Genomic DNA, 112,188 nt, shown 5'->3' on the forward strand with positions numbered 1-112,188 from the left:
GTCCTCGCGGCCTCGTCAAATTCCAGGTCAGCAATGAACCACGGCGGCGTCAGGCCAAGGGCGGCTTCGAAAATCTGGGCGCTCATCACTCCGGCTCCAAACAGGGTTCCGAGGCGATGATACCCACTCAAAATTCAACAGCGGCAGAAAAGGGGACATTTCTACTTTGGGTTGACAGCCACCGGCGCCGTGGCGTGGTCGTTCCAGACCGTCCATCACGATCTCTGGGACTATGACGTTCCGGCCGCGCCCGCGCTGATCGATCTCACGGTCGATGGCGAGGTCGTCCCGGCGCTGGTTCAGGCAACCAAGCAGGGCGAAATCTTCGTGCTCGATCGACGCAGCGGCGAGCCGGTGCATCCAGTCGAGGAAGTGCCCGTTTCCCAACAGGCCGTGCCCGGTGAGCGTCCGGCCCCGACCCAGCCGGTGTCGAAAATCTCGTTTGCGCCCGAGCCGGTGACCGGTGCGGACATGTGGGGTCTGTCGCCCATCGATCAGATGCTGTGCCGCATCCGCCTTGCAAAGCTGAACTATCAGGGCCGCTTCACCCCGCCGAGCCTGGCCGGCACGCTGACCCATCCGGGCAGCTTCGGCATCTTCAACTGGGGCAGCGTCGCGGTGGATCCCGAACGGCGAATCATGTTCGCGATGCCGGTGTATCTGGGCTTTGTCTCGACGCTGGTGCCGCGGCCCGATTCGCTCGAGCAGGTTGTTTCCGCCCCCGGTTATCCGATGGGCAACGAAAACTTCGGCGCGCCCTACGCCGCGGTGCTGAAGCCGTTCATGTCAGCGCTCGGCCTGCCCTGCCAGGCGCCGCCCTGGGGCTATATCGCGGCGGTGGATCTCGACAGCGGCGAGACCGTCTACCGGCACGTCAACGGCACGGTGCGTGACATGGCGCCGTTTCCGCTGCCGTTTGAAACCGGCGTGCCCGGCATCGGCGGCCCGATCACCACCGCCGGCGGCGTTGCCTTCCTGTCGGCAACGGTCGACTACTACGTGCGCGCGTATGATCTGCGCAGCGGCGAGGTGCTGTGGCGATCGCGGCTGCCCGCGGGCGGTCAGTCCACGCCGGCAAGCTATCTGGGGCGCGACGGGCGCCAGTATCTGGTGGTCGTGGCCGGCGGTCACGGCTATGTCGGCACCCGGCTCGGCGACGCCGTGATTGCCTATGCGCTGCCCGAGGATCAGCTGCGCTGACGCGCGCTCGGGCCGGACCACGGGCCCCGGGAGCAATCAGTCAGGCGCGTTCTCGCGGTAGATCTGCAGCCCCGCCGGGCTCTGGCTGGTGGGCATGATCTCGATGCGGTTGACGTTGAGGTGAGCGGGCAGATTGGCGATCCACCAGACGGTCTCGGCGATGTCGGCGGCGGTGATCGGGTGGGCGCCGGCATACAGCGCTTCGGACGCGGCCTGATCGCCACCGGTGCGCACCAGGGTGAACTCGGTTTCGGCCAGGCCCGGCTCGACGTTGGTCACCCGCACGCCGGTGCCGTGCAGGTCCACGCGCAGGTTCTGCGAGAACTGGGACACGAAAGCCTTGGTGGCGCCGTAGACGTTGCCGCCCGGATAGGGATGAGTGCCGGCGATGGAGCTGACGTTGACGATCGCGCCGCGGCGCTCGATCAGCCCGGGCAGCAGGGCGTGGGTCAGCGTCACCAGCGCGGTGACGTTGGTGTCGATCATCTGCCGCCACTGGTCCGGATCACAGTCTTGCGCCGGGTTGGTGCCCAGCGCCAGGCCGGCGTTGTTGACCAGCAGGTCGATGTCGGAAAAGCCGGCGGGCAGAGCAGCCAGGGCATCGTTCATTTCGCGGGCGTTGCGAATGTCGAAGGCGGCGGCATGAACCCTCTCGGCGCCGAAACGCTGGACCTGTTCGGCCAGCCGATCGGCCCGGCGCCCGCAGGCAACCACGCGCCAGCCGTTGTTGGCAAAACGTGCCACCATGGCGGCACCGAATCCGGCGGTGGCGCCGGTAATCAGAGCTGTTTTCTCGGTCATCCATCCAGTGTAACGCCAGCCGCGTGAGACGCGCGAGCGATGTTCAGCGAGACGGCATCAGCCCGGGAGTAGCCATGAATGCATTTATCAGAGTGGAGGCGAAGCACCAGACAGTACGGCCGGCCGACGTGCCGATCCCCGAGATCAGCGATGATGAAGTGCTCATCGAGGTCAAGGCGTTTGGAGTGCATGCGCGGCCTCGCGCTCGAAGCCGGTGATTGCCTGTTCATTGCCGGCGCCTCGGGGGCGATCGGCACGCTGGCCATTCAGCCGGGCACCGGGGATGACAGCATCGAGACCGTCAGGGATGGCGGGCGCCTGATTACCGTTTCCGGCGACGCTGGCCGCATGACGCCGGTGCGTGACATTGCCGTGCACCAGATGGAGCACGGCGACACCCGCGAGCGGCTGCGCGCGCTGGTGGACGCCGTTGCGCGCGGGCACATCCGCGTCGAAATCGAGAAGGTGTATCCGTTCGACGAGGCGCTCGATGCCCTGGCAAAGACCGAAACCCGGCACGCCCGGGGCAAGGTCGTGGTCAAGGTGCCTGACTGACAGGCCCGGCGGGCCGGCCGCCGATCGGGGCTGGTACACTTGAACCGACGACTTCATTGGTAAAACCGGTTCAGGTGCTGGCCGCGCTGCCTGGATTGTCGACGGCGTGCGGCCACAACGGCGCAATGCGCCACTTCCGGCACTGCTGTAGGCGTGCCGAGCCATCAGGAGCAAGCCATGACGACACCCGCATCGCAGGAACGGTTCTCCGGTTCAGCCGAGGAGATCAGGACCGTATTTGGCCAGCGACGCCACAGCTGGGGCTGGCTGCTGGCTCTGGGCATTCTGTTCATCGTTCTGGGCGTGATTGCCCTGGGCATGAGCGTGACCATGACAATCGTCACGGTCCTGTTCTTCGGCGCGCTGCTGCTGGTTGGCGGCGTCTTTCAGCTTGTTGATGCCTTCAAGTGCCGGGGCTGGAAGAGCATCATGCTGCACGTGCTCATCGCCCTGCTCTATCTTGCCGCCGGCTTCATGCTGGTGACCGAGCCTGTGGCCGGCTCGCTGGTGCTCACCGCCTTTCTGGGCGGTGCGTTTGTCGTCATCGGCGTGTTGCGGCTGTTGATGGGTTTTCAGCTGCGCGGCAGCGCTGCGGCCTGGGGCTGGATTGCGCTTGCCGGTCTGGCGTCGCTGGTGCTCGGTGGCCTGATCCTGTTTCAGTGGCCGGCATCGGCGCTGTGGCTGATCGGCCTGCTGGTGGCCATCGAGCTCATCTTTCACGGCTGGGCGTATGTGATGCTGGCGCTGGCCATCCGGGCCCTGAACAAGCGCTCGGGCAGCCTGCAGGGCTGATCAGGATTTGCATTGACCGGGAGTGACGCGATGTCGAATCACGTTCGTTCGGGATCACTGATCCTTGGAATCTGTCTGGTGGTCGGCCTGACTTTGCTGGGTTATGTGGCCGGGAACGCGGCCCTGTCGGTCAAGGCCATGGAGCGCACGGTGACCGTCAAGGGCCTGTCGGAGCGTGAGGTGACGGCCAATATCGCTGCCTGGCCGCTGACTTTTCAGGTGGCCAGCAACGATCTCGACGAGGTCTATCAGACCATCGAGGACAAGTCCGCCATCATCCGGGACTTCCTGAAGCGCTACGGCATTTCCGATGAGGAAATCATCCCCTCGCCGCCGAACGTGACTGATGTATACGCCCAGCAGTGGGGCGATCAGTCGAGCGTGAAGTTTCGCTACAGCGGCAGCGGCACCGTGACGGTGCACTCCGAGCAGGTCGAGGCGGTGCGCGAGGCGATGGCCAACGTGCTCGAGCTGGGCAAGCGCGGCGTGGTGGTGGCCGGCGATCAGTACGCCGGGCAGCGTTCCGGCATGTTCCTGTATACCCGGCTCAACGACATCAAGCCCGAAATGGTCGAAGAGGCGACCAAGAAGGCGCGCTCGGTGGCCGAGAAGTTCGCCGAGGATTCCAACAGCCGGCTGGGCAAGATCAAACGCGCCCGCCAGGGCCAGTTCTCGATCAACGATCGTGACTCGACCACGCCGCACATCAAGAAGGTGCGGGTGGTCTCGACCATCGAGTACTACCTGTCGGACTGACCGACCGCATGCCATTGGAGGAGGCCATGATTTCACTGCAGACACTGAGCGCGCTGCTCGGCTGGTCGCTGGTGATCAACCTGATCGTCCTGACTCTGTCGGCCCTGCTTCTGATCACCTTGCGCAGGCCTCTGGCGCGTATTCATTCGGCCCTGTTCGGGCTCGACGGCAAGGATGTGGGCCGCGCTTATTTCTACTACCTCGCGCTCTACAAGATCGCGATATTCGCGTTCAACTTTGCGCCTTGGCTGGCACTGAAGATCATTGCCTGATGGGGCGCGGCCAGCGCGTTCATGAGCATGAAGAGAAGACCTGATGCCTCACTGGCTCTATCTGTCGATTGCGATAGTCGCTGAAGTTGTCGGCACTACCTTTCTCAAGAGCGCCGAGGGCTTCACCCGGATCGGGCCGTCGCTGGTCGTGGCCGTATCGTATGCCGTCGCCTTCTTCTTTCTCGGGCTGGCCCTCAAGACGCTGCCGGTCGGTGTTGCCTACGCCATCTGGGCTGGCGTTGGCGTGGCCTTGATCGCGCTGGCCGGCTACGCCTTCTTTGGCCAGGCGCTCGATCCGCCGGCCATTGTCGGCATGGCGCTGATCGTCATCGGCGTGGCTGTCATCAACCTGTTTTCGAAGACCACGGGGAACGCCTGAAAGGCAATGCTGTCGGTCGAATTACCACCTCGTTTCTGCAACCGATTGGCGAGAGGATAATGGGCGGATGCTGCGGACATGACGGTTCGATCGATGCGCTGCGCCAGCGTCAGCGCGGCACGCTGAACGTCGTTCTCGTGATCAACGCGGTGATGTTTGTCGTCATCGTGGCCGCGGCCCTGTTTGCGCGCTCGAGCGCGCTGTTGGCCGACAGCCTGGACAACCTGGGCGATGCCTTTACCTACGCGATCAGCCTCTACGCCGTTGCCCGCAGCACTCGCACCAAGGCCCGGGTGGCGCTGCTCAAGGGTGTCTTGATCCTGCTGGCCGCCGCTGCCGTGGCCGCCCAGATCGCGTATCGGCTGCTGGTGATGCCGGCGACGCCGGTCTTCGAGCTGATGGGCATCTTCAGCCTGCTCGCGCTGGCGGCCAACGGCACCTGCCTGTATCTGCTGTGGCAGCACCGCGCCGACGACATCAACATGAGTTCGGTGTGGGAGTGCTCGCGCAACGATATCGTCGCCAATCTCTCGGTGTTCGTGGCCGCCGGAGCGGTGTGGGCGACCGGTATGGCGTGGCCCGACATCCTGGTGGCCTCGCTGCTGGTGTTGTACCTGATCAGGTCGGCGGTCCGCGTTATCGGCCGGGCCCGCGCGGAACTGGCGACGGCATGAGCATGCCGGGTGTCTTCACGCACCGGCGCGGGCAGGCCAGCGTTCATCGAGCGCCCTGAAGCCGCGGCGCGGTTTTGACATTACGATCGGTCAGCGCCACGAGCTACGCTGCCGCCGGAACGGCGCTGATCGCCATGAGCTACGGGCTGGCTCGCTTTGCCTTCGGGCTCTATGTTCCGGCGATTCGCGAAGATCTCGGCATTTCACCCGACATCATGGGCGTGGTGGGGTCGATGGCGTTCGTGAGTTTCTCGATCGCCAGCCTGTTTGCCGTCGCCATCTCGAATCGCCTCGGTGCGCGCACCACGGCCTGCCTCGCCAGTCTGTTCGGACTCTGTGGGTTGTCGGTCATCGCCACGGCCGGCGGCGCCTGGTCTCTGGGTGCTGGCGTGTTCGCCTGCGGTATCTGCACCGGTTTGATGATGCCCGCGCTGGCCGCCGGAATGGAGGCGGCGGTCAGGCCGTTCATGCACGGCCGGGTCAGCGCGGTGATGAATGCCGGCACCAGCATCGGTATCGCGATATCGGTGCCCACGGCGGTGCTGCTGCCCGATCGCTGGCGTGCAGCCTACCTGGTATTCGCCGCCGCGGCCCTGTTGTGCGCGGTCGCGGCCTGGCGCCAGGTGCCAACGGCCTCGCGGCTGTATCGCGGTCAGGGCCGACCCCTTCCCTCCTCGCTTGACTCGCGGGTTTGCGCCCGGCGCCTGTCGTTGTTCGGCCTGGGCCTGGGCCTGGTCAGTTCCGCCTACTGGGTGTTCGCGCCCGACCTGGTCGTTGTCGCCGGCAGCCGCAATCCGGAGATCGCGGGCTGGCTGTGGCTGGTGCTTGGCGTGTTCGGTCTGGGCGGCGCGGTCGGTACCGCGCTTGCTTCGGCCGGCCTGTTCGGGCTGGCCTACATGACGCTCACCGGCATCCACTTGATGACGGGGGTGCGTGTGCTGAGCCATAACCCGCCCCTGGCTGCGGTCGTGCCGTTTCTGGCAATTGCCGTCGGGCAGGCCGTGGGCTCGCCCGCCTCCGGCGTGCTGGTAAGCCGCATCGGGCATGTCGACGCATTTTTGGTCATGGCCGCCATCGGCGCCGTGTTCGCGCTGGCTTCCCGGTGGTTCCCGCGCACACGGCCGGCCAAGGACCCGGAAAAGCCGGCGCGGCCGTGATCGACGCCCGCTCCGGCAGCCTCGGCGGATCCTGATTCAGCCCGGCCAGCCGGTCGCGGCGATTGTTGTCAGCCAAGCCGTTGTGGTAGGTTCAGGTCAATATCAAGCCCTGGAGGGAGAGCCCATGCCCGATACCAACCGCTATTCCGGCATTGCCATCATCAACCACTGGCTGACGGCTGTGCTGGTCGTGATCATGCTGCTGATCGGCTTTGCCGCGGCCTTCGCGCCGGGCAAGGACGTGCGCGGCTATTTGATGGGCATGCATGTGTCGGTCGGGTTCTTCGTGCTGCTGTTTGTGCTCTGGCGCGTGTTCTGGCGCCTCTACGAGGGCTTTCCGCCCAACGTCGGGCCGACCGGCGGCGAGCGCTGGCTGGCCTGGCTGGTGCACCGCCTGATTCTGATTTCGCTGGTCGTTCAGGTTCTGACCGGGCCGCTGGCCATCTTCCTCGGCGGCCATGCCGTCAACGTTTTCGGCTGGTTCAGCTTTCGCATTCCGGTCGGACAGAGCGAAGCGGTGCAGGGGTTCATGGGGCTCGTTCACGTCTATAACGGCTTGTGGTTCCTGCCGATTCTGCTGGGGCTCCACCTGCTTGGCGGGATTCGCTACTATCTGCTTCATGGTCGGGCAAGCGGTGGCGCTTCGTCGGCCCCGCGGCCGGATATTTCCTGAAGCACGCCTGTTGGCCCGGCGGTCGGCCGGGTCACCACGCGTGTCGCGGAGAAAGGTAGCGCTGCTCCAGGGCGATCAGTTCCCGGCTGAGGTGACGCAGGTCCCGATGCAGCTCGCGCAGCTCCTTGCGTAGCCGGTCGGCCAGCTCGTCACCGGTATCTTCCTCGTCGAGCTGTGCCTCCCTGGAGGCAATCTCGCGCTCGACTCTCTGAATCTCCTGATCGAGCGCATACAACTCCTCGCCCTTGCGGAACTCGCTCAGAAAGGCCGGCTCCCAATCGGGCGGGCAAACGCCCGTGTAGCGGTCGCCATCGCGGCCCCGGCGGAAACCGCTCGATGGCGCGCAGTAGCTTTCCAGCCCCGCCAGGCGGCCGGCGTAGTAGGCGTTTTCGTCGGGGCGCACACCATGTTCGGCACAGGCCTTCTGGTGCTTGTGAAAGCGCGCCCGCTGAAACCCGTGGCGACCGTCCTGCTGGCCGATCTGGTACCAGTCGGCGGTCAGGCATTCGCCTTCCGACAGGGTGGCGCAGCCGGGCAGTAACAGAACCACCGGGGCGAGGCTGATCAGTGCGACCGTGGCCGCCGCTCGATAAGCGTGCCCGGCCTTTCCGCGGATCCAGTGCATGAGCTGAGACAAGTTCGTCATTCCTCTGCAGTGTTGATCTTGATGGGCACGCGCGCCAGCACTTTCCGGCCCTGGCGCTGCACGTAGAGAATCTCGTAGTTGCCGGCCTCTGGCGGCATGGTCAGCTTCAGCGGTGAGCCATCGCGGGTGTAGGTGTAGTTGATATGGTCTCGCACGCCGCCGCCGGCCTCGACCACGGCAATGTAGTCCTTGTGTTCATCCGGGCCGGTCCAGCTGACCGCAATGGTGGCGCCGGCCGCGGCGGCTTCAGGCACCGAAACCGTGGCCTCGGGTCGCTCGACCACGATCGGCAGGGAAAACTGCTGGCGCTCGCCGGCCTCGACCGTGACGGCCTTTTCGGCCGTGGCGCCGTCACCGCTGCGTTCGACTTCAGCGACATATTCGCCGGGCTCGACGGCCATCGTCAGGGTCGCGGCATCGAAGTTCTCGATCACCGCCTCGTCGCTGTCGGCACGACGCAGCGTCCAGGTCAGGCCGCGCGTGATCACCGGCCCGTCCTCCCCATCGGTGGCCTCGAAGACGACGTCGGTGGTTTCCGGCTGCGGCTCGACCGGCGCGCTGACGGTCTCCAGAGCCTGCGTCAATTCATCGGCGTCGGCGGCGGTAAAGAACCGCCCGCCGCCCGCCTCGGCCATGCATTCGAGCTGTTCGGTATCGGCGTCGCCCAGGGCGAAGCCGACCACGTGAAGCTGGAAGTCCACGCCGGATTGCCTGGCCGATCTGACCGCGTCACAGGGGTCTCCGCCGCAGGACTCCAGCCCGTCGGATACCAGCACGATGCTGGCCGATGTCTCGATCTGGCGCAGCTGCTCGACGGCCTGTTCCACCGCCGCGGTGATCGGGGTCTTGCCCTTGGGATTGAGCGCTTCGATATGCTCGATCATTGCGCCGGCATCCAGCGGCCCGAGCGGCACCAGGGTTTCGATATCGTCGCAGTCGCCCTTGCGGCGGTGGCCGTAGGCCATCAGGCCGACCTGGCTGGTGTCCGGCAGCTCTTCGACCAGGTCGGTCATCACGTCTTTGGCGATGGTGATCCTGGCGGTGCCCTCGATCTGTGCCCACATGCTGCCGGAGGCGTCGAAAATGAACAGCAGATTCTGTTCGGCCGCGCCGGCGGTGGTCGTGACAAGCATCAACAGGGCAATCAGCGTTCGTTTCATCAGGCGTCTCCGTCTTGGAACGGTTGGTGAATCTTCGCGCCGCAAGTCAGCGGGCGCTTGTAACGGGCGTTCCATGATTACGCAAATGGCGACTGCAATATGCCAGGCATCGCGAAGCGCTCGGCTTGAACAAGTCGTTGCTGCGGCGGGATCCTCAGGGCCGCAGGCGCCGACTCAACAGCTGCCTATACAGGGGCAGGCAGCTGTCGGCAACGCGGCGGGCGCGCCCCTCCAGCTGCGGCGGGGCCGCGGGCGGCGGGCCGAATCCGGTCGACTCGTGGACTTTCCCGTACCAGTGTGGCGCCCAGATGCCGTCGCTGTCGCGCGGGCCTGCCGGCCAGGAAAGCATGTCGTTGACGAAGGGAATGTCCAGCTCTCGGCACAGGGCGCGCAGATGACCTTCGGGATCGGTGAGGAACTCGCCGCTGTCGATGATCGGCGGCTCCTGCCCGATGCGGCCGACGATGAATTCATGCAGGCGCTGCTGCTGCGGCACGCCGATGTCTTCGAGTGAAACCGTGTCGCGCTTGTCCAGATACGATGCCACGACGTGGCGCGGATCGCGGATGAGAAACACATGAACGAGCTTCGACAGCCAGTCGGTTTCCAGCATCTCCGGCAGGATGTGGTGGGTCATGTGCTTCTGATACCAGACCGCTGCGCTGCCGGGTATCGGGCCGGTGAGATCTTCGGTAACCGAGCGCCAGTCAGTATTCATGGCCTCGATAACCTCCTCGCGCATGGGGTGTGGTTCGCCGCTCATCTTCAGCCAGGCGCCGTAGAATGGTTCATCGACGACCGCGCAATCGGGCCGGTTCTCGAAGGCGCGCATCATTGCCGTGGAAATGTTGCGCGGGCCGGACCACATGGCGATGCGAACCGTGTCAGGCACGCGCTTCGCCCGCAAGCAGATCGGCGTAAAGTCGCTGCAGGCGTTCGGTAACCGGGCCGCGGCTGCCCGTGCCGATGGTGCGCCCGTCCACCTCGCCAACCGGGCGAAGGCCTGCCAGCGTGCCGGTGGTGAACGCCTCGTCGGCGGCGTACACGTCGGTCAGGCTGAAGGTCTTTTCGCGGCAGGGGATGTCATGAGCCTGGCACAGCTCGATAACGTGGCCGCGCGTGATCCCGCCCAGGCAATAGCGGCCGTCGGAAGTCATCACCACGCCGTCACGCACGATGAAGAAATGGGTGGAATTGCAGGTCGCGACGAAGCCGTCGGGATCGAGCATCAGGCCTTCGTCAGCCCCGGCCATGCTGGCCTGAATCCGGGCGAGAATGCAGTTGAGTTTGCTGTGGCTGTTGATGCGCGGGTCCTGCACGTCCGGTGCGCCGCGGCGGACGTGCACGGTGAACAGCTTCTGCGCCTTCTCGAGAATGTCGTCGCTGACCGGGTGGTGCCCGGGAATGATCACCAGCGTAGGCCCGCCGTGAATCAGGCGCGGATCCTGATACGGTTCCCGCCGCACGCCGCGGGTGAGCATGATGCGCAGATGCGCACCGTCAACCAGCTCATTGGCTTCGATGACGGCCTTGACCGCCTGCGTCAACTCCGCCTCGCTCGGCAAGCCCGCCAGCATCAGCGCGCTGGCGCCCTCGGCCAGACGCTCGAGGTGCACCCCGAGAAACGCCGGCCGCCCGCCGACGACGCGCACCCCTTCCCACACGCCGTCGCCCAGCACAAAGCCGGAATCGAAGACGGAAACGCTGGCCTCGGCTTCGGGCACGAGCTGACCGTTGATCCAGACCTGCATGACTCGGGAAACCTCATTTTTGAAGACTGAATCCAGTGTACCCCGCCGCGATTGTTGTCAGCAGCAGGGTACACTGGAGCCCCTCCATCCCAGCCGTTCCCATGCAGACAGTCTTTGTTGTTCGCCCCAGAAGATACCCGGCATGAATCGTCTGGAACTCAAGCTGCCGCCAGCGCTGTTGTTCGTGCTTGTCGCCTTTGCCATGTGGAGCCTGGCGCGCGTGACGTTTCGGCTCTCTATCGCCCCGCTGCTCACGGGCGCCCTGGTTGTGGCGTTGTTTCTGGCGGCGGCATGGATCGGGGCCAGCGCCGTTGCCGCTTTTCGGCGCGCTCGCACGACGGTTAGCCCGATCCGGCCGCAGGGCGCCAGCACGCTGGTAACCGACGGTGTTTTTGGCTACAGCCGCAATCCCATGTATCTGGCCCTGCTGCTGTTGCTGCTGGCCTGGGCCGTGTGGCTGGCCGCGCCCTGGGCCCTGCTTGGCCCGGTGGTTTTTATTGCCTGGATGACCCGTTTTCAGATCCGGCCCGAGGAGCGCGCGCTCGGCGCGCATTTCGGCGCGGCCTATCTCGACTACTGCCGGCGCAGCTCGCGCTGGCTTGCAATTCCGGGCGCTGGCCGGCGCGGCGAGCGCAGATGATGAGCGCCCGCAAGAGCTGGCGTCGGCTTGACCTGGGCGATGCGCTGCTGGCCGAGGTCGAAGTTGCTGAAATTCAGGAGCAGGCGCGGGCGGAATTCGAGCGCCTGGGTCGCCCGCCGGGCTGGGCCGTCTATCTCGTTCACGCCTCCGGCGACCTCCACTGCAGCGCGCAGCTGTTCTTCTCGCCGGCGGCTGCGGGCCTGGCGCGCCGCCTCGGTGCTCTCCCAGGCGCTGAGCCGGCGTCGCCGGATCGCGGCCTGCTGGCCGGCAGGAAAGTCCTACAATGAAGGCTGCGACCCGAATCGGAGCCTGATTGATGGCACAGGGTAGTAATCCAGCCGCCCGCCCGCGCCGCTGAACCGTGTCTTCCTGGAATCTGCGCAGGCGCTTGCAGCGTGCCCCCTGGACCCTGATCTGGTCGCTGGCGATCATGCTCGGCTTCGTTGCCCTGGGCGTGCGCCTGCCAGCCGAGCTGACGGTCTGGGCCAATGCCGCGCTGGCGTTCACCACCGAACACTTCGGCTGGCTGTATCTGTTTGCCACCAGCGGCTTTCTGATCTTCTGCATCGGCGTGGGCCTGAGCCCCTACGGCCGCATCCGCCTCGGTGCCGACGGTGAGGCCCCGGAGTTTCCCTACCTGACCTGGCTGGGCATGATCTTTTCGGCCGGCATGGGCGTGGGCCTGGTCTTCTGGGGCGTGGCCGAGCCGATAAGCCACTTCACCACGCCACCGCTGGGCATGGCCAGGGCGGGCAGCGCCGAGGCCGCCGAACTGGCCATCCAGTATTCCTTCTTTCACTGGGGCTTTCATCAGTGGGCCAACTTCGGCATCGTCGGCCTGGCGATTGCCTATGCCCGCTTCCGGCTCGGCCGCCCGGGGCTGATCAGCGAGACTTTTCGCTCCGCGCTCGGCGATCGCGTTGACGGCAGCGCCGGCTATGCCATCAACGTGCTGGCGGTGGTCTCGACCGTCTTCGGTGTGGCCACGACGATGGGCCTGGGCATCATCCAGATCAACAGCGGGCTCGGCACGGTCGCCGGCGTGGCCTTCGGGCTGGAAAGCCAGCTTGCCATTCTCGGCGGCATTGCGCTCATCTTCCTGCTCGCCTCGCTGACGCCGCTGGAAGCCGGTATCCGCTACGTCAGCGACGCCAACATGCTGCTGGCCGGTCTGGTGTTGCTGTTTGTCTTTTTTGCCGGGCCCACCGATTTTCTCACCGCCGTGCTGACCAATGGTATCGGCGATTATTTTTCCAACCTCGTCGGCATGAGCCTGGTCATGGAACCCTACACCGGCGAAGACTGGGTCGAGCGCTGGACGCTCTTTTACTGGGCCTGGGGGCTTTCCTGGGCGCCGTTTGTCGGCAGCTTCGTCGCTCGCATCTCGCGCGGGCGCACGGTGCGCGAGTTCGTGCTGGGCGTCATCGGCGTGCCGGTGCTGCTGAGCATGCTGTGGTTTGCCATCTTCGGCGGCACTGCCCTGCATTTCGAGCTGTTCGACGGCGCCGGGCTGGGCGAGGCGGTCAGCCGCGAAATGAGCGCCGGGTTGTTCACCATGCTCGATGGGTTGCCGGCTTCTGGCCTGCTGGGTATCGCCATGTTGGTGCTCATCGTGCTGTTCGTCATCACCTCGGCCAATTCGGCCACCTTCGTGCTGGGCATGTTCACCAGCCAGGGCCGGCTCAACCCCGCCCGGCCCACACGCCTGACCTGGGGCGTGGTCACCGCGCTGGTCACCGGCGTGCTGCTGGCCAGCGGCGGGCTCGAAGCGCTGCAGACCATCTCGATCATTGCCGCCCTGCCGTTCATGGTGCTGATGATTTTCATGGCCGCCTCGCTCTTGCGCGCGTTCCAGGCCGAGCAGCGCCAGAAGGAGCTCAGTGAAGCGCTGCTGCGCGAGCGCGTTCTGAGGATGGTGGCAGAGCACGATGCCGATCGGCAGGGGGGGCAGGACGACGACGCCGATGCCCCTGACCGGCGACCGGGCGCTGAGTAATCGACCACTGCGCGGCAATAACGTGACGGGTGTCAATTTCCCGGGCGTCGTTGTAAACTCGGGGCAGCACGTGGCCATCGCGTGCGGGTTCTTGACGGGCTGAAGAAGCAGACGCTTCCGGCTTGGCACAAGACCATCGAACAAAGAGGGATAGAACATGCAGACGAGACCAAGCAGCCGCCTCAAGCCCCGGGCGCTGGCGGCCGCCATCGGCCTGGCCCTGGCGACCTCCGGCGCTCACGCGGGCACCTTTTCGGTCACATCGAATGCCGACGCCGGCGCTGGCACCCTGCGCCAGGCGATCATCGACGCCAACGGCCAGGCCGGGCCACATACGCTCGACTTCTCGGCCATCAGCGGCCAGACCATCACCCTGGCCGCCGATCTGCCCGACATCACCGAAGACATGACCCTGCAGGGCAGCGAAGTCACGCTCTCGGGTGACGACGATCACGCCTGCCTGAGCGCCGATAGCGCGCGCCTGGCCGCCGAGCGCATGACCATCACCCGCTGCAGCCGCTCTGACTACGGCGGCGGCATCTTCATTTACAGCGGCGAGCTCGATCTCAAGGACGTGAGCATCACCGACAGCTACGCCGGCTACATCGGTGGGGGCGCTGCCGCCGTATTCAGCCAGGTGTCGATCGCCGACTCGACCATCAGCGGCAACGAGACGGGGTATTACGGTGGTGGGGTCTACCTGTACGGGAGCGACATGAGGTTGGCTGGTTCGACCATCAGCGGCAATACCAGCTACGATTCCGGCAGCGCCGTTTATGGTCGCTACTACGCGACCGTGACGATCAGCGACTCGACCATCAGTGGAAACTACAGCGGTGGTCTTGCCGCGGTGTTCCTGAGAGAATCCCGGCTGCGCCTGTTCAACTCGGCGGTCAGTGGCAACAGCTCGGGTGCCGGCTACGGTACCGCGGTATTCGCGCAGGCCAGCGATGCCCTGATCGCCGGATCGACTATCGCCGACAACACGGCCGGCCCTGACGGCAGCCTGGGCCTCGTTTTTGGATACTCTCCGGAGGCGACCATCGTCAACTCCACCATCAGCGGCAACGACGGCGGCGGCATCTACGCTTCATATGCCGCGCTGACGCTGATCGACACCACCGTCAGCGGCAACGGCGGGCCGCAGGGCATGAGCGGCGTCGCTGCCTTTGGCCCATCGTCCGAAACGGTGATGCTGGGTTCGACCATTACCGACAACCAGGCCTACAATGCGGCCGGCGGCGTGCTCCTGTATGGGGGCTGGGCGCTGGTGGAAGAGTCGGTCATTTCCGGCAATCAGGCACGCGCTGGTGGCGGGCTTATCGCCGACTCCACGGATCTTTACCTGCTCGGCACCGAGATTTCGGACAACCAGGCAGATGCCGAGGGCGGCGGACTGCTCGTTTATGCTTATGGAGCGCTTCAGGTCGAGCGCACCACCATCAGCGGCAACAGTGCGGGTCAATCCATGGGCGGCGGTGCGGTGCTGGCCGACGGGCCGGCCGAGGTGCTGATCCGGAATACCACCGTCAGCGGCAATCAGGCCGATTACTCCGGAGGCGGTCTCGGGCTCACTTTCGAGGGCGATGCCGACGCCCTGATCGACGGGCTCACGATGACCGGCAACCAGGCCGACCAGTACGGCGGGCTGACCCTGTACGGCGGCGCCACCAGCGGCCAGCCCGAGCTGCGCAACAGCATCATTGCCGGCAACAGCGATTCGGGCGGGCCGGCGGATCTCGCCGGTGCGCAGGTCGACATCAACTACACCCTGGTCGGTGCGATCGACCCGGGACACGGTTTCACGCTCGATAGCATCACCCAGAGCCTGATTGGCGCTGACCCCATGCTCGGGCCGCTGGCCGACAACGGCGGCTTCACCCTGACCCACCTGCCGGACGCGTCCGGGGCCGGGCTCAACGTGATTCCGCTGGGCACCAGCGGCTGCGGCGGCACGTTTGCGCTCGACCAGCGCGGGCAGCCGCGCCCGGCGGGCGGCGGCAGCGAATGCGACCTGGGCAGCGTCGAGTGGCTGCCCGACAAGATCTTCGCCGACCGCTTCGAGGGCAACTGAGCGACTCCGGCCCACCCCGCCGTCCAGATGAGGCCGGGTGGGCCGGGATTTCAGCGCTCGCCGACCACGGCCCGACAGCCGGTCAGCGCCTGGCCGTCGATCGAGCCTTCGGCTGTTCCATTTGCCATACGAAAACTCAGGCCGGCGGCGCGAAACGCCTGCTCTCCGCTGCGCGCCAGCACATAGACACGCGGCCCGAGCTCGAGCGCCATGTGTTCTGGCCCGATGCGCGCGGTCACTTCTCCCGCCCGGCAGTCGAAGCGCTCGACGCGATAGTCCGGGAGCGCGTCGCCGTCAAGGTAGGGCAGAAAGGTCTGCAGCCGGCCTTCGTTGTCGGCCGGCTTCAGGCCGAGCAGGTGCGCCATCAGCGGATACAGATCAACGGCGGCTACGGCCGGCGCGCGGCTGCCGGCGGCAAAATCCGGCCCGCGGGCGATGAAGATGCCGTGCATTTCCGCCAGCGCCGGATCCCAGCCGTGCATGCCCCTGGGCGGATTGCGACTGGCCATGTAGGGCCGGCTCGATATCAGCCAGCCCGGGTCGGCTTCCACCAGCACTTCGGGAACGCGATAGTGGCTGCCGAAGTGATAGCGCGCAGGAATGTCCTCGCGCTTCCAGGCGCGCACATGTTTCACCCCGGCCAGCGCCGCAACGATGGCGTCCGCGTCCATCTCCCGCGTCCAGATCTGTGCCGCCGGCCCCCAGTCGGAGACGTGGACCTGCGACAGGTCGATGTGGTCATCGAGGGCAATGACGCGATCGGGGTGGACGGCCGACATGCCGTGATCGGAAACCAGAAGAATGTTGATCCGGTCGAGCTGGCCGCGCGCCTCGAGTGCGTCGAGCATCCGGCCGAGCTCGGCGTCCAGCTGCGCAGCGGCCTCGAGCGCGCTGCTGGACGCCGGCCCGTCGCGGTGCCCGCGCGAGTCGACCCGGCTGAAGTACAGGGTCAGAAAGTCCGGCCGCTTCGACTCAGGCAGCGTCAGCCACTCCAGCACCTGGTCGACGCGTTCGGCCTGCGGCACCCGCCCGTCGTAGGTGCGAAAGTAACTCGGTCGTGTGCGCCGGATCATCGCTTCCGAGCCCGGCCAGAAATAGGTCGCGGCGATCAGACCCTGGCGCTCGGCCGTGACCCACATCGGCTCGCCGCCCTGATACCAGAAGCCGTCGTTGACCGCCTTGCGGTTGCGCATGGAAAAGCTCGCCTTGCGGCGCGGATCCCACATGCTGTTGGCAACCACGCCGTGCGTTCCGGGATACTTTCCGGTCACCATCGTGTAGTGCGTGGCAAACGTCTTGGTTGGAAAGGCCTGGTGCAGGCTGTCGGCCACCAGCCCCTCACGAACCATGCGGTCGATGGACGGACTGTCGAACCGCTGGATGTAGTCGTGACGAAAACCGTCGATGGAGATCAGCAGCAGCGGCGTGGGCTTCTCATCGTCGGCGCCGGAAGAGGCGGCCTGACAGCCCGACAGCGCGGATGCGGCTGCAAGCAGAACAAGGATGAGGGCGGCAGCACGATTTGAATGGCGCATGAAAGGGAACCGCTCTAGATGGCTGATGGGTTGATTCTAAGCGCTGGCCGCTCGGATGACGCCGAAAGCGCCCGGGAGTGGCCGGATTGTGTTGCCGTTTACGTATCCTTGGGCGTCAACCAGTTAAAAAAAGGTTCATGCAAAATGAAAAAATTTCTGATCGGCTGTCTGGGCGTTCTGCTGGTGCTGGTGCTTGCCGGCGGCACCGCGGGCTATTTTTTCGTGATCAAGCCGGCCTGGGAGTTTGCCGGCGGCGTTCAGGAGTTCGTGCAGGAATATGCAGAACTCAATGAGCGCATCGAGCACACCGATGACTACCAGGCACCGTCCGATGGCGTGGTGACCAACGCGCAGTTCCAGCGCTTTCTAGTCGCCCAGCGTGATATGCGCGCCAGCATGGAAGGCGATCTCGAGCGGCTCAAGAAGCGTTTTGATGCCATGGAAAAAGAGCTCGAGTCCGAAAATCGCGAGGCGGGAATTGGCGATATGTTCGGAGCCTACCAGGATCTGGGCGAGCTGCTGATCGAGGCCAAACGCGCTCAGGTGGACGCCCTCAACCGCTACAACTTTTCCCTGCAGGAATACCTGTACGTGCGCAACCAGGCCTATCGTGCCCTCGGCCAGGAAGTCGCGGTTGCGTCCTTTGGTGACCAGGCCCCTCAGGTGCGTAGCCAGCAGGTGCCCGATGAGGTCGTCGATATGGTCTCGCCCCATCGCGAGGAGCTGATGGAGGGATACGCCTTCGCCTGGTTCGGCATCTGAAACTATCCTGCTGGAGGTCGGTGTCGGCTGAACGCAACCTGCTGTTATGCCGGGTTGATAACGACGCCATCTGCTAAGCTTTCCGATACTGATTTCGCCGGAGGCGCTGGCCGATGTTGCGCAAGATCGTTCTTTTCGTTCTGGTTCTGATTGTCCTGCTGATCGTCGCGGTGGTAGCGGCTGCGCTGCTGATCGACCCGGATGACTACCGAGAGGAGCTGGCCGCGCGTGCCAGCGACCAGCTGGGCCGGGAAGTGCGGCTGGAAGGGCCGATGGAGCTCAAGTTCTTCCCTTGGCTGGCGCTGGATATCCGCGATGTCACCATCGGCAATCCACCCGCCTTCGACCAGGCGCCGCCGCTGGCCGGCATCGAGCGCGCCACGGCCGCCCTCCGCGTTCTGCCGCTGCTGCGTGGTGATGTCGAGGTAGGTACGGTGACCATCGAAGGTGCCGGGCTGCACGTCGTCACCGCGCGCAGCGGCGCGAGCAACCTCGAAGGGCTGTTCGCGCCTTCGGAGCCGGCGGCCGAACCTTCGGGCAAGCCGGCTGATCTGTCGAACATCCGTACCGGCACCGTTCATTTCGAGAACGTGGTGTTCAGCATGATCGACCTGGCCGCGGGCTCGCGCACGGAGCTGCAGCTCGACCGCGTGACGCTGAAAGGCTTTGCTGCCGGACAGGAGGTGCCTCTGTCGTTTGCAGGCCGACTGGTTGAGGGCGGGCAGACGGCGCTGACGCTCGATTTTGACGGTACCCTCCGGGTGGCCGCCGATCTGGGTGAAGCCGCGCTTTCGGACTGGTCGTTGCAGTACCGCCTGCCCGGTGCCGGCATCGAAGGCAAGGCAGGTGGCAGCCTGACGGTCAGGCCGATGGCCGAGCCGCTGACCATCGAGCTCAGTGAACTGACCAACCGCAGCGAGCTTGACGGGCTTGTCGCCGAGCTCACGGCGCGGCAGCCCGTTTCCGCGTCCATCGGCGAACGCATTCAGGCCAGTCTGCCGGCCGTCGAGCTTGCGCTCAACGGTGACGTGCTGCGCCTCGACGGCCAGGCGAGCCTGGGCGAGACCATCAGCGGCCAGCTTGCCGTCACCGGCGAGCGACTTGATCTGACTCGCCTGGTGCCGGCCGACGACACCGGTGACGCCCCCGACGAGCCGGCCGTGCCGGCGGACAAGGAGGGTGAAGCAGTCGCGGACTTCAGCGCCCTGGAGATGTTCGATCTCGGCTTTTCGCTCGATCTTGGCGAGCTGATTCTGGTCGACGGCGCCACGCTGACCGACGTGAGTGCCCGCAGCCGGTTGAGCGGCGGCAAACTCACGCTCGACCCACTGTCTGCGCGGCTGTTCGGCGGGCAGTTTCAGGGCACCGCCCGGGTGGACTTCAATCAGCAGCCGCCCGCCGTTGTTCTCACGCCCCGGCTGTCCGGGGTTCACGTCGACCAAGTGGTTGCCCTGCTGACCGGCAAGTCGCCGGTCGACGGCGAGGGCGAGTTCAGCATGGATCTGAGCTTCCGCGGGCTCAGCGCCGAGCAGATGCTGCGTTCGCTCGACGGCAGCGGCAGCTTTGCGGTGGCTCAGGGCGTGCTGCAGGGCGTTGATCTGCAGGCCCTGATCGACCAGGAATTGACCTCTGACAATCTGGGTAATATCGCCCGCGTATTCAGCGGCGAGACCCACTTTCAGACGCTCAGCGGCGGGCTTCGCATCGAGGACGGCGTAGTCGAGCTGCCCAGCATGGACCTGGCGGCTGCCGGCTATGCGGCCACTGGACAGGGCCGCATCGACCTGGGCGCAGGCCAGGTCGACTACGCCCTGGCGCTGGATCTGGGCGAGGAGCTGACGCAAAAACTGCCCGGCGCACTGAGGCGCTCGACCGATGGTCGCATCCCGCTCAGCATTTCCGGCGACATGACCTCCCCGAAAGTCAGGGTCGATCTGGCCTCCCTGGCCGAAGGTGTTGTGCGCGAAGAGCTCGGTCGCCGCCTGCTCGAGGCGCTGGAGGGCAGGGGCGAGAAAGCGCCGGAGTCGGGGCCCGAGGGTGAGCACAGCGATGCCGACGGCCAGCCGGGCGACGCGGAACAGGCCGATGAGCAGGACGCCGAAGCCGACAAGAAAGAGCGCCGCCGCGAAGCCGCCCGCGGTCTGCTGAAGGGCCTGCTGGAGCGCGATAAGAAGTCGAAATCCGAACAGGACGCCGAGCCGGGCGACGCTTCTGATGCCGGTGAGTCAGAACAGAAGGAAGACGAGTCGGAAGAAGAAACCGAAACCGAGCCGCCGCCAGAAACCTGACCCGACAGGACTCGCAGCAAGACGCAGCGACCGAGCCGGGCCGGGGCACGTCAGCGTTTGAGAGCGTAGCGAGCGGCCGTGTGGCGCTGGCCGCCGGAACGCATGGTTGATACATGAGGGTCGCGAGTACCGCCGGATAGCGCCAGACGGCTGCGCAGTAGCTCTCAGGCGCTGACGTCAGCCGGGCGCCATGCCGCCGTCCACCCCGATCACTTGGCCGTTGACGTAGCCGGCCGCGTCCGAGCACAGGAAGGCGGCGAGCGCGGCAACGTCTTCGGGTTGGCCCAGGCGGCGCGCCGGGATGGCCGCCAGCAGGCTGTCGCGGTCGACCTCGCCGAGCATGCCGGTGTCGATCACGCCCGGGGCGATGACGTTGGCGCTGACGCCACGGCTGGCCATTTCGCGCGCCAGCGAGGCGACCGCGCCGTGCAGCCCGGCCTTGGCAGCGGCGTAGTTGACCTGGCCGCGGTTGCCGATGCGCGCGGCCACGCTCGAGACCGCAACCACGCGCCCCCAACGCAGGCGGGCCATGCCCAGCAGCGCCGGCTGCACCACGTTGTAGAAGCCGTTCAGATTGATTTCGATCACGCGCTGCCATTGCTGCGGCGACATGCCGGCCATCGGCGCATCATCGTGTGCTCCGGCGTTGTGCACTACTACGCCCAGCGGCGCGGCGTCGACTTGTTCGGAAATGGCGGCGCGCGTGGCCTCGCCGTCGGTCAGGTCGACCTGCACGGCGCTGGCCCGACCGCCCGCGCCACGAATCGTCTCGGCCACGGCTTCAGCGCGATCCAGCCCGCGGCCGGCGTGGACCAGTACCTCATGACCGTCGGCCGCCAGCGCCCGGCAGATGGCCGCTCCGATCTCTCCGGAGCCGCCGGTGACCAGCGCGCGACAGGTCTGCGGTCGCGTGTCGCGGTGTGCACGCCTCATGCGGCGGTGCCGGAGTCGGGGAACATGACCGTGGCCTTGCCGCGGGCGAGCAACGTTTGTTCGCTGAGGATGCGGAATTCGTAGATCTCGCCCATTGCGCTGCCGCCCAGCCGTTCGGCATGAATCAGCAACTCGGCGGGTTCTTCGAGCGCAGCCAGGCCGGTTTCCAGGCTGGGCAACGCCACCAGTCGACCTTCGCGCACGGGGGCATCCGCGGCGGCCAGCAGGCTGCCGTGCACGGCCATGGCCTGAGCGCCGTATTCGGCCAGGGCGCTGGCCGGCAGCCTGCCCTTGCGGCCCAGCGGATGATCGATCAACGCCCCGGTGTTCGCCCGACAGGTGATGCGGGTTTCGTCGTGGCTGACCACCTCGTTGATCAGCACCATGGCGCCGGCATGCGGCACGCGGGCTTCGATATCGATTCTTTGCTCGCTCATCGGGGTTGCCCGATCCGGGTCAGCAGCCAAGATAGCAAAATGCCCAGCGCGATGGTCGATCCCAGCATGCGCAGCAGGCCAATTTCGGACTGACCCAGCACCAGAAAGACGCCGCCGGTGGAGGCTGCGCAGGTGTTGATGGCGCGGCGGCTGCGCGCCACGGCGGGCGGGTCACCGCGAAAACTGCGCGAAAACAGGGCGTAATCGAGGCCGATGCCGGCGGTCAACAACAGGCCCACAAGGTGAGCGATGCTCAGCCCGCCGTCGAAGCGACTCATGACCGCGGCGGTAACCAATAAAGCAGCCGCCGGCGGCAGCGCCACGGCCAGCACCTCCCGCGGTCGCCGCAGCCGCAGCCACAGCAGCCCGATGATCACGATAGCCGCCATGCCCAGGCTCCAGAGTGCCTCACTGCGCCAGGCGGTCACCATGGCTCGGGAGCCTGCGGCCAGGTCAATCAGCCTTGCCGGCGCCTGGCGCTCGGCCAGCAAGTCGCGCAGAGCCTCGGGGTCGGACAGGCCGGCGGGAATGATCAGCGCCCGCCAGGCTGCCCTGCCTTGCCGCAGCTGCGCGTCGAGGCGTGCCGAAAGCGCAGTGCCGGACCAGAAATCCGCATCGATGGGCCCGCGTGCCCGGGCCGCTGCAAGGTCGGCCAGGAAGGGCTCGAAGGCGTCGGCACGAAACCCTGACGGCGCCGCCTGCAGACGTTGGCGCAGCGTGTCCGGGTCAGGCCACTCGGCCAGGCGTTGACGCTGGGTTGCCTGCGATGGCAGCAGCTGAGCCGGCGCCTGCCAATGGTCGATCAGACCCCGGGCGCGTGCCTGCTCGAGCACACGCCCGGTCTGCTCGCTGGCTGCCAGGGCCTGCTCGCGGGTGTTTCCCGTGGCCGCCAGCAGGTAGCGCACGTCGGCGGCGCCGATGGCACTTCTGAGTTGGCGGTCGGCTTCGACCTGGCTGCGGTCGATCGGGCTCAGGCGCGACAGATCATTGGACCAGCGTGCATCGCCCTGCCAGACAAGCAGGCCGAGCGCCGCCAGCCCCAGCAGCAGCGGAATCCACGGCCAGTGAAACGGCTGGACGCGGGTGGGCTGCGTACGTCGCGGAAGGGCCGGATCCAGTGCGGGCAGACACAGAGTGGCCAGCGCGGCTCCGGCCAGGCCGGCCGCCGAGAAGGCGCCCAGCTGGGCCAGCCCGGGGCTGCTCGACAGCCAGATGGCGATATAGGCGGTCAGCGTGCTGGCCACGCCCAGCAACAGCGGGCCGCGGATACTGCGCGCGGTGGCCGCCAGCGCCCGGCGGTCGGCATGGCCGAACAGATGCACCGGATAGTCCAGGGCGACGCCCAGCAGGGTGAAACCGAAAGCCAGCGTCAGGCCATGCACCTGGCCGAAGGCCAGCAGCGTGACCAGCAGGCCGCAGACGACGCCGAACAGCAGCGGCACGGCCCCGGCCAGCATGGCGCTCGCCGAGCGCCATGCAAACGCCAGCACGACCAGCAGGAGCGCACTGCCCCACAGGCTCAGGCGCACGGCATCCGCGCGCGACGCCTGCGCGCTGGCCGCACCGATGACCGGCGCCCCGGCCAGCTCGAGCGTCTGCCCTTCGGCGGCCAGTTGCGTGAAGCTCGTTCGCAGGCGTTCGAGCAGTTGCTGCTGCCGGTCAACGGCGTAGGGCGCGTGGGCCGAGTGCACCACCAGAAGCGCGCGGTTGCTGTCCGGCGTGAACCACACGCCGTCGACGGTGTGGGTCTGGCGGCCGCTCGACAAGCGGGTGGCGAGTTCTTCGACCAGGCCCAGGGGATCGCGCGCGACAAGTTCTTCGGCCTGGCCGCCGGCAAGCGCCAGGTCGCTCATGCGGTCGTCGAGTGCTGCTTCAATGGCGGCGGGCGCCACCTGCTGGGCCACGTTCGTGGACAGCACGAAGCGCGCTTGCATCAGCCGTCCGATCAGGGCGTCGTCGGGTGACCAGTCGCCGTTGTCAACGCGCTCGCTGCCGTCCAGGCGGCGCCAGCGTGCGGCCAGTTTGCGGCTTGTTGCGGCCAGTGCCAAGGGGTCGTCGCCGGCGATGGCGGCCAGAATCAGGCGGCTGGACGCACCCGCGGCCACCTGCTCGACCACGATCGCCTGCTCGGGCGAGGCCGGCGCCGGCAGGAAGGCGTCCAGCCGATAGTCGAACTGAAGCTCGATCACGGCGATCGCTGCGGCGGCCCCGAGCACCAGCAAAGCCAGCAGCGGGCGCCACAGATGCCTCATGGATGCCGTTCGAGTTCGGTGGCAATGCGTGTGCCGTCGGCCAGAGACAGCTCGAAGCGCTCGATCCTGCCCGCGTGCCCGCTCAGCGACAGTGAGTCGACCTTTTTGGCTAGCGCCCTCTCACGGGGCGTGAGCACCAGCCGCCAGCCGCCTTCGCTGTGGTTCAACTCGTAATCAAAGTGCTGACGCAGGGCGTTGGCGTCACCCGCCAGAAGCGCCATCAGGGCGTGCCGGATCACCGCCAGCTCGGGTGCGCGTTCCAGGCGGAAGCGGCGCGTGGAGCGGTTCGGGCGCTCAACCACCACCATACGCTCGCCAAGGCGCTGCACCGCCTGCCGGGGCGCGCGCGTTTGCCGCACCAGCCGCCCCTGTTCGTCGCGCCAGAGCGTGCCGGTCACGACCAGGGGGTTGTCGGTCAGCTCCGAGTCGCGTGTCTCGGTGAAGCGCAGGCGGTGTTGTGCATCCGCCCCCGGTTCGAGCCCGGCCAGCAGCTGGTCAAGATCGTCCGGCGCTTCGGTGGCCGTCGGCGCGATCAGCAGGAGCAGTGTCAGCAGTCCAGAAATCATAGAAGTTGAACCAATTGTAGGGATATTGCCGGGCGTAGTGTTCCAGCCGCTCGGCGTAGCGCTGGATGCGCTCGTTGAGCATGGCCCGCCGCTGATCACGATCGGCCGGCCGCCCCTGCCCGTCCTGAAGGGTTTCGAATATCAGCCGGTAGCGCCCGCGGCCGGCATAGAGCCCGAACACCATCACCACCGGCACCTCCAGCGCCTGGGCGATGGCTACCGGAGCGGCCGGCATGCGCACATCCTCGCCCAGAAAGGATACCGTCACGGCAGCCTCGCCGGCGCGGGTGCGGTCGGCCAGCATCGCGACCATGCCCCCGGCTTCCATGACGCCGCCGGCCTGGAGCACGATGGCCGGGCCCGGCTGGCCGGCGTCGATGACGGTGTCACGGATGTCCGGCGAGATTTCTTCGAGCATGCGCGTGATGAGCGAATTCTGGGCCCGATCCATCACTACTTTCAGTCGGCGATGTTCTGCCGGCGCCTGGCGGCTGAACACGCGTACCGCCTCGAAACTGCCCAGGTGCGAGCCCAGCAGCATGCAGCCGCGGCCCTTTCGGAGCAGCTCGTGCAGTGCCTCCGTGCCTTCGGCGCGGACGTCGAGGCGGTCGCCGCGGCCGGCCAGCAGCAGCACGCGGTCGACAATGGTCACGGCAAAGGTATAGATGTGGATGAGAACGCCGGCGTGGCCCTGGCGGGGTGCGTTTACGCGTTTGAGCCAGTCGCGGGAGGCGCGCCGCTCAGGCCCTCTGACCAGAAAGAAGTACAGCGTCGTGGGCCACAGGCACACCTGCGCGACACCGCGCCCGACATGCAGAATGAGCCAGCGAATGATCGCCAGCGCCAGGCGGTTGCCGCCTTCGGGGCGTTCACGCCAGTGCGGCATGACGACACTGGCCGCGGGCCACGGGCTGGCCGTCATCGCCGCGAATGCTGAAGGAGAACTGATCGGCCGTGCCCTCGATGTGCAGCCGGATGGGCTGCTCGGGCCGGACCGGGCGCAGGAACTTGACGCGTTGCCAGCGTACCGGGCCGTCGTGAAAGCCGGCCAGGGCGCAGGCCTGGCGCTGCACCAGCTCCAGCAGCACAACGCCGGGCACGATCGGGTTGCCGGGAAAGTGCCCGTCGAGCGCCGGGTGATCGGCGGGTATCCGGCAGATGATATCAACGGGATTCATCCGGCTTTCCTCAGCGTTTGCGAAAACAGCTGCAGCAGGGACTGGCGCGGGAGCTTGCCAGTCTCGGCGCGCGGCAGACGCTCGACCAGCCTGAGTGGACGCGGCATGAAGGCGGGGTCAATGCGCCCCAGGAGCGCGCGCCGGATGTCGGTTGCCGACAGCGTCGGCGCCACGACCAGGGCGGCGAGCCGGCGGGCCGGGCCTTCTTCGGTTTCGGGCGGCTGAAAGATCACGCCGTCGATAACGCCGGGCACATCCAGCAGCGTGGTGGTCAGCTCTGCCAGCGAGGCGCGCTTGCCGGCAATGTTGATCAGGTCGCTGTGGCGGCCCAGCAGGCGAAAACGCTTGTGCTCGCGGGGCAGCAGATGATCCAGCAGCCTGACTGGCCCGGGCAGGTGTTCGGCGCGCGCCAGGTGGTGCTCGCCCTGCTGGTTCAGCTCGAATGCGCTGAACAGCTGCCAGTCATCGCTGCGGGCGCTTTCTCGCCGTGCCAGGCAGCCGGTTTCCGAGCAGCCATAGATTTCCACCACGCGCGCGCCGCTGGCGCGCTCGACGGCCCGTGCCAGCGCGCGGCTCAGCGGCGCGGTGGCCGAATAGACGCGCTCGAGTGGTGGCAGTGCGATCCCCGACTCGATCAGCGCGCGCAGGTGCACGGGGGTAGAGACCAGCGCCCGTGGGCCATCGAGCTCTTCGAGCCTGCGCACGATGTCGGCGACGAAAAAAGGCTGTGACGATGACACCGAGACCGCCCGGAACCAGGGCAGCAAGACCGAAGTTTCCAGCCCCCACATATGCTGCGGCGGCACGGTGGCAACCAGCTGGGCCGCGTGCGGCGGATCGAGCTCGTCGGCATTGATGTCGCTGCTTGCATGCAGCGTGCGCCAGGGCTTGCCGATGCGTGACGCCTCGCCGGTGCTGCCGGAAGTGAACACCACCGCGGCCAGCTGTTCGGCGTCAACCCGCGGAATGCTGGCGGCGAGCTGGTCGCAGGCAAGGCTGTCTGCAGGATCGACGGTGGCGCCCGAGAAGCCGGCAAGCGCCTGATCGGAGACGACCACGGCTTCGGTGAAGGTCGCGGTCAGATCGTCCACGGTGGCCTTGAGCCGATTGGCCGGCAACAGGTTGCAGCCGCCGGCCAGCAGGGTGGCGGCAAAGGTAACGCTGAAGGCGTGGCGATCCCGGCACAGATTGATGACCGGAGCGCCCGGCGGCAGGCGGGCCGCCAGCGCGTTGGCGCGCCCGAGAAAGGCGGCCAGGCTGACGCGCTGGCTGTCGTGCAGCATGATCGTCGCGTCGAGCGGTCGCGTAGCCAGAGGGAGTGATGTCATCGGGCGAAATGATGCGGCTGAATGCGCACAACGTCCAGCAGAAAGCGGATCAGGCCGGGGTGTTCGTCGTCGGGGAATGCCCGGCGACGCAGCAGCAGCTCGGCCCACAGCGTTGCCAGCATGATGACCGGCGCGGCGACCACCATCCAGATCAGCCAGGCCTGGGCGCGGTCGGCGGCGGCCAGCCACAGGGCCACGCTGCCGATGGCGGTCAGGATCAGCGCCCACGCAAGCGTCCATCCGCGCAGCCAGCTTTCGGCATGCGCCGGTGCCTCGGTACCGTTACCGGCGTGCACCAGGCGCGCGAATCGTTCGATGACCGGCGTGCAGCCATGACGCAGCGTGGTGGCGAACCACAGCCCCACCATGGTGAAGATCAGGCTCGGTGGCCACAGCGCCAGAGAAGGCACCAGAACGGCCAGCGCCGCCAGGGCGACGGCCGCACTCATCAACAGCAGGCGCCCGGCCCGGCCGGGCAGCAGCGGCAAGAACAGCAGCGCCAGCAGGGGCAGGCACAGCGATCGCAGCCCGGGCCGGCCAAGATACAGCGACAGATAGACCAGCAGCGGGTAGAGCGCGAGAGCGGCAAGGCGCCAGCGGGGCATGGCCGGATGCTCCGCCGCTGCTTCAGGCCTGCTCGCGCAGGGACTGAATGTGTTGGTTGAGCGCGCGCAGGTTGGCAAAGGCATGGCGATTGCGTTCGTCATCGGCTTTGAGCTGAACCCCATAATGCCTGGAAACAGCCACGGCCAGCTCCAGCGCGTCGATGGAGTCGAGCCCGTACTCACCGCCAAAGAGCTGTTTTTCGGGTTCGATCTCCTGCGGCGAGAGATCTTCGAGGTTGAGCGAGCTGACGAGCAACTCGGCCAGTTCACGCTCTTGCGGCGACTGCGGTGTGTTCATGTCTGCTCCCTCCGGTCAAGGCGACGGCGCTGGCAGTCGGCCCGTCCGGTTTGTTTCTGATTGAACAAGCGGAATCCTGAACGGCGTGCTGCCGAGTGCTCCCGCGCCATTATAATACGCAAGACGCTTTTCATACCTGCCGCCTGGCAGTGCCTTCAGTTGTGCTTTCGGAGCCAGATCATGTCTCATGAGATCGCTTGCGCCGCCCTGCCCGGCGGTCTGAGCGCGCAACCCGCAGCCGCCCGGGACGCCTCGGCCCTGTTCGAGTTCGCGCTGGCAAGCGCCCGGCCCGGTGCGGCCGGCTGTGGACTGTTGTGGCTTGGCGGTGATCTGGCCGATGAGTGCTGGCGCGTGGACGATGACGTCCGCGCCGGGCGCACGGGAGAAGTCAGCTGGCGACGTGCCGGCGAGCTGTTGTTTCTGTCGCTGGAGTGGCCCGAAGATCCGGCCTCCGACCCGGCGCGGGCCGTGGAAGCAGCCTACGATGAGCTGCTGTCGGTTGCTGCCGCAAACGGCCGCCGGCAGCTGCTGCGGGCCTGGAACTATTTGCCGGCGATCAATGCCGGTGACGGCGATGAGGAGCGCTATCGGCGCTTTTGTCTGGGCCGGGCCGCAGCGCTGCAGAAGGCCGGTTATGGCGACGCCGAGCTGTGCGCCGGCACGGCGATCGGCAGCGATGAGCCCTGCCTCAGAATCTATCTGCTGTGCGCGCCCGAGCCGGGTATCAACATAGAAAACCCGCGGCAGGTCAGCGCCTATCGGTATCCGCGCCGCTATGGGCCGCGCAGCCCTTCTTTCGCGCGGGCTACCGCAATCGCCGGGCTGGATGGCCAGGCGCTGCTGATGATTTCGGGAACAGCCAGCGTGGTCGGGCATCGCAGCCTGCATCAAGAGGATGTTGACGCCCAGCTGGAGGAAATCATCCGCAATCTCGAAGCGCTGATGGCGGAGTCGGCCGAGAAGCTCGATCGCCCCGGCCTGGCGGAATTCGACCGGGACAGCCTGCTGCGGGTCTACGTGCGCCATGCCGGTGACTGGCCGGCTGTCGAGCGGCGCCTGCGCGAGCGCTGGCCCCGTGCGCGCCTGGCCGGCCTGCGTGGCGACGTGTGCCGCTCGGATCTGCTCGTCGAGATCGAGGCGGTCAGCCGGGTCTGACGGCAGCTCAGGCGGCGGCCGACCCGGGCGGCTCGGTCAGGGCGGGCGGCAGGCCGGCGAGAAGGTTTTCGTCGACCACCAGGGCCGCGTCCGCCGACTGCAGCCGATCGCGCGCGCCCACCGGTGCGATGGCGCACAGCTGCAGTGCCAGCGCGTGCAGTAGTTCGGCGTTGGCGCAAAGACGCGCGCTTTGTGCCTCTTCCGGCTCGCCAGCCACCTCGGTGAGCTCCCGATTGAGGCGGGCCAGCAGCGGCGAGGCCGACTGATCGACCAGTACGCCCGCGGCCCGATGGTCGGGCTCGAGCTCGGCCCAGCGGCGGAACATCGTCTGAATCTCGACGTTGACGGCGCGCAGCCGCTCGAGCGCGACCCCGTGACGGGCGATGAAGGGCATGTCGGTGGTGCGGCGGGCAAAGAACAGCAGCGCCAGTACGCCCCAGTAATAGGCGTAGTCCCACACGGTCTTGGCGCTCATCGCGCGAAAGTGGCCGAACAGGGGGTACTGGTCGCGATAGAGCGCCAGCGACGATGCGTAGAAGCTCAGATAGGTGCGCTCATGGCGCGTCGCCCGCCGGGCGATGCCCTCGCCGGCCATCTCGCGCAGCACCAGGTCGGTGACGAAGGTGTTGGAGATGGCGATGAAGTCGCTGCCGGGCGAGTAGAAGGGATCGAGAAACACCCCGGCCTCGCCGGTCAGAGCCCAGCGCTGGCCCGAATAGACCGCACGCGCGCCGTGCGAGAAATGGCGCAGATAACGATAATCCTGCAGCCTGCCGCCGGCGCTCTCCAGCGCTTCGGCAAGCGCCCGGTGACAGCGTGGCTGGTGCTCGGCCAGCCACGCCATGGCGCCGTCGAAGGACTTCAGGGCGCCGAAATCATGCAGGGCGTTGTCGAAGACGATGCCCACGCTGGTCGAGCCCGAGGCCAGGGGTATGAGCCACACCCAGTAGCCCTTGCCCATGAGATGGTTGGTCGACAGCCGGCGTGGCAGCTCGCTGCAGCGGGCTCGCCAGTCGGCATTCGCGCTCCACTCGTCAGGATCGATCGGCCGGTTGATGCGAAACCATACCGCCGAGCAGTGGTGGCCGTTGTCCTCGACCAGGTCGAGTCTACGGCGCAGCTGCGAGGCCCGGCTCATGGCATCGATCACCCAGCGCGACTCGATCGCGAAGGTCTCGCCGTCGCGCTCGAGGTGAACTCGGTGCGGCCTGGCGTCACCCGCCAGCGCGGTGGTTCTCACGCGCGCGCCGTCGATGAAGGTCACGCCGAGCTCGCGGGCGCGCTCGCCCAGGTGGTTCTCGAAAATGCCGCGGTCCAGCTGATAGCTGGGCACGGTCAGCAGGCGCGCCGCGCCCAGCTCGGCGGCATTGGCCAGGTCGTTGTGGTCGCCGGCGTGAAAGAAGAAGCGCAGTCCGTATTTGCGCAGCTGCTCGCGCTCGATGTGATTTTTGAGACCGAGCACGTTGGCGAAATAGTCGGCGGCGATCTCGACGGTCGATTCGCCGACCTTGTGCGCCGCCTCCGGCACGGGGTGACGGTTGCGCTCGATGACGGTCACGCACAGCTTTGGCCGTGCCTGCTTGAGCTGCAGCGCCAGGGTGAGGCCGGCCAGCCCGCCGCCGAGAATGGCGACGTCGGTGGTGCCGGGAATGGCGTTCGCGGTCGCGTGCATCGCGAAAGTATAGCGGTTGCGAGTCGACATGCTCTCACGGGATGCGTCGCGGTTGTCGCACACCCGGCCGCGCCGAACCCCGATTACGGCAGCTGCGGTCATCGACGATCATCGACGATTCTTGACCTGGCATCCATGCGCCGGAGGAAACATGAACACGAGATGGATCGCCGTGACCGCACTGGCCCTGTGCGCGTGCTGGCAGGGCGTGCCGGCTCAGTCGGTCTATCGCTGCAGGTCGTCGGACGGCGCAGTGATGTTTTCCGATCTGCCCTGCCGCTCTGATATCGGGCCGCCCAGCCGGGTCGACGCGAGTCCGCACCAGGGCCATCGTCTCCCATCAGCGCCGGCGCGATCGACCAGCCGGGAGACGCGAACGACGGCCGCCGAGGCGGCTGGCAGGGCCGCGTCTGTGCGGCTTTCAAGGCGCGATCGGCTTGCGCTCGAGCACGAACGTCGGCAGCTGCTGTCCGGGCTCAAGCGCCGCCACGTCAAGGCTGCCGACCGGCGCGAGATGATCCGCAGTCTCAGGCGCGTCGACGACGAGCTCGGCATCGGCTCCGCCGAGGTCGCCGACATGCCGTTCCACAACCGCGAGGTTTACGAAGAGCACCGGATTCATCCGGGCGCGGTCGGACGTCGGGGTCAGTGAGGCTGCAGCTCGCGCGTCGGTTCGGCAAAGCGCGCCGGGCGCGTGACCATGCGCCACAGGCCCTGAGGGTAGCAGCCGCAGAGCAGAATGCGCCGGGCCACGAACCGCAAGATTTCCCACACGTCACGGCCGGGGCGGAAATGGCTGGCGCGGGCATCATCGTGATAGATGCTGTCGATGGGCACGGCCAGCGCCGGAAAGCCGGCGCGCGCGCCGTCGATGAGCATGGCGGTTTCGTAGACGAAGCCGTGCCGGCGGGCGGTCGAGGGTCGAACCCCTTCGATCAGGCCGCGGGGGTAAACGCGGTAGCCGCTCTGGCTGTCGGGCAGGCGCTGGCCGCTGGCCCAACCGATCCAGAAATCGGCAAAGCGGTTGGCAAATCGCCGGATGCCCGGCTGGCGGTGACGCTGGCGCAGGCGGGCGCCGACGACAAGATGATCGGGATGGTCATCGGCGGCGGCCAGCAGGCGCGCCAGCTCGTCAGGGTCGTGCTGGCCGTCGCCGTCGAGCGTGACCACGCGTATCGCCCCGGCCTCGAGCGCGGCGGCAAAGCCCGCTGCCAGCGCGGCGGCCTTGCCGCCGGGGCTGGCGTGGCGGATCAGGCGGATATCGAGATCGCCGATGGCTTGACCGGTGCCGTCGCTGGAGCCGTCGTCGACCACGATCACGGTATCGACCTGTCCGAGCACGGCCTCGACAAGCGGGCGAATCGTTCGGATCTCGTTGTGGGCGGGAATCAGGGCGGCGGTTGTCATGCCGCCGGCTCGATCACCAGGCCCGGGCCCTGCTGTGCTCCCAGCCGCAGCCTGCTGCGCTGATGGCCCAGTGCCAGGGCGAGCAGATGAAGCCCGCGGGCGGCCGGATTGTCGGCGGCGCGTTCGGCCAGAGCGCCGGGCAGCGTGGCGCCCTCGTCGTGACGCAGCCCGCTTTCGGCCCTGATCGCGACGGCGGGTCGGCCGCGCTCGACCGGGCCCAGCATGAAAGCGCAGGCAAAGGGATGGCGGGCCGGCCACACCACGCGCATGGGGGCCTCGGCGACCGCATCGTAGGCCACCAGCAGCACTGCCCGGCCGTCGGCCGTGACCCGGGCGACCGTCTCGATCAGGCCGGCGACGAGGCTGTCGGCGCCGCCGCTGAGCGCGGTCACGTCGCCGCGTACGCCGGCACCGATCGACCAGTAGCCGGCCGCGGCGTTGTGTACCGAGTTGTGAAAGCGCATCGGCGAGAGCAGCTCGGGCGTGTCGGCCAGGGTGCGGCACATGTAGTCGCTGATGGCCAGATCCCCCATGCCGGAGCTGAACACGGCGTCGGGCCGCGAAGCCTCGATGCCGGCCGCGCGACAGGCCTGCTCGGCGGCAGCCATCGACAGGCGCACGGTCTCGGGGCAGCGTCGTCGCTCGCGCGGCGAGAGCAGGGAAATGCTCGCGCTGCCGGGTTTTTCATCGCCCAGTTCGCCACCGGCGAGCACGCGCGAGAGCGCGTCGACGTCGGGCAGCCCCGGGGCGCTGAGTCCGCAGCCGAGAATCGCAACTTTCGTGCTCATGCCGCCCCCATGACCAGCGTGCAGTTCGACCCGCCGAAGCCGAAGGAGTTGGTCATCACCGCTTCGATTTCGGCCTGGCAGCCCGCGCGCAGAATGAAGTCCGCGGCGGCCGGTTCCGGATCGCTGCAGTTGAGGCTGGCCGGCAGAAAGCCGTCGCCGAGTGCCAGCAGGCTGATGACCGTTTCGGTAATGCCGGCCGCGCCCAGGGTGTGGCCGGTCCAGGCCTTGGTGGAGCCGGCCGGCGGCGGCTGGCCGAAAACGGTCGCCAGCGCGGCCGCTTCGATCCGGTCGTTCATCGGCGTGGCGGTGCCGTGACAGTTGACGTAGCCGATGGCCCCGGGCGCCAGCCCGGCGCGCTCGAGCGCCTGGCGCATGGCGGTGATGGCGCCTTCGCCCTCCGGGTGCGGCGAGGCCATGTGGTGGGCATCGGAGGTTTCGCCCCAGCCCAGCAGCCGGCCCAGCGAGGTCTTCGGGTTGCGCTCGACGATGGCGAAACCCGCCGCCTCGCCGAGGTTCAGGCCGTTGCGCGAGCGATCGAAAGGGCGACAGGGCTCGCTCGAGACCAGCTCCAGCGAATGGAAGCCGTAGAGCACCGACAGACACAGGCTGTCGACGCCGCCGACCACGGCCGCATCCGCAAGCCCTGCCGCGATCAGCCGCGCGGCGGTGGCAAAGACCTTGGCCGACGACGAGCATGCCGTCGAGACGGTCTGGATCGGGCCGTCCAGGCCCAGCGCGGCGGCTACGAAGGCCGCCGAGGTGTGCGGCGTGTGCACCCGGGGCATGACGTGTTCGGGGCGAAACTCCCCGGCCTCGTCGAGATCGCGGAAGGCCAGCTCGGTGCTGCTGATGCCGGCCGTGGAGGTGCCGATCACGCAGGCGATGCGTTCGGGCCGGTGCCGATTGAGCAGGGCCGCGGCCTGGTCGCGAAAGCCGTCCTGATCCAGGGCCAGGCTGGCGAGCTGGTTGTTGCGGCACTGGAAGGCCGCCAGGTCGCGGTCAAGCGAGACGCTCTCGACGCCTTCGACGCGGCCGATCCAGGTATCGAGTTCGCAGTTCGGATAGTCGTTGCGGCGCAGGCCGCTGCGCCCCTCGCGCAGGGCCCGGCGCAGGGCATCAAGGCCGGATCCGGCCGCGCAGCTCAGCGTCATGGCGGTAATGTGCAGATCGTTCATGCGATTCGTGCAGCCCCGGCGCAGCGCGGGTTACTGGAAAGGTGCGCCAGTATAGGCACGCCGGCGGGTGCTCGCAATCCGTTCGCCAGCCGGGCGCTGGGCGGCCTATCATGAGCACCCGGCGAGCCGATCTGCACCTCTTTGCTCATGTCTACCGTCTCGACCCTGACACTGCGCCGCGCGCTGGCCGACCCGGGCCTGCGCGAGTCCCTTGTGATCACCGCCCTGGCGCTTCTGGCCACCGGCGGGCTGGTGCTGGTCGTCACCTGGCTGCGGGTGCTCGCCACCGCGCGGGCACGGGCGTGCCCCGGCGAGCTTGACTGGCTGGTTGTCTGCGGTCACCTGCTGGAGGCATCAGGGCAGCCGTCGCCGATCTATCGCGCGCGCCTTGCGCGGGCCGCGGCCCTGGCCGAGCAGAATCCGCAACTGTGCCTGCTGCTGGCCGGCGGCGGCCGGCCCTCCGAGGCGGCGGCCGGCCGGCAATGGCTGGCTCAACGCCACGGCCTGGCCTCGGGGCGGGTTCAGCTCGAGGAGCTGTCGACCGACACCTTCGAAAACCTGCGCCACGCGCGATCCATGCTGCCCGCGCGCTCGCGCGTGGGCGTTGTCACCAGTCGCTTTCACCTGGCCCGCGCCATGGCATATGCGCGGCATCTGGGCATCGCGGCGCTGCCGGTGCCGGCGGAGCCCCGCTGGCAGCCTACCCCCGGCAACTTTGCCACCAGTCTGCGCGAGGCCGCCTTTCTGTGCTGGTTTGTCTGCGGCCGCTCCTGGGCGCGGCTGGCGCGGCGGCGGAATCTGATCGAGCGGCTTGGCTGAGCCTGACGCATTAGGGCAACGCGGCGCCACAAAAGGGCATTCGTGATCGCGGCGTGGTTCCGGTCCGTGCCGAAAGCCCGTGATTCCATTCACGCTTTGGCGCCAGAAAGGGCCGCGTCGGCAAGGGGGAGTCATGAGTTGGCATGTGGTTTGCAAACCTTTCTTCAGGAAAGGAACGTTGGCAAAACACACAAGAGCAAAAGGGGAATGACCATGACCGCGACTCACAACCATCACGATCTCAGCGCCCGGCTGGAGGACTATCTGGCCGTCCTCGACGTCGGCATCCGTTTTGCGTTTCAGCCCCTGGTGGACGAAGCGAGCGGCAGGACGGTCGGTCACGAAGCGCTGGTGCGCGGCTGCTCCGGCGAGTCGCCTGCCCAGATCATTGCGTCGGTGCGCCCGGAGAACCGCTTCTATTTCGACCAGGCCTGCCGCCTGGGCGCCATCCGCGAGGCGGGTCGTCGAGACCTTGCCGGGGATCTCCACATCAACTGCACCGAAATCGACCCGGACAATCTTGAACCGGCGCTGGCGTCGACCGCGGCCGCGGTGCGCGCCAGCGGCCTGCAGGCCGCCCGGATCGTGCTCGAGTTCAGCTCGCTCGAGCGCCTGGGCAATCCGCGCCAGCTCGCGCGGGTGCGTGCTCGCGCCAACAGCTACGGCTTTCGCGTTGCCGCCGACAGTTTCGGTACGGGAGAGGCCGGCCTCAAGCGCCTGGCGGTGCTGCGTCCGGAATTCGTCAAGCTCGACCGCGAACTGATTGCCGGTGTCGATGCCAGTCTGCGCCGACAGGCCATCGTGCTGGGCATCCTGGCCAGCTGCCGGGCACTGGGGATCGAGCCGATCGCTGCCGGCGTCGAGTCACAGGCGGAAGTGGACTGGCTGCGCCAGGCCGGTGTCTCGCGGTTTCAGGGCTACTTCTTCGGCCGGCCCGAGCTGGCCGGGGAGGAGAAGGAGGAAGAGATCGACTTCTTTCCCAGCTTTGATCCCGGCGCCCGATTCAGCGCCTGTGTCGCCTGAACAGAATATTGGCAACTGACTCCAGATCGGTATCGGCCGATCGGAGACAGACCAGCAGGTGATAGAGCAGATCGGCGGCTTCCGCGGCCAGCTCATCGCGCTCGCCGGCGCTCGCGGCGAGCGCCACTTCCACGCCTTCTTCCCCTACTTTCTGGGCGCAGCGCTGGCTGCCTTCGGCGAGCAGCCGGGCGGTATAGCTTTCCTTCGGATCCGCTCCGGCGCGCTCGGCGATGGTGCGCTCGAGGCTTGCCAGGAACCCGACGCGGGGAATGTGTGTGTCGCCAAAGCAGGTATCGGCGCCGGTGTGGCAGGCCGGCCCGGCGGGGCGGGCGAGCACCAGCAGGGTGTCGCGGTCGCAGTCGGGCAGCAGGTCGACCAGTTCGAGATGGTGGCCCGAGGTCTCACCCTTGGTCCACAGCCGCTGCTTGCTGCGCGAGAAGAAGGTCACGCGGCCCGATTGCCGGGTCGCCTCCAGTGCCTCGGCGTTCATGTAGCCGAGCATCAATACGCGCCCGTCATCGGCGTCCTGCACGATTGCCGGCAGCAGCCCGCCGCCCTTGTTCCAGTCGAGTTGTACGTTCATTCAGAGTCCAGCGTTTTTTAAAACTACGGAAGATACGGCAATACGCGGAAAGCAAACCTTGAATGCGCGGCCAAAGACTCTTTCTTCCGTGTCATTTCGTGTTTGCCGTGGTTACAAGGTTCTGATTTTCTTGAATCTGCGAAGTCTGCGCTTCCCGGAACTCAAGACCGGACCGAAATGCCGCGTTCGCGCAGCCAGGTCTTGAGATCGGGGATGGCGATCCGGCCGGAGTGGAAGACGCTGGCGGCCAGGGCGCCGTCGACATCGGCGTCGGCGAAGGCGGCCAGGAAGTGCTCGCGCCGGCCGGCGCCGCCGGAGGCGATCAGAGGCACGCGGCAGATCCGGCGCACGGCCTGAAGCTGCTCGATGTCGTAGCCGTCGCGCACGCCGTCGGCGTCCATGCAGTTGAGCACGATCTCGCCGGCGCCGAGGCGCTGGACCTCTTCGACCCAGCTCAGGGTGTCGCGCCGCGGGTCGACCATGTGGTCGGGGTCGCCGGTGTACTGGCGCACCCGCAAGCGCCCGTTTTCGCGCAGTGAGTCGATGCCGGCAACGACGCACTGCGAGCCGAAGGCGTCGGCCAGCTCGCCGATCAGCGCCGGGCGCTCGAGCGCCGGTGAGTTGACCGAAACCTTGTCGGCGCCGGCGTGCAGTACCGCACGCGCGGTGGCCACGTCGCGAATGCCGCCGGCCACGCAGAAGGGAATATCGAGGGTTTCGGCCACGCGCTCGATCCAGGCGGTGTCGACGCTGCGCCGCTGCGGGCTGGCGGCAATGTCGTAGAACACCAGCTCGTCGGCGCCGGCGTCGCGATAGCGGCCAGCCAGCTCGACGATGTCGCCCACGTCGCGGTGGTTGCGAAAGCGCACGCCCTTGACCACGCGCCCGTCGCGCACGTCCAGACAGGGAATCAGCCTTACCGCGACCATTTGCTTACCTCGCTCAGCGCCACGCGGTTCTCCAGCAGGGCCCGACCCACGATACAGCCGGCCACACCGGCGGGCGCGACCTCCGCCAGGTCCTGGGCCGATCCGATGCCGCCAGAGGCCTGCACGTCGAGTGACGGAAAGCGCTGACAGATCGAGCGATAGAGCGCAAGAGAAGGCCCTGCGAACATGCCGTCGCGCTCGATATCGGTGCACAGCAGATGAACCAGGCCGGCCTGCAACAGGCGCTCGAGCAGAGTGAACAGATCGATCTTGCCCGGTTCCGTCCAGCCGGCCGCCTGCGGCATCCATTCGCCGTCGCTGTCGACGACGTCCAGACCGGCGACGATGCGCTGGCCGTCGGCGCCGGCCAGCCAGGCCATGACCGACTCGGGCTCGCGCACGCACAGGCTGCCGATCACCACGCGCGCCGCGCCGGCGTCGATGCGGCGGCGGAAATCCTCGTGCGAGCGCACGCCGCCGCCGGTCTGGATGTCGGCGTCGACCTCGTTGCACACGCGCTCGATGGCGGCGAGGTTGGTCTCGCCGCCCGAGCGCGCGCTGTCGAGGTCGACGATGTGAATCAGGCCCGCACCGGCGTCGGCATAGCGCTTTGCCAGCACGAGCGGATCGTCGTCGTAGCGCGTCTCGCGCGCGTAGTCGCCTTGCTGCAGCCGCACTACGCGCCCGCCTCTGAGGTCAATGGCGGGTATCAATTGCATGAGTCATCTCCAAAGAAGGCAAATACCGCAACCACGGAAGGCACGGCAGCCAAACCATGCGTGAATGACTCGAGCGAAGTCGATATTTTGTCTGCTTCCAGTCTTTTGTGAGCTGGTTCGTTCATTTTCCGTGTCGTTCCGTGTCTTACGTGGTTCCAAAGGGTTTTTTCAGCTCTCGAGAAAATTCCCAAGGACTCGGGCACCGGCACCTGAGGACTTTTCGGGGTGGAACTGGCAGGCGACCACGTTGTTGTGGCGCACCACGGCGGCGAAGCGCTGGCCGTGTTCACTCACCGCCACGGCGCGAACGGCCGGGGCGGCAAAGCCGTGCACGAAGTAGAACCATTCGCTGCCGTCAAGCCCGCAGGCGAGCGGGTCGTCGGCCAGCCACTCGAGGCGGTTCCAGCCCATATGCGGCAGCCGCAGATCCTCGCCGCCGTGCAGCCTGCGCACGCGGCCCGGCATCAGGCCGAGGCAGTCGACGTCGCCCTCCTCGGAAAATTCGTAGAGCAACTGCAGCCCCAGGCAGATGCCGAGCACCGGCTGGCGAAGCTCTCGCATGACTGCCACCAGACCGGCCTCGCGCAGCGCGTGCATGCCCGAAGCCGCCGCGCCGACGCCGGGCAGGATCACCCGGTCGGCCGAGCGGATGGTATCGGCGTCCTGCGTCAATACCGACTCGACCCCGAGCCGGCCCAGCGCGTGGCGAACCGAGCCGAGGTTGGCGCCGCCGGAGTTGATGATGGCGATGGTCATGTGGCCGCTTCGAATTTCGAATTCACTCTCATCAAAGCACGCCCTTGGTCGATGGCATGCCCTGAGAGGATCGCGCCAGAGCCGGGCGCAGCGCCCTCCCGACACCCTTGAAGCAGGCCTCGATCATGTGATGGGTGTTCTCGCCGGTGACGCTGACGTGCACCGCCGCCCGCAGCGACTGCGCCAGCGAGGCGAAGAAGTGTTCCACCATTTCGGTGTGCAGGCCGCCGATGGATTCGCGCGGGAAGTCGGCATCGAACACGATTGCCGGGCGGCCGGACAGATCGATGGCCACCTGCGCCAGAGACTCGTCCATGGGCAGCACAAAACCGTAGCGGCCGATGCCGCTGCGATCGCCCAGGGCCTGGTCCAGGGCGGCACCGAGCGCCAGCGCGCAGTCCTCGACGCTGTGGTGGTCGTCGACTTCCAGATCGCCCTTGCAGTCGAGCTGTAGCGCAAAACCGCCGTGAGCGGCGATCTGCTCGAGCATGTGATCAAAGAAGGCGATGCCGGTGTCGATCTTGATCGGCGCGGTGGCGTCCAGGTCCACCCGGATCTTGATGTCGGTCTCGCGCGTGGTGCGGCCAAGCTCGCCGATGCGTGCGGTGGCCAGCAGCTCGCGGGCGATGCCGGGCCAGTCGAGATCGTTGTGGCCGATGCGCAGCCCGCGCAGGCCCATGTTTTCGGCGAGCTCGAGGTCGGTTTCGCGGTCGCCGATGACCGCCGAGCGGCGGCGGTCGAGTTCGGGATCGCGCAGGTAGTCGAGCAGCATGCCGACGCCGGGCTTGCGCGTGGGCGCGTTGTCTTCGGGCCGGGTCGGGTCGATGTGAACGGCGTCGAATGCAATGCCCTGGGATTCGAGAATCTGCAGCAGCAGTTTCTGCGGCCCGAGAAAGTCGGTTTCGGGGAAGGCACTCGTGCCCAGACCGTCCTGGTTGCTGACCATCACGAAGTGGAAGCCGGCGGCCCTGAGTTCGAGCAGCGCCGGAATCACGCCCGGCATCAGGCGGAACTTCTCGAATGAATCGACCTGCTCGTCTTCGGGCTCTTCGATCAGGCAGCCGTCGCGGTCGATGAAAAGCATCTTTTTCATGGGGTCCAGTCCTGCAGGAATTCGATCAAGGCGGTGTTTTCTTCGGGCGTGCCCAGGGTGATGCGCAGGCAGTCGGAAAGCCCCGGCTGGGCGGACTGGTCGCGCAGGCGGATGCCCGCGTTCGCGGCCGCGCGCACAAGCTCGGGGCCGCTGGCGGCGCGGGCGAGCACGAAGTTGGCCTCGCCGGGCCACACCCGATCGACAGCCGGATGGGATCGAAGCGCGGCGACCACCCGTCGCTTGTCGTCCATCAGCAGATCGAGCTGCTCGCGCCGGGCGATCACGGCCTCGGGCGCCAGCGCGGCTTCGGCGGCGGCGATCGACGGCGTGGGCAGCGGATAGGGCGGGATGATGCGCCCAAGCAGCTCGATCACCTCGGCGTGGGCAATCAGCGCGCCGAGCCGGCAGCCGGCCAGGCCGAAAGCCTTCGACAGAGTGCGCAGCACCACCAGGTTGGGCTGCTGCGCCACTCTGGAAGCCAGCGACTGGCGCTCGGAGAATTCGATATAGGCCTCGTCGAGCACCACCAGCCCGTCCCCGGCATGCCGGCGGGCCAGGCCAAGCACGGTTTCGGTCGCCAGGCCGTCGCCGGTGGGGTTGTTGGGCGAGCATAAAAACAGCAGCCTGGGCGTTTCGGCGGCGAGCGCTTCGAGATCGAGCGCGAACCCGGTGCCTGCCTCGCGCAGCGGCACCTCGGTCAGCTTGGCGCCCTGGATGGAAGCTGCCAGCGCGTACATGCCGAAACACGGCGGGCAGGTCATCACGCGGTCGATGCCGGGCCGAACGAAGGCGCGCGTGAGCAGGTCGATGCCCTCGTCGCTGCCGCGGGTGAGCAGAAGGCTGGCTTCGGCCACCCCGTAGTGGGCGGCGAGCTTCTTGCGCAACGATGCCGGCTGCGGCTCGGGATAGCGATTGAGCGCCAGGCCCTGATCGCCCGCGGGCGGCCACGGGTTTTCGTTGGCGTTGAGCAGAATGCCGGCGCTGTCGGCCAGCGCGCGCGCCGAGGCATACGGTGCCAGGGCCCGGATCTCGGGCCGGGCCAGATCGATGACGCTCATTTCGAAACCTCCCCGATGCGCTCGAGCCGAAGCTGGATCGCCAGGCGGTGCGCATCCAGCCCCTCGTGCGCGGCCAGCCGTGCGCCCGCGGGGCCAAGATTCTTCAGTCCGGCCGGCGTGGCCTCCTGAACGGTCATGCGGCGCATGAAGTCGGTCAGCGACAGGCCGGAACACGCCCGCGCCCAGCCGCCGGTGGGCAGCACGTGGTTGGTGCCGGAAACGTAATCGCCCAGAGCTTCGGGGGTGTGGTGGCCAAGAAAGACCGAGCCGGCGTTGTCGACGCGGTCGCACAGTTCGCGCGCGTTGTCGGTGGCGATGATCAGGTGTTCCGGGGCGTAGTCGTTGGCCACCGTCACGGCCTGTGCAAGCGCCTCGACGATCACGATCGCGCCTTGTGCCAGCGCCTGACGGGCGGTGTCGGCGCGCGGAAGTCGCGCAACCAGACGCTCGATGGAGGCGCAGACTTCGCGCCCCAGCCGGTCGGAATCGGTCACCAGAAAAACCTGCGAGTCGGGGCCGTGCTCGGCCTGGCTGAGCAGGTCGATGGCAACAAGATCGGCATTGGCGCTGTCGTCGGCAATGACCATTACCTCCGACGGCCCGGCCGGCAGATCCATGGCCGCGCCCTTTGGATCCTGCGCGGCCTGGCGCTTGGCCTCGGTAACGAAGCGGTTGCCGGGGCCGAACACGCGCACGACCTTCGGCACCGACCGGGTGCCCCAGGCCATGGCGGCGATGGCCTGGGCGCCGCCGGCGACCAGCACGGTGTCGATGCCCAGCCGGTGGGCGATATGGCGCACGGCGGCGTCGGCGCGACCGTCGGCGCCCGGGGGCGTGGCCAGCACGATGCGCCGGCAGCCGGCCAGGCGGGCCGGCACGCCGAGCATGATCGCGGTCGAAGGCAGCGGCGCGCTGCCGGCGGGGACGTACAGGCCCACCGGATCGAGCGCGCGCCAGCGCGCCTGACAGATCACCCCCGGCGCGGTTTCCACCCGCAGATCCTGCGGATACCCGGCCCGGTGAAAGCGGGTGACGGTTTCGATGGCGGTGTCGATCGCGCGCCTGAGGTCATCGTCGAGTTCGTCCCCGGCGGTCGCCAGCTCGTCGGCGCCGGCGAGCAGGGCGGCGGGCGAACGACCGTCGAAGCGCAGGCCGTAGTCGAGTACGGCGGTATCGCCGCCGCGGCGCACGGCGGTGATGATGTCGGCCACGGTGGCGCGCAATTCTTCGCTGGTCTCCAGCACGGGGCGGGCCAGAACCCGTTCGCGCTCCTCACCCGAGAGCCTGTTCCAGGACAGGATCTTCATGCCAGCATCTTCTCCACCGGCAGCACCAGCACTGCCGATGCGCCGGCGGCCTTGAGTTCTTCGAGGTGCTCCCAGAACACCTGTTCGGTGCAGACTGCATGCACCGCCACGCGCTCGGTCTGACCTTCCAGCGGCAGGATGGTGGGCGCCTCGGCGCCGGGCAGGATGGTGGCGATGTCGGTCAGGCGCTCGCGCGGGGCGTGCAGCATCACGTATTTGGTCTCGGCGGCCTTCTGCACCCCGCAGATGCGGGTGAGCAGCTTGTCGACCAGCCGCTCGCTTTCGTTATCGAGCGCTTGCCGGCAGCGGTACAGCGCGGCCTGGCTGCCCATGACCGGTTCGATGGCCTTGAGGTGGTTGGCCCGCAGCGTGGTGCCGGTCGATACCAGGTCGACGATGGCGTCGGCCGTGCCCAGGCTGGGCGCGATCTCGACGGCGCCGTTGAGTTTCATGATCTCGGCCTCGACGCCGTTGTCGTCGAGAAAGCGCCGGGTCAGGCGCGGATAGCTGGTCGCCACGCGCTTGCCGGCCAGGTCGGCAATGGACCGTGCCTGCGAACCTTCGGGTACGGCCAGCTTGAGCTCGCAGTGGCCGAAACCGAGCCGACCGAGGCGGTCGAGTCCGAGACTGGACTGGGCGCCGGACCGGTGCCGCCGCTCGAGCCGCTTGTATTCCAGCAGTTTCTCCTCGGCGACGTTCTCGCCGACGATGCCGAGCTGGCACACGCCCTCGATGAGCAGGCGCGGAATATCGTCGTCGCGCACCAGCAGCAGATCGACCGGCAGGTTGCGACCGTACCAGAACAGTTTGTCCTTGCTGCGCGCAAAGTGCAGGCCCGAGCGTTCGAGCAGCTTGAGCGAGGCATCGGCCAGGCGGCCGGATTTCTGGATGGCGAATTGAATTCGGTTCACTTTGTGTCGCCTGTGTTCAAGTTCGATGTGCTTTCTGGTTGTCGACGCCTGCGTGCGCCTCTGTCTCTGGAATGACCAGATTCCAGGCACTCATTCCCACACGAGCTCCGATTCACAACGACCCGAACGGTCGGGCCTTGATCGTCTGGAAATTGAAATCTGGACCTTGGTCCTTGTTTGGTACTTGATGTCTGGTTCTTGGAAATTTCCGCCGCGTCAGCCGGCTCCTTCCTTGATTCGCTCCAGCGCCATCCGATACCCGCCGTGCCCGTGTTCGAGATAGCGCGCGACGCGGCCGACGGTGGTGACGCTCACGCCGGTGCGCTCGTGGATTTCCCGGTAGGGCCGGTCCTGGTCGAGGTGGCGCACCACGCGCCAGCGATCGACCATGGCTTCGAGCTCGGCCGGGGTGGTCAGGTCCTTGAGCAGGGCACGCATTTCCGCGGGCGTGCGCATGGTCAGCAGCGCCTCGGACAGGCTGGAGTGGCTGGCCGGATTGGCCGGTGGGATGTGCGGGTTGCGCTGTTTCATGTCGGCGGTGTGAGCGTACTAATGTATTAACGTGTTAGTACGTTATCACGAGGGTGCGCAAGGCGCAACAGCGCAGTGGCCGCAAGCCGGGCGGTCGAAGAAGGAAGCTTGGCGAAAAAGGCTGCCCGTCAGGGCCAGCGGCGGTAGGGCTCGCGCTGGTAGTCGCGCAGCTTGCGACGACGGCAGGTACTCAAGTGGCGATCGCGCTCTTCAATGCGCGTGTAGACGCGTCGCGGCGAGGTTCGAAGACCCCAGCGATAGTGCAGCTCCCAGTCGGAAGCCCAGCGCTGCCCGCTGAATCCGCAGTTCATTTCGCGTGCCTCGCGCGACTGGCGCATCGACTCATTGGCGTACCAGTAAGCCAGCCGATGCTGCGGATGCTCCAGACGAAAACGCGCCGCCGGCGGTGGCCAGCCCGACTGCCCGTGCGGCGGTCGGGCGAGAACGGATCCGGCTTCGGCAAGAAGCCCGATCACAAGCGCCAGCACGGCAAATCGCAGCAGCACGGGTGTGTTCATGCCGCCATTGTCTCCATGCGCGCTGAACGCACTCTGAATCCTGGCGGCGGCCGCGGCGTGTCTGCCAGATTCGGTCTCCCCGAGTGGACGCTGGATGTCAGCCAGTGGACGAAATGCGTCACTTTGCGAGCCTCGTTGACCTCGCAAACCATCAATTGAGCCTCGAAAACAGGCGTACCAGCCAAGTTGGCACGGCAAGTGCATAACAGTTACCGAACGCAAAAACCGAGACAAGGTGCCAACCATGGCTGACAACATCTGGGCCGCTGAACAAGATCAGGATGTGGAGCTGGCCGCCCACGGTGAAGAAAACGGATTCGACAACCTGCTCGCCGATGAAGTCGTCGTCGAGTGGCTGATGCAGCTGGAGCAGGAAGAGAACCTGCACGCTGTTGCCGGCTGAAGACGCGCCGGCCCGAGACAGACTTCGGGAAGGGGAACCCGCGGTGCATTGCAGTTGAGGATGCACCTGTCTGACCAGTCAGTAACATCGACCGGTCACTGACGCCCGCCTTCACGGCGGGCGTTTGCTTATCTGCCATTCTTTTCGCCATGGGCCTGCCCGCGTCGCCTTTTTGCTGCGCCGCAGTGCGGTTCGTGCTGTGGCTGTGGCGGCTTGCAAGGCCGCCCCGTCCAGGCGTTGGCAGCTCTGTCGCTGTGGCCCGTGGCGCCAATCGCGGCATCCCGACTACTGTCATGAGTGGCTGCACTGGCGCAGCTATCCGCTGGTCGCCCTCCGAGCAGGCACGCGGCAGTTCAGGTCATCTGCCCTGGCTTGACCCGGAAAGCAGAAAGCCCCGCCAGTGGCGGGGCTTTCTGACAGAACGGCTGTTCGAAACCTTCAGACGGTAACGACGTTGGCCGCCTGCGGGCCTTTCGGGCCGTCGGTGACGTCAAAGCTCACCTTGGCGCCTTCGGCCAGGGTCTTGAAGCCTGAGCCGCTCAGGGCGCTGAAGTGCACGAACACGTCGGCGCCGCCATTGTCCTGGGAGATAAAGCCGAAGCCCTTCGCGTCATTGAACCACTTCACTGTTCCGGTCGTGCTGGACATGATGTCTTTTACCTTTGCAAATATTATCTGATGTATGAGGCACGGCCCGATGGCCGGCCTCGATGATGCTGTATGAGAAAACCGAGCGACCGCGAGCGCTCTGGCGCAACACGACCCGGAAGTTCCCAGAACAAGATGGTGGAATATGAGGGGTAGACGGAAAGGAATACTTTTTCAGATTCGACCACTGCTGTGTTCTGCAGCGTCCGGCACTATACGCCCGCTCGAAGAAAAAAGCGAGCTTTTTTTTCACCGCACTTTCCCCGCATGCTGCGCAGCGCTCGGGCCGCAATCTTTCAGCCCTGTTCGGCCAGCCAGTCGTCGTCCGAGCCTTCGTGGATGTCTTCGAACAGGTAGGTCGACAGATAGCGCTCGCCGGTGTCGGGCAGCATGGCCAGAATGCTCGCGCCGTCCGCTGCCTGGTCGGCCACCTTCAGCGCGGCGGCGACCGTGGCGCCTGCCGAAATGCCTGCAAAGATGCCCTCCCTGCTGGCCAGAGCCAGCGCCGTGTCGCGCGCCTGTTCGTCGCTGATGGTCACGATTTGGTCGGCGATGTCGACCTTGAGCACAGCGGGCAGAAAGTCCGGCGTCCAGCCCTGGATCTTGTGCGCGTTCCACTCCTTGCCGGCCATCATTGCGGCCCCGGCCGGCTCGGCGGCGATGATGCGGAGATCCGGTCGCGCCAGCTTGAGCACTTCACCGGCTCCGGTAATGGTTCCGCCGGTGCCCCAGCCGGAGACGAAGTAGTCCAGGCGCCTGCCGGCAAAGTCGCGCAGGATTTCCGGACCGGTGGTGTTGCGATGGTATTCCGGGTTGGCCTCGTTCTCGAACTGCCTGGCCAGGAACCAGCCGTGTTGTTGGGCCAGCTCCGCGGCCTTGTCGACCATGCCGGTGCCGCGCTCTTCGGCCGGGGTCAGGATCAGCCGGGCGCCCAGCGCCCGCATGATCTTGCGGCGTTCCACCGAAAAGGTTTCGGTCATCACGGCCACGAAGGGATAGCCCTTGGCGGCACAGACCATGGCCAGGGCAATGCCGGTATTGCCTGAGGTGGCCTCGACCACGGTCTGGCCCTTCTTCAGCTCGCCGGAGCGTTCAGCCGCTTCGATTATTGCGATGGCCAGGCGGTCCTTGACCGATGCCATCGGGTTGAAGAATTCTGCCTTGACGTAGCAATCGACGTGCGTCGGCGCCAGGCGGTTGAGCCGGATGACGGGCGTGCGGCCGATGGTCTGCAGGATATTGTCGTAAAGCATGTCTGTCTACCTTGCTGATGAAAGCACTCAGGCGGCAGCGTTCGCCGCCGAATGCGAGGTTTCAGGAACCGCCCGGGCGATCCGCGTCCCAACCGGGGCCGGCCGCCTCTGTTCTGTTCGACCGCCGAGGGGGCGGGTCGGTTCGACCCCCGCCGCACCCGATTGACCGCGCGCGCCGGGCGCGGAGCGCAACAAACCGCAGCAGTCAGCGGCTGTCGGCCTGTGAGAGCCGGTTTGATGTCGGCAGCGTAGCGAGTTCGCCACAGCAGGTGAAATACTTCGTCGCCAAGTCAATATAACCGCCGGTTATATGCCGCCGCCCACGTACCCTTGCAGCCGATATCGGAGCCGGTCAGGCTCAGCATCCACGCAGGCTGCGCGGCTGTGCGGCGGGGCTGGACTTGAGCGGCAGAGGCAGGCGTCCGATGCGCCGATCCATCTCGAGCTCGGGCGCCTGGCGTTCCAGGTCGTCGAGCACGTCGCGGGTGATATGCGGCGCCAAAAGGCCGATGAAATCGCGGTGATAGGCCTTGAGCAGCAGTTCCTCATTGAACCCGACCCAGGTCGTCAGGCGCGGGAACAGGCCGCTGGCGTCGATGGCGACGAGATCGTCGTCGGCGCCCTCCTCCAGCGCCATGCTGGCCAGAATGCCCACGCCCATGCCCATGCGCACGTAGGTCTTGATCACATCGGCATCGCGGGCGGTAAAGGCGATGCGAGGGGTCAGGTTCTCACCCGCAAACGAGCTCATCAGCGATGAGTCGGGCCGATCGCTGAACAGGTAGGTGACCAGGGGATGGCGCGCCAGCGTGGCCCGGTCCAGGGGGGCTTGCCGCTGCGCCAGCTCGTGGTCGCGCGGCACCAGCACCACCCGGTCCCATTGAAAGATCGGCAGAATGCGGTCGGCGCCGAAGCCTTCGGGTTGGCCGGAGAGCATGGCGAAATCGATCTGGCGTTCATCGAGCATCTGGCCAATCTGCTCGGAAGTGCCCTGGTGCAGATGAAAGTCCACGTCGGGAAAACGCTTCCGGAAGGCGTCGATGACCGGTGGCAGCACATACCGTGCCTGTGTTTGCGTGGTGCCCAGCGACAGCGTACCGCCCGATTCGCCGCGAATTTCGCCGGCCAGGGCCTTGATGCCGCGCACCTCCGAGAAGATTCGCTCGATCCGGCGGGCAATCTGCTCGCCGGCGGGCGTAAGCGCAGTGAGCCGCTTGCCGCGCCGTACGAAAAGCTTCAGGCCCAGCTCGTCTTCGAGCAGGCGGATCTGCTTGCTCACGCCGGGTTGCGAGGTGTAGAGGTGCTCGGCGGCGACGGTGATATTGAGACCGTGCTTGATGACCGCGAGAAAGAAGCGGAGTTGCTGCAGTTTCATCGATGCATCCTGATTTTGCGACCGGATCGAATGAGCCAGCACGAAAGTCAGGATAAAGAGGAAGGCGGCACGGCCGACCGCTTTAGCTGAACTTTTAAAGCGCCCGCAAGCTGGCTCAAATCGGCGCTGTGAGTGACTATTGCGAACTCCATCGCAATTGTCAACCCCGATCGCGCTGAGCTGCAAAGCCTTGCCTTATAACCAGAACTTCGTTGCCTCTGCCCTTGGCGACTGATAGTTTGACGCTCCATGACTCATCAAGACCGGCTGAGGGACAGGCCCTTTGACGCCGGGGCAACCAGCGGATGCTCCGATTCGCAAGGTGCCAATTCCTGCGGCAGATCACGCGTATCTGACTGGCAGATGAGTGTTTCCCTTCCCCGGTCCGACCGGGTGTCTGGTGAAACCTTCTCATCCACCGCTCCGCAGGCTTGATCGAGCCGGTTTGGGAGCAAGCAGTGAGGAGGTTTTCATGGCAGCGCAATCTGCATCCATCACACGACGGTCGGCGCACGGCGGGCGGGGTTACCTGCGGGCCGTCCGGAGCGGCGGCCGTCATGACGGTCGCATTTGCCGGCCGATTCCCTATGCCGCCGGGCGCCGGCATGCGCCGCTGATCCGTTACAGCGTGTGGGGCCCCGCTCGCGCGCCGGTGGTTGTCGTGCTCGGAGGGATCAGCGCTGATCGGCGCGTGGACCGCTGGTGGCCGAAGATCTTCGGCGCAGATCAAGCGCTCGATCCGGCAACTTTTCGCATCGTTTCTTTCGACTGGCTGGGACAGCACTGGCCGGATGGACAGGCGGTCACCACCGCCCAGCAGGCGGCCGCGCTGTCGCTGGTTCTCGATGAGCTCGGCATCGCCCGCATCGGCACGCTGCTGGGTGCTTCTTATGGCGCCATGGTGTCGCTGGCTTTTGCCGCCCGTTACCCGGCCCGCATCAACCACCTGGTTGCCGTCAGTGGTGCCCACGAGCCGCACCCGATGGCGGTAGCGCGCCGCCTGATCCAGCGCCAGATCGTGACGCTGGGGCAAAAGAGCGGACGCATCGACGAAGGCCTGTCGATTGCGCGCGCGCTGGCGTTGACCACCTATCGACCGGCCAGCCTGTTTGCCGAACGGTTTGCCGGCGGCGATGCAGATGTCGTGCTGGCCGAACTGCAAGGCTACTTTGCCCACCAGGGGCAGCAGTTCTGCCGCCAGTTCGACTGCGAGCGCTACCTGTGTCTGTCTGAATCACTCGATCGGCACCGGGTCAATCCGGCCGCCGTGCGCTGTGGCGCCGATCTGATTGCCGTCCGCGGCGATGCCCTGGTCCCGCCCGCCCAGATGAAGGCGCTCGCCCGGGGAATCGGCAGCCGCTGCCGCTACCACGAAATCGTCTCCGACTATGGCCACGACGCGTTCCTGAAGGAAGGCGCAAAGCTCAACCCATTGATCGGGGGCATCATCAAAGGAGAAATCGAATGAGCACATGGACTCGCTGCGACACCATCGCGGTGCGCACCGGCATCGAGTCGGATACCCAATATGGGGCCGTGGTGCCGCCCATTCATCTCAGCTCGAATTATACTTTCGCCGAATTCGGCCGGCCGCGGCGATTCGATTACAGTCGCTCGGGCAACCCCACGCGGGCGCATCTTGGCGCGGCCCTGGCCGATCTCGAGGGCGGGCAGGCCGGCGTGGTGACCGCAACCGGCATGGCGGCCATTACTGCCGTGCTGCAGCTGCTCAAGCCACAAGACCTGTTGCTGGCTCCGATCGACTGCTATGGCGGCAGCTTCCGCCTGTTTGACAGCTGGGCGCGTCGCGGGGCCTTTCAGCTTGAGTGGATCGACTTTCGCGATCCCGCGGCGCTGGAGCAGGCGCTGGCCCGGCAGCCGCGCATGGTGTGGCTCGAGACGCCTTCGAATCCGCTGCTTCGCATTACCGATATCGAAGCCGTAACCACCGCCGCCCACACTGTGGATGCCCTGGTGGTGGCCGACAACACTTTTCTGTCACCGATACTGCAAAAGCCCATCGAGCTGGGCGTGGATATCGTCGTGCACTCCACCACCAAGTACATCAATGGCCACAGCGACGTGGTCGGCGGCGCGGTGATTGCGGCCGACGCCGCTGTGGGCGATGAGCTGGCCTGGTGGGCCAACTGCATTGGTGTCACCGGCGGCGGCTTCGATGCCTGGCTGACCCTGCGCGGGCTGCGCACGCTCGGCGCACGCCTGGCCGTGCACCAGGACAACGCCGCCGGTATTGTCGATCTGCTGGTGGGGCATCCGGCCGTCGAGCGGGTGCACTATCCCGGCCTGAGCGAAGACCCCGGCCACCTGCTGGCTCGTCGCCAGCAGCGTGGCTTTGGCGCCATGATCAGCTTCGAGCTGACGGGCGGCACGAATGCCGCGCGCGAGTGCGTCTCCCGGCTGAAGCTGTTTTCCCTCGCTGAGTCACTGGGGGGCGTGGAAAGCCTGGTGGCCCATCCGGCCACGATGACGCATGCCGCGATGTCGGCCGAGGATCAACGCCGCGCCGGCATCGGTGGCGGCCTGTTGCGCCTGTCGGTCGGGCTCGAAAGCCTGGACGACCTGCGCGAGGATCTGCGCGCTGCGCTGGATTCAGTGGCCGTGCTGGCGGCCCTGTCCGACCGCGGCCGCGAGGAGCTGGCAGGCCATGCTTGAACTCCAGCCGCAGATTCGGCCCGGCCCGGCCAGCAGGCAGCCGCTGGAACAGGCGGCGGCATTGGGCTTGATCGGACCGGGCAACGTGGGCTCGCGCGTGCTCGCCTGGCTGGCCCGGCAGCAGCCTGAGGGAGCGTGTCTGCACGCCGTGAGCAACTCCCGCCGGATGGTGCTGTCACCGACTGGCCTGGCGGGCAACAGCTGGCGCCACCGGCTGAATGACAGCAGCCGCGTGGCCGACGTCAACGAGCTGGCGCGCTTTATCGCCGCGCAGCCGGCCCGTCGGCACTTGCTGGTGGATGTCACCGCCAGCCCCGAGGTCGCTGCGCATCACGCCGAGTGGCTGGCGGACGGGTTCGAGGTGATTACCGCCAACAAGTGGGCCGCGGCCGGCGAACTGGAGTTCGCTCCTGATCTGCACAGCCCGCGGTATCGTCACGCCACCACGGTGGGCGCCGGCTTGCCCATCCTGCAGACCTTGCGCGGGCTCCGGCGGGCCGGTGATTGCCTGCTGGGCATCGAAGGCGTGCTTTCGGGCACCATGAGCTTTCTCACCAGTCAGGTAGCCAGCGGCAAGCCGTTTTCGCGTGCATTGGTCGACGCGCACGCTGCTGGACTGACCGAGCCGGATCCGCGCCTCGATCTGGGCGGCCTGGATGTGGCGCGCAAGCTGGTGATCGCCGCGCGGGCCGCCGGTCTGGCCCTGCGGCTCGACGAGGTCGATGTCGACAGCCTGGTGCCGACAGCCGCCGCTGATCTGGCTGTGCCGGCGTTTCTGAGCCGCAGCGACGCGCTGGATGCGCGCTGGCGCGAAGCGGCGGCAGGCTGCCCGGGCCGGGGCGCGACGGTGATCCACGCCGGTCACGTGAGCGTGGATGAGAGCGGGCGCGTGCATGCCCGCGTCGGGCTCAGGCGCGTGCCGCCGGAGCATCCACTGGCGGCAATTTCCCCGGGGGACAACATCGTCTCGATTCGCACCGCCGCCTATCGTGACCAGCCGATCTGGATTCGCGGCCCGGGAGCCGGTGCCGACATCACCGCGCTGCAGGTATGGTCGGAGGTCCGCGAGGCATGCTGTAGCTGACCCAGCGGCAGGGGGCCGAACCCAGGCAGCCAATGGACTTGACAGGCGCTCGCGGATATCCTTGCTGCAGAGGGTTGAAGGATATCTGTTCATGTTCAAGGGTGCCCGCCCCAATGTCGGGATAGCGGCACATGAGTGCCGGCCGGAGGGTTCGTCCGCCGCCAGCGGCATGGCTGTTTCTGCTGCTGGCGATCGCCGGGCCGCTGAATGCCCAACACCGGGCCGAGCCCATCCTGCTGCCCGTCGACGGCGTGGCCGGCGACCTCAAGCAATATGCCGTGTTCCGGCCTGATCCGGCGGGTGAGCTCGAGCCGCACGCTTTGCTGGAGAGCGACGCCGGCTTTCAGCCCTGGATGGCCAGCCTGGAGCACAGCGCCCCGCCGCTGTGGCTGAAGCTTCGCGTCAGCGCGCCCCGGCATGGCGCCGGCAATTACGTGCTGCGGGTCGCCAGGCGCTTCTTCCGGGAGTTTCAGCTGCATGTGCCGCAGCCTGACGGCACGTTGCAACAGTTTCAGGCCGCCTTCGACAGGGCCGTCACCATGGAAACCGCCGGCCGTCAGTATGCGGCCCGATTCACGCTGCAGCCCGGCCAGGTGCAAACGCTGCTGATCCGCGTTGAAACCGTTCAAGAAAGCCTTCAGCCGCTGGAGCTGTGGATCGAAAGCGAAGCCTCCTTTTCGGACTGGATGAGCACCAGTTCTCTGCTTCTGGGGCTGCTGTTCGGAATTCTGTTCGCTCTGATCTTCCAGAACTTCATTCTCTATTTGAACCTTCGCCAGGGTGGGCATCTGTTCTATGTGCTGGCGATGCTCAGCATTCTGCTGCTGCTGGGGGTCGATGCCGGACTGGTGCAGAACTACCTGCTGCCCGAGGTTCTGCAGCGGCACGCCACCTCTATCTACATCATGCTCTCGCCGCTGGCGCTGCTGACCATCGGCCTGTTCTTCTTCGCCTTCGTCAACCCGCAGCGGCACGCGCCCCGCCTGAGCCGGGCCATCTACGGCCTGCTGGGCCTGCTGGCCGCCTTCGTCGTCGCCACGCCGCTGGTTGCTGATCAGCAACTGCCGCTGCTGCTTACGGCGCTGCAGCCCGTTCAGCTGCTTTTCGAGGTGCTATTGATCGTCGCTGCGGTCGTCGCCGGCCGGCGCGGTGCAACCGAGGGCTACATCTTTCTGGCCGCCTGGCTGGTGTTCATTCTCAGCGGCCTGGCACGCGTGTTCATATCGCTTGATCTGGTGCCGCGCAGCAATATTTTCGAATACCTGATCTATATCGGTGCAGTTGTCGAAGCCACTATTCTTGCGCTGGGTCTGAGCTGGCGGGTGCGGGATCTCTATCGTCGGCACGCACGCGCCATCGAAGAGCAGCATCGTGCTTCGCGCCTGGCCAACCTCGACTCGCTGACCGAAGCCTACAACCGGCGATTCCTCAGAACCTACCTTGAAAACGTCTCGCCCGACGACGCCCTTGACCGCGCGGTGCTGATTCTCGATCTGGATCACTTCAAGGAGGCCAACGACCAATACGGCCATGCCGCGGGAGACCTGGTGCTGCGTGAATTCGTTCAGCGCTGCCGGCAGATGCTGCGTGAGGGCGATGTCCTCTGTCGTCTGGGCGGCGATGAGTTCGTCATCGTGCTCTCCGACCAGCGCGATCGAGCCGGCCTGGAGGTGGCCCGCCGCATCATCGACGCCGTGGCCCGGCAGCCGTTCGTATTCGAGGCCGCAGAAATACCGGTCACGACCAGCATCGGCGTGGTGTCCAGTATCTCGCCCACTGCCGGCGTCAGCGATATCCTGCGCATGGCCGACCAGGCGCTCTACCAGGCCAAGCAGGCCGGCCGCAACTGCGCCGTCGTGTTCGATCCGGATCAGGCCACGCCCTTCCGCCATGGCCCTTCCCGCACGCCAATAAACGAGACCTAGCCGCATGCAGCAGGAGAAGATCGTGATCATTGGCGCCGGGGTGGCGGGTCTCTATACCGCGTGGCGCCTGATGAAGGCCGGCCACGAGCCATCGAAGCTCAGCATTGTGGAAGCCAGCGACCGCGTTGGCGGCCGGCTCTGGTCGCTGCGGATGCAGGCCGACAGCACCCTGCCCGCCGAGCTTGGCGGCATGTTCTTCAATGATCAGCAGCCGCTGGTCTACAACCTCTGCGGTCGAGTGCTCGACCTGCCGCGGGAAACCGTCGAGCCGCAGCCTGATTTTGCCTGGCTGCGGGCCACGCGCTTCAAGATTGCCCAGTTCAACGACCCCGATATCCAGCCTTTCAACCTGGCGCCGGACGAGCAAGGCCTGAGCTACTATCAGCTGCTTGATCTGGCCTGCACCCGGATTGCGCCGGCAATCAGGGAGCTTTGGCCACGCAATCCGGAAGGGACGCGTGAAGAAACGCTCGAATACCTTCGGAAACATACGTTCGACGGTCGCGCGCTCTGGCGCTGGGGTTTCTGGAATCTGCTCGCACGCGTTATCAGCAACGAGGCCTGGTTTGCGCTGCGCGGCATGATCAGCTCCAACGCCCTGCTTTCAAACTGCAACGGCTTCGACACCATGGCCTCGCTGGTGATCGAACAAAGCGGGCGCTGGTATCGGCTACGCGACGGCTATCAGCAGCTGCCGCTGCGCCTGGCCTCGGAGCTGGAGGAGGCGGGAGTCATCGTGCGCAAACAGCACGTGGCCAGGCGCGTCGAGCGCCGCGGCGAAGGCCTGCGCCTGCACCTCGAGGTCGCCGGCCACCCGGAACAGCTGGACGCTGACCGGCTGGTGCTGGCGCTGCCGAAACTGGCGCTGACGCGCCTGATCAACGCCAGCCCGGCCCTGGGCAACAAGGATCTGGTTGTTTCGCTGGGTGCGGTCGAGGCGGTACCGAACTGCAAGATTTTCCTGACCTTCGATCAACCCTGGTGGCGCGATATGCCGGAAGGCCCCGGCCGCATCAAGCGCGGCAGTTATGCCGTTTCGCACACCGATCTGCCCATGCGCCAGTGCTACTACCTGGGCGTAGACGAAGGCTCAGGTCAGGCTTTGATGCTGGCCAGCTACCCGGATACGGATGCCGTCAGTTTCTGGCGCGCACTGGCTAGCGACAGCGGGCGCGGGAGCGAGCTGACAAGCGATCTCAGCGAGCTAGCGCTTGTTGAAATCCACCGTGAATTGAGCGAAATGCACGGCGTGGACGTGCCCCGGCCCACGGCCGGGCGTTTCATCGACTGGACCCAATGGCCCTACGGTGCGGGATGGCACAACTGGCTGCCGGGGTGGAAGAGCTGGGAGGTCATCAGGCAGATGGCCGCCCCGCAGCCCGAATGGCCCGTTCATATCTGCGGCGAAACCTACAGCACAGCCCAGGGATGGGTCGAGGGCGCGCTCAGATCGAGCGAGGACATGCTGCAGCAGTGCTTTGATCTGTCCGCACCCGACTGGCTGGATCCGCCGGCCTGACGCCCTTGCTCTCGTTTTTCACAAAGACATATAACCCTTAAGGAGTATCCATGTCCGACAATACCCGCAAGTTCGTCGCTGCCCTGGGCGAGAACCCTGAAATCCGCGAGCGCTACAAGAGCGATCCGAAGGCCGTCATGGACGAGTACGACGTGCCCGAAAATCACCAGCAGCTGTTTCTCGCCGGCGACAAGGAAGCGCTGCGCCGCGAGGCCGGGCTGGACGACGAAGGCGTACAGAAGTTGATTGTGTAGGGCAGGCTCGCGAGGCCGATGAACCAGGTCGACAAGCGTTCCGGCCGCCTGAGCGTGGTGGGCACCGGCATTCGCCCGGGTGGCCACCTGACCCGCGAGACGCAGCATGTTCTGCAGGCCGCCGATCGCGTCTTTACTGTGGTCGACGGCCTGACTTTCGAACGCCTGCGCGAGCTCAACGACGGCGTCGAATCGCTTCAGGACAGCTACGCCCACGGCCGCCAGCGCGACGACAGCTACGCCGAAATGGTGCGGCGGATTCTGGCGCCGCTTGCCCAGGGCCTGCACGTCTGCGCGGCTTTCTATGGCCACCCGGGCGTGTTCGTCTGGCCGGCCCACGAAGCCGTGCGCCAGGCGCGCCTGTCCGGCTACCGGGCCGTCATGTATCCGGGAATCTCGGCTCAAGACTGCCTGTTTGCCGATCTGGGGCTGGATCCGGCCGTGCACGGCTGTCAGAGCTTCGAGGCCACGGACTTTCTGCTCTACCCGCGCCGCTTCGATGCTACGGCTGCACTGATCCTGTGGCAGCCGATCACGCTTGGCGACCCGGGTCGCGATACCTTCAGGCACGATCCCGAATGGGTGCGCGTGCTGGCTGAGGTGCTGGCCGCTGACTATCCCGCTGATCATCCGGTGACGATCTACGAGGCGGCCGTCTTTCCGGTGGACGAGCCGCGTATCGAGCAGGTGCCGTTGAATCAGCTGCACACGGCGCATTTTACCCAGACCTCCACTCTCTATCTGCCGCCGGCAGCGGCGCCTGCACTGAGCACCGAAAGGCTCAATCGACTCGGTATCAGCAAAACCGACCTCAGGCTTGGTGCCTATCAGCAGTATCGGCAGCGACGCAGCGGGTGACTTTTGCCGACAAAGTTGGGTAAAATAGCCGGCCAGCTTGATTCCGTGGGGCCGTAGCTCAGTTGGGAGAGCGCAGCATTCGCATTGCTGAGGTCAGGGGTTCGACTCCCCTCGGCTCCACCACTTCCTTACCACTTTCTTTCCCTTCACATACCGCGAAACAGGCTGCGGGCGCTTTCACTCACCGGCAACAATTCATCGTGTTCGCACAGCCGCACGTGCCAGCGGCCCAGCTCATCGCGCTCGATACGATGCACGGACGGGGCGGCGACAATCACCGAGCGGTGAATGCGCCAGAAGCGTTCGGCGTCAAGCCGTTCGCCCAGCTCCTTCAGCGACATGCGCACGGTGGCTTCATCCTCGGCGGTCACCACGCGCACGTATTTGTCACTGGCCCGGAAGAACAGCACGTCGTCGACGGAAATCAAGCGCACGGCATTACCGCAGGTTGCGGTGATCCAGCTCAGCGGCGCTTCACGCTCTGATCCCAGGCGGCGCTCGAGTCGTTCGAGCAGCTCGTCGATGCGCGGCGGAGATTCCGCCAGCCGTTTGCGCAGGCGTTTGATGGTCGCATCCAGCCGTACCGGCGTCACCGGCTTGAGTAGATAATCCAGCGCGCCGGCCTCGAAAGCCTTCACGGCATATTCCTCGTAAGCGGTAATCAGTACCACGTGTGCTTTCCCGCTTGCTGCCCGCGCGACCTCGATGCCGCTGGCGCCGGGCATGCGGATATCCAGAAACAGCACGTCGGGACTGAGCTGTTCCAGAGCAGCGAGTGCGGCGTGGCCGCTGGCGCATTCGGCCACCAGTTCGGCTTCGGGCCAGCGCTGGGTGAGCAGCCGAACGAGCTCGGCGCGCTGGCTGTGTTCGTCTTCGGCCACCACAATTCGAACGCTCACGAGTCATCCTCCATCGGCACGATAATGCGGGCCTCAACGCCGCCTTCGGGGCTGCTTTCTACCCGAAGCTGAGCGGCCTCTCCGTAGCGCAGCTTGAGTTGCCGGCGGATATTGCTCAGCCCCACACCGGCACCGCTTGTCTGGCTCAGCCCGACGCCGGTATCGCTCACGCTCAGGCAGAGCTGACCGTCCCGGCGGCGGGCCGCAATATCGATGCGTCCACCCTCAGGCTGCGGCTCGACGCCGTGGCGAACGGCATTCTCTACCAGCGACAGCAGGATGAAAGGCGGAAAGCCCAGCGATCGCGCGTTATCGTCGACCTGCACATCAAAAGCCAGCCGCTCGCCCATCCGGTGCTGCATCACCGCAAGGTAGCGCCGGCAGATCTCGAGCTGGTCGTCAACGGTCGACAGGGCGTTGGCGTCATTCCTTCGCAGGCGTGGAATGGTCGTGCGCAGATAATCGCACAGCGCGTCCAGCGTGTCTTCGGCCCGAGCGGGATCGCCGCGCAGGCTCGATCGGACGGTGGCCAGGGTATTGAAGAGGAAGTGCGGCTCGATCTGCGCCTGCAGCAAAGCCAGCTGCTGATCTGCGGCAAGCTTCTCGGACTGCAGTTGCCGGACTGCCAGCCCTGCCCGGTAATCGGCCAGGCGGCGCTCCTCGCTAAGGTAGGCGCGCAGCGCCAGGCCACCGCCAATAAGGACATAGATGAACAGCAGGACCAGGAGGTTGGTCGCGAGCGCGGTCGAGCCGAGTTCGCGCTCGAATTCCTGTCCGGTCAGTTCCGCGATCATGCTCGACGAGACCAGGTCGGCGGCAAAGGCCGCCAGCAGCCCGGCGAAGAGGGCGGCCGCCACGAACCAGCGTTCTTTGCGGGGCCCAAAGTGCCGATGGCGTGCCGCGGCTGCCAGGACCGGGCCAGCGTTGATCATGACCAGAAAGCCGAGCGTGAATGCAGCAAACATTTTCACTGCTTCGGCCGCGCTGCCACCCCCGGCGTAGTGGGCGATGGCGGACAGCCCGCCCCAGGCGACGACAAACAGCCCGAACAGCAGGGCCCGCCGCCACACCCAGGGCCAGGAGAATACCGGGTAGTTGCGGTACGACAGCCACCAGCGCGCGCTGCCGGCGGCAACGGCGGCCGGTAGAGGCTGGTTCAGTGAAAGCGTGGGCTCTTGCATTGCTGCCTTTGTGGCAATGGGTTCGATAGCGTCAGTCATGTAGTTCACCGCGCAGGTTCATGCCGGCCTGCTTCAGAACCAGGCCTGCCACTTCGCCATTGTCGTCGCGCTGGAATTCGATGACCAGGTCGAGAGACGGCTGGACGAAGCGATCTTTTCCGTCGGGATCGATACCCACTTCCGGCTGGGTCTGACCGCCCGCGCTGCCCTGCACCATCAGCTGGCCGGCCCCGGCCATGACCTCAAGGGTGAAGTCATCCATGAAGCGTTGTTCGCCCTGATAGATGGCGTAGCGGCCGATATAGTCTCGCGGATCAACGCCTGCCGGCAGCTTCGCGGCTGGCCGTGGCGATTCAAGCGGATAGCTCTCATCGACCAGGTGATAGGCCAGGTCCGCCAGGCTGCCCTGCTCGATCATGGAGGTATCCATCAGCAGCAGGCTGGCCTGGCTGCGTTCGGGATCGACCACGGCAAAGCTGGAAAAGCCGCCGGTGCCGCCGTCGTGCGCCATCACGAAGCGATCGTTGAGCGGCAGGTGCAGCCAGCCGTAGCCCAGCTTCTGGCCGCCGGCCTCGATCAGGACTTTGCGCGATTCTGCCAGGGCCCCGGCCAGCGGTCCCTCGGGCTCGCCGCGCAGGGCGTCGAGCCAGCGGCTCAAGTCGGCCGCCGTCGAGCGAACCGCGCCGACGCCGCCCAGATCGGGATGAAAGTCCCAGCCAGACACTGGCTTGCCGCGCGCGCTGTGGCCGTGCACGGTCGGCCCCGTCATGGCGCTGTCGTCCATGCCCAGCGGCGCGAATATTTCGCGCTCGAACAGCTCGGGCAGCGGCGTGCCGGTTCGTTCGACCAGCGCCAGGGAAAGCAGCATGGCGCCGAAGTTCGAGTAGGCAAACCGTTCGCCGGGCGGGCTCGACAGGCTGGTGTCGGCCAGCGCGGTGAGCAGATCATCGGGGGTGTAGCTGGCGTAGGGGTTGGCCGGATCGTCCACGCTGAAGCCGGTCGGAAGGCGCGGCAGGCCGGCGGTGTGGGTCAGCAGGTGTTTGAGCCGGATCGGCTCGCCCTCGTGGCCAGGCACCTCCGCGCTGTCGGGCAGCAGGTCGGCCACGGGCTCGTCGAGCAACAACTCGCCGCGCTCGACCAGGCGGGCAACGAGCAGGCCCTGCAATGGCTTTGTCAGCGAGCCGATTTCGAAGCGCGATCGAGCGTCGAGGTCGCGCGGGTTGTTTTTGTCTGCGCAGTAGCTTGCGGTTTGGTGTGACTGGCCAAGAGCAACGGCCACCAGGCAAACGCCCGAGCGATCGTCGGCCAGACGCGCTGCCAGCGTGTCATCGAGGCTTGTCGCCATCGCGCTACCGGCCAGCAGCGCCGTGGCTGCCAGACAAGTCAGTTGCAAAAACGTGTCTTGTATTCGCTGCATTGAGGTTCTCTGTGGTTTCGGTTGGATTCGGGTCACAGCTTGCCCGCAGTCGGTGCCTGCCGCGCGAACTTGCGACGGGCCCGGGCCAGCCACCGACGAATCCCGCTTATGGGTGATGAATGCCGGCGGCGCCCGAACGTCCTGCATCCTCGCCTGCCCGTGCGGTCGATCGGCTGGCTGCTCAGGCTGGCGCCGCTGCGGGTGATCGCTGGCTACACCTGAGCCGCCATTGCGTCGCCGATTGTCGTGCCGATGGCAGCATTACTACCTCAATGGCGTTGTTGATTATCAGGAGCAAGGTTGCGGGAGACACGGCGTGCACCGAGTGGGAATGATATTACTTGCAGCGGCTGCGGCCGGGTTCGCGCTGGCTGGTCCGGTCGGCGATGAGGCGGTTGGCGGGTTCGGCCATGATGACAGCGATCACGGCCGTTCGGCCGCCTCCGAGACACTGTCCGACAAGGCGCAGCCGTTCGTTGTCGGCCAGGGCTACCAGACGCAAGCTGTCGAAAAGGTCAACGAAGCGATCGAAGGCGCACTCGAGCTGGCCGATGGCAGCTCGGTGTTTCTGCCCAGTGGAACGCTCGATCCCTTCGTCAAGGCGGTGCTGGCGCTCGAGCAGGCCGAAGGACGGCTCGAGCGAGTGCGCTTTCGGCTGCGCTACGGGCAGGATGTGGTCACCGCCCCGCCGGCAATCTCACCCCTGCCGGTCAGCTTCGTGCAGATCGAGCGTTTCAATCTCGGCCCGGTAATCCGCGAGGAGCTGGTCCAGGCCCACGGCGCCGAACATGTCGCCGCGGCGGCTGAATTCGGCGTCGGCCCGCACGTTTCCTGGCGGCTGGTCATGCGCCCGGTCATGGGCCATCAGGCCGATATCGTGGCGGTATCGCGCAAGGAAATTTCCGACGCGGACGCGCGGACGCAGACCTGCTTCGGTGTCTCGTGTCTGTCCACCGCCCCGGTGATTGATCAGGCCGTGCCCTGGAGCGCCCTGGAAGCAACCAAGCTCTGCGCCGATGCGCCCTACCGGATCGAGCGCGACGGTTTGATCACGCCGGCGGCCGCCATCGGCCTGCTGGCCAAGGGTTTCGGCTACGGAATGCGTGAAGGCGTGGGCCCGGCGGAGCCCTATGCGCAAGCCGTCATCGAGCTCAACCTGGGCCAGGACGCCAACCTCGACGCCGCGCTGCGCGAGGGCGCGCTCATGGACGATTCGCTGCGCGCCGAGTGGGGCCGGGTTTCGGCCATGCGCGGCGGAGCCAGTAGCGCCCCCGACATTTATACAGCGCGCGCTTTCGAATGCCGACGCGGCCCGGAGTTTCCCGAGCCGGGCGAGTACTGCCCATGAATCAGCGGATCGGACAAAGCCGGCTCATCTCGCCTCTTTGACAGATCGCTCCATCCCGGTGCTGGTGGCAGTTGCAAACGCCTGGTGGTTGTGGATCGACTCGATGCTTTCGCAGCTCACGCTGAAGCAGGTGATGGCGGGGATACGGTCGAGCTCCAGAGCGATATCGCAGACGATGTCTTCCACGAACTTCGCATTTTCGTAGGCTTTTTCGGTCACGAACTTTTCATCTTCGCGCTTGAGTACCGGATAGAGCTCGCATGAAGCGTTGCGCTCGACGGTAGCTACCATTGTTTGCAGAGGCACGGGGCGATCAGTTGTGACGCGGATGGTCACGATGCAGCGCTGGTTGTGGGCGCCATAGCGGGAGATGGCGCGCGAGCAGGGGCACAGGCTCGTGGCCGGAACGCGAACCTCTTGCTCAAGCGAGCTGGCGCCGTCGACCGTGGCATTGGCCCGGTACGAGGCTTCAACGTCGAGCAGGCCTTGGATGCCGGAGCGCGGGGCGGTCTTTGTGATAAACCATGGAAAATCCATTTCCAGGTGGCCTTCAAGTGCGCCGAGCTCGCGGGCGACCGTCCGGGCATGGGCTGTGAGCAGACCGAGCTGCAGCTCGCCCCCGAGCCGGTTGAGAAAGACCGGGAATCGCGACATGTGGGCGCCGCGGATCGACCTCGACAGGCCGACCGAGGCTGCTACCCGGGCGATCGTGGCGCAGGCTTGTCCATCGACATCCTCGATGCGCAAAGGCAGCGAGTAGTCGGCAACGCCGGCCTGGCTGATGGCAATGCCGCGGGCATCGCTCTGTGCTTGCGTATCGGGCAGTGCGTTGGCTATGGCCGGAAGATTCATGGTGGTCCCTGGCGAGTATTTGTCTGTCCGACAGATGCAATCGGCAGTGCGGCGGTTCCCGCGCCGTCTTGCGCGGCCGGCACGGAACCTTTTGGTCCCCAGCAACATCCTTGGGCTGCAACGCCGATCGAATGGCCGGCCGCAGTGCCGCCCGCTCTCACGCGCTGCGCCACCGTACTGCGAGGAGAAGATCCATGAGGACCATACTGACTGTAGTGATCGGAGCCATTGCGGGAACCGGCTTGCTGCTGGCTGTTCACGTGATTGCCGCCGGCAATGCCGGCACCGCATCATCCGCATCATCCGAAACGCCATCATCGACCGAGCACCGGGCCGTTCTTGCCGCCGATTCGGCATCGCTTCACGAGCTGCCCTGGTCGAGCTTGATAGGCACCTGGCATGATCAGGAGAAAAGCGGCGCCGGCTGGGTGTTCATGTCGGCGCCCAACGGGTTGTTCGGCTATTACTTTGGCAATACTTCGTCGGCTGATCCGCTGTGGCTGGTCACCGAAGAGGTCCGGTCCGACGTGCAGCTGGAAGAGGCGCTGACCTTCACGCTGATGGAAGGCCAAAGCGGCTCATTTACCCTGCCGACCGACCCATCGGCGTTCGAGCCGTGGGGCGAGCTTCGCGTCACGTTTCACTCCTGCAGCGAGGCCACGGCCGAAATGGACGGCGCCGACGGCATGCTCGCCCAGTCACTAACCCGCGTGCACCACACCGCGGGCCTGTCGGATCAGTGCGGGCTCGATCTGGTTTCGGGCCGGGAAATCTTTCGCTACGAAACCTTCGGCAGCGAGGCCTTCTGGAGCGATGAGCTGAAGATGCACGAGGTGCTCGACGGCGTCAGCCCCGTGGCCGCGCTGGGCCTGGGGCTGAAAGTGGATGCACAGGCGCTGCCGGCCGAGGTGGCCCAGGCGGTCGTCGACGGCGCGGTCGACCTCGAAGACCCGGCGGTGACCAAGGTGTTGCTCGAGCACGATGCCGTGCTCGGCGTTCGCGCGCAGATCTCTGCCAGTGACGGCGCGCAGCACATCGACCGCGTGGCAATCACCTGCGCCCTGTGTCATTCCACGGTTGACGACTCGGTGCTGCCGGGCGTGGGCAAGCGGCTCGACGGCTGGGCCAATCTCGATCTCGATCCGGGTGCCATCATCGCCCTGTCCGAGCAGCTTCCCGAAGAGCTCAGGGCGCAGTACAGAAGCTGGGGGCCGGGCATGTACGACCCGCGCTTCAATATCGACGGCATTTCCGACCCGGTGGTCATTCCGCCGGCCTACGGGCTAATGGATGCCGAGCAGGCCACCTATACCGGTGACGGTGATGTTGCCTACTGGAACGCCTACGTTGCCGTCAGCCAGATGGGCGGTCAGGGCACGTTCATCGAGCCGCCGCTGGGCATCGAGATCATCCACGAGCCCGATCTGGTTACCCCCAGGCTGCGGCCGCTGGAGGCCTATCAGCTGTCCATTCCCGCGCCTGCCGCGCCGCTTGATGCCTTCGATTCGATGGCCGCGGCCCAGGGGCGCGAGTTGTTCGACGGCAAGGCCGGCTGCGTGCAGTGCCATTCCGGCCCGGCCCTGGGCGGTGACGGGCGTTTGTACTCGCCCGAGGAAGTCGGCCAGAGCCCGGCCTATGCGCAGCGCACGGTCACCGGCGAGTACCGCGCCACGCCGCTACGCGGGTTGTGGCTCGATCGGCCCTTCTTCCACGACGGCAGCGCGGCCGATCTGGGCGCCGTGGTCGACCACTACGACCAGCACTTTGCACTCGGGCTGACGGGCCCGGAGAAATCCCGGCTGATCGAGTATCTCAAGACGCTGTAAGCACACCGAAACGGGTTCTGCTCGGGCGGGGATGGCAAACAACTGCCCGCTCGAATGCACCGCTGAGGCATCATGGTGGCAGTGCGCCAAGGCGCTCAAGCTGCAATCGCCTCCCGGGAGCAACCAATGAGTGCAAGCGAAAGCGCCGAGCCGCTGGTTCTGGCCATCGATAACGGCACCCAGAGTATTCGCGCGCTGCTGTTCAACAACCGCGGCGAGCTGCGCGGCCGCCATCACATCGAGATCGAGCCCTGGTTTTCCGACGCGCCGGGCCGCGCCGAGCAACAGCCCGAGCTGTTCTGGAACGAAATCGGTCGCGCCTGCCGCGCGCTGTGGAACGAAGGCCACGACCCGGCGCGCGTTGCGGCGGTGGCGGTCACCACCCAGCGCGCCACCCAGATCTGCCTGGACGCCGACGGCCAGCCGCTGCGCCCGGCCATCATCTGGACCGACAACCGGCGCGTCGGCCTCGACAAGCTGCCGAAAATGCCCCTGTACTGGCGCGCGCTGATCGGCCTGATCGGGCGCAGCCGGGCGCTGAAGACCATGCGTGAGAACGCCGAGTGCAACTGGCTGGCGGTTCACGAACCGGAAAACTGGCAGAAGACGGCCGCCTTCGTCGGCCTGTCGGGTTTCATCAACCATCGGCTGACCGGGCGGCTGGCCGATTCGGTCGGCAGCCAGGTCGGCTACCTGCCCTTCAGCTATCGCGCCCGGCGCTGGGCCGGGCCCAGGAACTGGCGCTGGTCGGCCCTGTCCATCCGGCGCGAGCAGCTTCCCGAGCTGGTCAAGCCCGGCGAGAAGCTCGGTGAGCTGACCGGGCCGGCGGCAGAGCATCTGGGCCTGAAGCCGGGCGTGCCGGTGATTGCCGCCGGCGCCGACAAGGCCTGCGACCTGATCGGGGCCGGCGTCTCCGACCGCTATACCGCCTGCATCAGCTTCGGCACGCGCTCGACGATCAGCGTCCTTTCCGCGCGCTATTTCGAGGCCCGGCCGCCGATGCCCGCCTTCCCGGCCGCCCGCCACGGCTATTTCATGGTTGAATCGGCGGTGCCGCGCGGCTTCTGGATGGTGCGCTGGTTCAAGGAACAGTTCGGGCTCGAAGAGCGCCAGCGCGCCGAGGCCGCCGGGGTAACGGCCGAGTCCCTGCTCGACGAGCTGGTTGCCGAAGTGCCGCCGGGTTCGCTGGGCCTGATGCTGCAGCCATTCTGGAGCAATGATCTCGACTCCGGGCCGGAGGCCAAGGGCGCGATCGTCGGCTTTGGCGACGTGCACACCCGCGCGCATCTGTATCGGGCGCTGCTCGAGGGCGTCACTTTCGAGCTGCGCCACGGCGCCGAGCGTATCGAACGCCGCTCGAGCCGCCGGCTGCAGGTGCTGCGCGCCTGCGGGGGCGGGGCGCGCTCGGATGCGGTCATGCAGATCACCGCCGATATCTTCAACTGCCCGGTCGAGCGCCCGCACACGGCCGAGACCTCCGGCCTGGGCGCAGCGATACTGGCCGCGTTTGGCCTGGGCTGGTATCCGAGCGTGCGCGTGGCCATCAACGAGATGACACGCGTGGGCTACCGCATCGAGCCCGACAAAAACAACCACGCCATCTACGAAAAGCTCTACCGGCGCGTGTATCGGCGCCTGTACAGGCGGCTGGCGCCGCTGTACCGCAACATCCGCGAGATCACCGGCTATCCGGATTGAACGTACTTCGGCAGCCGGCGTCATGACGTCTTGATGTCACAGCGTAATGACGCCATACTGGCATCAGGCCACTAGGCAATCGGAGCCGCTCCATGACCGAAACCACCAAGCGCTCGACCATTTATTTCGACCCGCAAATCCATGCAGCGCTGCGGCTGAAGGCGGCCCACGGCGGTCGCTCGATCTCCGAGATCGTCAACCAAGCGGTCCGGGCAGCCCTTGCCGAAGACCAAGAGGATCTGTCCGCCTTCGAAGATCGGGTGGCCGAACCCACCATGAGTTACGAGGCCCTACTGGACGACCTCAAGGCGCATGGCAAGATTTGAGCTGGTGTTTCGCAGGTCCGTTGCCAGGGACCTGAGAGGCATTCCAAAGCAGGATCTTGCGCGCATCCTGAAGCGAATCGAATCGCTGCGTGACGATCCTCGCCCGCCGGGCTGCGAAAAGCTCTCAGGCCAGGCGCGCTACCGGGTGCGCCAGGGCGTGTATCGGATTCTTTACGAAATTCTCGACAGTCGCTTGATCGTCACGGTGGTCAAAGTGGGCCATCGCAGCCAGGCTTACCGCCGCTGAGCCGCCAGTTTCATATGGGCCGCGAGTTTTTCGAAAGTATTCCGTTCCCCGGCCTGGCCGCCGACGCGATTCTGGCGCTGCACGCCCTGTTCGTGGTCTTTGTCGTTGGCGGGCAGGCGTTGGTATTGCTTGGCTGGGTGCGGCGGTGGCGCTGGGTGCGCAATCCGTGGTTTCGCTTTATCCACCTGGCGCTGATCGCCTTCATCGTGATCCAGACCTGGCTCGGCGAGCTGTGTCCGCTGACGGTCTGGGAGGGGTGGCTGCGCGAGGCGGCCGGTCAGACCGCGTATGGCCAGAGCTTCATCCGATACTGGCTGGGCCGGCTGATTTTTATCGACGTGCCGTGGTGGGTGTTTCAGGTCGTCTACACGGCTTTTGGTGTGGTGGTGGTTGTCAGCTGGGTCCACTTTCCGCCGCGCCGGCAAACGGCCCGCCGTCGGCCCGATCGGACGTAAAACATTTGTTATACTTTTCGGCCCAAGCACTTCGGAGCCACAGTCATGACCCGCAAGCTGAAAGTTTCCGCCATCGGCAATTCCACCGGCGTGATCCTGCCCAAAGAGGTGCTCGAACGCCTGCGGGTGGGCCGCGGTGACGAGCTGATGGTGCGCGAGACCCCCGACGGCATCGTGCTCAGCCCCTACGACCCCGAGCTGGCGGGTCAGATGGACGTGGCCGAGAAAATCATGCGCAAAAGACGCAACCTGCTCAGGAAGCTGGCGGAGTGAATCATGAGTGATCCGATCTGGCTTTCAGCCGAACTGGTCGAGGCCCTTCACGAGCGTCAGTTGATCGAGCACGGCGGCGGAACCGGGATACGCGACCGGGGCATGCTGGAGTCGGCGCTGGCTCGGCCGCAACAGCTGTATTCCTATGGTGCCGACGTCGACGTGATTGCGCTTGCCGCTTCTTACGCCTTCGGCCTGAGTCGGAACCATCCCTTTGTCGACGGCAACAAGCGAACCTCCGCCGTGGCGTGCGAGCTGTTTCTGGAACTCAACGACCACCAGCTGCTTGCCGAAGACAGCGAGCTGTACCCTGTTTTCCTGGCGCTGGCCGCCGGCGAGCTGGACGAAGACGCGCTTCTGGAATGGCTCCGCCACCACACCCGCCCGCAACAGGTCAGCGAGCCCGCCGGCGAGTACAATTAGTTGGCTAGTTGGCTAGTTGGCTAGTTGGCTAGTTGGCTAGTTGGCTAGTTGCGGTCGGACTGTCTCGAATCCACTTGCATAATGCCAGTGACCCGGCAGAATTCTTGCAAACCAGCAAACCAGCAAACCAGCAAACCAGCAAACCAGCAAACCAGCAAACCAGCAAACCAGCAAACCAGCAAACCAGCCAACCAACCAACCAGCGCGCTACTCGTCCTTCAGGTACTTCGCCAGCCACTCATGCACTTGCTCCCAGAAATGCCGGGCTTCCTTGCCCTTCATGATCCAGTGGTTGGCGTCGTGGAAGACCAGCAGCCTTGAGGGCACCTGCATGCGCTGCAGGTAGGCCCAGGCCGCGAGCGTCTGGTTGAGCGGCACGCGGTAGTCGCTTTCACCAATCGTCAGCATCGTCGGCGTGGCAAAGTTCTCCACGTAGCTCGACGGGCTCTGCTCTTCCCAGATCTTGCTGTCGCCCCACGGCGGGCCGCCGTTCATGCGCTCGCGGTGGTAGATCACGTCGCTGGTCGCCCACTGGCCTTCCAGATCGACCAGGCCGGCGTGGCCCACCAGGGCGTCGAAGCGATCGGTGGTGGCCAGCAGCCAGTTGACCAGGTGCCCGCCGTAGCTCGCGCCGCTGGCGGCCTGACGTTCGGCGTCGATGAAGTCGAAGCGCTCGATGGCCGCGTCAGCGGCTTCCACCAGCTCCTCGCCCGGCGTGGCCAGGGGGTCGCCCTCGATGTTGCGCGAGAACTCGGCGCCGTAGCCGACTGAACCGGTGTAGTCGGTTCTGAGCACGACGTAGCCTTCTGAGGCCAGCAGGTGCGGGCTCCAGCGCACGTGGTCGGCGTCTACCGACGAGCTGAACGGCCCGCCGTGGATGAACAGCACCAGCGGATACTGCTTGTTTTCATCGAAGTCCGGCGGCAGGGTCAGCCAGCTGTGGATGCGGCGGCCCTTCGAGGAGGTGAACCAGAACTCGCGAAAGGCGGGCCGATCGACACCTTCGGCGCGCTCGACGTTGAACTTACTCAGGGCTTCGTGACGGCCGGTTTCGGGATCGATGCGCACCACCTCGACCGGCACGGCCGAGCTTTCCCAGTTGGCCACAATGGCATCACCGGCGGCCTGCACGCCGCCGTAAACGCCGCGGCTGTCGGCATCGAGCACGGTGATTTCGCTGCCGTCGGCGGCCATCGCGAACACCCGCACGCGGCCCTGGTCGGTGGCGTTGAAGTAGATCGTCTCGCCGTCGGCGGCAATGTCGAAGCCGCTCACCGAGCGGTCGAAGCCGGCGGTCAGTACTTCCAGCTCGCCGTCGATGCCCGCGCCGTTCCAGCGGCCGCGGGCGATCTCGGTGTGGTTGTAGACCCAGTCGTTGATCGGCTGGTAGTAGCAGTAGATGAATTCGCCGTCGGGCGAGAACTTCGCGGCCGTGCAGCTGAAGTCATCGCCCGCGGTAATGCGCTGTGGCTCGCCGCCGGCCACCGGCACGCGGTAGAGGTGGCGCTGCACGACCGCATGCGCGGCCTCGTCGAGATTTTCGGTGGCCGTGATCACCAGCGCGTCGCCTTCCGGCGTCCACACCGCGTTCAGGCCGCCATCGTAACCGGGGCCCGAGACCAGGTCGGTGCCGTACAGCAGGTCTTGTGGCTCGGCGCCGGCCTCGGGCGCCTGCACGAACAAGCGGGTCTGCTTTTCGTCGCGCCAGTGGTCAAAGTCGCGGATCGGAAAGCCGTCGTAGCGCGAGACGTTGATGCCGTCTTCTTCTTCGGCCTTCTTGCGCTCGGCGTTGGCTTCGTCACCTTCCGCATCGGGCCAGACCCGGCTCTGGTAGGCAATCATCGAGCCGTCCGGGCTGAATTCCGGGCTGGAGGCGCCGGTCGACAAGTTGGTGATCTGCCGGGCCTCACCGGGGCCGGTCATGTCCATCACGAAGATCTGGCTCTGGGCGTCGTCGCTGCCGCGCTTGGTGGAAAAGGCGATCATTTCGCCGTCGGGGCGCCAGACCACGCCGGACTCCGGTGATGGCGTGGCCGTCAGCTGCCGCGGCGGCTCGGAGCCGTCGACGGTGAGCAACCACAGATCGGATGATTCCTCGTCCTTCTCGTAGGCCGGCTCGGTGACCGACACCACGGCGCGTTCGCCGTCGGGGCTCACCACCGGCGAGCCCAGCCGCTTCATCAGCCAGACATCCTCGTGGGTCACCGGCCGCAGCTCGGTATCGTCCTGCGCGGCCAGCGGTGCGGCCACAAGCAGGGCCAGGGTGGTCAGGAAAACGTGCTTGAACATCAGGTCCTCCGCAATGCGTGCGATCCAGAATCTCTGGGCCACAGGATACCGCCCCTGAAGGCGCTTCAGGACGCCTCGGGCGGCGTAGGCAGCACCAGCAGCTGGTGAACGTCGACGTGCTCGGGCTGGCTCAGCGCGTAGATCACCGAGCGGGCCACATCGCCGGCCTCGAGCGCGTCAGACGCCCCGTTTTCGTAGAAGGGCGTGTCGACCATGCCCGGCTCGATCAGCGTGACGCGCACACCGCTGCCCTTGAGCTCCTCGCGCAGGCCGTGGCCGATGGCCGTCACCGCCCATTTGGTGGCCGAATACATCGAGCCGGCCTGGGTGATCCGCCCGGCCACCGAGCCGGTCAGTAGAACGTGGCCCCGGTTGCGCTTGACCTCGTCGAGCGTGGCGCGCAGCGTGTAGGCCGCGCCCAGGATATTGACATCCACCATCTCCTTCCAGTCGTCCACTGAGCCGCTGGCAAACCCCGGCGGTCGACCGCCGACACCGGCGTTGGCAAACACCACGTCGATGCGTCCATAGTGGTCGAGCACGGCCTTTGCCATGCGTACCTGGTCGTCGTAGTCGGTCACGTCGCAGGTCGTGGCGAAGGCGCGGTCGGCGCCCAGTTCATCCACCAGCGCGTCGAGCTTGTCCTTCGAGCGCGCGCACAGCGCCAGCCGGTAGCCGGCCGCGGCCGCCTGGCGCGCGGTCTCGGCACCGATGCCGCTGGAGGCGCCGGTAATCAGCATGATCCTGTCTTGTTGCTCGGCCATGGCCTGCCTCTGGTTTGTGCAAATTGGACTTCAGGCTACCATCCGGCGCGAATTCGATTTCGGGTAGCATTGCCCGTCTCGAAAGTCCCCGAACCGGAGCAAGCTCATGAAGCATTTAATGATCGCCCTGGCCGCCGCGCTGGCGCTGGCCAACACCGCCTGGGCCAAAGAAGGCATGTGGACGCCCGATCAGCTGCCGATGATCGCCGACGATCTGCGCGCGACCGGTCTGGAGCTCGATCCCGACAATCTGAACAAGCTGACTGCCTTTCCCATGGGCGCAGTCATCTCGCTGGGCGGTTGTACGGCAAGCTTCGTCTCGCCCGAAGGCCTGGTGGTAACCAACCACCACTGCGCCCGAGGCTCCATCCAGTACAACTCCACCGCTGACAACAACTACCTGAAAGAAGGCTTTCTGGCCGAAGACATGAGCGCCGAGCTGCCGGCCGCGCCGGGCACGCGCGTGTATGTCACGGTCGCGGTCAAGGATGTCACCGCCCGCATCCGCCAGGGCATCAACGCCGACATGAGCGGCCGCAATATCCACGACATCATCGAGGATCGCCGCAAGGAGGTCGTGGCCCGCTGCGAACAGCAGGCCGGCCACCGCTGCCAGGTCTCGAGCTTTTTCGGCGGCGCGCAGTACAAGCTCATCGACCGGCTCGAAATCCAGGACGTGCGCCTGGTATACGGCCCGGCCGACAGCATCGGCAAGTACGGCGGTGACATCGACAACTGGATGTGGCCGCGCCACACCGGCGACTTCGCCTTCTACCGTGCGTACGTCGGGCCCGATGGACAGCCCGCTGCATACGCCGAAGACAACGTGCCCTTCGAGCCCGAGCATTATCTGAAAGTCTCTGCCGCCGGCCTGGACGAAGGCGACTTCGTGATGGCTGCCGGCTACCCCGGCCGCACTCAGCGCTACGCCCGCCTGGCCGAGGTGGTCAACACTTTCGAGTGGCGCTACCCGCGCACCATCGAGCTGATGGACGGCTGGATTGACACCATCGAAAAAGCTGCTCCCGATGGCTCGGACGCCCGCATCAAGTACGAAAGTTTGCTGGCCGGCCTGAACAACTACCTCAAGAACACGCGCGGCCAAATCGAGGGCGCGCAGCGCGTCGGCCTCATCGAGCGCCGCCGCGAGCGCGAGCAGGCGCTGAATGAATGGATCGCGGCTGAAGCGCCCGAAAAGGGCTACGGCGAGACCCTGGAAAAGCTCGACGCGCTCAGCGAAGCCTCGGCCGAGGCCGCGCGCCGCAACTGGCTGTACAACTACGCCACTCGCTCGAGCCTGCTGTCAGCCGCCCAGCGCCTGTATCGGCTGTCCAAAGAGCGCCAGAAACCCGACGCCGAGCGCGAGTCAGGCTTTCAAGAGCGCGACATGGCGTTTTTCAAGCAGGGCATGCAAGCGATGGAACGCCGCTACGATGCCACCGTCGATCAGGCGGTGTGGCTGTACTTTCTGAAAAACTACGTCAACGGCCCGGACTCGGCCCGCGTCGAAGCGCTCGATCAGGCCCTCGACCTGCCCGAAACCTGGGACGCGCAGCAGGTGGCCGACACCCTGGAGCGCTACTACGCCGAAACCGAACTGGGCGATGCCGAGCGTCGCCTGGCCTTGATGGACGCCGACCCGGAAGCGTTTGAAAACAGCGACGACCCTTTCATCAAGCTGGCCGTGGCGCTCTACGACCACGAAATGCAGCTCGAGCACCAATCCGACGACCGCAGCGGGCGCATGCAGATCCTGCGCCCCGATTACATGGAAGCGATCATTGCCTGGCAGGAGTCGCAGGGCTACGCCGCCTACCCCGACGCCAACTCCACGCTTCGCATCACCTACGGCACGGTCATGGGCGGCGAGGTCAAGGACGGCATGATCTACAAGCCCTTCACCACCCTGGAAGGCATCGTGCAAAAGGACACCGGCAAAGAACCCTTCAACGCGCCCGAGCGCCAGCTCGAGCTGATCCGCGCCGGCAAGTACGGCGGCTACGAGCTGGAAAGCATCGACTCGGTGCCGGTCAACTTCCTCACCGACCTGGACGTGACCGGCGGCAACTCCGGCTCGGCCACCCTCAACGCCCGCGGCGAACTCGTCGGCCTGCTGTTCGACGGCACGCTCGAGTCGGTCAACTCAGACTGGGACTTCGACCCGCGCACCACCCGCTCCATCCACGTCGACAGCCGCTACATGCTGTGGGTGATGGACCAGATCGACGGCGCCAAAGCGCTGATCGAGGAAATGGAGCTGGTCGACTGACACAAGCCCCTGACGCAACCCGTGCGGGCAGCAGCCTGCCCGCACGGGAATTCATGCGGCCAATGAGGGCGTCCGCAGATGTGCAAACATTGCACAATGATTATCAGTTTCTGGAAAATTGATAATCATGGCCTTTCCCCCCCCCCTGCCCGGTGGCGCTGCCGCCTTGCCGCATGAAAGGATTGCGTGATCGATCTTCAGGAGGTCAGCCTTCGTCCTGCCCGCCGCCGAATTCCTCGAACGCGCTCACGGCCCGCGAGGCATACATCAGGCTGGGTCCGCCGCCCATGTAGACGCACATGCCCAGCATTTCCATCAGCTCCTCGCGGCTGGCGCCAACCTTGACCAGCGAGCGGGCATGAAAGCCGATGCACGGATCGCAGCGCGAGGCCACCGCCAGCGCCATGCCGATCAACTCCTTGGTTTTCTTGTCGAGCACGCCATCCGCGCTGGCCGCCTGGCTGAGCGCGCCAAACCCGCGCATGACATCGGGAATGCCCTCCCTCAGCTTCGCGGTATTGGCCGAAGTGGCGGCGATCAAATCCTTGTAACTGTCCGTCATGTAAGTCTCCTTATCGCGGCTGACCGCGTGCAGGCCAGCCGCTAGCGCTTGATTACGCGATCCAGTGGGGACCGCTCCAAGGAGTATTATACATTAGACAACGCTAATCTAGCGGGCCTTTTGCTTTCGCCAGGCGGCCGCACACGGGTTGCATAGCACTTGCAGCTATTTAAGATTTGATCTATCTCCGTAAATAGTCCGTCGGGCAACTCCAACCAGCGAAGTCGTTCACAGCTATTTCGGCACCACGAAAGACCTGGTAACTCAGTGCGCTCTGCCAAAGCCCGAGCATTATTCAGGTCTGCCTGGGTGTCATTTCGGATCGCGTTGCGGAGCTAAATGGCTTCCTGCCTGAACTGCCTGACGCTTTGGGCCGGCATCGGATGCAGCAGACGCCAGATGATGCTGATCGGTTTGCTGCCCTCATGCCGAGCGTATTCAACCGGGCCGAGGTATTGGAAAGGTGCTGTCAATCCGTTGGCGAGCGTTTTGCGCTCGCGAACAAACAGCAACGGCTGATAGCCTTCATCTTGATGTTTGATGTAGCGCTGCCCGGTCGGCGATGCTGTCGTCGTAGTCGACTGCGTTTGCCAGTGGAAAAGCCGGTCGCTGAGCGCGTAGTCCTCGTAGCGAGTCGAGGGCGAAAACTCCCTTTCCGACTTGTTGATGGTGACAAAGAAGATGTCGAGCTTGTGCTCTGGCAGGTGCAACACGCCCTCACGCTGCTGGGCACGGGCTTCGAAGCGGCCTTTGCCCAGAGCCAGCAGGATCTGATCGCGCGAGTAGTGCGCGTGCAGCGCCAGCACGCCGCTGAGTCGGGGCCAGCGACGTGGCTCGGCAGGAATCAGTTGCCGCAAACGCCAATCGGCCAGCTGCGCCACATCCCGGGCCAGCAGCGGGTTGTCGCGCAGAAATGCCAGCGCCGCGGCCCTGCCGCCATCGGGCCGCTTTTCGCCCCATATCAGCGTCAGTGCCAGGGTGAGCTGCTGTCGCTCGTGTTCGTCCCGGTCACCCTGGCGGTCGAGCGCCGCGGCCAGCGTTTGCAGAATCTCACGATCGTCCACGAGCAATAGCCGCCGCAGACCACCCTTGAGCACGTTCTCGTAGTCTTCGATGCCTTTGACTGCTTCGCCTCCGGCGGCTTCCAGCAGCCGGCAGGGCACACCGAATTTAAGCAGCAGGTCAGCGTCGTCAAAATGCAGCCAGTCAAGCATTTCCTGCAGACTGGGCTGCCCGTTGATCTGGCCAAGCAGGCTTCGGAGCTGGGTGATGATCTGGGGCCGGCGTTGTGCCAGTGCAGAACGAATGTTGTCCAACACCGTTGCCGCGGCCTGCCGATCCAGCCGCACGAGACAGCCGGCCGGCAGCCACGGGAAGCCCTGTTCGATCTGGCGATCGACCCGTGCTTCCGTCCTGGCGCTCAAGGCGCGATAACGCTCGGCAAACCGAAAGCGGCGGTGCTGCGGCGCGATGAAATCGAGCACCGTCAGATGCGCCTTGTCCTCGTGCAGGCGCAGCCCCCGGCCAAGCTGCTGAAGAAAGACAGTCAGGCTTTCCGTGGGCCGCAGCATCAATACCGTGTCTACCTCTGGAATATCCACACCCTCGTTGAACAGATCCACGGTGAAGATCACCCGGATTTCGCGCTGCACCAGCTTGCGCTGCGCATCACGCCGCAATGCGTTCGGTGATTTGGCCGTCAAGGCCATCGACGGCATGCCGTTCGCACTGAAGAACCGGGCCATGAACCCGGCGTGCTGCTGGCTGACGCAGAACCCCAGGCCCCGAATGGTCTCCGGCTCGGCCACGTGGTCGAGCAGATTGTTGAGCACCCAGCGCGCGCGCCGCTCATTCGTGCCAATGACCTTGTTGAGGTCCTCGTTGTTGTAGCCGCCGGTTTGCCAGCGCAAGCCGCTTAAATCTACACCTGGCTCGTCACCAACGCCAAAATAGTGGAAGGGTGCCAGTCGGCGCGCCTCGACAGCATCGGGCAGGCGCATTTCGTGGGTAAAGCTTCCCCCGAAGTCGTTACGAATATCCTGACCGTCGCTGCGCTCCGGCGTTGCCGTCAGTCCCAGCAGGACTTCGGGGCGCACATGATCCAGAATGTTCTGGTAACTATTGGCGGCGGCATGATGCGCCTCATCGAGCACCACATAGTCGAAATGGGTAGGTGGAAGCTTGTCGAGCCCGCGCGCATTCCAGCTTTGCACCGAGCAGAAGATATGCCGAGACTGCGTCGGCTCATGGCCTCCGACAAGCAGATCCCCGAAATCGCCGTCTCGAAGCACATGGCGAAACGTGTTCATGGCCTGTTTGAGGATCTCCTCGCGGTGGGCGATGAACAGCAGTTTTGGCCGATTGGTGTCCGAGCGCTGGCGGGCGACCCGGCGATAATCAAACGCGGCCAGCATTGTCTTTCCGGTGCCAGTGGCGGCAATGATCAGGTGTTTGGCAATGCCGGCCCGGCGCTCGGCATCAATGGCCTCGAGAATTTCCTGCTGGAAACCATATGGCCTAAGCTCGAAGAACTGCCAGGTTGCCGTTTCGCCCGCCGGCGTCGCCTTGCGCTCTGTCCGCAAGGCTTGATCAAGCCGCTCAAGGTCGTCGCTCTCGACCGCCTCGAATTCAGCCGGATCCGACCAGTGCGTATCGAACCCCGTCACGATCTGTCGCCACAGATGGGGCAGCTCATGCTGGCTGATGCGTGCCGTCCATTCCAGGCCCTCATCCAGTGCCACCCTGGAGACATTGGCCGAGCCGACATAAGCGGTACCGAAGCCTGTATTGCGGTAGAACAGATAAGCCTTGGCATGCAGCCTAGTGCGGTGGGTGTCGAAGGAGATGCGCACTTCGGTATTGGGCAGCTCCAGAAGGGTCTTGACCGCCTTGAGGTCGGTTGCGCCGAGATAGGATGTCGTGGCCACGCGCAAGCGCGGTTTACCGTCCGGCAGTGGCGTTTCAACAAAGCGCTGCAGGGCCGGCTTCAATGCCCGGATGCCGCTGAACTTGATAAAAGAGACCAGCCATTCGGCCCGATCGCAGCTCGCCAGCTCTTTCTCGATCTGGCTGACCAGGCTGGGTGAATGCCGCGAGCCGGTGAGCAATGCTGAAAGGCCGAGTGGGATGTCCGGCCGCTCGGGGCCAATCGCTCCGACGGCCTGAGCTGAGGGTTCTGTGACCTCCATCAGCTGGCGAAACGGCAGGCTGGGCAATGACCCGGCCAGATCAGCCAGCGGATGCCCGGCCTGCCGCAAAGCCGCCGAAAAAGCCGAAAGCGCCTCATGCCACGCGTCGTGATCGCGCTCCCTCAGCTCCAACATTAGCGCTGCCAGCGTCCGCCCGACATGCGCACTGACCACGGCGGGCAACTCCTCGGCATCCAGCTTCTTGCGCCAGACGGCAAGGTCGTCAAGACCCAAGCTTTCCAGTTGCTCCCGTAAGGCAGGCGTCTCGAGCTGCTCGTGAAGCCCGAACCAGTCATCTCTCCTGTCCGTCATGCTTCCAGGATACCCGCCAGCATGAGCGTGGGGAAGCCACGCAACCTGTTGCTTTGCGGCCCGCCGCGCGCTGGTCCATAATCAGCAGCGGGCAAAAGGGGAGCACGCCGGACATGCCACTCAAGATGCACCTCGGGGTTACCGACTCCCGATGGTTTCACTTTCTCGCCGCGCGTCGGCTAGATGAAGCTAACTTCTGGCACCCCGGGCTGAACCTGGGCCTACGGACCCAGACACCGGCCTGGAAAGGTCACGGCGTCGCGCGGGCTTCGCGGTGTCTCCGATCGGATGCTCCAGCGCAGCCTTTGCAAGCGGGCGCGACTATTGGTTCCATGGCGAAAGGCTCGTCATCGAGCCCCACAAGCGCTCGGAGGGCCTGATTCCGGGTATCTGGGCTGGCACAATGAACATGTTTTTCGTCCCTGATTCAAAAGTCTAAATCCCATGGCACTCAAAAAATCCCAGCTCTATAGCTCTCTTTGGCAGTCCTGCGATGAGCTGCGTGGCGGCATGGATGCCTCGCAGTACAAGGATTATGTCCTGACGCTTTTGTTCATGAAGTACGTCAGCGACAAGAAAGACTCGCTGATCGAGGTGCCGGAAGGCGGCAGCTTCGCCGATATGGTGGCGCTCAAGGGCGACAAGGAGATCGGCGACAAGATCAACAAGATCATCGGTCGGCTGGCCGAGGCCAACGACCTCAAGGGCGTGATCGACCAGGCGGACTTCAACGACGAGACCAAGCTCGGCTCCGGCAAGGACATGCAGGACCGGCTCTCCAAACTGGTGGCCATCTTCGACCAGCTCGACCTGGGCGCCAACCGCGCCGATGGCGACGACCTGCTGGGGGATGCCTACGAATACCTGATGCGCCACTTCGCCACCGAGTCCGGCAAGAGCAAGGGCCAGTTCTATACCCCGGGCGAGGTGTCCCGCGTGATCGCCCGTGTGGTGGGCATCGGCGCCGACACGCGCCAAGACGAGACCCTTTACGATCCGACCTGTGGGTCGGGTTCCCTATTGCTGCGCGCCGCCTATGAAGCCCCGCAGGGCATGAGCATCTACGGCCAGGAAAACGACAACGCCACCTGGGCGCTGGCCAAGATGAACATGATCCTGCATGACTATCCTACGGCCGAGCTGTGGCGGGATAACACCCTCTCGCGCCCATACTTCAAGAACGCCGACGGCAGCCTCAAGACCTTTGACTACGCTGTCGCCAATCCGCCGTTCTCCGCCAAGTCCTGGACCAACGGCCTGGACCCGGAAAACGACGAGTTTGGGCGTTTCGAATACGGCATCCCGCCGGCCAAGAACGGCGACTACGCCTTTCTGCTGCATCTGATCAAGTCGCTCAAGTCCACCGGCAAGGGCGCCATCATCCTGCCGCATGGCGTGCTCTTCCGCGGCCACCGGGAGGCGGACATCCGCCGCAACCTGATCCAGCGCGGGCTGATCCTGGGGCTGATCGGCCTGCCGGCCAACCTGTTCTACGGCACCGGCATCCCGGCCTGCATTCTGGTGATCGACAAGCAAGGCGCGGCGGAGCGCGAACACATCTTCATGTGTGATGCCAGCCGCGAGTTCATCAAGGATGGCAACAAGAACCGCCTGCGCTCGCGCGGCATCCACAAGATCGTCGACGTGTTCAACCACCAGCACGAGCTGCCCGGCTACGCCCGGCGCGTGCCTGTTGCTGAAATCGCCTCTGAGGCCAACGACTACAACCTCAATATTCCGCGCTATATCGACAGCGCCGAGGCCGAAGACCAGCACGACCTCTACGCCCACCTCAACGGTGGCATCCCGCAGCGCGATGTGGACGCGCTCAAGCCCTACTGGTCGGTGCTGCCCGGCCTGCGCGAGACGCTGTTCCGTGACAACGGCCGGCCTGGCTACCTGACGGCAAACGTCAAAACCGCAGAGGTCAAGCCCACCGTGCTGGCCCATCCCGCTTTCCGGGCGTTTGCCGGGCGGATCGGCGGCGTGATCGACGACTGGCAGGCGGCCCATCAACCGGCCCTGCATGGCCTGCAATCAGGCATCAAGCCCCGGGATGTGATCCACGCCTTGTCCGAGGATCTGCTCCACCGCTTTGCCGACGTGCCCCTGCTGGATCGCTACGCCGTCTACCAGCGTCTTATGGACTACTGGGCCGATGTCATGCAGGACGATGTCCACCTGATCGCCGTCGAGGGCTGGGTCGAGGCGGCCCGTCCCCGCGGCGTCATCGACGACAAGGAGCGCAAGATCAAGGAAGAACCCGACCTCAGCATCGGTCGTGGCCGGAAGGCCAAAAGATACAAGTTCGACCTGATCCCGCCGGCACTGGTCATTGCCCGCGACTTCGCCGCCGAGCAGGCTCGACTTGAAGCGCTTCAGTCAAAGCTGGAAACCGCCACCCGTGAGCTGGAAGAGTTCATCGAGGAACACGACGGCGAGGAAGACCTCTTGAGCGAGGTGAAAAACGACAAGGGCAAGGTCACCAAGACCGAGATTCCCAAGCGCCTCAAGGCCCTCAAGGGCGAGACGGACTTCGATGAGGAAATCGCCGCCCTGACGCAGTGCAGAAAGCTGATGGACGCCGAGGCCGACGCCAGAAAGGCCGTCAGGGACGCCCAGGCCGAACTCGATGAGGCCGTGCTGGCCCACTACTTCGAACTCACCGAAGACGAGATCAAACAGCTCGCCGTGAACGACAAATGGCTGGCCGATATCCGCGCCGCCATTGAATCCGAAGTCGAGCGCATTACCAATCAGCTCGCAGGTCGAGTGCGCGAGCTGGAGGAGCGCTACGAAGCGCCGCTGCCGGCCATCGAGCGCGAAGTCGAAGCGCTGGCCGAAAAAATTACCGGCCACCTGGAACAGATGGGGGTGCGGGTTGATGGCTGAGCGCAGCGGGGCTGTGGAAGAGCAGGCCGTGCGGGATGGGTCGGCCGTCTATTCGTTGGAGCCTGATATCGCGACTGCTGAGGATGTTCCGCCCGGGTACAAGTGGACCGAAGTGGGGATTATTCCGGATGATTGGAACATCGCTTGTTTAGGCGACTTTTATGAAATCAAATCTAGCAAGCGAGTTCTTCAAAAAGATTGGCGTCGATATGGAGTTCCGTTTTATAGGACGCGAGAGGTGGCGGTTCTTGCAGAAGAGGGACAAGTAAATAACGAGCTTCACATTAGTGAAGAGCTATACTCTTCTTATGCTAAAAAGTATGGAGTTCCCAAGCCTGGTGACGTGCTCGTGACTGGCATCGGAACTATAGGAAAGATGTATGTCGTACCGGATGATCGAAAGTTCTACTTTAAGGATGCGAGCATTATTTGGCTCAGGTCACGTCAGTCCTTTGATTCAGCATATCTAAAACAGCTATTCGAAACGCACATTATCCGTAACCAGCTTGATGATGCATCTACAGGGACTACAGTAGATACATATACGATCTCGGGCGCCAAAAAAACAGCGCTTCCCGTTCCGCATATAAGTGAACAACGCGCCATCGCCACCGCCCTGTCGGACGCGGATGCGCTGATCGAATCCCTCGACCGCCTGATCGCTAAAAAGCGCGCCATCAAACAGGCCGCCACGCAACAACTCCTCACCGGCCAGACCCGCCTGCCCGGCTTCACCGGCGAGTGGGAGACGAAGCGGTTGGGGGAATTTGTTTCGATCCGTAACCAGAAAGTAATGCCCTCGTCCGTACATCCGGACACCCCGTGCATCGAACTCGAACACTTAGGACAAGGAGATGGCCGGCTACTACGCTCTTCAACTGCAAAGCGCTCAACAGCGTCCAAGTACCAGTTTCGTGCGGGTGATGTTCTGTTCGGAAGACTCCGTTCGTATCTCCGGAAATATTGGCTCGCCGAATACAAGGGAATCTGCACAACTGAAATTTGGCCTTTGATGGTTGAGTCCAGCCAAGCGGTGAGCGGTTTTCTGCTTGGTGTCGTCCAGACTGATCGTTTCAACGAGTCAGCAAGCATTTCCTACGGTACACACATGCCCAGGGCTGATTGGAAGGTGCTGAAAAATTTTGAGGTTAGGCTGCCAGGCATCAATGAACAAACCGCTATCGCCACCATCCTCTCTGATATGGATATCGAAATCGAGGCCCTGGAACGCCGCCGCAACAAAGCCTGCCAGATCAAGCAGGGCATGATGCAGGAGCTGCTGACCGGAAGGACTAGGCTGGTATGACAGTTTCTGAGATGTTCTCCGGGTTCGTTTCGAACTTGGCTATTGCAAACACAGGCACAATCAGCTTCCGCTATGGAGAGCTTACGTCCGCGTTGAATAGGCAGTTCCGGAACACCGACTCCAAGACGGCGAATACCCTCCAGGTGGGTTCTTTCGGGCGGAAAACGGGCATCAACGGCATATCCGACCTGGATATGCTGTACATAATGCCGAAGGGAAAATGGGATGATTACAAAGACGGGAAACAACTCAAACTGCTTCAGGATACCAAGTCCGCGATTCTGAGCCGCTATTCATCAACGAATGTGCGGGTGGACCGTTTGGTGGTGACGGTGACCTATACGAACTTTCACATCGAGGTTCAACCCGTTTTTGAGCAGTCCGACCGGAGCTATCTTTATCCGGATACGAAAAACGGTGGAAGCTGGAAGGTTACCAAGCCCAGGGAGGAGATGGAAGTTGTTTCTGAGATGGATTCCGCTAAAAATGCCAATCTCCGTCGGTTGTGCAAAATGGCCAGGGCCTGGAGAAATCAACACGGTGTGGCAATGGGAGGGCTTCTCATTGATACGCTGGCGTACAAGTTTCTTGATCAAACCACCGAATATGACAGTAGAGGCTACGCTTACTACGACTGGCTTAGCGGAGACTTCTTCAAATTTTTGTCCGATCTCCCCGAGCAGGGTGAATACGCAGCGCCTGGAAGCCGGCAGCGGGTGAAGGTAAAGAAGAAGTTTCAGCGCAAAGCGAAAAAGGCTTACAAACTTTGTTTGAAAGCCATTGATGCTGAGGGCCAGAGGGGCGTCCAAGGGAAATGGAAGAAAGTCTACGGCAGGCCATTTCCAGCAGCCACGATCGATACTCGGAAAGCTCTTGATGAAGCCACTCAAGCGTCTTGGGATAATACCGAAGAGTTCATTGAGGATAGGTATGCAGTCGATATTTCTAGCTCTCTGAGAATCGATTGCGAGGTAAAGCAGAACGGATTTCGCGAGTTTTTCCTCAGAAATATGCTCACGCGAAAAATTCCATTGATGGCAAAGAAATCTCTACGATTTTATGTAACCGAAATATCGGTAAGAGAGCCATACGAGCTTTACTGGAAGGTTCTAAACAGAGGTGAAGAGGCGCGCAGGAGAAATTGTATTCGGGGCCAGATTAAAGAAGATTCTGGGAAGATGCAGAAGAAAGAAACAACAGATTTTCGCGGGGATCATGTCGTCGAGTGCTACTGCGTTAAGGATGGCGTTGTGGTTGCCAAAGACCGAATTCATGTTCCCATTGTTGCTGGGGCTGGCGCCAATGAATAGAGAAGTAGAACTTCTAGAAGGGCAAATTCGGGAATGCTATGGGCGAGTCGTCTATTCCCATAAAACCCATGAGAAGTGCGCTGACATGCTGCTGCGCAGAAACGGCCGTATAAAAATTGCACAGATTGCCCTCTCAGCCGTTATTACTGGTGGCGTGATATCAACCTTTTTTGGTACCGGGCACTGGGGGTCTGGAGTCAGTGTGGTGGTTTCCACGATACTTCTGGCGATAAACTCATACACGAAAGACTACGATCTTGGTGAGATCGCTCAGAAGCACCGGCATGCAGGATCTGAGCTGTGGATCATTAGGGAGAGGTATCTGTCACTGCTGACAGATCTGCGTGTTGGGGATCTGTCTCTTGCAGATATCCGAAGTAGAAGGGACAAGATTATGGAGGATTTGCATTCCGCGTATGAAGGATCACCCAGTACGAACTTCAAGGCGTATAGAGAAGCCCAAAAGGGACTGAAAGAGCTGGAGGAAATGACTTTTTCAGATGATGAAATAGATGTGTTTCTTCCAAATGAACTTAAACGGAAATCGTGATGAACGAATCCGGGGTGTTTCATGGATGCCAGTTGGCCAGAAAGCCTGAAGCCTCGCGATATTGCTGCCGCAGGACTTCGGCTGCTCCTTCCCCTACAGACGGACAGGGATCCAATCGATTACGGTCGCTGGAAGGCCAATCGGGAGGGTTATTTCGCCGCGATCCAGCACGGCATGGCAGGAGATTACGGCCCAATGCGTTCGTACGTGCGACAGGCCCTGTTAGCCCGGGACTGGTAACGTAGATTTATTCGGCGAGGGAGACGTGGCGGTATTTGCCGGAGCGGACACGCAGCTTGCGCTCGATCGACTTGACGCTCTGGCCGGTTTCAATCGCGGTCGAGCTGGCCACCGCACGGCGGATGGCCTGCTTGCTGGGAGCCTTGCGGGCTGTGGTTCGCTTGGGCGCCTTGACGGTCATGGAGCGATCATTGCGACAATTGACTGGAGTTCATTGTACCAGCACCCCGTACCTACGGCGATAAAGGGCAAAGTAGCAACAGGTTATTGAATATGTCGGCAGTTGGCCAGCGCGAATTTCAGACCCAGCAGAACGTCCTGCGTTTCTTCCAGGGCGAGCTGGGTTACTGCTACCTGGGCGACTGGAAGGACCGCGCCGGCAACCGCAATGTGGAGGAGAAGCTGTTGCGCGCCTGGCTGGCGCGTCAGGGCCATGAGGAGCAAGTCATCAACCGCGCCCTGCGCGAGCTGGATCAGGCGGCGGCGCTGTCCGGCAGCAAGACGCTGTATGACGCCAACCGTGCCGTGTATGAAAAGCTGCGCTACGGCGTGCGCGTCAAGCCGTCGGTGGACGAGCAGACCGTCACCGTCTGGCTGATCGATTGGGAAACCCCCGAGAACAACGACTTTGCCGTGGCCGAGGAGGTCACGGTTGCCGGGGGCAATACCAAACGCCCGGACGTGGTGCTCTACGTCAACGGTATCGCCCTGGGGGTGCTGGAGCTCAAGCGCTCCACCGTGGCGGTGGCCGAGGGCATCCGCCAGAGCCTGGACAACCAGAAGCGCGACTTCATCCAGCCGTTCTTTGCCACCGTGCAGCTGGTCATGGCGGGAAATCCCACAGAGGGCCTGCGTTACGGGGTGATCGAGACACCCGAGAAGTTCTGGATGGAATGGAAGGAGCAGTCCGAGATCGATGATCCCCTGGCGCGCGGGCTGCACCAGCTCTGCCGCAAGGAGCGGCTGCTCGAGATCGTGCACGACTTCATGGTCTTCGACGCCGGCATCAAGAAGACCTGCCGCCACAACCAGTTCTTCGGCGTGCGCGCCGCACAGGATCATGTGCGGCGCCGTGAGGGCGGGATTATCTGGCACACCCAGGGCAGCGGTAAGTCGCTGACCATGGTGTGGCTGGCCAAGTGGATTCGCGAGAACGTGAACGATGCCCGGGTGCTCGTGATCACCGACCGCACCGAGCTGGACGAGCAGATCGACAAGGTCTTCAAGGGCGTGAGTGAGCGGATCCACCGCACCAAAAGCGGGGCGGACCTGATCAACGTGCTCAATCGCAGCGACGTGTGGCTGATCGCTTCGTTGATCCACAAGTTCGGCGCCTCGGAAGACGGCGACGTGGACGCCTTCATTCGGGACATGCGAAGCCATCTGCCAAAGGGTTTTGCGGCCAGGGGCAATCTGTTCGTGTTCGTGGATGAGTGCCACCGCACTCAGTCCGGCAAGCTGCACGAGGCGATGAAGGCCCTGCTGCCAGAGGCGATGCTGATCGGCTTTACCGGTACGCCGCTGCTGAAAAAGGACAAGCGCAAGAGCATCGAAGTGTTTGGCCCCTACATCCACACCTACAAGTTTGACGAGGCGGTGCGCGACGGCGTGGTGCTCGACCTGCGCTACGAGGCCCGGGACATCGACCAGCAGGTTACCTCGCAAGCGAAGATCGATCAGTGGTTCGAACGGAAGACCCAGGGCCTGAACGACTACGCCCGGGCCCAGCTGAAAAAGCGCTGGGGCACCCTGCAGAAGGTGCTCAGCTCCCGGGAGCGGCTGGAGAAGATTGTCGCCGACATCCTCTGGGACATGGCCACCCGCGACCGGCTGATGAGCGGCCACGGCAACGCCATGCTGGTGGCCGGCAGCATCTACTCGGCCTGCCGGCTATTCGAGATGTTCGAGAAGACCGAGCTGAAGGGCAAGTGCGCCATCGTCACCTCCTACGTGCCATCCACCGCCGATATCAAGGGCGAGGCCACCGGCGAGGGCGAAACCGAGAAGCTGCATCAGTACGACATCTACCGCCGCATGCTGGCCGAGCACTTCAACGAGCCGGCAGATACTGCGGTCCACAAGGTGGAGATCTTCGAGCAGGAAGTGAAGAAGCGCTTTATCGACGAGCCGGGCCGAATGAAGCTGCTGATTGTGGTGGACAAGCTGCTGACCGGCTTTGACGCGCCGCCGGCGACCTATCTCTATATCGACAAGCAGATGCGCGACCACGGCCTGTTCCAGGCCATTTGTCGCGTCAACCGCCTGGATACCGAGGACAAGGAAGTCGGCTACATCATCGACTACAAGGATCTGTTCAAGTCGCTGGAGCAATCCATTCACGACTACACCGGCGGCGCCTTCGATGCCTTTGATGCCGAGGACGTGGATGGGCTGCTGGAAGACCGACTCGAAAAGGCGCGCGAGCGGCTGGAAGAAACGCGCGAAGCGGTCAAGGCGCTGTGCGAAAGCGTAGAGCCGCCCAAAGACAGCCGCGCCTACCGCCGCTATTTCATCGGCGCCAGCGACGCCCCCGAGGTGCAAAAGGACAACGAGCCCAAACGCCTGGCGCTGTACAAGCATGTCGGTGCCTTCCTGCGTGCCTATGCCGATCTGGCCAACGAGATGCAGCAGGCCGGCTACAGCACGACCGAGACCGCCGCGATCAAGGCGGAGGTCGAGCATTACGAACACGTTCGCGAAGAGATCAAGCTGGCCAGCGGGGACTACATCGACATGAAGATGTACGAGCCGGCCATGCGTCATCTGCTCGATACCTACATCCGCGCCGAGGAGAGCGAGAAGCTCTCCGCCTTTGACGACATGACGCTGGTGGAACTTGTTGTAGAACGCGGCGAGGAGGCGGTTGCCAGCCTCCCGCAGTCGATTGCCGGCGATCGCGAGGCCATGGCTGAGACCATCGAGAACAACGTGCGCCGGTTGATCATCGACGAGATGGCGGTCAACCCGAAGTACTACGAGAAGATGTCCGAAGTGCTCGATGCGCTGATCGAGCAGCGGCGCAAGGAAGCGCTGGACTACAAAGAGTACCTGCGCCGCATCGTGGAGCTGGCCCGACAGGCCGCCGGCAAAGATCGGGGTCATGCCTACCCCAGCGATATCGACACGCCCGCGCTGCAGGCGCTTTACGACAATCTGGGGCAGGACAGCGTCTTGGCGATTCGGCTGGATGAGGGAATTCGCGCGGTCAAGAAAGCCGACTGGCGCGGCAACCGATTCAAGGAGCGGGAGGTGCGCAACGCCATCGCCGCCGTGCTCGACAGCTACGTCAGCGAACATGGGCTGGCAGATACCGATACCGTCTTCGAGCTGGTCAAGAGCCAGAATGACTACTGAGCGTAGCCGCATCGAGGTCAGCGGCATTCCCGTGGAGATCCACCGCAAGGCAATCAAGAACCTGCACGTGGGCGTCTATCCTCCGCATGGAAAGGTTCGGGTCGCCGCGCCGCTTCATCTGGGCAATGACGCCGTGCGGCTGGCCATCGTCTCGCGCCTGGGCTGGATACGGCGCCAGCAGCAGGGCTTTGCGCGCCAGCAGCGCCAGTCGGCCCGGGAAATGGTGACCGGTGAAAGCCATTTCTTTGAGGGCAGGCGCTACCGGCTGAACGTGACGGAGCGGGGCGGGAACCCGCGTGTCTGCCTCGCCAACAACGTCACTCTTGAGCTGCAAGTCCCGCCGGGCACGGATCGGGAAGGTCGCGAGCAGATACTCGAGCGCTGGTATCGGCGCCAGCTCAAGGCCCGAATCCCGGCGCTGCTGTCACACTGGGAAAACGTGGTTGGGGTCGAGGTTGCGGATTGCCGCGTCAGGAAGATGAAAACCCGGTGGGGCAGTTGCAATGCAGAAGCAAGGCGCATCTGGTTGAATCTGGAGCTGGCAAAGAAACCCCCACCCTGCCTGGAATACATCCTCGTTCATGAGATGGTCCACCTGCTGGAGCGCCACCATACCGATCGCTTTCGCGACTTGATGGATCAATTCATGCCCGACTGGAGAGTCCGACGAGACCAGCTCAATGCCCAACCATTGGCCCATGAGAGTTGGAAATACTAGAGTCCGTGATGTGTCTGTGCTTTAGAAATTGATTATGAAAAATTGGGGTCCTGAGTGGTTTCTTTGCACGCTCTGATATCGAGTTAAATTGGCAGAACAGTCGCGTCAGCGGAGCCAGCGAGCGCGCCTCCTGATCGGCATTCTCGTAATTCTCGACCAGCGCCTGTACCAGATCATCCAGATCCCAAAGCGTCAGCAGAATATTCGCCCGGTCTGCCTCGTAACGATCAGAGATTTCGTTACACCTTCGGGATTAGGCCATTTCCTGACAGGTCGGGACTTACGGAAACGTCGGCTCGCTAGCGACTAAGGTCATCCGGCACGCTGGTTCAGCATCGCAAATGCTACGGAAGGGTCGTTTCGTAGCATTAGGCGGAAACCTCTATACGAAGCAGCGTGTAGCCGAGGATCAGAGGGGCTGGCCAGCTTTCAGGCCGGGTGAACGGCTACCGCACAGAAGCCTTCAGCCTGCAGTTCCCCTTCGCTGCCCAAGCGATAGGCAGCCAGCTTGTGGCCCCGGCCTGCGCTGTAGTCGACGCAGGCGGCGTTGGGGCGTTCGGGCTCGAGATCGCCTTTCTTCCAGTAGTGTCCGAAGAAAACCGGCGGCGCGTCCGTCGGGTAGCCGGGGTGGTCCGGGTTGCCGTAGGCCATCTCGTGGTCTATTCCCGACTGGGCTGGAGGAATCAGCAGGGCCTCGCCAAGCGTCGCTGGCGCAGGCTCCCACCACCGGATGCGCGCATGGCGCCTGACATGGTCGTCCTTGTCGCGGAAAGTGGCGCCGGCGGGAAGTGCGTACTCCGGACCCTTGAGCAGCTGTTCGACGGCCCGGTATTCGGGCTGGCCTTCACGCGCTGCGGCCGTCCAGCGGTGCTCGGGAATGAACCATTGCCGGCCGCGGCGCTGCAAGGCCGCAAGGCTTGCGGGATGCCAGCAGGCGTGCACGCATCGCCAGCCTTCGCCTTCGACCGCCAGCGGCAGGGTCTTGAACCAGGCCAGCATGTCGGCCTTGTCGCCGGGGCGGTTCTCGAGCTCTTTCAGCACTTTCTTGTGCTGCCCCCGGTTCTTTTCCGAGTGTTCGCGCAGATAATGACCCGGGCGATCCGGGTCTTCGCTGTGGTACTGGATGGCGTTGTACTCGTGGTTGCCCATCAGGCAAAGGGCGTCGCCCTGCTCGACCAGTTCGCGCACGATCTCGACGGCGCGCAGGTTCTCTTTACCGCCGTCGATCAGGTCGCCGACGAACACCAGTGAAGAACCACCCGGGCCGCGAAGCCGCCCGTCCCGCGTCTTCCAGCCCAGCTTGTCGAGCAGCCGCAGCAGGGTCGAAGCCTGACCATGGATGTCGCCGATGAAGATGGTTTCGGGAAGTTGTCTGCGTTGCATCTGTCAATATCCGGGTGTTTGAACTTTTCCAGTCTGACGAAGGCCGGTCCGGCCGGTTGCCGGGATGCTACTCGACAGGGGTCACGGCAATCCCGGTATCCAGATACTCTTCGTAGAGTCGGCAGTGGCGCTTCATCTCTCGCTCGGCCGTCGGGCCGCCGATATCATTGTGCGCCCGGCGCCAGTCCGAGCAGTTCTTCCTCAGCCATTTTCCCTGGTTGGTGTTGGCGCGCTGCTCGCGCAGGGCCAGGCGCTTGCGCTCTGTTTGCTTTCGGCGTTTTTCAGCTGCCGCCTGTCGTCGAGCTGCGCTTTCGCGGGCTTGCTTCTGCAGCGACTGCGTCGCCGCCTGGGTGGACTCTTCAAGGCCGGTGACTATTTCATTCAGGGCCTGTACGGCGCGATAGCTGAAGTACTTCTCAATGGCCCACTCGATGAAGATCACCGAGCAGACGAACATCACGGCGAAGGCGGCCAGGCGCAATGTCGGGTCAAGGCCATCGCGTGGCGGAAGCCATGAATCATCGGTGTCTTCCGCAGGTGACTGGTGCTCGGAGTCGGAAAAGACCGGCTCCTTTCTGACTTTCTTGTTGGACATATCCCCTCTATCGAATGCCCACCCACACCATAAGGATTATGCCACCCCCCCCGAAGATGAAGTGACTGTGCCCCCCAACGCCGGCCGCCTGGAGTACAAGACGTGGCGTCGACACTTGCCCTTTCTCGCCAATCCAATCGATTCATGGGCGGGGCTCTGTACACCATGTTGGCACGACACTGATCTGCGTCGGTGTGGCCAGCGGTTGAACCCGGGTGCTGGCCTCTCCATCGGGTGTGGGTGGTAGGCTGTCTGTATGTACAACATTCACACCATCGATACCCATTATCTCGACCGGCCCGAGCTGGCCGCTGCCTATCTGATTATCGAGGGCGATCGCGCCGCCTTCGTGGACAACAATACCAATAACGCGGTGCCGCGGCTGCTGGCCGCGCTCGAGAAACAGGGGCTCACGCCCGAGCAGGTGGACTATCTGATCATCACGCACGTGCACCTCGATCACGCCGGGGGCACCTCGAAGCTGGCGGAGGCCTGTCCGAATGCGACCGTCATTGCCCATCCGCGCGCCGCGCCGCACGTGATCGACCCTTCGAAGCTGGTCGCCAGTGCCTCGGCGGTTTATGGCGAGGCCGAGTTCGAGCGCCTCTACGGCCGCATCGAGCCGGTGGCCGAGGCGCGGGTAAAGGTGATGGAAGATGACGAGACGCTGCGCTTCGGCGGCCGCGAGCTGCGTTTTCTGCACACCCGCGGCCACGCCAATCACCACTTCTGCATCAAGGACAGCGCTTCGGGCGCCATCTTTGCCGGCGACGCCTTCGGATTGATCTACCCGGCCCTGCAGGCCGAGGGCACTTTCGCCTTTCCGTCGACCAGCCCGACCGATTTCGAGCCCGATCTGGCGCGTGATTCGATCCGCCGGCTGGTCGAGGAAAAGCCCAGCCGCCTGTATCTGACCCATTTCGGCGCCGTGACCGACGTCGATACTGCCGCCGGCCAGCTCACCCGCCATCTGGACTTTGCCGAGCGCCTGCGCGACGACGCCGAGGCCAGCGACCTGCCCGACGAGGCGCTGACCGACTACTGCCTGCCTCGCGTCTACGACTATTTTGCCGGCCTGCTCGACGGTCGCGGCCCGCTGGGCCAGGATGCCGATATCTGGTCGCTGCTGAAGATGGACCTCGACCTCAACGCCCAGGGCATCGCCTTTGCCGCCAACAAGCGCCGGCGCAAGGCGCGGGAGGCTGGCGGCTGAGGTACGCCTGTTGGCGCACAGCTTCAGCTCCCGGCGATGCGCAACTGAGTCCGGATGATCTTCCCCGGCTGCTGCAGCATCGGCAGGTCGCCGTGCTCTGCTTCCAGGTCTTGCCGGACTTCGGGCAACACATTCCGGATCGCCTCGACCAGGCGGGTGATTTCCCTCGCCACGAAGCGGGGCCGCATTCCGACCGACTCGGCCAGTGCTCGCCAGTGTTCGGCGCCGATACGGCCTGGATCGGCTTCGCCGCCGACGTTCATGGCCAGGCGGCGATCCAGGCCGGGCCAGGCGCGGGTGCAGGCCAGGTCGTAGAACGGCGCGAGGCGCCAGCGGTTGGTGTTGCGCTGCACCTGGACCAGAGCCAGGTTCTTGGCGTGGCCGTCGGAGTTGCCGGCCAGCCAGTTGAAGATCTGCCAGCGGAGCAGGTTCAGCAGGTCCCGGGCCGGCTGCTCGCTCAAGTCGCGTATCCATTTTGCGCAGTCGCCCAGGCCGGGTCCGCCGTCAGCCTGGTACTTTCGCGTGGCGCGCAGACCGGCGATCTGGCAGAAGTCTTCCTGGTGCAGACGCCGCCAGGAGCCGCCTTCGAGTTCGCGGTCGTAGCGGTCGATCATCAGGTAGCGATGTTCGTGGCGTTGTTTCAGGCGGGTTGCCGGCACCGGCAGGCCCACGGCTTCGGCCAGCCGGTTGAGATGGATCTCGAAGACCGGCACGTGGCGCCACTGCGGCAACTCGAACTTCAGGATATGCGAGGAGGCCGTGGTGCCTTGCGGCAGGTGTGGCCGGCCTTTGATGATGAGCACCGGGCACTTGGCCTGGGCGCCGGCAAGCGACAGACGGGCCGGTTTCGCGCCGCCGGCCGGGATGCCCTGCCCGCGCTGCTGAAGCATCTTTTGAAAGGCGCGCTCGTCCGAGGAATCGGTGCCACCTTGATCGACCGGACGTTGATCGATCGGCAGGATGTTGAGCGCGCCGGCACAATCGCCGCTGATCGCCCGAAGCAGCGTGAAGTCGTCATCGGCAACCCCCAGATTGCGCACGATGCGCTCGCGAGCAGCGCCTTCCGGCAGCAGGTTGGAAAACCAGGCGTGCGCCATGCCGTCTGCGGGCTCGAACCCGTCCGCTCGAAGCGGCAGAACGCGCCCGACGCGGAAGCCGCGTTCAAGCCAGTCGGAATGGTAGCCAAAACCGATGCGGTCCTGCCCGTCACGCCACAGCTCGCCCACGAACTGCCCGGCGTGCCAGACGCCGAGCCGATCGGACTCAGCCCGCATCGCCGTGCTCGAGCATCCGGGCCGGGCCGGGTGATTGCGAGCGCGGGATCAGATAGCAGTCCAGGCCCAGCAGTCGGGCAACCTCCAGGGCCTTGCCCAGTTCGGCCGTGGCCTTGCCGCGCTCCAGCTCGGACAGAAAGCGCATACCCAGTCCGCTCAGGCCCGAGAGCTGTTCGAGCGTCAATTCCTGTGACTTGCGCTGCGCGCGCAGGGCGGCCCCCAGCTCGGTGGCCGTGTGCAGGGGAAGATACTGGCGGTGGGCGCTCATTGATTTTACCGCTCGGGACAAGTCGATTGCGTCTGCATACAGCATACCTGACTTTTTACTGCTCGGTAAAATATGCCCCATCGGCCGGCAAAGCAAATCATATTATCCCGTACGGGAAAGTCGAGCCGGCCCATTGCGCTCGTCGCGCGGTGGTCGCGCACCGAGGCGCTGTGATTCAGGCGCCCGGGGAACGGTTCGGAATGCCGGCCAGAAACTCTTGCAGCCAGGCGAAGCGCACGTGCTCCTGCTCCAGGCGCAGGCGCTTGGCCAGGCGGTCGTCGCGCAGGGTTTGATAGAGCGCCTGCTCGGCGTCGTTGAGGCGGTCGAGCTCGCCGATGAAGCGATGATCTTCCGGCTCCCGGCCCCACAGCTCGCGGTGGGCGTCGAGAGTGGCGCGGTCCATCAGAAACGAGCGCGCCTGGGGCAGATAGTGGCGCAGGCGGTTGAGGATGGCGAAGCCGTGGGTGTCGATGTCGCCCCAGTACCAGCAGCGCGCGCGTGCCAGCCAGTCGACGCCGGCCAGGCGCTCCAGGCCGTAGCCCAGGCCGAAGATGACAATGGCGCGCGGATGATCGGGAAAGGCCAGGCCGTTGATTTCGTTTTCGGTGATGAAGACCTGGTCGACCGCCAGATCCAGAGCGGCGAACTCGGGCGCGGGCACCGACAGGTCGGTCAGGCCGGCAAGCGCCAGCGTCGGGTCGAGAATGCGAAAGCGCACCAGCACCGGGCGGCTGGCCAGGCCGTAGCGGCGGTTGAACAGGCGCGCGCCGGTTGCGTCGGTGTCGATCGCCTCCCCGGGCAGGGTCGCGTCGAGCAGCTCGCTGATCAGCCCGCGCCGGGCCTGGATGAACTTGGTGTCCACGCCGGGAATGTCGAGCTGGCGCAGGTAGGCGCCGGGGCGCGGATGGCGGCGAAAGTAGCGCAGCACGGCTTTCAGGCGCGGCCAGTCTTCGGCGCGGCGCAGGGCCTCGAGCGGGCGCCGGATCAGCCAGCCGCGCAGCTCGGGAAATTCCGCGAGCAGGTCGGCGGCCAGGGCGTCGAACTGGCGTGCCTGGCGGGTCTTGCCGATCAGTTGCAGGGCATCGTCGGCGGCGGGCACGACGATCGCGCCGGGCAGTTCGTTGCGCCCGAGCGTGCGGTGGTTGATGCTGCGCCACTGGATTTCGTAGCCGTGGCCGCGCTGCTCTTTTGCCTGTTCGCTCAGCTCGCCGACCCAGTCGCGCACGGCATCGAAGCGGTCGGTGAGATCGCGCGAGACGGGTTTTCGCAGGCGCAGCCTGAGCGGGAACAGCGCGCGCTCGGGGTCCAGGCGCTCGGCCAGCAGCCGGCCCGAGTTCCAGTGCTTTTGCACTTGGGCGACAAGGTCTTTCGGGGTGGTCCAGCCGCTCACGACGCCGGCGTCGGAGAAGGCGCCTTTCGCGCCGCTTTCTCTTGGCGGTATTCCTCGATGCCGAGGTTGCGCAGCATCGACTGCTGGCCGTCGGGGTTGTGGACAAAGCCGACGCTGGCCACGAAGGGCTCGATGATGTGGATCTTCTGCAGCGGCGTGACGATGAGCAGCTGCAGGTTGAGCCGGGCAAACAGCTCCAGGCCGTAGCGGGCCGACTCATCCGAGCCGCGCCCGAAGGCCTCGTCGATGACCACGAAGCGGAACGAGCGCGAGCGCTTTTCGCCCCACTGCAGCCCGAACTGATAGGCCAGGCTGGCGGCCAGCACGGTGTAGGCCAGCTTTTCCTTCTGGCCGCCGGACTTGCCGCCGGAGTCGGCGTAGTGCTCGTGTTCGCTATCGTCTTCGCGCCAGCGCTCGGAGGCCGAGAACACGAACCAGTTGCGCACGTCGGTGACCTTGCGCGTCCAGCGCCGGTCGAGCTCGGCGGTGCCCTCGCGGCCGCGGAAGCGGTCGATGATGTCGCGCACCTGCAGGAACTTCTGCTCGGAGTACTGGGTATCTTCCGAGCCGGTAATGGCGCCCTCGGTGCAGGCGCGCAGCTTCTGCCGGAACTCGCGCACGTCGGCATCGGCGGCGGTTTCGGCCATCAGGCGGATGTAGCGGCCCTTTTCGTAGTCGATCTCGTGCAGGGAGCGGTTGATGGTCTCGATGCGCTCGCGGATCTGTTCGCGCTCGCGGTGCAAGAGCGCCTGGAAACCGGCCACCTCGCGGATGGTGTTTTCGTTGAGCAGCTCCTTGAAGCGCTTCTCGAAGCGCGGCAGGTCGTCGCTTTGCAGGCTCTCGAGCAGGCGGCGGTATTCGGCCGCTGCGGCCACGCTGATGTCGGCCTCGCGCGCCTGCTGCGGCCATTGGTGGTGGAAGGCCTGCATGCCGCGGATGATGCGGTCGTTGAGCCGGCCGATGGCCTTGTCCTCGCGGTCGATGCCGGCGGTCAGCCAGGCGCGGAATTCGCGCTCGCGCGCGGCGATGCCGTTGAGAAGGATAGCCTGCTCGCCCAAGGCGTCTTCGCGCAGCGCGGCGAGCTGCTCGAACCAGATTCTGCGCTCGGACTCTTCGAGTTCGGCCACCAGCCGCCCGGCCTCGGTCCGGCGGTCCTCGGCGTCGCGGGTGCGCTCTTCGGCGGTATTGAGCTGCTTCTGGCGCATCTCGAGCCGCTGCTCGGTCTCCTCGCTCTTGTTCTCCAGCTCGTCGAGCTGCGCGCGCAGGGTTCTGAGCACGTCCGATTCCTCGCGCAGGGCGCGGTATTCGACCTCCAGCTCGTTGATGCGAGCGGCCGGCTCGTGCCAGTCGAGGCGCTGGAAGTCCTCGAACATCTCCAGCCGGCTGATGTCGCCCAGGCGCTCGCTCACGGCCTTGAGCTGCTCGTCGAGCCGGGCGATGTCGTCGGCGGCTTCCTGGATGCGCTTCTCCAGCCCGTTGCGCTGCGCGGCCAGCACGCGGATCTTGCTTTCGTTGCTCCAGCCCAACACGTAGCGGCTGCGGTCGTCGATGGCGTGGCGGTCGTCCTTTTCGTGGCGGGCGCCGCCGGTCTTGATCTGGCCGGCGCGGGTGATCGCCCGGGCCTCGCGGCGGAAGCGATCCATGTCATCGCAGCACACGTGGTCGAAGCGGCGCTCGAGCTCGCGTTCGAGCCAGGCGTAAAAGCCGCTGTCGCTGCGAATATCGAGCTTGCGGCTGAGCGCGTCGGGATACGGGCTGTCGTGGCCGGCCGCGCGCGCTTCGCGCACCCGGTAGTAGACCAGCCGGCCGCGCAGACGGGTGGCATCGACCCACTCGGCCACGGCGCGGTAGTGCTCGTCGGGCACCAGCAGCGACAGCGCGAAGCTGTGCAGCAAACGCTCGATGGCGCCTTCCCAGTCGCGCGCGTCGTCGCGCACCTGGATCAGTTCACCGGCAAACGGCAGATCTTGGACTGCCAGGCCGAGCGCCTGACATAGCCTGTCGCGCAGCGCCAGCATGGCCGCCGGCAGGTTCGAGCGGCGTGCCTTGAGCGACGTCAGCTCGGCGTCGATATCGGCGTGCTGCGCGCGCAGCTCGCGCACGGCGACGAACTGATCGGTGCGCTCGTTCTGGTATTCGGCCTGCCGGGCCTCGGCCTGCTCGCGCAGGGCGAGCAGCTTGCCGCGGTTGTCGCGGAAGGTGTCGGCATCGCGGGCGGCAGGCAGATCGAGCGGGCCGATGAGCGCCTGGTAGCGTTCGGCCTGGTGCCGGCGCTCGGCCTTTTCGGCGCGGCGGCGCTCGATTTCCTCACTGATTCGTTCGAGCCGGTCGCCGCCGTGCTCGGCAATGGCCTGGCGCAGCTCGTCGCGCTGGCGGCGCTGCACGCCGCGGCGGCGTTTGAGCTCTTCGACCTTGTCGGCGGCGCTGGCCTGCTCGCGCGCCAGGTCGGCCAGCCGGTGCTCGAGCAGCTCCATTTTCAGGCTGGCGAACCAGGGCGTGAGCGCCTCGCGACAGCCGCGCAGCGTCTCGGCGCGCTCGCTGCGCGCGGCGTGGTCGTCGGCGTCGGCGACGATGGGGGTGAGCGTTTCGATCTGGGCGCGCGCCTTGAGCACCGCCTCGTGCGAGCGGTTGAGATCCTCGAAGTGGCGGATCAGCTCGTCGATGCGCCGCCCGGTATCGGCGGCCTGCAGCATGTGCTCGCGCACGAACTCGGTCAGGTTGCCGACCGACTTCATCGACACGGTCTGGTTGAACAGCTCCAGGGCCTGCTCGCTGCCGATGCCGAGCTTGCGCCTGAGGCTGGCACCGTAGGCCGGGAAGGCGTTGTGCAGCTCGACGTGATCGAGGCCGCGCAGGCGCTTGCGCAGGTCTTTAAGGTCGTGGCCGAAACCGGAAAAATGCTCGGCAATCGAAAGCGGCACATCGGCGGCCACGTAAAAGCGCTCGGGCTGGCCGCGGTTGTCGCTGACCCAGAAGACCTGGGCCAGGCAGACGTGGCGGTCGAAGCCCTCGTTGTAGAAATGCCCGAGAATGACCGAGTAGCTGTTGTGGTCGCGCAGCGCTACCGGGCGGGCGGACAGGCCGGACTCGCCGCGCTCGGACTTGTAGTGGCCGAGCACGTAGGATCTCAGCGAGCGCTCGCGCGACTCGGCTCCGGCGGCCTTGTTGTAGGTTATGCGCTGGGCCGGTACCAGCAGCGTGGTGACGGCATCGATCAGCGTGGACTTGCCCGAGCCGATATCGCCGGTGACCAGACAGTTGTCGCCGTCGGGCGTGAGCTGCCAGACCTGGCGGTCGAAAGTGCCCCAGTTGAGCAGCTCGACGCGGTGCAGGCGGTAGCCGGCGCGGGCGTCGTCGGTGGCGAAATCCAGTGCCAGTCCTTCCATGGCGTCAGTCCCGTGCCGCGTGTTCGGCGTATTCACCCAGGCGGGCGTCGAGCTCGCCGAGCCACTGCGCGTCGACGTAGGCCTTGAGGATGCGGCGGACCTCGAACTGGTTGTCCTGGCCCCGGAGCCGGCGCAGAAACCCCATTTCGACGGCCTTGTTGATGTCCATGCCGACGCGGTCGATCAGTTTGGCCTCGTTGGCCGAATCGGGCAGGAACAGGCGCACCAGATCGACGATTTCCTCGCGCGAGAGCACCAGGCGCAGCTCGCCGCCGCCGGCGTCGTGCTCGGCCAGTTTCTTGCGCAGCAGGGCCAGCAGCAGGCTGACCGGATAGCTCAGCTGCCGGCGCGCCATCAGCCGCGGCAGCTCGGTCTCGCGATCCTCGTCTGTCTGCTGGCGCAGAAAGGCGTAGCCCTCGGCCTCGTCGACGATCAGCTCCAGGCCGAGCACCGCCACATGATCGGCGATGGCGGCCTGGCGCTCGAGCAGGTTCTGCCAGTTCTCGTGGCTCTGGTCGGCGTAGAGCACGCCCTTGAACAGCGCGATCAGCGGCAGCGACAGGCGGGGATCGGGCGCCGGAGTGGTGTGCGTGTCGGTCATCGCGAAAATACTACCAGAGGCATCCGGGCGCGGCGCCGTCGGCCGTCGGCCCGGGTCCAGGTGACGGTCTCGGTGTGGTCATCGTCGATCAGCGCGCCGTCGTCGTCGGTGGCGATCGCCAGATAGGTGACCAGCTCGGCCAGGCCTTCTTCCAGCGGCTGGCGGTCGAGAAGCTCGGCCAGGCTGATCTGGTCGCGATCCTGCAGGGCGCGGCGGATGCCGGCCTCCAGCGCCTGGCGGTCGACATGGGTCTGGTCGAACAGCGCTTCGGCGTCGATCAGGCGGTCGTCAGCCAGCTCGACCTCGTCCTGGATGTCGGGGCGCAGCGGCGGGCTGAACAGCGGCCGGTCCATGACCAGATCGAGCTCGGGCACGGGCATGTCCAGGCGCAGGTCGAGCCGGCGCGGCGGCTTTTCGCGCACGGCCACGGCCTTGCGCTCGAGGCTGCGGATCAGCTCCATGATGCGGCGGTTTTCCAGCCAGGCCTGGTCGTCGAGAAAGCGCCTGAGCTGTTCGGACAGCCGCGCGACCGTGCGCTGGGTGACCTCGCCGGCCTCCAGCCAGTCGTAGTGCACGCGCTTGAGGCGGCGGTCGGGCCGGAGCTCGACAACCGCCTCGAGCTCGAAGATCTTCTCGAGCAGCTCGCTGAGCTCGTTCTGGCGGGCCGGCGACATCAGAAAATCCCAGAAGGCGCGAAAGCTGCGGCCCTGGTCGGAGTCGGCGATGGCGTCGTGCTCGCCGAAAACCTCTTCGAGCACCTCGCCCTTGCCGCCTTCGAACCAGGTCATGCGCTCGCGCACCTGGCGGTCGAGCCGGCGGAAGTTGTCCTCGACCTGGCGAAAGTCGGCCAGCAGGGCGCGCGCAGTGTCGGCCATCTGCAGGAAGCGCTCCTTGAGCTGGGTGTCGTCCATCAACGACAGCTCGCCGCCGCGGATGCGCTCGATCTCGGCGTCGATGGCCTCGCGCCGGGCCTCGAGCTCGGCGATGCGCGCGGCCGGGTCGGTCTCGGCGCCGCTGACGATCTGCTTGAGCAGGTCGAACACCGTCATCAGGCGCGACTCGGCGCCGACGAACTGCTGCTGCTCCAGGCCGGACAGCCAGCGAATCGCGCTCTCGGCGGCCGGCGTCAGGTCGTAGTGGGCCTCGTCGCTGTCGCTGGTGTAGTAGCGCCGCAGCCAGGCGCGCCGGTCGTCGGCCCAGTCGCTCAGGTAGGCCAGCGCCGGGCGCGGAAAGCGGTCCTCGCCGGCCACCTCGCGGATGCCGGCAAGGTGGTCGTCCAGGCGGGTGACAAGCTCGCCCTCGCTCATGGCGCGCACGTTCGACTCGATGAAGCAGTGGTGCAGAAAGCTGATGATCATCGGCGCGTGATCGGCCAGCAGCAGCCGCCAGCCGCCGTGGGCGTCGCGCAGGTTGTTCAGCGCATCGAAGTCCATGTGCGTATTCTAGAGCAGGCCGCGGTCGGGTCGTGACCGGGCGCAGCGCCATGGTCGTGTTGGCGTGGTCAACCCCGTCGACGCGACGGCTACTTGAAAAATTGCTGGCGAGTCATTCGGGCATTGTCCGGTTCTGAGCCGGCTGGGTGGGGGCGGTGCGGGTGGAGAGCTGGATCTGATTGAGGCGCTGCAGGAAGGCGTTGGCGTTGCGGTCGGTTTTGCTGTCGAAGCTGGCGACGGTGACGGTGCAGACGAGCGTATGCGCGCCGCTTTCGAGGCGGAAGGGGAACTCCGCGAGCACGTCGAGCAGGCGCCGGCGAAAAACCCTGACGCCCTCTTCCCCGGTCATGGGCAGGATGATGAAGGGCACGGCGCGCCGGGTTTTTTCCAGCGAGCCGATCAGATCCAGATCGCGGGCAAGGCGCGTGATGCGGTAGTAGAGCTCGGGCAGGACTTCTTCGATGTCGCCATCACGCGGGCGTCTGGCAGTGCCGCCTTCGACAGGCAGCAGCCACTCGACGAGGACCTTGATGGCGGAAAACGGGTTGCTATAGCGCTGGGCCGCCCGGGCCTGATGCTTGAGAAACAATGCGGTATTGCTGACGCTGAGCACGCTGGCCGGCAGGCTGGCCCGGCGCTCTTCTGTCCGGCGGCCGGTTTCGGGGGCGGCGGCTTGCTGTCGGGGCGTCTGCGCGCGTGCCTGCTCGCCCACCGCCGCGCTCGGCTGCGGGTTGCGCTGCCGCAGCTGAGCCTGTAGCTGCTGTGCAGCTTCCGGGCCCAGGCCGCCGTGGCGCATCTGCTCGATCAGTTCTCCTTGAACGCGCTCGAGCTGGCTGCTCACGCTGTCGGGTGCGATGGCCTGATCCGGGCTGGCCTGGGTCAGGGCCAGCTGTCGGCTGACGCGTTCGATATAGTCGGTGAAGGCGGCCGACAGCTGCTGCCTGTCGCCGGCCCCGCCCTGGCGCAGCTCGCCCGCCAGCACCAGCAGGCGAGCGGCTTCGGTGGGGTCCTGCCGGATGTGCTTGACGATGTCGTCGACCTCCATGCCGACGTCCTCGGCGCCCGAGGCCAGAGCGCGCAGCAGCTGCTCGCTGCGCAGTTCCTTTGAAAGCTCGTGAACCAGCCGAGTGTATTGCTGCAGCGGCATGCCTTCTTCGAGCAGCCCTTGGCGCAGCCGCGGCAGCAAGCGTTTGAGGTCGCTGGCATCGGGCAGCATGCGGTTGATGATCTGGGCCATGCGCTGCACCGAAAAGCCGCCGCTGCGGTATTCCTCGCGCACCAGGCGCACCAGGGTCGAGTAGGTCAGCTCGTCCATTTCGCTGACCACTTCGCCACTTTCGGCCATGATGCGATCGATATCCTCCTGCGTACTCACGGTCTGGCGCAGCCGCTGCCTGAGCGTGCTCATGGCGGTAAACAGCTGTTCGGGCGACAGGCCTTCGGCATCGTCGCTGCCCATTTCGATTTCGCGCGTCAGGCGTTTGAGGTGCGCGACCAGGCGACTGCGATGGTCTTCGTCTTCACTCGGGCTGGAGCCGACCCGCGCGGCTGCCGTGTCGGGGCTTTCGGCCATGTCGCCGAACGCGAAGAACGAATCGAGCTGTTCGAGCACGCGCTCGCCGGAGAAGGCTTCCCGCAGGCCCGAGGGGGCGCTTGCGGCCGGCTCGGCAGGCTCGGTTGCGGCCTCGCCACTGGTCACCACCTTCTGGTCGGAGGTGACCTTGCGATAGACGATGTAGTTGAAGCGGATGCAGCCGGACTGACGTGTTTTCAGGTCGGCTTCGGCGGCGGCGAGCGACGGATATTCCGGCAGCCGATCGAGCGTGGCGATCAGCGCCTTGGCGTCGGCCGCAGTGAAACCGCGCTGAAAGGTGATCGACTCCAGTCCGGCCTGGTTGAGGGTGTCGACCATGCGCCTGGGGTTGAAGCGGGCGCCGACGGGGTGCTTTTCGATGAACAGACGGCCGCGGTCGAGAATCAGCGACAGAGCTTCGTCGTTGTGTAGCGCCTGCGACAGCGAGGCATGAAAGGTCTCGAGCGCGCGCTCGGTGGTGGGATGGTCCACGCCGAAACCGCTGGCGTTCATGTAGGCGGAGTTGAGCTGGCGCGCGATCAGTTCGGCGCTGCGCGCATCCAGCGGGTGGGCGGCATCGGGGTTCACGGCGCCGCCCGCCGCGGTTGCCGTGACTGGAACCAGCGCTGCACGCCCTGGCCAAAGGCCCGGGCGCTGATATAGCGCTGCGCCGGGTCGGCGGCGGTCGCCTTGGCCAGGATGCCCGCCATGATCCGATCGATGGTTGGCGCGCAGTTCTGGAAGGGCTCCGGGAAAAAGCTGTCAGGTTCTCTGATCTTGCGCAGTACGGTGTCGCGACCGGATTCGTCGCGAACAGGCAGGTGCCCGACAAGCATCTCCAGCAGCATGACGCCGGCCGAGTAGATGTCGCTGCGCCGATCGGTGTCGCCGGCGGCGGCCTGCTCGGGCGACAGGTATTGTGGCGTGCCCACGACCAGCCCGCGGGCGTAGTATTCGATCTGCTGCGTTTTGGCGATGCCGAAATCGGCGATCAGCGCCCGGCCGGTCCGATGGTCGATGAGAATATTGGCGGGCTTGAGGTCCTGATGGATCACGCCTTCTTCGTGAGCGAACTCCAGGCCGTCGAGAATTTCGCTGATCAGGCGCACGCTGTGCTGCAGCGGCAGCACCCGCCGGTGCGGTACCGGATGGCGCGCCAGCTTGCCAAGCAGGCTTGCCAGGTCGTCGCCTTCGACCAGCTGCATGGCCTGGTAGAAATAGTCGTCGTCCTCCCCCCTTTCAAAAATCGTGATGATGTGCGGGTGCGAGAGTACCGCCACCGTTTCGGCTTCGTCGCGAAACTGTCGGCGCGCGAGCTCGCTGCGGGCCAGCGCCTTGGGCAGCAGCTTGATGGCCACCTGGCGCTTGAGCGACTGTTGATAGCCGATGAAGACCGCGCCCATGGTGCCGCGACCGAGCTCGCGCACGACAACGAAATTGCCGAAGCTGCGCCCGATGGCCGGCGTGTAGTCGTGGTCGCTGATTTCGCTCAAGGCCGACGCTTCCCGAGAAAGATCGGATAACTCTCATATTAACGCGCCAGACATGGGAAGTGCATCACATTCTGTTGCGGCCATGGCGCGAACCATGGCCCACCAGCTGCACGGTTTCGGCAGTGGTGCGATCTTCGGCGCCAAGAATTGCAAGCAGCCAGGCGGCAGCATGCAGGCCGTCGGGCAGGCCGTGCCAGTCGGCGCCGTAGAGTACCGAGCCGTCGGCGTGCAGGCCCAGCGCGGCGCCGTGCTCACGCATCTGCTGATGTAGCGCAACCCGGTTGCCTTCGCAGGCCACCAGCTCGGCGTCGCTCGTGACCGCGGTCGCCAGCCGGGCGCACAGCTCGGGTTCGGCCACCACCACCGGTTGTTCGGTTGCCGCGGCCAGGTCGCTCAACAGCAGCGCGCCCAGGCAGGCCATCGTGACCGGCTCGCCTTCGGAGTCGATCACCCGCAGGCGGCTGCCCGTACGGTCAAGGGCAATGCCCAGGTCAGCAGCAAAGTTGTAGACACAGAGCTTCAGGTCGCGCTCGCGTTCGCCGCCGGCAAAGTCGCCTACCTCGGCCGGATTGGTTTCGGCATCGGAATTGAGCGCGATCACGTCCACATCCAGGGCCTCGAGCAGCCGGGGCGCAATAGCCCCGTTGACGGGGTTGCCGCAGTCGAGCACGACCCGCAGCGGGTAGTCGAGTCGGTAACGTGCAGCGAGCTGTTCGCTGTAGGCTTCTACGCCGACATCGGCGCCGACATCGGCGCCGGCTTCGACGCCGCCGGGCTGGCCGGCGCCTGTGGCCGGGTTGCCCTGGCGGCTGCGTTGCAGAAGCTGTTGTTGATCGTGGGCGTCGAGCCAGTGGCCGTCGAGTACGATTTCCAGCCCGTTGACCTCTTCCGGCCGCTCGCCCCCGGTCAGCACCACGGCGCCGGCGTTGCGCGTGTGCATGGCACCGAACCAGGCAAGCGGTGCCGGGCAGGCGCCCAGGTCGATGACTTCGATGTCGCCGCGATGCAGGCCTTCGGTCAGGTGGTCGAGCAGTACCGGCCCGGACTCGCGGCCGTCGTGGGCGACATACAGGCGCTGAATGCTGCGCTCGGCGGCCGCCGCGGCGATGGCGCCGCCGAGCAGCCGCGCGACCGGCGGATCGAATTCCTGCCCGGCCACGCCGTGGATGCCGTCGTCGGTGAACAGGGTCGAGGGCAGGCTGTGGGCATCCGGTGGGTGATCTGAGTGCGCTTGTTCGGCTTCATCCGGCGCCGCCAGCAGGGTATCGAGGTCTTCATCCTGCCCGTCGCGCAGCCACTCCGGCAGGCCGGGGTCATCGGGGTCGGGCGCCTGCGTGTGGTCCGGAGGCGCTTGCCAATCGCTGCGCTGCGCTGCGGCTGCCGCGACGTCGCTGGCTTGCCCGCGCCCGCTTGCATCGAGCACGACGGTGTCGTGTGCCGACCGGGGTGCCCCCGCAGGCTCGGGTTCCGGCGCCGGTCGTGTTTCGGGCCTGCGCCCGGCGCTCAGCACCTGCGCCAGGCGGGTGCGTCGCCGCAACAGTAGCCCGAGCATCAGAACGATGATGCCGGCGCAGCCGATGATCACTGCCATCCGGTTGTCCAACGGCGCGCCGAACAGCGCCCGGTTCCACTGCAGCAGAAGATGGCTGCCCGCGATTGGAATCTCGCGGATCGGCGCGGCGGTCGAGCGCCCGAGGACGGCCAGCGGGATCTTGCGGCCGTCGTTTTGCTGAGCCAGGGCGATGAAGTCGAGCTGGTCGCTGTCGTGCAGCAGGCGGGTGAGGACGCTTACCGTCTGTCGCAGCAGCACGACATCGCCCTCGCCCGGCAGGCGTTGGGCAAAGGCCAGGCTCTCTGCGGGCGTGCCCGGCTGCAGCACGCGGCTTTCTGCGCGCGGCTGGCGAATTGCTTCGAAAACCAGCTCGGCGGCGGCAAAGTCCAGGTCGATGTGCGCGCTCAGCGCAATGGCGTCCACGCTGGCCGGCAGCAGCCGGACATCGACGATGCCACTGACGCCGCGTTGGCGAAGGGCCGAGCGCAGCGCGTCCGCATTGCCGCTGCGCGCGGTATCCACCACGCTGGCGTCGCGCAGGCTGGTGTGGACGCCAGCGAGGACTTCGGCGATGCGGTCGGCCTGCGCCAGCGCCGCGCGCTCGGATCGTTCCAGCTGCAGCTGTGTGGAAAGATTCAGATACGCTGCCGTGGCGCCGAGGGCAGCGGCAAACAGCCCCAGGGCAATGGCGATCAGGCTGGCCAGCCTGATCAGGTTGGTGATCGAGTCCGGAACGGAAGACTCCTGTCCCCGCGGCCGTTGGTTCACGGCTTGTCACTCCCCTTGCGGTGCGCCCGGGGCGGATGACTGCCATCCGGGCATCTGTGTGCTCCATCACGGCACTTGCTCCCCTTTGAGAAGTTGCCGCCAAAGCATTATGCCAGCCGCGGGCGGAAGACTCCAATACCTTTGCGTACCCGTGCGCGCGAAGGATTCGGGGCTCTGTCGTGACGGGCACCGCCCGCGCGGCTGCCCGGTATCCGCACGGGGCGCGGGTGTCGGGGCTCACAAGGATGGCGCGCCCGGGAGGACTTGAACCCCCAACCCCCAGGTTCGAAGCCTGGTGCTCTATCCGGTTGAGCTACGGGCGCAGTGTCGACAGCGTTGACGGCAGGATATACCAGAGTAGCAGCTGATCGGGTGCCGGGGTCAAGATGCCTGCGCGCCCCGGATCGGAAGCCTGCAAGAATTCCATTGCCGCCATGGCGGCGCTGGCGTAGCATCTTCGCGGGAGATCGGGGAGCAGAACATGAAGCGGATCGTCATCTGCTGTGACGGCACCTGGAGTGCAGCGGATCGTGAGCGTAACGGCGAGCCGGCGCCGACGCATGTTCCCAGAATGGCGCAGGCGGTTGTCGGGGTCGATGCGGACGGTGTCGAGCAGCGCGTTTACTACGGCCCGGGCGTGGGGGCCGGTGGCAGCCGGCTCTACCGCTGGTTTGCCGGGGCGACCGGCTGGGGGTTGTCGGCCAATCTCAAGGACGCCTATCGCTTCGTGGTGGCGCATTTCGAGCCCGGAGATCAGCTGTTCCTGTTTGGCTACAGCCGCGGCGCATTCACCGTGCGCAGCCTCGGCGGCATGATTTACAACGCCGGCGTGGTCAGGCGCGAATGCGACGACCGCATTGACGAGGCCTTCGATCTCTACCGCTCCCGCTCCCCGCTCAAGCACCCCGATGGCAAGCAGGCCGTGCGCTTTCGCCAGCGTTACAGCTGGCCCCAGCCGCCCCCGATTCACTTCATTGGCGTGTGGGACACCGTGGGCGCGCTGGGCAACCCGCTGCTGCTGCACAAGAGCCCGCTGAGCCGTCGCGTGCAGTTTCACGACACTCGCCTGGGGCCGACGGTGCGCCATGCCTTTCACGCTCTGGCCATCGACGAAAAGCGCCGCCACTTCCGGGCCACGCGCTGGCAGCGCCATCCGCAGGCAGGCGATCAGACCATGGAGCAGCGCTGGTTCGTGGGCGTGCACGGTGATGTCGGCGGCGGCAGCCCCGGCACGGGATTGTCGGAGATCACCTTCGAGTGGATGCTGCGCCAGGCCCGGCAGTGCGGCCTGGCCGTCAACGAGGTCAACACCGCGCCGGATGTTTTCAGCGGGCCTTCGCGCAGCCGTCGGGGTCTGTTCCGGCTGATTCCCGCCTGGCATCGGCCGATCATGGCGACGCCGGGCGCCCGCAGCGGTGAGCACGTCGACCCATCCGCCGAGTGGCGCTGGCGCCGCGACGAGCGTTACCGGCCGCCGAATCTCGGCGATCACCTGCGGCGCCGGGCCGACTCGTCCTGAATCAGCGACTTGCGCTGGAAGCCGGCCGCCCGCACTTGTGATTATCGGACTCGTACCATTACGCCACGCTCGCCTTTCGGCGTTTGCTGGCAGACTGTCACCATGAATGAAGCGCCCCGACAAATTGATTCTTCCGCTGCTGAAGCGGTGGTCGCCCGACAGCACCCTCCGCGCTGGGCCAGCGAAGGGCTGGTGCTGTTGGCCATTGTGCTGGTCGGCCTGTATGCGTTGTTGCGCCCGGAGGCTGATACCACGCTGCCCGACTTTGGTCAGATCGAGCAAGTGGCCGAGCGCAAGGCGGCGTTCTTCAGTTTTCTCGCGCCGATTGTCGCGGCTGAAAACGAGCGCGTGCTCGCCCAGCGCCGCCACCTGCTCGAGATCGCGCCGAAAGTGGAAGACGACCGCCGGCTGGGCCTGCTCGATCGCCGCTGGATGATGAATCTGGCGGCCGAGTACGAGCTGAGCTGGCCGGGAGATTCGCGCGAGGAAACCCTGGCGCTGCTCCTGCGTCGCGTCGATAGCGTGCCGGTTTCTCTGGCGCTGGTGCAGGCGGCCAAGGAATCGGGTTGGGGACGTTCGCGCTTTGCGCGGCTGGGCAACAACCTGTTCGGCCACTGGTGCTACGCGCCGGGTTGCGGCATCGTGCCGGAGCGGCGTAACCGCAATGCGGGGCACGAGGTGGCGGCGTTTGATTCGGTGAGCGAGTCGGTCAGGCGCTACATCAACAATCTCAATACCCACCCTTCCTATCTGCCCCTGCGCCGCATCCGTGAGGCCGAGCGCGCGGCCGGCCGCGAGCCGGGAGCCGTTGCCCTGGCCGACGGCCTGATTCGCTACTCGCAGCGACGTCAGGCTTACGTCGATGAAATCAAGCAGATCATCCGCGTCAATCGCGACATGATCGGGCAGGCCATCAGCGACTTGCCGGGCGCAGCGGCGTCGACAGCGGCTATCGGAGGCACCTGATCATGACACGATTGCTTGCCCTGCTGATGATCGTGCTCGTCGGCGCGCTGCCGGCGGTGAGCGTGGCCGAAGATCATGGCCACGGGGTCGTTCTGCTTTATCACCACGTCAGCGAGGCGACGCCCGCATCGACCAGCGTCACGCCCGAGCGCTTCAAGGCACACCTGGACTATCTCGAAGAGCATGATTTCGCCGTCTGGCCCCTGCCTCGTCTGCTGCAAGCTGCACTGCGCGGCGAAGAGGCGCTGCCCGCCAGGGTGGTGGCGATAACCTTTGACGATGCCTACGAGTCGGTTCATGCCACAGCCTGGCCGATGTTGAGCAAGCGTGGCTGGCCGTTCACGGTATTCGTCAATACCGATGCCGTCGATGCCGGTCACTCGCCTTACATGAGCTGGCAGCAGCTTCGTGATCTGCACGACGATGGCGTTGTCATCGGCAACCACAGCGCCAGCCATGGTCACCTGATCGCGCGTGCCGAAGATGAAAGCCGGAGCGAGTGGGCCGCGCGCGTGACGGACGACATCAAGCGCGCCGAACGCCGGATTTCAGCGGAGATCGGTGCGAAATCGAAACTGTTCGCCTATCCCTACGGCGAGGATTCGGCCGAGCTGGCCACCATTGTCGGTGAACGCCATGCCTTTGCCCTGACGCAGCGCTCGGGCGCCGTCGGCCCGACGACCGATGCCCTGTCAGCGCCGCGCTTTCCGATGGCCAGCGGCTTTGATGATCTGGATCGATTCGCCCAGGCTGTCAATTCGCGCGCGCTGCCGGTGGTCGAGGCCAGGCCGGTGCCGCCGGGCGACGGCGTGCGCGGCCCGATCAAGCGCTTGCGTCTGGCGCTGGCCGACGGGGGTTATCGTGACGGGCAGCTGGCCTGTTACTCGAGCCGCGGCGAGCGGCTGGCCACCACTTTCACCGCAGGGCAGCCACATCGGCTGGAGATCGCAGTGGACGGCCAGGGCGTGACCGGTCGCAACAAGATCAACTGCACCGCGCCGGCGGCCGACGGCAGCGGCGACTATTACTGGCATGCCTTTCAGTGGGTGCAGGATGCCGTGCGCGACTGAGCGTTGCCCCGGGCCCGGCGCTCTGGCAATGCATTGATGGAAATTCTGCTGCTCATTCCCGCTGCCGCCCTGGCGTGGTGGGGCTGGGGGCGCTGGCGCCGGCATCGGCGTCGACACATCTCCCGCAAGCCGCTGCCGCCTGAATGGCAGCAGATTCTCGAGCGCAATGTGCCGCTCTACCGCGGTCTGCCGGATGCGCTCAGGCGAGAGCTGCACGGGCATATCCGGCTGTTCTTGCACGACAAGACCTTCGCCGGCTTCCAGGGCCTGGAGGTCACCGACGAGATGCGCCTGACGATTGCCGGCAATGCCTGCATTCTGCTGCTCAACCGGGCGCATGATCAGTACGCCAATTTCTCCACCATTTATCTCTACCCCAGCACGTTCGTGGCCCGGCATGAAAGCTACGACGGCCTGGTGCGGTCGGTGGGCAAGCAGGCGCGCCTGGGCGAGTCCTGGCATCGCGGGCCGGTGGTGCTGTCATGGGATTCGGCCCTGGCCGGCAGCCGCGACGTGACCGACGGCCACAACGTGATTCTGCACGAGTTTGCCCACAAGCTTGACGGTGCCGGCGGTGCGGTCGACGGGGCGCCGATTCTGCACCAGCGCTCGCACTACCTCAGCTGGGCGCGGGTGATGACGCGCGAGTTCGAGCAGCTGCAGCGCCAGGCCAGCGCCGGCACACGCACCCTGATAGACCACTATGGCGCCAGCGCACCGGCCGAGTTCTTTGCCGTGCTGGTGGAGACGTTCTATGAACAGCCGCGCCAGCTCAAGCAGCAGCACCCGGAGCTGTATGCGGAGCTGCAGAAGTGCTTTCGAGTCGATCCGATTGCCTGGCACGAGACCATTCGACAGCAAGAGGAGTGATGCGCGCCACAGGCTGCCGGGCGGGGTGAGAACACGAGCCCGCGGCTGCCCGCCGGGCCTTCAGGTTTGCGGCGGCGGGCGTTCGCTTCGGCGTAAGATACCGTCTCCACTTGACGCTCCAAGAGAGATTTCGTGACTCGAGAATTACCCACCAAACGCCTCGCGCTGTTTCTCCTTGCCTGCCTGCTGCCATTGTCCGCCCTGGCTTCGCCGTTCTCGCTGGAGGACCTTTTCGCCATGGAGTGGGCGTCGCAGCCGCAGATCACGCCCGACGGTGAAGCCGTGGTCTACGTGCGCAATTTCGGTGACCGCCAGGCTGACCGCTGGCGCTCGAACCTGTGGCGCATCGATGCCGACGGCAGCCACCACCGCCCGTTGACCAGTGGCATGCACCGCGATCTGTCGCCAAGAATCTCGCCCGACGGCAAGCGGGTCGCTTTCGTTCGCGCTGGCGCCGGTGGTGCCCAGCTGCACGTGCTGTGGCTTGAATCGGGCCAGACGGCCCGGCTTTCGCAGCTGCCGGCAGCGCCTTCAGGCATTACCTGGTCGCCCGACGGCACGAAGCTGGCTTTCAGCATGCTGGTGGCAACGCCCCCCGAGCCGATGGCCACGCTGCCGCGCAAGCCCGAAGGTGCCGACTGGGCAAAGCCGGCACGGGTGATCGATCAGATGCACTGGCGTCAGGACGGCGCCGGCTATCTCAAGCCCGGTGACCGCCACCTGTTCGTGATCTCCGCCGCCGGCGGCGCGCCGCGGCAGCTGACCGAAGGGTCGCACAACTTCCGCAGCCCGGCGTGGACTCCCGATGGCCAGCACCTGGTGTTTGCCGCCAACTTGAGCGACAACGCCGAACAGGAACCCGCGCGCTCCCGTCTCCACCAGCTCGACGTGGAGTCCGGCAAGATCGAGCAGCTCACCGAGGGGGCGGTCAGCCATTCCTCGCCTGTCGTGTCGCCCAACGGCCGCTACATCGCGTTTACCGGTTTCGACGACGAACGCATGAGCTACCACCAGTCGCATCTGTATGTTCTGGAGCGCAAGAGCGGTGAGTATCGCCAGCTGCTGTCCGATCTGGATCGACCGATCAGCCAGCCGGTCTGGGATCGGCGCTCCGGCGGGCTGTATTTCCGCTATACCAGCGAGGGCGTCACCCGCTTGGGTCATACCGGGATGAAGGGCCGGATGCGCGAGCTTGCAGCCAACATGGGCGGGGTCTCCAACAGCCGGCCTTATGGTTCCGGCAGCTTTTCGGTCAGCCGCGATGGCCGCTATGCCTTTCCGATGACCGACGTGACGCACCCGGCCGATATTGCCGTGGGGCGTGACGGCGACAATCGGCGCCTGACCCATATCAACGAGGTCCTGTTTGCCGGGCGCGACATTGCCGATGCCGAAGAAATCTGGGTGGAGTCCAGCCATGACGGCGAGCGCATCCAGGCCTGGCTGGTCAAGCCTGCCGATTTCGATCCCGACCGGACCTACCCTCTGATTCTGGAAATTCACGGCGGGCCGCACTCGGACTACGGGCCGCGATTTGCCTCGGAAATGCAGCTGTATGCCGCGGCCGGTTATCTGGTGCTCTACGTCAATCCGCGGGGCTCGACCAGCTATGGCGAGCGCTTCGCCCAGCTGATTCATCACAACTATCCTTCGCAGGATCATGATGATCTGATGTCCGCCGTGGACGCGGTTGTCGGCCGCGACTATGTCGATGGCGAGCGGCTGTTCGTCACCGGCGGCAGCGGCGGCGGCGTGCTGACTGCCTGGGCGGTCAGCATGACCGATCGCTTCCGCGCCGCGGTGGTCGCCAAGCCGGTCATCAACTGGTACAGCTTTGCGCTGTATGCCGACAACGCTGCCTTCTTCACCAACTACTGGTTCCCGGCGATGCCCTGGGAGGCGCCTGAACACTATATGGCTTATTCGCCGATCTCGCGCGTGGGCGAGGTGAATACACCGACCATGCTGCTGACCGGTGAGGCCGATTACCGCACGCCGATGCCCGAATCGGAGCAGTACTATCAGGCGCTCAAGCTGCGCGGTGTGCCCACCGCGCTGGTGCGCATTCCCGACAGCTCGCACGGCTTGAGCGATCGGCCCACCCAGCTGATGAGCAAGGTGGCGCATATCCTCGCCTGGTTCGAGCGCTACGACGAAGACTGAGCCAGGATGGTCGAGAAGATCAGCGCTGGGCGTTGATCTTCTCGACCAGTTGGCGGGCAGCGACGACCGTCGGATGGGTTTCGCTTGCGTGAATCCGGCGGTAGCTGTTCAATGAGGCCTGCGCATAATCGCCGGCCCGCCCGGGGCGGCTGCTTTTCAGGTGCAGCTCGGCCAGGCGTTTGAGGTTGTTGGCCACGTGCCGGTGGCCCTCGCCGAGTTCGCGGCGATTCATCTCCAGGGCACGCTCGAGCAGGTCGAGAGCTTGTTCGTGGTGCTTCAGGGCCATGTGAGTGGCGCCCAGATTGCCGAGTACCAGGGCAATGTCGTGATGGGATTGGCCGTAGCTGTTGCGATAGATCACCAGGGCGCGCTCAAGCAGGTCAAGCGATTCGGCAAGGTTTCCGTCTTTTCGGGCCAGGCCGCCCAGTGCGTTGTAGATCACGGCAACAGAAGGATGGTTGTCGCCCAGCGAGCGCTCGCGGATGGCCAGGGCTTGTTCATAAAAGTCGCGCGCTTCGGCGTTGCGCTCGAGCTGCGCATGCGCCCAGCCGAGCTGGTAGAGCACGCTGCCAACGGCCGGATGTTCGGGGCCGAAGGCGTTGCGGCGAATGGCCAGCGCTTCGCGAAAGGCGGGCAGCGCCTCTTCGGCCCGGCCGGTCTGGACCAGCAAAGAGGCCAGATTGGACAGTGAAAAACTGGTCGTGGGGTGGTCTTGACCCAGCACCTCGCGGCGCAGCTCGATGGCGCGGTCGTAGTACTCGCGCGCCAGTTCATTGCGATCCACGGTGGCTTCAAGAAGCGCCAGGTTGTTGTAGGAGTCGGCCAGCTCCGCCGTCCCGGGCCGATCATCACGTCGAATCGCCAGCGCGCCTTCGAGCAGCGCTCTTGACTCGTCCAGCCGGCCGAGTGAATAGAGCGTCAGGCCGAGCGAATTCATGAAGCCAGCGCGCACCGGCGGCGGCTCTTCAGCCACCAGCGACAGCGCGCGGCGGTGCACCTGCTCGGCTTCCTGGTAGCGGCCCTGCGAGCCCAGAATATCGCCGTGCAGGGCCCAGGCATCAGCCAGTGCCCGGGTCGGGGTGCTGGCGTCAGCCGCGAGTACGTCGACGGCTTCCATGGCCAGTCGGCTGGCGCGCTCATAGTCGGCCAGGCCGCGATGGACCCGGGCCAGCACCTGAAACATTTCGGCCTGTACCTGCGGCGTTTCCTTGAGCACGCGAATGCGCTCGGCGCCGCGGTCGGCCAGATCGCGCGCGGTCAGCTCCTGTTCGCGCGCCCGCCACGGGTCGGCCTGCTCGAACAGGCCCACCAGAAACTCGCTGACCTGCTGCGTCTTGCGGGTTTCCACCTGCGCCCGATCGCGCTCGATGCCGGCCTGACGCGCCTGCCAGCTGGTGCCGGCCAGGCCGAGAATCAGCAGCACCACCACCAATGTGCTCAGGCCCGTAGCGAAAGGATTGCGCTGGATGAAGCGCGTGGCCACGTAGCGACGCGAAGGCTCGCGCGTGAGCACGGTTTCACAGCCGCGGTAGCGTTCGATGTCGCGGATCAGGTCGGCGACCGAAGGATAGCGGTCTTCGGGCCGTCGGGCGCAGGCGGTGGCGATGACGGCGGCCAGATCATCGCTTCTCGGACAGCATTCGCGCAGGCGCGAAGCGAGCACCCGCGGGTGGTCGGCGAGGTCCGGGTCGAAGCTTTCTCCGCACAGCATCCAGTAGAGCAGTGCCCCAAGTGACCATTGATCCGACGCCGCTGAAACCGATTCGCCGGCGCGCAGCTCGGGCGCGGACCAGGCCGGGGTGATTGCGCGGATGCGCTGAGCCGTATC

General features: G+C 65.4%; 102 protein-coding genes, 2 tRNA genes and 2 riboswitches (1 of these 106 only partly in view). Of the genes, 50 read left to right on the forward strand and 54 right to left on the reverse strand.

What is annotated here, in order from left to right; genetic code table 11:
• Positions 1-171 precede the first annotated feature (171 nt).
• Positions 172-1,200, forward strand: coding sequence for an outer membrane protein assembly factor BamB family protein (locus ACEWQZ_RS07275; protein ID WP_476482417.1), 1,029 nt, complete (start codon positions 172-174; stop codon positions 1,198-1,200).
• A gap of 36 nt (positions 1,201-1,236) precedes the next feature.
• On the opposite strand, the gene ACEWQZ_RS07280 is transcribed toward ACEWQZ_RS07275, so the two are convergent.
• Positions 1,237-2,001 carry an SDR family NAD(P)-dependent oxidoreductase gene (locus tag ACEWQZ_RS07280; RefSeq protein ID WP_476482418.1) on the reverse strand — a complete coding sequence of 255 codons (765 nt, stop codon included), beginning with the start codon at positions 1,999-2,001 and terminating at the stop codon, positions 1,237-1,239.
• Positions 2,002-2,190: 189 nt separating this feature from the next.
• Here ACEWQZ_RS07280 and ACEWQZ_RS07285 point away from each other — a divergent pair, with 189 nt between their 5' ends.
• The 8 genes from ACEWQZ_RS07285 (at position 2,191) to ACEWQZ_RS07320 (ending at position 7,259) form a co-directional block, all read left to right on the forward strand.
• The gene (locus ACEWQZ_RS07285; RefSeq protein ID WP_476482419.1) at positions 2,191-2,556 is read left to right on the forward strand and encodes a zinc-binding dehydrogenase; all 366 of its coding nucleotides are present in this window, start codon (positions 2,191-2,193) and stop codon (positions 2,554-2,556) included.
• 177 nt (positions 2,557-2,733) lie between these two features.
• A complete protein-coding gene (locus tag ACEWQZ_RS07290) occupies positions 2,734-3,348 on the forward strand; it encodes an HdeD family acid-resistance protein (protein WP_476482420.1) in 615 nt (204 codons plus the stop codon).
• A 30-nt stretch (positions 3,349-3,378) separates the two neighbouring features.
• Entirely contained in the window at positions 3,379-4,104 is a 726-nt protein-coding gene (locus tag ACEWQZ_RS07295; RefSeq protein WP_476482421.1) for an SIMPL domain-containing protein, read from the forward strand.
• 26 nt (positions 4,105-4,130) lie between these two features.
• On the forward strand, positions 4,131-4,376 hold the full coding sequence (locus tag ACEWQZ_RS07300; protein WP_476482422.1) for a DUF6868 family protein: 246 nt from the start codon (positions 4,131-4,133) through the stop codon (positions 4,374-4,376).
• A gap of 43 nt (positions 4,377-4,419) precedes the next feature.
• Positions 4,420-4,755 carry a DMT family transporter gene (locus tag ACEWQZ_RS07305; protein ID WP_476482423.1) on the forward strand — a complete coding sequence of 112 codons (336 nt, stop codon included), beginning with the start codon at positions 4,420-4,422 and terminating at the stop codon, positions 4,753-4,755.
• A gap of 59 nt (positions 4,756-4,814) precedes the next feature.
• Positions 4,815-5,429 (forward strand): cation efflux transmembrane domain-containing protein, encoded by a 615-nt coding sequence (locus tag ACEWQZ_RS07310; protein ID WP_476482424.1) that lies wholly within the window; start codon positions 4,815-4,817, stop codon positions 5,427-5,429.
• Between the two features lie 74 nt (positions 5,430-5,503).
• Positions 5,504-6,586 (forward strand): MFS transporter, encoded by a 1,083-nt coding sequence (locus tag ACEWQZ_RS07315; RefSeq protein WP_476482425.1) that lies wholly within the window; start codon positions 5,504-5,506, stop codon positions 6,584-6,586.
• A gap of 124 nt (positions 6,587-6,710) precedes the next feature.
• The gene (locus ACEWQZ_RS07320) at positions 6,711-7,259 is read left to right on the forward strand and encodes a cytochrome b (protein ID WP_476482426.1); all 549 of its coding nucleotides are present in this window, start codon (positions 6,711-6,713) and stop codon (positions 7,257-7,259) included.
• 31 nt (positions 7,260-7,290) lie between these two features.
• On the opposite strand, the gene ACEWQZ_RS07325 is transcribed toward ACEWQZ_RS07320, so the two are convergent.
• From ACEWQZ_RS07325 to ACEWQZ_RS07340, 4 genes are all read right to left on the reverse strand, one after another.
• Complete coding sequence (locus tag ACEWQZ_RS07325) at positions 7,291-7,896, reverse strand: DUF2799 domain-containing protein (RefSeq protein ID WP_476482427.1); 606 nt, start codon at positions 7,894-7,896, stop codon at positions 7,291-7,293.
• Between the two features lie 5 nt (positions 7,897-7,901).
• A complete protein-coding gene (locus tag ACEWQZ_RS07330; RefSeq protein ID WP_476482428.1) occupies positions 7,902-9,065 on the reverse strand; it encodes a VWA domain-containing protein in 1,164 nt (387 codons plus the stop codon).
• Positions 9,066-9,219: 154 nt separating this feature from the next.
• On the reverse strand, positions 9,220-9,957 hold the full coding sequence (locus tag ACEWQZ_RS07335) for a sulfotransferase-like domain-containing protein (RefSeq protein ID WP_476482429.1): 738 nt from the start codon (positions 9,955-9,957) through the stop codon (positions 9,220-9,222).
• Complete coding sequence (locus ACEWQZ_RS07340; protein ID WP_476482430.1) at positions 9,950-10,816, reverse strand: aminotransferase class IV; 867 nt, start codon at positions 10,814-10,816, stop codon at positions 9,950-9,952. Before ACEWQZ_RS07340 ends, ACEWQZ_RS07335 begins: the two co-directional genes overlap by 8 nt.
• A gap of 142 nt (positions 10,817-10,958) precedes the next feature.
• On the opposite strand from ACEWQZ_RS07340, the gene ACEWQZ_RS07345 reads away from it, so the two are divergent.
• From ACEWQZ_RS07345 to ACEWQZ_RS07360, 4 genes are all read left to right on the forward strand, one after another.
• The gene (locus ACEWQZ_RS07345; protein ID WP_476482431.1) at positions 10,959-11,456 is read left to right on the forward strand and encodes a methyltransferase family protein; all 498 of its coding nucleotides are present in this window, start codon (positions 10,959-10,961) and stop codon (positions 11,454-11,456) included.
• The gene (locus ACEWQZ_RS07350; protein WP_476482432.1) at positions 11,453-11,743 is read left to right on the forward strand and encodes a hypothetical protein; all 291 of its coding nucleotides are present in this window, start codon (positions 11,453-11,455) and stop codon (positions 11,741-11,743) included. Before ACEWQZ_RS07345 ends, ACEWQZ_RS07350 begins: the two co-directional genes overlap by 4 nt.
• 101 nt (positions 11,744-11,844) lie before the next feature.
• Positions 11,845-13,452 (forward strand): BCCT family transporter, encoded by a 1,608-nt coding sequence (locus ACEWQZ_RS07355; protein WP_476482433.1) that lies wholly within the window; start codon positions 11,845-11,847, stop codon positions 13,450-13,452.
• A 157-nt stretch (positions 13,453-13,609) separates the two neighbouring features.
• Entirely contained in the window at positions 13,610-15,526 is a 1,917-nt protein-coding gene (locus ACEWQZ_RS07360; RefSeq protein ID WP_476482434.1) for a right-handed parallel beta-helix repeat-containing protein, read from the forward strand.
• Between the two features lie 50 nt (positions 15,527-15,576).
• On the opposite strand, the gene ACEWQZ_RS07365 is transcribed toward ACEWQZ_RS07360, so the two are convergent.
• Entirely contained in the window at positions 15,577-17,061 is a 1,485-nt protein-coding gene (locus ACEWQZ_RS07365; RefSeq protein WP_476482435.1) for an alkaline phosphatase family protein, read from the reverse strand.
• 144 nt (positions 17,062-17,205) lie between these two features.
• On the opposite strand from ACEWQZ_RS07365, the gene ACEWQZ_RS07370 reads away from it, so the two are divergent.
• Both ACEWQZ_RS07370 and ACEWQZ_RS07375 read left to right on the forward strand, forming a co-directional pair.
• A complete protein-coding gene (locus ACEWQZ_RS07370) occupies positions 17,206-17,823 on the forward strand; it encodes a hypothetical protein (RefSeq protein ID WP_476482436.1) in 618 nt (205 codons plus the stop codon).
• Positions 17,824-17,936: 113 nt separating this feature from the next.
• Positions 17,937-20,111: an AsmA family protein gene (locus ACEWQZ_RS07375; RefSeq protein WP_476482437.1), complete on the forward strand. Its 2,175-nt coding sequence runs from the start codon at positions 17,937-17,939 to the stop codon at positions 20,109-20,111.
• A gap of 177 nt (positions 20,112-20,288) precedes the next feature.
• Here the strand turns inward: ACEWQZ_RS07375 and fabG are convergent, their stop codons facing one another.
• Genes fabG through ACEWQZ_RS07420 form a run of 9 tightly spaced genes read right to left on the reverse strand, consistent with a single transcriptional unit; the run spans position 20,289 to position 27,708 of the window.
• The gene (fabG, locus tag ACEWQZ_RS07380; protein WP_476482438.1) at positions 20,289-21,044 is read right to left on the reverse strand and encodes a 3-oxoacyl-ACP reductase FabG; all 756 of its coding nucleotides are present in this window, start codon (positions 21,042-21,044) and stop codon (positions 20,289-20,291) included.
• A complete protein-coding gene (locus tag ACEWQZ_RS07385) occupies positions 21,041-21,481 on the reverse strand; it encodes a hotdog family protein (protein ID WP_476482439.1) in 441 nt (146 codons plus the stop codon). Before ACEWQZ_RS07385 ends, fabG begins: the two co-directional genes overlap by 4 nt.
• Positions 21,478-23,733: an MMPL family transporter gene (locus ACEWQZ_RS07390; RefSeq protein ID WP_476482440.1), complete on the reverse strand. Its 2,256-nt coding sequence runs from the start codon at positions 23,731-23,733 to the stop codon at positions 21,478-21,480. The genes ACEWQZ_RS07385 and ACEWQZ_RS07390 overlap by 4 nt, the downstream gene beginning before the upstream one ends.
• Entirely contained in the window at positions 23,730-24,299 is a 570-nt protein-coding gene (locus ACEWQZ_RS07395; RefSeq protein ID WP_476482441.1) for a LolA-related protein, read from the reverse strand. The genes ACEWQZ_RS07390 and ACEWQZ_RS07395 overlap by 4 nt, the downstream gene beginning before the upstream one ends.
• Complete coding sequence (locus tag ACEWQZ_RS07400) at positions 24,229-25,185, reverse strand: LpxL/LpxP family acyltransferase (protein ID WP_476482442.1); 957 nt, start codon at positions 25,183-25,185, stop codon at positions 24,229-24,231. Before ACEWQZ_RS07400 ends, ACEWQZ_RS07395 begins: the two co-directional genes overlap by 71 nt.
• Positions 25,169-25,477, reverse strand: coding sequence for an ApeI family dehydratase (locus ACEWQZ_RS07405; RefSeq protein ID WP_476482443.1), 309 nt, complete (start codon positions 25,475-25,477; stop codon positions 25,169-25,171). The genes ACEWQZ_RS07400 and ACEWQZ_RS07405 overlap by 17 nt, the downstream gene beginning before the upstream one ends.
• Positions 25,474-26,805 (reverse strand): AMP-binding protein, encoded by a 1,332-nt coding sequence (locus tag ACEWQZ_RS07410; protein ID WP_476482444.1) that lies wholly within the window; start codon positions 26,803-26,805, stop codon positions 25,474-25,476. The genes ACEWQZ_RS07405 and ACEWQZ_RS07410 overlap by 4 nt, the downstream gene beginning before the upstream one ends.
• Positions 26,802-27,410 carry a COG4648 family protein gene (locus ACEWQZ_RS07415; RefSeq protein ID WP_476482445.1) on the reverse strand — a complete coding sequence of 203 codons (609 nt, stop codon included), beginning with the start codon at positions 27,408-27,410 and terminating at the stop codon, positions 26,802-26,804. Before ACEWQZ_RS07415 ends, ACEWQZ_RS07410 begins: the two co-directional genes overlap by 4 nt.
• Positions 27,411-27,432: 22 nt before the next feature.
• The gene (locus tag ACEWQZ_RS07420) at positions 27,433-27,708 is read right to left on the reverse strand and encodes a phosphopantetheine-binding protein (protein WP_476482446.1); all 276 of its coding nucleotides are present in this window, start codon (positions 27,706-27,708) and stop codon (positions 27,433-27,435) included.
• Positions 27,709-27,888: 180 nt separating this feature from the next.
• Here ACEWQZ_RS07420 and ACEWQZ_RS07425 point away from each other — a divergent pair, with 180 nt between their 5' ends.
• Positions 27,889-28,863 (forward strand): chorismate transformation FkbO/Hyg5 family protein, encoded by a 975-nt coding sequence (locus tag ACEWQZ_RS07425; protein ID WP_476482447.1) that lies wholly within the window; start codon positions 27,889-27,891, stop codon positions 28,861-28,863.
• Positions 28,864-28,870: 7 nt separating this feature from the next.
• Here ACEWQZ_RS07425 and ACEWQZ_RS07430 read toward each other — a convergent pair whose 3' ends face one another.
• Positions 28,871-30,565, reverse strand: coding sequence for an NAD(P)/FAD-dependent oxidoreductase (locus ACEWQZ_RS07430; protein ID WP_476482448.1), 1,695 nt, complete (start codon positions 30,563-30,565; stop codon positions 28,871-28,873).
• Between the two features lie 121 nt (positions 30,566-30,686).
• Between ACEWQZ_RS07430 and ACEWQZ_RS07435 the strand changes: the two genes are divergently transcribed.
• Entirely contained in the window at positions 30,687-31,187 is a 501-nt protein-coding gene (locus ACEWQZ_RS07435) for a DUF4124 domain-containing protein (protein WP_476482449.1), read from the forward strand.
• Here the strand turns inward: ACEWQZ_RS07435 and ACEWQZ_RS07440 are convergent.
• Genes ACEWQZ_RS07440 through ACEWQZ_RS07450 form a run of 3 tightly spaced genes read right to left on the reverse strand, consistent with a single transcriptional unit; the run spans position 31,181 to position 33,905 of the window.
• The gene (locus ACEWQZ_RS07440; RefSeq protein ID WP_476482450.1) at positions 31,181-31,942 is read right to left on the reverse strand and encodes a glycosyltransferase family 2 protein; all 762 of its coding nucleotides are present in this window, start codon (positions 31,940-31,942) and stop codon (positions 31,181-31,183) included. The two genes, ACEWQZ_RS07435 and ACEWQZ_RS07440, sit on opposite strands and share 7 nt — an antisense overlap.
• The gene (locus ACEWQZ_RS07445; protein WP_476482451.1) at positions 31,939-32,730 is read right to left on the reverse strand and encodes a beta-ketoacyl synthase chain length factor; all 792 of its coding nucleotides are present in this window, start codon (positions 32,728-32,730) and stop codon (positions 31,939-31,941) included. Before ACEWQZ_RS07445 ends, ACEWQZ_RS07440 begins: the two co-directional genes overlap by 4 nt.
• On the reverse strand, positions 32,727-33,905 hold the full coding sequence (locus ACEWQZ_RS07450; protein WP_476482452.1) for a beta-ketoacyl-[acyl-carrier-protein] synthase family protein: 1,179 nt from the start codon (positions 33,903-33,905) through the stop codon (positions 32,727-32,729). Before ACEWQZ_RS07450 ends, ACEWQZ_RS07445 begins: the two co-directional genes overlap by 4 nt.
• 147 nt (positions 33,906-34,052) lie before the next feature.
• Here ACEWQZ_RS07450 and ACEWQZ_RS07455 point away from each other — a divergent pair, with 147 nt between their 5' ends.
• Positions 34,053-34,724, forward strand: coding sequence for a YdcF family protein (locus ACEWQZ_RS07455; RefSeq protein ID WP_476482453.1), 672 nt, complete (start codon positions 34,053-34,055; stop codon positions 34,722-34,724).
• Positions 34,725-34,937: 213 nt separating this feature from the next.
• A complete protein-coding gene (locus ACEWQZ_RS07460) occupies positions 34,938-35,747 on the forward strand; it encodes an EAL domain-containing protein (protein WP_476482454.1) in 810 nt (269 codons plus the stop codon).
• Here the strand turns inward: ACEWQZ_RS07460 and hisIE are convergent.
• The 10 genes from hisIE to ACEWQZ_RS07510 form a co-directional block, all read right to left on the reverse strand.
• Positions 35,728-36,330, reverse strand: coding sequence for a bifunctional phosphoribosyl-AMP cyclohydrolase/phosphoribosyl-ATP diphosphatase HisIE (gene hisIE / locus ACEWQZ_RS07465; protein WP_476482455.1), 603 nt, complete (start codon positions 36,328-36,330; stop codon positions 35,728-35,730). The genes ACEWQZ_RS07460 and hisIE overlap by 20 nt on opposite strands.
• A gap of 161 nt (positions 36,331-36,491) precedes the next feature.
• A complete protein-coding gene (gene hisF / locus ACEWQZ_RS07470; RefSeq protein ID WP_476482456.1) occupies positions 36,492-37,259 on the reverse strand; it encodes an imidazole glycerol phosphate synthase subunit HisF in 768 nt (255 codons plus the stop codon).
• Positions 37,247-37,978: a 1-(5-phosphoribosyl)-5-[(5-phosphoribosylamino)methylideneamino]imidazole-4-carboxamide isomerase gene (locus ACEWQZ_RS07475; RefSeq protein ID WP_476482457.1), complete on the reverse strand. Its 732-nt coding sequence runs from the start codon at positions 37,976-37,978 to the stop codon at positions 37,247-37,249. The genes hisF and ACEWQZ_RS07475 overlap by 13 nt, the downstream gene beginning before the upstream one ends.
• 168 nt (positions 37,979-38,146) lie before the next feature.
• Entirely contained in the window at positions 38,147-38,734 is a 588-nt protein-coding gene (hisH, locus tag ACEWQZ_RS07480; RefSeq protein ID WP_476482458.1) for an imidazole glycerol phosphate synthase subunit HisH, read from the reverse strand.
• A 31-nt stretch (positions 38,735-38,765) separates the two neighbouring features.
• Positions 38,766-39,827 (reverse strand): bifunctional histidinol-phosphatase/imidazoleglycerol-phosphate dehydratase HisB, encoded by a 1,062-nt coding sequence (gene hisB / locus ACEWQZ_RS07485; RefSeq protein WP_476482459.1) that lies wholly within the window; start codon positions 39,825-39,827, stop codon positions 38,766-38,768.
• A complete protein-coding gene (hisC, locus tag ACEWQZ_RS07490; RefSeq protein WP_476482460.1) occupies positions 39,824-40,885 on the reverse strand; it encodes a histidinol-phosphate transaminase in 1,062 nt (353 codons plus the stop codon). The genes hisB and hisC overlap by 4 nt, the downstream gene beginning before the upstream one ends.
• The gene (gene hisD / locus ACEWQZ_RS07495) at positions 40,882-42,192 is read right to left on the reverse strand and encodes a histidinol dehydrogenase (protein ID WP_476482461.1); all 1,311 of its coding nucleotides are present in this window, start codon (positions 42,190-42,192) and stop codon (positions 40,882-40,884) included. The genes hisC and hisD overlap by 4 nt, the downstream gene beginning before the upstream one ends.
• Positions 42,189-43,103, reverse strand: a complete 915-nt coding sequence (gene hisG / locus ACEWQZ_RS07500) for an ATP phosphoribosyltransferase (protein WP_476482462.1) — start codon at positions 43,101-43,103, stop codon at positions 42,189-42,191. Before hisG ends, hisD begins: the two co-directional genes overlap by 4 nt.
• Positions 43,104-43,319: 216 nt before the next feature.
• On the reverse strand, positions 43,320-43,634 hold the full coding sequence (locus ACEWQZ_RS07505; RefSeq protein WP_476482463.1) for a YerC/YecD family TrpR-related protein: 315 nt from the start codon (positions 43,632-43,634) through the stop codon (positions 43,320-43,322).
• Between the two features lie 128 nt (positions 43,635-43,762).
• Positions 43,763-44,152, reverse strand: a complete 390-nt coding sequence (locus tag ACEWQZ_RS07510; RefSeq protein WP_476482464.1) for a hypothetical protein — start codon at positions 44,150-44,152, stop codon at positions 43,763-43,765.
• Positions 44,153-44,396: 244 nt separating this feature from the next.
• On the opposite strand from ACEWQZ_RS07510, the gene ACEWQZ_RS07515 reads away from it, so the two are divergent.
• Together ACEWQZ_RS07515 and ACEWQZ_RS07520 are read left to right on the forward strand one after the other, a co-directional pair.
• On the forward strand, positions 44,397-44,555 hold the full coding sequence (locus ACEWQZ_RS07515) for a hypothetical protein (RefSeq protein WP_476482465.1): 159 nt from the start codon (positions 44,397-44,399) through the stop codon (positions 44,553-44,555).
• Positions 44,556-44,760: 205 nt separating this feature from the next.
• Positions 44,761-44,931 (forward strand): DUF1295 domain-containing protein, encoded by a 171-nt coding sequence (locus ACEWQZ_RS07520; RefSeq protein WP_476482706.1) that lies wholly within the window; start codon positions 44,761-44,763, stop codon positions 44,929-44,931.
• Between the two features lie 62 nt (positions 44,932-44,993).
• On the opposite strand, the gene cspE is transcribed toward ACEWQZ_RS07520, so the two are convergent.
• The 3 genes from cspE to ACEWQZ_RS07535 all read right to left on the reverse strand — a co-directional run bounded on the left by cspE (position 44,994) and on the right by ACEWQZ_RS07535 (position 47,831).
• The gene (cspE, locus tag ACEWQZ_RS07525) at positions 44,994-45,203 is read right to left on the reverse strand and encodes a transcription antiterminator/RNA stability regulator CspE (RefSeq protein WP_476482466.1); all 210 of its coding nucleotides are present in this window, start codon (positions 45,201-45,203) and stop codon (positions 44,994-44,996) included.
• 296 nt (positions 45,204-45,499) lie between these two features.
• The gene (gene cysK / locus ACEWQZ_RS07530) at positions 45,500-46,456 is read right to left on the reverse strand and encodes a cysteine synthase A (RefSeq protein ID WP_476482467.1); all 957 of its coding nucleotides are present in this window, start codon (positions 46,454-46,456) and stop codon (positions 45,500-45,502) included.
• Positions 46,457-46,814: 358 nt separating this feature from the next.
• Positions 46,815-47,831: a LysR substrate-binding domain-containing protein gene (locus ACEWQZ_RS07535; RefSeq protein ID WP_476482468.1), complete on the reverse strand. Its 1,017-nt coding sequence runs from the start codon at positions 47,829-47,831 to the stop codon at positions 46,815-46,817.
• Positions 47,832-47,892: 61 nt separating this feature from the next.
• Positions 47,893-47,968, reverse strand: a riboswitch (SAM riboswitch).
• A 114-nt stretch (positions 47,969-48,082) separates the two neighbouring features.
• Positions 48,083-48,201, forward strand: a riboswitch (SAM riboswitch).
• 102 nt (positions 48,202-48,303) lie between these two features.
• Here ACEWQZ_RS07535 and metX point away from each other — a divergent pair.
• The 8 genes from metX (at position 48,304) to ACEWQZ_RS07575 (ending at position 56,267) form a co-directional block, all read left to right on the forward strand.
• Positions 48,304-49,299: a homoserine O-succinyltransferase MetX gene (gene metX, locus ACEWQZ_RS07540; RefSeq protein WP_476482469.1), complete on the forward strand. Its 996-nt coding sequence runs from the start codon at positions 48,304-48,306 to the stop codon at positions 49,297-49,299.
• A complete protein-coding gene (metB, locus tag ACEWQZ_RS07545; protein ID WP_476482470.1) occupies positions 49,296-50,504 on the forward strand; it encodes a cystathionine gamma-synthase in 1,209 nt (402 codons plus the stop codon). Before metX ends, metB begins: the two co-directional genes overlap by 4 nt.
• A complete protein-coding gene (locus ACEWQZ_RS07550) occupies positions 50,497-51,588 on the forward strand; it encodes a homoserine dehydrogenase family protein (protein ID WP_476482471.1) in 1,092 nt (363 codons plus the stop codon). Before metB ends, ACEWQZ_RS07550 begins: the two co-directional genes overlap by 8 nt.
• Before the next feature lie 131 nt (positions 51,589-51,719).
• Entirely contained in the window at positions 51,720-53,513 is a 1,794-nt protein-coding gene (locus tag ACEWQZ_RS07555; protein ID WP_476482472.1) for a sensor domain-containing diguanylate cyclase, read from the forward strand.
• Between the two features lie 4 nt (positions 53,514-53,517).
• Positions 53,518-55,032, forward strand: coding sequence for a flavin monoamine oxidase family protein (locus ACEWQZ_RS07560; protein ID WP_476482473.1), 1,515 nt, complete (start codon positions 53,518-53,520; stop codon positions 55,030-55,032).
• A gap of 50 nt (positions 55,033-55,082) precedes the next feature.
• Positions 55,083-55,286, forward strand: coding sequence for a hypothetical protein (locus ACEWQZ_RS07565; protein ID WP_476482474.1), 204 nt, complete (start codon positions 55,083-55,085; stop codon positions 55,284-55,286).
• An 18-nt stretch (positions 55,287-55,304) separates the two neighbouring features.
• A complete protein-coding gene (locus tag ACEWQZ_RS07570; protein WP_476482475.1) occupies positions 55,305-56,144 on the forward strand; it encodes an SAM-dependent methyltransferase in 840 nt (279 codons plus the stop codon).
• A gap of 47 nt (positions 56,145-56,191) precedes the next feature.
• A tRNA-Ala gene (locus tag ACEWQZ_RS07575) sits at positions 56,192-56,267 on the forward strand.
• A gap of 23 nt (positions 56,268-56,290) precedes the next feature.
• On the opposite strand, the gene ACEWQZ_RS07580 is transcribed toward ACEWQZ_RS07575, so the two are convergent.
• From ACEWQZ_RS07580 to ACEWQZ_RS07590, 3 genes are read right to left on the reverse strand one after another with little or no spacing between them, the layout of a single operon-like run.
• Positions 56,291-57,043 (reverse strand): LytR/AlgR family response regulator transcription factor, encoded by a 753-nt coding sequence (locus tag ACEWQZ_RS07580; protein WP_476482476.1) that lies wholly within the window; start codon positions 57,041-57,043, stop codon positions 56,291-56,293.
• Positions 57,040-58,263: a sensor histidine kinase gene (locus ACEWQZ_RS07585; RefSeq protein ID WP_476482477.1), complete on the reverse strand. Its 1,224-nt coding sequence runs from the start codon at positions 58,261-58,263 to the stop codon at positions 57,040-57,042. Before ACEWQZ_RS07585 ends, ACEWQZ_RS07580 begins: the two co-directional genes overlap by 4 nt.
• Positions 58,256-59,641: a serine hydrolase domain-containing protein gene (locus tag ACEWQZ_RS07590; RefSeq protein WP_476482478.1), complete on the reverse strand. Its 1,386-nt coding sequence runs from the start codon at positions 59,639-59,641 to the stop codon at positions 58,256-58,258. The genes ACEWQZ_RS07585 and ACEWQZ_RS07590 overlap by 8 nt, the downstream gene beginning before the upstream one ends.
• 331 nt (positions 59,642-59,972) lie before the next feature.
• Between ACEWQZ_RS07590 and ACEWQZ_RS07595 the strand changes: the two genes are divergently transcribed.
• Positions 59,973-60,989 carry a hypothetical protein gene (locus ACEWQZ_RS07595; RefSeq protein WP_476482479.1) on the forward strand — a complete coding sequence of 339 codons (1,017 nt, stop codon included), beginning with the start codon at positions 59,973-59,975 and terminating at the stop codon, positions 60,987-60,989.
• Between the two features lie 24 nt (positions 60,990-61,013).
• On the opposite strand, the gene folE2 is transcribed toward ACEWQZ_RS07595, so the two are convergent.
• Entirely contained in the window at positions 61,014-61,841 is an 828-nt protein-coding gene (folE2, locus tag ACEWQZ_RS07600; protein WP_476482480.1) for a GTP cyclohydrolase FolE2, read from the reverse strand.
• Positions 61,842-62,035: 194 nt separating this feature from the next.
• Here folE2 and ACEWQZ_RS07605 point away from each other — a divergent pair, with 194 nt between their 5' ends.
• From ACEWQZ_RS07605 to ACEWQZ_RS07635, 7 genes are all read left to right on the forward strand, one after another.
• Entirely contained in the window at positions 62,036-63,667 is a 1,632-nt protein-coding gene (locus ACEWQZ_RS07605; RefSeq protein ID WP_476482481.1) for a hypothetical protein, read from the forward strand.
• Between the two features lie 126 nt (positions 63,668-63,793).
• The gene (locus ACEWQZ_RS07610) at positions 63,794-65,365 is read left to right on the forward strand and encodes an FGGY-family carbohydrate kinase (protein ID WP_476482482.1); all 1,572 of its coding nucleotides are present in this window, start codon (positions 63,794-63,796) and stop codon (positions 65,363-65,365) included.
• A 92-nt stretch (positions 65,366-65,457) separates the two neighbouring features.
• A complete protein-coding gene (locus ACEWQZ_RS07615) occupies positions 65,458-65,691 on the forward strand; it encodes a CopG family transcriptional regulator (RefSeq protein WP_476482483.1) in 234 nt (77 codons plus the stop codon).
• Positions 65,678-65,938, forward strand: coding sequence for a type II toxin-antitoxin system RelE family toxin (locus tag ACEWQZ_RS07620; protein ID WP_476482484.1), 261 nt, complete (start codon positions 65,678-65,680; stop codon positions 65,936-65,938). Before ACEWQZ_RS07615 ends, ACEWQZ_RS07620 begins: the two co-directional genes overlap by 14 nt.
• A 14-nt stretch (positions 65,939-65,952) precedes the next feature.
• Positions 65,953-66,393, forward strand: a complete 441-nt coding sequence (locus ACEWQZ_RS07625) for a DUF2784 domain-containing protein (RefSeq protein ID WP_476482485.1) — start codon at positions 65,953-65,955, stop codon at positions 66,391-66,393.
• A gap of 45 nt (positions 66,394-66,438) precedes the next feature.
• The gene (locus ACEWQZ_RS07630; RefSeq protein ID WP_476482486.1) at positions 66,439-66,666 is read left to right on the forward strand and encodes an AbrB/MazE/SpoVT family DNA-binding domain-containing protein; all 228 of its coding nucleotides are present in this window, start codon (positions 66,439-66,441) and stop codon (positions 66,664-66,666) included.
• 3 nt (positions 66,667-66,669) lie between these two features.
• Entirely contained in the window at positions 66,670-67,089 is a 420-nt protein-coding gene (locus ACEWQZ_RS07635; RefSeq protein WP_476482487.1) for a type II toxin-antitoxin system death-on-curing family toxin, read from the forward strand.
• A gap of 207 nt (positions 67,090-67,296) precedes the next feature.
• Here ACEWQZ_RS07635 and ACEWQZ_RS07640 read toward each other — a convergent pair whose 3' ends face one another.
• Positions 67,297-69,378: a S9 family peptidase gene (locus ACEWQZ_RS07640; RefSeq protein ID WP_476482488.1), complete on the reverse strand. Its 2,082-nt coding sequence runs from the start codon at positions 69,376-69,378 to the stop codon at positions 67,297-67,299.
• 65 nt (positions 69,379-69,443) lie between these two features.
• The gene (locus ACEWQZ_RS07645; RefSeq protein ID WP_476482489.1) at positions 69,444-70,142 is read right to left on the reverse strand and encodes an SDR family oxidoreductase; all 699 of its coding nucleotides are present in this window, start codon (positions 70,140-70,142) and stop codon (positions 69,444-69,446) included.
• A gap of 106 nt (positions 70,143-70,248) precedes the next feature.
• Here ACEWQZ_RS07645 and ACEWQZ_RS07650 point away from each other — a divergent pair, with 106 nt between their 5' ends.
• Positions 70,249-72,411, forward strand: coding sequence for a S46 family peptidase (locus ACEWQZ_RS07650; RefSeq protein WP_476482490.1), 2,163 nt, complete (start codon positions 70,249-70,251; stop codon positions 72,409-72,411).
• Positions 72,412-72,616: 205 nt separating this feature from the next.
• Here ACEWQZ_RS07650 and ACEWQZ_RS07655 read toward each other — a convergent pair whose 3' ends face one another.
• Both ACEWQZ_RS07655 and ACEWQZ_RS07660 read right to left on the reverse strand, forming a co-directional pair.
• A complete protein-coding gene (locus ACEWQZ_RS07655; protein ID WP_476482491.1) occupies positions 72,617-72,973 on the reverse strand; it encodes a carboxymuconolactone decarboxylase family protein in 357 nt (118 codons plus the stop codon).
• Between the two features lie 335 nt (positions 72,974-73,308).
• A complete protein-coding gene (locus ACEWQZ_RS07660) occupies positions 73,309-76,473 on the reverse strand; it encodes a DUF3427 domain-containing protein (protein ID WP_476482492.1) in 3,165 nt (1,054 codons plus the stop codon).
• A gap of 444 nt (positions 76,474-76,917) precedes the next feature.
• Between ACEWQZ_RS07660 and ACEWQZ_RS07665 the strand changes: the two genes are divergently transcribed.
• The 4 genes from ACEWQZ_RS07665 to ACEWQZ_RS07680 are packed head-to-tail and all read left to right on the forward strand — an operon-like array spanning position 76,918 to position 82,531.
• Positions 76,918-79,365, forward strand: a complete 2,448-nt coding sequence (locus ACEWQZ_RS07665) for a type I restriction-modification system subunit M (protein WP_476482493.1) — start codon at positions 76,918-76,920, stop codon at positions 79,363-79,365.
• Positions 79,358-80,671: a restriction endonuclease subunit S gene (locus ACEWQZ_RS07670; RefSeq protein ID WP_476482494.1), complete on the forward strand. Its 1,314-nt coding sequence runs from the start codon at positions 79,358-79,360 to the stop codon at positions 80,669-80,671. Before ACEWQZ_RS07665 ends, ACEWQZ_RS07670 begins: the two co-directional genes overlap by 8 nt.
• Positions 80,668-81,981: a nucleotide-binding domain-containing protein gene (locus ACEWQZ_RS07675; RefSeq protein ID WP_476482495.1), complete on the forward strand. Its 1,314-nt coding sequence runs from the start codon at positions 80,668-80,670 to the stop codon at positions 81,979-81,981. The genes ACEWQZ_RS07670 and ACEWQZ_RS07675 overlap by 4 nt, the downstream gene beginning before the upstream one ends.
• Positions 81,974-82,531: an SLATT domain-containing protein gene (locus ACEWQZ_RS07680; RefSeq protein ID WP_476482496.1), complete on the forward strand. Its 558-nt coding sequence runs from the start codon at positions 81,974-81,976 to the stop codon at positions 82,529-82,531. The genes ACEWQZ_RS07675 and ACEWQZ_RS07680 overlap by 8 nt, the downstream gene beginning before the upstream one ends.
• Positions 82,532-82,778: 247 nt before the next feature.
• On the opposite strand, the gene ACEWQZ_RS07685 is transcribed toward ACEWQZ_RS07680, so the two are convergent.
• Positions 82,779-82,952 (reverse strand): hypothetical protein, encoded by a 174-nt coding sequence (locus tag ACEWQZ_RS07685; protein WP_476482497.1) that lies wholly within the window; start codon positions 82,950-82,952, stop codon positions 82,779-82,781.
• 92 nt (positions 82,953-83,044) lie between these two features.
• On the opposite strand from ACEWQZ_RS07685, the gene ACEWQZ_RS07690 reads away from it, so the two are divergent.
• Positions 83,045-86,125, forward strand: coding sequence for a type I restriction endonuclease subunit R (locus ACEWQZ_RS07690; protein WP_476482707.1), 3,081 nt, complete (start codon positions 83,045-83,047; stop codon positions 86,123-86,125).
• Positions 86,115-86,843 (forward strand): M48 family metallopeptidase, encoded by a 729-nt coding sequence (locus ACEWQZ_RS07695; protein WP_476482498.1) that lies wholly within the window; start codon positions 86,115-86,117, stop codon positions 86,841-86,843. Before ACEWQZ_RS07690 ends, ACEWQZ_RS07695 begins: the two co-directional genes overlap by 11 nt.
• A gap of 429 nt (positions 86,844-87,272) precedes the next feature.
• Here ACEWQZ_RS07695 and ACEWQZ_RS07700 read toward each other — a convergent pair whose 3' ends face one another.
• Positions 87,273-88,226: a metallophosphoesterase gene (locus ACEWQZ_RS07700; protein WP_476482499.1), complete on the reverse strand. Its 954-nt coding sequence runs from the start codon at positions 88,224-88,226 to the stop codon at positions 87,273-87,275.
• A gap of 67 nt (positions 88,227-88,293) precedes the next feature.
• Positions 88,294-88,821, reverse strand: a complete 528-nt coding sequence (locus ACEWQZ_RS07705) for a hypothetical protein (RefSeq protein WP_476482500.1) — start codon at positions 88,819-88,821, stop codon at positions 88,294-88,296.
• Between the two features lie 256 nt (positions 88,822-89,077).
• Between ACEWQZ_RS07705 and ACEWQZ_RS07710 the strand changes: the two genes are divergently transcribed.
• On the forward strand, positions 89,078-90,034 hold the full coding sequence (locus ACEWQZ_RS07710; RefSeq protein WP_476482501.1) for an MBL fold metallo-hydrolase: 957 nt from the start codon (positions 89,078-89,080) through the stop codon (positions 90,032-90,034).
• A gap of 23 nt (positions 90,035-90,057) precedes the next feature.
• Here the strand turns inward: ACEWQZ_RS07710 and ACEWQZ_RS07715 are convergent, their stop codons facing one another.
• The 10 genes from ACEWQZ_RS07715 to ACEWQZ_RS07760 all read right to left on the reverse strand — a co-directional run bounded on the left by ACEWQZ_RS07715 (position 90,058) and on the right by ACEWQZ_RS07760 (position 104,095).
• Positions 90,058-91,308 carry a HipA domain-containing protein gene (locus tag ACEWQZ_RS07715; protein WP_476482502.1) on the reverse strand — a complete coding sequence of 417 codons (1,251 nt, stop codon included), beginning with the start codon at positions 91,306-91,308 and terminating at the stop codon, positions 90,058-90,060.
• The gene (locus tag ACEWQZ_RS07720; RefSeq protein ID WP_476482503.1) at positions 91,298-91,576 is read right to left on the reverse strand and encodes a helix-turn-helix domain-containing protein; all 279 of its coding nucleotides are present in this window, start codon (positions 91,574-91,576) and stop codon (positions 91,298-91,300) included. Before ACEWQZ_RS07720 ends, ACEWQZ_RS07715 begins: the two co-directional genes overlap by 11 nt.
• A 175-nt stretch (positions 91,577-91,751) precedes the next feature.
• Positions 91,752-92,966 (reverse strand): DUF3322 domain-containing protein, encoded by a 1,215-nt coding sequence (locus tag ACEWQZ_RS07725; protein ID WP_476482504.1) that lies wholly within the window; start codon positions 92,964-92,966, stop codon positions 91,752-91,754.
• Positions 92,963-96,352 carry an ATP-binding protein gene (locus ACEWQZ_RS07730; RefSeq protein WP_476482505.1) on the reverse strand — a complete coding sequence of 1,130 codons (3,390 nt, stop codon included), beginning with the start codon at positions 96,350-96,352 and terminating at the stop codon, positions 92,963-92,965. Before ACEWQZ_RS07730 ends, ACEWQZ_RS07725 begins: the two co-directional genes overlap by 4 nt.
• 4 nt (positions 96,353-96,356) lie before the next feature.
• Positions 96,357-96,953, reverse strand: coding sequence for a DUF4194 domain-containing protein (locus ACEWQZ_RS07735; RefSeq protein ID WP_476482506.1), 597 nt, complete (start codon positions 96,951-96,953; stop codon positions 96,357-96,359).
• A complete protein-coding gene (locus tag ACEWQZ_RS07740) occupies positions 96,950-98,386 on the reverse strand; it encodes a DUF3375 domain-containing protein (protein ID WP_476482507.1) in 1,437 nt (478 codons plus the stop codon). The genes ACEWQZ_RS07735 and ACEWQZ_RS07740 overlap by 4 nt, the downstream gene beginning before the upstream one ends.
• Positions 98,387-98,498: 112 nt before the next feature.
• A complete protein-coding gene (locus ACEWQZ_RS07745) occupies positions 98,499-100,547 on the reverse strand; it encodes a hypothetical protein (RefSeq protein ID WP_476482508.1) in 2,049 nt (682 codons plus the stop codon).
• Positions 100,544-101,452 (reverse strand): serine/threonine-protein kinase, encoded by a 909-nt coding sequence (locus ACEWQZ_RS07750; RefSeq protein ID WP_476482509.1) that lies wholly within the window; start codon positions 101,450-101,452, stop codon positions 100,544-100,546. Before ACEWQZ_RS07750 ends, ACEWQZ_RS07745 begins: the two co-directional genes overlap by 4 nt.
• A 64-nt stretch (positions 101,453-101,516) precedes the next feature.
• Positions 101,517-103,772: a phosphohexomutase domain-containing protein gene (locus ACEWQZ_RS07755; RefSeq protein ID WP_476482510.1), complete on the reverse strand. Its 2,256-nt coding sequence runs from the start codon at positions 103,770-103,772 to the stop codon at positions 101,517-101,519.
• Positions 103,773-104,018: 246 nt separating this feature from the next.
• Positions 104,019-104,095, reverse strand: a tRNA-Arg gene (locus tag ACEWQZ_RS07760).
• 158 nt (positions 104,096-104,253) lie between these two features.
• Here ACEWQZ_RS07760 and ACEWQZ_RS07765 point away from each other — a divergent pair.
• From ACEWQZ_RS07765 to ACEWQZ_RS07785, 5 genes are all read left to right on the forward strand, one after another.
• A complete protein-coding gene (locus ACEWQZ_RS07765; RefSeq protein ID WP_476482511.1) occupies positions 104,254-105,291 on the forward strand; it encodes a DUF2235 domain-containing protein in 1,038 nt (345 codons plus the stop codon).
• A 102-nt stretch (positions 105,292-105,393) separates the two neighbouring features.
• Entirely contained in the window at positions 105,394-106,257 is an 864-nt protein-coding gene (locus tag ACEWQZ_RS07770; RefSeq protein WP_476482512.1) for a glucosaminidase domain-containing protein, read from the forward strand.
• A 2-nt stretch (positions 106,258-106,259) separates the two neighbouring features.
• Positions 106,260-107,327 (forward strand): polysaccharide deacetylase family protein, encoded by a 1,068-nt coding sequence (locus tag ACEWQZ_RS07775; protein WP_476482513.1) that lies wholly within the window; start codon positions 106,260-106,262, stop codon positions 107,325-107,327.
• Positions 107,328-107,363: 36 nt separating this feature from the next.
• Positions 107,364-108,197 (forward strand): M90 family metallopeptidase, encoded by an 834-nt coding sequence (locus ACEWQZ_RS07780; protein WP_476482514.1) that lies wholly within the window; start codon positions 107,364-107,366, stop codon positions 108,195-108,197.
• Positions 108,198-108,329: 132 nt separating this feature from the next.
• On the forward strand, positions 108,330-110,360 hold the full coding sequence (locus tag ACEWQZ_RS07785) for a S9 family peptidase (protein ID WP_476482515.1): 2,031 nt from the start codon (positions 108,330-108,332) through the stop codon (positions 110,358-110,360).
• 19 nt (positions 110,361-110,379) lie between these two features.
• Here the strand turns inward: ACEWQZ_RS07785 and ACEWQZ_RS07790 are convergent, their stop codons facing one another.
• Positions 110,380-112,188, reverse strand: the 3' portion of a protein-coding gene (locus ACEWQZ_RS07790; RefSeq protein WP_476482516.1) for a tetratricopeptide repeat protein. The gene runs 741 nt beyond the window's last position; the window shows 1,809 of its 2,550 coding nt (coding positions 742-2,550); its start codon lies beyond the right edge, outside the window; it ends in the stop codon at positions 110,380-110,382.

This window comes from Wenzhouxiangella sp. YN1 (assembly GCF_056324145.1).

Excerpts from the sequence above, each read along its gene's own strand:
- ACEWQZ_RS07395 (WP_476482441.1), bottom strand. The coding sequence starts at position 24,299 with ATGATTTCTGGACTGCTGACACTGCTCCTGCTGATCGCGCCGACGGCC.
- hisC (WP_476482460.1), bottom strand. The coding sequence starts at position 40,885 with ATGAGCGTCATCGATCTGGCCCGGCCCGAGATCCGGGCCCTGGCACCG.
- ACEWQZ_RS07425 (WP_476482447.1), top strand. The coding sequence starts at position 27,889 with ATGTCTCATGAGATCGCTTGCGCCGCCCTGCCCGGCGGTCTGAGCGCG.
- metB (WP_476482470.1), top strand. The coding sequence starts at position 49,296 with ATGAGCACATGGACTCGCTGCGACACCATCGCGGTGCGCACCGGCATC.
- ACEWQZ_RS07660 (WP_476482492.1), bottom strand. The coding sequence starts at position 76,473 with ATGACGGACAGGAGAGATGACTGGTTCGGGCTTCACGAGCAGCTCGAG.
- ACEWQZ_RS07475 (WP_476482457.1), bottom strand. The coding sequence starts at position 37,978 with ATGCAATTGATACCCGCCATTGACCTCAGAGGCGGGCGCGTAGTGCGG.
- ACEWQZ_RS07770 (WP_476482512.1), top strand. The coding sequence starts at position 105,394 with ATGAATGAAGCGCCCCGACAAATTGATTCTTCCGCTGCTGAAGCGGTG.
- ACEWQZ_RS07350 (WP_476482432.1), top strand. The coding sequence starts at position 11,453 with ATGATGAGCGCCCGCAAGAGCTGGCGTCGGCTTGACCTGGGCGATGCG.
- ACEWQZ_RS07775 (WP_476482513.1), top strand. The coding sequence starts at position 106,260 with ATGACACGATTGCTTGCCCTGCTGATGATCGTGCTCGTCGGCGCGCTG.
- ACEWQZ_RS07570 (WP_476482475.1), top strand. The coding sequence starts at position 55,305 with ATGAACCAGGTCGACAAGCGTTCCGGCCGCCTGAGCGTGGTGGGCACC.
- ACEWQZ_RS07705 (WP_476482500.1), bottom strand. The coding sequence starts at position 88,821 with ATGTCCAACAAGAAAGTCAGAAAGGAGCCGGTCTTTTCCGACTCCGAG.
- ACEWQZ_RS07735 (WP_476482506.1), bottom strand. The coding sequence starts at position 96,953 with ATGACCGACACGCACACCACTCCGGCGCCCGATCCCCGCCTGTCGCTG.
- ACEWQZ_RS07430 (WP_476482448.1), bottom strand. The coding sequence starts at position 30,565 with ATGTCGACTCGCAACCGCTATACTTTCGCGATGCACGCGACCGCGAAC.
- ACEWQZ_RS07590 (WP_476482478.1), bottom strand. The coding sequence starts at position 59,641 with ATGCAGCGAATACAAGACACGTTTTTGCAACTGACTTGTCTGGCAGCC.
- folE2 (WP_476482480.1), bottom strand. The coding sequence starts at position 61,841 with ATGAATCTTCCGGCCATAGCCAACGCACTGCCCGATACGCAAGCACAG.
- ACEWQZ_RS07460 (WP_476482454.1), top strand. The coding sequence starts at position 34,938 with ATGACCGCGACTCACAACCATCACGATCTCAGCGCCCGGCTGGAGGAC.
- ACEWQZ_RS07635 (WP_476482487.1), top strand. The coding sequence starts at position 66,670 with ATGAGTGATCCGATCTGGCTTTCAGCCGAACTGGTCGAGGCCCTTCAC.
- ACEWQZ_RS07690 (WP_476482707.1), top strand. The coding sequence starts at position 83,045 with ATGTCGGCAGTTGGCCAGCGCGAATTTCAGACCCAGCAGAACGTCCTG.
- ACEWQZ_RS07640 (WP_476482488.1), bottom strand. The coding sequence starts at position 69,378 with ATGTTCAAGCACGTTTTCCTGACCACCCTGGCCCTGCTTGTGGCCGCA.
- ACEWQZ_RS07345 (WP_476482431.1), top strand. The coding sequence starts at position 10,959 with ATGAATCGTCTGGAACTCAAGCTGCCGCCAGCGCTGTTGTTCGTGCTT.
- hisF (WP_476482456.1), bottom strand. The coding sequence starts at position 37,259 with ATGGTCGCGGTAAGGCTGATTCCCTGTCTGGACGTGCGCGACGGGCGC.
- ACEWQZ_RS07675 (WP_476482495.1), top strand. The coding sequence starts at position 80,668 with ATGACAGTTTCTGAGATGTTCTCCGGGTTCGTTTCGAACTTGGCTATT.
- cysK (WP_476482467.1), bottom strand. The coding sequence starts at position 46,456 with ATGCTTTACGACAATATCCTGCAGACCATCGGCCGCACGCCCGTCATC.
- ACEWQZ_RS07300 (WP_476482422.1), top strand. The coding sequence starts at position 4,131 with ATGATTTCACTGCAGACACTGAGCGCGCTGCTCGGCTGGTCGCTGGTG.
- ACEWQZ_RS07610 (WP_476482482.1), top strand. The coding sequence starts at position 63,794 with ATGAGTGCAAGCGAAAGCGCCGAGCCGCTGGTTCTGGCCATCGATAAC.
- ACEWQZ_RS07710 (WP_476482501.1), top strand. The coding sequence starts at position 89,078 with ATGTACAACATTCACACCATCGATACCCATTATCTCGACCGGCCCGAG.
- ACEWQZ_RS07695 (WP_476482498.1), top strand. The coding sequence starts at position 86,115 with ATGACTACTGAGCGTAGCCGCATCGAGGTCAGCGGCATTCCCGTGGAG.
- ACEWQZ_RS07280 (WP_476482418.1), bottom strand. The coding sequence starts at position 2,001 with ATGACCGAGAAAACAGCTCTGATTACCGGCGCCACCGCCGGATTCGGT.
- ACEWQZ_RS07555 (WP_476482472.1), top strand. The coding sequence starts at position 51,720 with ATGAGTGCCGGCCGGAGGGTTCGTCCGCCGCCAGCGGCATGGCTGTTT.
- ACEWQZ_RS07630 (WP_476482486.1), top strand. The coding sequence starts at position 66,439 with ATGACCCGCAAGCTGAAAGTTTCCGCCATCGGCAATTCCACCGGCGTG.
- ACEWQZ_RS07680 (WP_476482496.1), top strand. The coding sequence starts at position 81,974 with ATGAATAGAGAAGTAGAACTTCTAGAAGGGCAAATTCGGGAATGCTAT.
- ACEWQZ_RS07360 (WP_476482434.1), top strand. The coding sequence starts at position 13,610 with ATGCAGACGAGACCAAGCAGCCGCCTCAAGCCCCGGGCGCTGGCGGCC.
- ACEWQZ_RS07295 (WP_476482421.1), top strand. The coding sequence starts at position 3,379 with ATGTCGAATCACGTTCGTTCGGGATCACTGATCCTTGGAATCTGTCTG.
- ACEWQZ_RS07780 (WP_476482514.1), top strand. The coding sequence starts at position 107,364 with ATGGAAATTCTGCTGCTCATTCCCGCTGCCGCCCTGGCGTGGTGGGGC.
- ACEWQZ_RS07365 (WP_476482435.1), bottom strand. The coding sequence starts at position 17,061 with ATGCGCCATTCAAATCGTGCTGCCGCCCTCATCCTTGTTCTGCTTGCA.
- ACEWQZ_RS07410 (WP_476482444.1), bottom strand. The coding sequence starts at position 26,805 with ATGACATCACTCCCTCTGGCTACGCGACCGCTCGACGCGACGATCATG.
- ACEWQZ_RS07445 (WP_476482451.1), bottom strand. The coding sequence starts at position 32,730 with ATGAGCACGAAAGTTGCGATTCTCGGCTGCGGACTCAGCGCCCCGGGG.
- ACEWQZ_RS07625 (WP_476482485.1), top strand. The coding sequence starts at position 65,953 with ATGGGCCGCGAGTTTTTCGAAAGTATTCCGTTCCCCGGCCTGGCCGCC.
- cspE (WP_476482466.1), bottom strand. The coding sequence starts at position 45,203 with ATGTCCAGCACGACCGGAACAGTGAAGTGGTTCAATGACGCGAAGGGC.
- ACEWQZ_RS07550 (WP_476482471.1), top strand. The coding sequence starts at position 50,497 with ATGCTTGAACTCCAGCCGCAGATTCGGCCCGGCCCGGCCAGCAGGCAG.
- ACEWQZ_RS07290 (WP_476482420.1), top strand. The coding sequence starts at position 2,734 with ATGACGACACCCGCATCGCAGGAACGGTTCTCCGGTTCAGCCGAGGAG.
- ACEWQZ_RS07510 (WP_476482464.1), bottom strand. The coding sequence starts at position 44,152 with ATGAACACACCCGTGCTGCTGCGATTTGCCGTGCTGGCGCTTGTGATC.
- ACEWQZ_RS07400 (WP_476482442.1), bottom strand. The coding sequence starts at position 25,185 with ATGCCGCACTGGCGTGAACGCCCCGAAGGCGGCAACCGCCTGGCGCTG.
- ACEWQZ_RS07605 (WP_476482481.1), top strand. The coding sequence starts at position 62,036 with ATGAGGACCATACTGACTGTAGTGATCGGAGCCATTGCGGGAACCGGC.
- ACEWQZ_RS07535 (WP_476482468.1), bottom strand. The coding sequence starts at position 47,831 with ATGAAACTGCAGCAACTCCGCTTCTTTCTCGCGGTCATCAAGCACGGT.
- ACEWQZ_RS07595 (WP_476482479.1), top strand. The coding sequence starts at position 59,973 with ATGATATTACTTGCAGCGGCTGCGGCCGGGTTCGCGCTGGCTGGTCCG.
- ACEWQZ_RS07385 (WP_476482439.1), bottom strand. The coding sequence starts at position 21,481 with ATGAGCGAGCAAAGAATCGATATCGAAGCCCGCGTGCCGCATGCCGGC.
- hisH (WP_476482458.1), bottom strand. The coding sequence starts at position 38,734 with ATGACCATCGCCATCATCAACTCCGGCGGCGCCAACCTCGGCTCGGTT.
- ACEWQZ_RS07585 (WP_476482477.1), bottom strand. The coding sequence starts at position 58,263 with ATGACTGACGCTATCGAACCCATTGCCACAAAGGCAGCAATGCAAGAG.
- ACEWQZ_RS07665 (WP_476482493.1), top strand. The coding sequence starts at position 76,918 with ATGGCACTCAAAAAATCCCAGCTCTATAGCTCTCTTTGGCAGTCCTGC.
- ACEWQZ_RS07670 (WP_476482494.1), top strand. The coding sequence starts at position 79,358 with ATGGCTGAGCGCAGCGGGGCTGTGGAAGAGCAGGCCGTGCGGGATGGG.
- hisIE (WP_476482455.1), bottom strand. The coding sequence starts at position 36,330 with ATGAACGTACAACTCGACTGGAACAAGGGCGGCGGGCTGCTGCCGGCA.
- ACEWQZ_RS07310 (WP_476482424.1), top strand. The coding sequence starts at position 4,815 with ATGGGCGGATGCTGCGGACATGACGGTTCGATCGATGCGCTGCGCCAG.
- ACEWQZ_RS07375 (WP_476482437.1), top strand. The coding sequence starts at position 17,937 with ATGTTGCGCAAGATCGTTCTTTTCGTTCTGGTTCTGATTGTCCTGCTG.
- ACEWQZ_RS07440 (WP_476482450.1), bottom strand. The coding sequence starts at position 31,942 with ATGACAACCGCCGCCCTGATTCCCGCCCACAACGAGATCCGAACGATT.
- fabG (WP_476482438.1), bottom strand. The coding sequence starts at position 21,044 with ATGAGGCGTGCACACCGCGACACGCGACCGCAGACCTGTCGCGCGCTG.
- ACEWQZ_RS07420 (WP_476482446.1), bottom strand. The coding sequence starts at position 27,708 with ATGAACACACCGCAGTCGCCGCAAGAGCGTGAACTGGCCGAGTTGCTC.
- ACEWQZ_RS07655 (WP_476482491.1), bottom strand. The coding sequence starts at position 72,973 with ATGACGGACAGTTACAAGGATTTGATCGCCGCCACTTCGGCCAATACC.
- ACEWQZ_RS07330 (WP_476482428.1), bottom strand. The coding sequence starts at position 9,065 with ATGAAACGAACGCTGATTGCCCTGTTGATGCTTGTCACGACCACCGCC.
- ACEWQZ_RS07620 (WP_476482484.1), top strand. The coding sequence starts at position 65,678 with ATGGCAAGATTTGAGCTGGTGTTTCGCAGGTCCGTTGCCAGGGACCTG.
- ACEWQZ_RS07305 (WP_476482423.1), top strand. The coding sequence starts at position 4,420 with ATGCCTCACTGGCTCTATCTGTCGATTGCGATAGTCGCTGAAGTTGTC.
- metX (WP_476482469.1), top strand. The coding sequence starts at position 48,304 with ATGGCAGCGCAATCTGCATCCATCACACGACGGTCGGCGCACGGCGGG.
- ACEWQZ_RS07455 (WP_476482453.1), top strand. The coding sequence starts at position 34,053 with ATGTCTACCGTCTCGACCCTGACACTGCGCCGCGCGCTGGCCGACCCG.
- ACEWQZ_RS07765 (WP_476482511.1), top strand. The coding sequence starts at position 104,254 with ATGAAGCGGATCGTCATCTGCTGTGACGGCACCTGGAGTGCAGCGGAT.
- ACEWQZ_RS07740 (WP_476482507.1), bottom strand. The coding sequence starts at position 98,386 with ATGGACTTCGATGCGCTGAACAACCTGCGCGACGCCCACGGCGGCTGG.
- ACEWQZ_RS07515 (WP_476482465.1), top strand. The coding sequence starts at position 44,397 with ATGGCTGACAACATCTGGGCCGCTGAACAAGATCAGGATGTGGAGCTG.
- ACEWQZ_RS07405 (WP_476482443.1), bottom strand. The coding sequence starts at position 25,477 with ATGAATCCCGTTGATATCATCTGCCGGATACCCGCCGATCACCCGGCG.
- ACEWQZ_RS07565 (WP_476482474.1), top strand. The coding sequence starts at position 55,083 with ATGTCCGACAATACCCGCAAGTTCGTCGCTGCCCTGGGCGAGAACCCT.
- ACEWQZ_RS07720 (WP_476482503.1), bottom strand. The coding sequence starts at position 91,576 with ATGAGCGCCCACCGCCAGTATCTTCCCCTGCACACGGCCACCGAGCTG.
- ACEWQZ_RS07715 (WP_476482502.1), bottom strand. The coding sequence starts at position 91,308 with ATGCGGGCTGAGTCCGATCGGCTCGGCGTCTGGCACGCCGGGCAGTTC.
- ACEWQZ_RS07560 (WP_476482473.1), top strand. The coding sequence starts at position 53,518 with ATGCAGCAGGAGAAGATCGTGATCATTGGCGCCGGGGTGGCGGGTCTC.
- ACEWQZ_RS07645 (WP_476482489.1), bottom strand. The coding sequence starts at position 70,142 with ATGGCCGAGCAACAAGACAGGATCATGCTGATTACCGGCGCCTCCAGC.
- ACEWQZ_RS07370 (WP_476482436.1), top strand. The coding sequence starts at position 17,206 with ATGAAAAAATTTCTGATCGGCTGTCTGGGCGTTCTGCTGGTGCTGGTG.
- ACEWQZ_RS07650 (WP_476482490.1), top strand. The coding sequence starts at position 70,249 with ATGAAGCATTTAATGATCGCCCTGGCCGCCGCGCTGGCGCTGGCCAAC.
- ACEWQZ_RS07700 (WP_476482499.1), bottom strand. The coding sequence starts at position 88,226 with ATGCAACGCAGACAACTTCCCGAAACCATCTTCATCGGCGACATCCAT.
- ACEWQZ_RS07390 (WP_476482440.1), bottom strand. The coding sequence starts at position 23,733 with ATGAGGCATCTGTGGCGCCCGCTGCTGGCTTTGCTGGTGCTCGGGGCC.
- hisB (WP_476482459.1), bottom strand. The coding sequence starts at position 39,827 with ATGAAAAAGATGCTTTTCATCGACCGCGACGGCTGCCTGATCGAAGAG.
- ACEWQZ_RS07340 (WP_476482430.1), bottom strand. The coding sequence starts at position 10,816 with ATGCAGGTCTGGATCAACGGTCAGCTCGTGCCCGAAGCCGAGGCCAGC.
- ACEWQZ_RS07730 (WP_476482505.1), bottom strand. The coding sequence starts at position 96,352 with ATGGAAGGACTGGCACTGGATTTCGCCACCGACGACGCCCGCGCCGGC.
- ACEWQZ_RS07320 (WP_476482426.1), top strand. The coding sequence starts at position 6,711 with ATGCCCGATACCAACCGCTATTCCGGCATTGCCATCATCAACCACTGG.
- ACEWQZ_RS07435 (WP_476482449.1), top strand. The coding sequence starts at position 30,687 with ATGAACACGAGATGGATCGCCGTGACCGCACTGGCCCTGTGCGCGTGC.
- ACEWQZ_RS07285 (WP_476482419.1), top strand. The coding sequence starts at position 2,191 with ATGCGCGGCCTCGCGCTCGAAGCCGGTGATTGCCTGTTCATTGCCGGC.
- ACEWQZ_RS07415 (WP_476482445.1), bottom strand. The coding sequence starts at position 27,410 with ATGCCCCGCTGGCGCCTTGCCGCTCTCGCGCTCTACCCGCTGCTGGTC.
- ACEWQZ_RS07685 (WP_476482497.1), bottom strand. The coding sequence starts at position 82,952 with ATGACCGTCAAGGCGCCCAAGCGAACCACAGCCCGCAAGGCTCCCAGC.
- hisD (WP_476482461.1), bottom strand. The coding sequence starts at position 42,192 with ATGAAGATCCTGTCCTGGAACAGGCTCTCGGGTGAGGAGCGCGAACGG.
- ACEWQZ_RS07615 (WP_476482483.1), top strand. The coding sequence starts at position 65,458 with ATGACCGAAACCACCAAGCGCTCGACCATTTATTTCGACCCGCAAATC.
- ACEWQZ_RS07450 (WP_476482452.1), bottom strand. The coding sequence starts at position 33,905 with ATGAACGATCTGCACATTACCGCCATGACGCTGAGCTGCGCGGCCGGA.
- ACEWQZ_RS07505 (WP_476482463.1), bottom strand. The coding sequence starts at position 43,634 with ATGAAACAGCGCAACCCGCACATCCCACCGGCCAATCCGGCCAGCCAC.